Consider the following 113384-nt stretch of genomic DNA (forward strand, 5'->3'; position numbering starts at 1 on the left):
CCTTTCGGCCGGGCCGCGAATACAACGTGCCCACGGCTATGACCTACACGCTGCCCATCATGTTTGCGCCCAACTTCAAGCTGTTTGGTGGGGTGAAAGCTACCCAGTCGCCGCCTACCGAGGCGCGGGCCGGCAACCCCGACGACAGCTATTAGCTACAATTTTCAACTCACGGGGACCCGCACAGAAAAGCCCTGCTCTTCGGTTGAAGGGCAGGGCTTTTTCTTGTATTGCTTACCGCAGGGCAGCTTAGGCAGTTACCTGGGCGTCCAGTTTCTGGGCCAGTACGTGCTTAGGCACGGCACCTACCTGCTTGTCCACAATTTGGCCGTTCTTGAACACGAGCAGCGTCGGGATGCTGCGGATGCCAAACTTGGCTGAAGTCTGCGGGTTGGAGTCTACGTCAACTTTGCCAATCACGGCGCGGCCTTCATATTCACCGGCCAGCTCTTCAACTACCGGACCGACCATGCGGCACGGACCGCACCACTCGGCCCAGAAATCCACGAGCACGGGTTTATCGGAGTTGATGATTTGGTCGAAGTTAGCATCGGTAATTTCGATGGCTTTATGTCCCATGACAATAGGGGGTTTGTGGTGACAGTTAAAATGCTCCTTACGAAACTTGGGGCCGCAAGGTAGCAGATTGCGAGTTCAACAAGTCCCGCGCCGGAAAGTTTCATGCCGCCAGGTTGGCAGATGCTTTTCCGAAGCCACCCAAGCGTCCCCGCCGGACCAAGCCTGATCAGGCTGGTACCAGTAGGGCCGCCGGCTGGTTATTTATCGACCACGAAATTATAAGTACGGGCGTATTCCTGAGCCTTGTGGCGGAGCTTATAAAACACGTAAAGATTGAAGAAGTGCATGCCGCCCAGAATCAGAATGATGGTGCCAATCTTGATGCTGAGCGTCTCCACACTGGCCTGGTAGCTGCCAATAACCTCGGTGCTGCGCAGTGTGAGGGTAGCATAGCCGATGTTGATGAGGTAAAAGCCCGTGAGTAGAAGCTTATTCACGGAGTCAGCCAGCTGCTCGTTGCCGTGGAAAATGTCGACCAGAAACGTGCGGCCGTTGGTGAAAAGAGTGCGGGCTACCCACACCGTGAGCAGTACCGTGACGGGCAGATAAACGCCGTAAACCAGCAGGTGATAATTCATGGCAAAGAAAGATTTAGGTGAAAAATAAATGGTGAAAAAAAGCGCGGAGCCCGGCAAGGTCCCGCCAGAAGTCAGGGAAGCTGGGGCAGCAGGTCGGCTAGGGCTTGCTCGCAGGAGGGGAATATAAACCGGAACCCAGCCTGCAAAAGCCGCTGCGGCGCCACTTTGCGGCTTTTCAGGATCAGTTCGGTTTCGGTACGCAGCACAAAGGCCCCGATTTCGAGTAGCCACCGGGGCTGGGGCAAGTGCCACTTTGGCTGGTAATAACGGTCGAGCAATGCGTTAAACTCCTGATTTGGCAGAGGTTGGAGCGCGCAGAGGTTCACCGCGCCTTCCAGCCCGGGCGTATCTAGCAGAAACTCCACGGCCCGGCAGAAATCCTGGATGTGCAGCCAGCTTACCCACTGCTGCCCGCTGCCCTGCGGCGTGCCCAGCCCAAACTTGGCCAGCCGCGCCATTACAGGCAGTGCACCGCCATCGGCGCCCAGTACAATGGCCGTGCGCAAGGCCACGCGCCGGGTGCGGGGCGCGGCAGCCAGCCAGAACTCGGCTTCCCACCGCTGGGCCACCATTTCCGAAAAGTTGCGGCCGATGAGCCCGGCGACTTCCGTGTTGGCCGGCTGGCTGCCCTCGGTGTGCTGGTAAATTGTGCTTGTGGAAGAGTTGAGCCACACGGCCGGCGGGTTGCGGCAGGCCGCTACGGCCTCGCCCAGCACGCGGGTGCTGTCGGTCCGGCTACGGACAATGGCGGAGCGGTTGGCGGCCGTGTAGCGGCAGTCCACGGACTTGCCGGCCAGGTTAATCAGGGCGGTAGCACCTTCCAGCTCCGTGGCCCAGGCGCCCAGGGTGCGGCCATTCCAGCGCACTGCTCCCGATGCGGCCGCGCCCCGGGCCAGCACTACTACTTGGTAGCCCAACTGGGTAAAATACTGGGCCAGATGTCGACCCAAGAAGCCGTTGCCACCCGCGAGAATCAGTTTGGGCCGTTCCATAGTGCGTATTGAAAGAGGAAAGCGGTGATAATTAATTTTAAACTTTCAGTAACAAATGAAAGATTTAAGTAAAAAAATAAGCTCCGTCAGCCCGGCCGCATAAGTTTCATAAACGTGCTCAAAAACCAGTTTTCATCGGCCTTAATGAGGGTGGAAGCAGCCCGGTTGGCGAAGTCGGCAAAGTTCTGTACGCTGCCAATCATTTCGGTGAAGGCGGCCGTTTCCTCCGGGGTGGCTGTGGCGGAGGGCTCCACGTGGCTGATTTCGCCCAGCACCCGCAGAATAGGCTCCAACTCCCGCTTGCGGCGCTCTTTCAGAATGAGCGTAGCCACCTTGTGGATATCCTTCTCGGCCGAGAAAAACTCCCGCCGCTCGCCGGGCCGCAGCTCCTTGCGCACGATGCCCCAGTCCATAAGGGCGCGCACGTTCATGTTCACGTTACCCCGCGAAATCTGCAACTGCTCCATGATGTCTTCGGTACTGAGCGCACCCACCGAAACCAGCAGCAGCGCGTGTACCTGCGCCATGGTGCGGCTCACGCCCCAGGCCGAGCCCAAGGTGCCCCAGCCTTCAATAAATCTGCGTTTGGCTTCGTCGAGTTGCATGGCTCAAATGTATACGGATATTCTGTACTTTCAATAAAAAGTGAAAGTTATTTTTCTGTATTATAATAAACTCACAGAATCGTTGATTTTTCCATCTATTGTGGCTTTTCATCATCTTGATTTTGTCTAAAGCACCTGGTTGAGCTAACGTTGCCAGACTTGTGGCAATCCGTGGATAGAATCAATTTATTTTAAATATGTTATAATATATATTGAATAAATGCAGTGCAATTAGGGCGCTTTGAACAGCTCCAAACCGGGCTCAACAGTAGGAACCCTGAAAAAAGGTCCGCGTAAGATTGGGCCATGGACCCAAATTCTGCTTCTGCGCTTTCACCTGACCAAGCCCGGCCAACTGTCCTCGACGCGGGGCAGACCCGGGTAATTCCCGTCATTGAAGAACAGGCCGTCATTACCCGCGAGGTGGTGGAAAGCGGCCGGGTACGGCTGGCCAAAACCGTGCATGAGCGGGAAGAACTATTGGAAATTCCGCTGCAGCACGAAGAAGTGCTGGTAGAGCGAATTCCCGTCAATCAGTTTGTGGCCGATGGCGCCACGGCTCCCGGGCTGCGCTACGACGGCGACACAACCATTATTCCAGTGTTGCGAGAAGTGGTAGTGACGCGCCTGCTGGTAGTGGAGGAAATCAGGGTGACGAAGCGGGCAGTGAGCACCACGTTACGCCAGCCCATTACGCTGCGTCACGAAGAAATGCACGTAAGCCGGCCGGCGGCCGCAGGGGCTGCTTCCGAAGAATCAGCCCGAGCCACTCCCACGGAATAGTACTTAGTGCCCTTACTCATACTTACCCACCAACCCTAAACGACTTTTAACCATGAGCCAGACCGTAGTAGGAATTTTCGACAATGCCCAGGAAGCGCAGCAGGCCGCCCGTCAACTCGCTGCCGCTGGTTTCACCCAAGAAAACGTAGATATCTCATCAGGCGGTGCCAGCACTGCCGGTGGTAGCAATAGCAGCAATTACCAAAACACCAGCGGCACGACTACCGAAGCAGTAGGGGATGCCGCGGGCCGCACTGGCGACAGTGTTAGCAACTTCTTCAGCAACCTGTTTGGGGGCGATGATTCGGAGGATGCTCGGCGGTATTCGCACGTTGCCCACCAGGGCCACTCGGTTGTGACGGTGCATTGCCAGTCGGCGGAGCACGCCCGGCAAGCCGCCGAAATTCTCGATAGCGCCGGTGCCGTGGACGTGGACGAGCGGGCGGCCCAGACGGGCTACGCGGGAGCCAACAGCCTGCAAGCCGGAGCCGCCACGGGGCAAGCTGGCATGTCGGCCCAGGTGATTGAAGAAAATCTACAGGTAGGCAAGCGGGTTGAGCAAACGGGCGGGGCCCGCCTGCGGAGTCGCATTGTGGAACGGCCCGTGGAAGCCAGCGTACGGCTGCGCGAAGAGCACGTAAACGTGGAGCGCCACGCAGTGAACCGCCCGGCTACCGAGGCCGATTTCAACGCCTTTAAAGAAGGGGAAATCGAAATTACGGAAAGCGCTGAGCGGGCCGTAGTAGGCAAAGAAGCCCGGGTAGTAGAAGAAGTAACGCTGGGCAAGGAAGTAACCGAGCGGGAAGAAACTATCCGGGATACGGTGCGCAAAACCGAGGTTGACGTAGAGCGCCTGGACAACACGACCACCAACCAGCGCGGCATGACAGATGATGAGCGCCGGGCGTAACCAGGCCTGAGTGAGAACACAAAAAAGGGAGCCAAGTAATTGGCTCCCTTTTTTGTGATTGGTTTGAGCCAGTGCCGCCGAAAGTGCAGCCGGCTTATTTGGGGGGAGCTGCCCGCAGCTTGTCCAGCGCGTCGAGGTCGGCCTCGCCCTGCGCGGCTGGCACCCACTGCCAGGCCGGCAAACCCGCCGCGGGAGTCGTCAGCACTTTGAGGTAGTTGAGCCGGGTGGCATCCGGAACGAGCAGCTGGCAGGGGTTGGGCGTGGGCAGGCCCAGGCACAGGCGCATCATGCGGGCATGGTAGGGCCACTGGAGCTCCAGGTATTCATTGGGCCGGAGCTGCCCAACTTCCCGGCCCTCCAGAAACACGGCCACCGGCGCGGCCGAAGCGTCGGCCGGCCGGTAGAGGTACACGTAGGCCGTATCAGAATGAGCCGGGTGGGGGCGGAGCGGGTTAGGAAACGGCGCCGCCTGGCCCGTGCGCATATCAATGGCGTAGGGGGTGGGCTCCCCGCTATGGTTGGGGGCGTGCACGCGGGCCACGCCGGTTACCATAGCCCGCGCCTGGGCATCGGAGCGGGCCCGCATGTACTCCACATCCAGGGGCTTTTCGCCCACGAACGTGAAGAAATTCCCTTGGCGCATCAGGGGAAAATACTGCTTGTCGTACTGCACGTAGAGCTGCTGCCCGTCGGAAAAGCCCCAGGCGGTTTTGCTGACAGGCTGCTTTTTGCCCTCATTATCCATTGCCTCCGGCCGAAAGCGGGCCACGCCAAACCACAACAGGCGGCCGTTGCTGCCCCGCAGGCGTAGCGGCACCGTGTCGGGCCGTACGGCCAGGATGGTATCGGGGCGGTTGGCCAAAAACTGCTCGAAGCTGTAGTACACACCCCGGCGCGGGGCTTCCCGTAGAATAGCAGGCAAGGGTGTTTTTTTGCCGGCGGCAGTTACTGCCACGGGCACATCGGTGGCCAGCTGCGGCAGCGTGCGGGCCGGCGTCAGCTTGGGTTGGGCCCAGTCGGGCGCGGTTACCTGGCCCAGGCACTGTTGCAGCAGCAGGGCAATGTGCGTGGGGTGCTGCTTGGTGGTTTCCATGGCCCGCTTGGAAGTGTGGGCCGCCACGCTCTGCACAAAATGGTAGCCGTCGGGCAGGTGCTCGTACACGTCGGCGGCCAGGTCGGCGCTGGCTACTTCCGTCAGGCCGCCCAGTTGCTCACTGATGCGCAGCTGGCGCAGGCACAGCACCACGGCATGGTCGGTGGGACGGGCCGGCAGCTGCTGTTGCAGGAACGTAGTCAGCTCGGCTTCCAGGCCGTTGCGGAAAAGCACTGCCGCCGTTCGATTGTCGAGGCCGCGGTAAACCAAGCCGATGGTGGGCTTGCCGGGCCGGCCATCTACCACTGTTTCGACGTGCAGCGTGCGGTCCGGCAGTGCCAGCTGCGCGTGGCTTAGGTCGAGGTAGTAAATCTGGGCCTGGGCGCGGCCGGCCAGCAGGCTGCACAAAGCCAGGCACAACAGAGCTGGCCAGAAACGAACGAATGACAGCATCGGCTGATAAATCGGATAGGATAGAAGGAGTCGTAAAATACGTACTCAACTCACGCCAAAAGCGGCTTGCAGAATATTTTCCGCAAGCCGCTTTCAACAGTTGCCAAGCTATGCTAGGCTTAAATCAGCTGGCAGGCGTCAATTTCCATTTCGCGCATCTTGCGGATAAACTCCTTGGGCTCGATGCGGTAGCGGCGCGAATAGGTATCCACGGCCAGGTGTTCGTGGGGCTCGGCAAACTTGATTTCGAGCTTTTTGGAGCCCGCGCAGCCTTCCACGGCTTCCATAAACCGGTCCATGAAGGGCTCGGTGATGGTGCGCAGATCCAGCTGCACCCGCACGCCGTTGGCCAGCTTCTCGGCCACGTTGAAGAGCGGCTCCATGGTCATGATCTTGAACTCGAACTGGTCGGAGTCGCGGAAGCGCTGGGCGTATTTGCCTCGCACAAACATGGGCGGCACTTGCTCCTTGTCGTAGTTGCGCGGGTTAATCAGGGCCGAAAACTTGGAGTAGTCGTCGCGGAACAGCGCCAGGTTGATGCTCGACTCGTAGTCTTCGATGTTGAAGCTCACAAAAGGCTGGCCGGTTTTGGTGGTTTTGAACATAACGTTCGAAATCAGTCCGGCTACCGTGATGTCGCGGTTTTTGTAGGTCTCAATCTTGTCGAGCCCGCAGGTGCAGTACGAGTCGATTTCGAGCTTGAAGTCGTCGAGCGGGTGGCCCGAGAGGTAAAAGCCCACGATTTCCTTTTCCCGGCGCAGCTTCTCAGTAGGGCTCCAGGGCTCGATATCCTGAATCTTGGGCATGGGAATGGCCATTTCACCGCCCCCACCGCCGAAGAGGCTCTGCTGGGCCGATTCCTTGGCGGCCTGATGCTGCTGGCCCACCTTCATGGCCTTCTCGATGAGGTTCTGGTCGTTGCCGGGAGCCTCCAGGAACTGGCGGCGGTGGTAACGCTCAAACGAGTCGAAGGCGCCGGCCTGGGCCATGCTCTCGAAGGTTTTCTTGTTGACGGCTCGCAGGTTTACGCGGCGCGCAAAGTCGAAAATGTCCTGGTAGGGGCCGCCCTTTTCGCGCTCCTGCACGATTTCCTCCACCGCAGCCTCGCCCGAGCCCTTCATAGCGGCCATGCCGAAGCGAATCTGGCCCTGGGCATTCACGTTGAACTTCAGAATGGATTCGTTTACGTCGGGGCCCAATACGGCCACGCCCTGCTTGCGGGCCTCCTCGATAAAGAACGTCACCTTCTTGATGTCGCCCATGTTGTTGGTGAGCACGGCGGCCATGTACTCGGCAGGGTAGTGGGCCTTGAGGTAGCCAGTCTGGTAGGCTACCACCGAGTAGGCGGCGGAGTGGGAGCGGTTGAAGCCATAGGCCGCAAACTTCTCCATCACGTCGAACACCTCGTTGGCCTTTTTGGCCTTAATGCCGTGCAGCTTCTCGGCGCCTTCGCAGAATTTCTCCCGCTCCAGGGCCATCTTCTTCATGTCCTTCTTACCCATAGCCCGGCGCAAGAGGTCGGCGCCGCCGAGGGAGTAGCCGGCCAGGATCTGGGCCGTCTGCATGATCTGCTCCTGGTACACCATGATGCCCTGGGAGTAGTTCAGAATCGGCTCCAGCAGCTCGTGGGGGTAGTCTACCACTTCGCGGCCGTGCTTGCGGTTGATGAAGTTCGGGATGAACTGCATCGGGCCCGGCCGGTAGAGGGCGTTCATGGCAATCAGGTCCTCGATGTTGGTGGGCTTGAGGTCCTTGAGGTACATGCGCATGCCCTCGGATTCGAACTGGAAGGTGCCGATGGTGTCGCCACGCTGGTAGAGCTCGTAGGTTTTGGGGTCGTCAATCGGAATTTCGTCGATGTCGATTTTGACCCCGTGGTTTTTCTCAATCAGGTTGATGGCATCGACGATGATGGTCAGGGTTTTGAGGCCCAGAAAGTCCATCTTGAGCATCCCCGCGCTTTCGATGACCTTGCCGTCGAACTGGGTGATGAGCAGGTCCGAGTCCTTGGAGGTGGAGACGGGAATGTACTTCGTAATATCGTCGGGCGCGATGATGACGCCGGCGGCGTGGATGCCGGTATTGCGCACCGAGCCCTCGAGCTTTTCGGCCAGGCGCAGAATCTGCCCGCGAAGGTTGTCGGGGGCGTCGTCGCGGCGGATCATGTCGAGCTCCTGGTTTTCGGCAAAGGCTTTGGCCAGGGTCGTGCCTACCTGTTCGGGCACCATCTTCACCAGGTCGTTGGCAATGGGCAGGGGCAGCTCCATAGCGCGGGAAACGTCCTTAATCGACGATTTGGCGGCCATGGTACCGAAGGTGATAATCTGGGCCACCTGGGTTTTGCCGTACTTATCCACCACGTAGTCGATAACGCGCTGGCGGTTCACGTCGTCGAAGTCGATGTCGATATCGGGCATCGATACGCGCTCCGGGTTCAGGAAACGCTCGAACAGCAGCGAGTACTTAATCGGGTCGATGTTGGTGATGCCAATGCAGTAGGCCACCGCCGAGCCCGCCGCCGAGCCCCGCCCCGGCCCCACGGCTACGCCGATGTTGCGGCCGTGGTTGATGAAGTCCTGGGTGATGAGGAAGTAGCCGGCAAAGCCCATCGTTTCAATCACGCGCAGTTCGTAGTCGAGGCGCTCCTCAATTTCGGGCGTGCGCTCGGAGTAGCGGCGCTTGGGCCCTTCGAAGGCCCCTTTGAAGGTGAGGTGGCGCAAAAAGGCGTCGGCCGTGGGGTGCTCGGGCGGCAGGGGAAAGTTGGGGAGCAGAATGTCGCGCTGCAGCTTGGGCGGCGTGATTTTGTCCACGATTTCGTTGGTGTTGTCCACGCTTTCGGGCACGTCGCTGAACAGCGCGTTCATCTCGGCCTGGTTCTTAAAGTAGAACTGGTCGTTGGCAAAGCCGAAGCGGGCCCGGGGCTTGGGGCTCTGGGCTTCCTCATCGATGCGCTGGAGCTGGCGGCGGATGGTGGCATCCTGGCCGGAGAGGTGGCGCAGGTTGTCGAGGTGGTCGTAGTGAACCTTGTTGTCCTGCGAAATCAGGCGGAAATACTGGGTCTGGAAGTCGCCGACCGGGATGCTGTGCTCCTCACCGGTATTGACGCAGAGCAGGATGTCGTGGGGCGCAAAGTCCGTCTGCTCCACGTAGTGCGAGTCGTTGGTGCAGATGACTTTGACGTTATACTTCTTGGCCAGGCCCAACAGCACCTGGTTCACGTCTTCCTGGCTTTTGCCGGTGCCGTCGAAGTTCATCAGCCCGTGGCGCTGAATCTCGATGTAGTAGTCGTCCTCGAACACGTCGAGCCACCACTTGAGCAACTCCTCGGCCTTGGCTTCGCTCTGAAAAAGAATGGCCTGGGGAATTTCGGCGCCGATGCAGCAGCTGGTGGCAATCAGACCCTCGTGGTACTTGAGCAGCAGCTCCTTGTCGATACGCGGAAACTTGCTGTAGACGCCCTCAATAAAGCTCATCGAGCAGAGCTTGCTCAAGTTATGGTAGCCAGCCTGGTCTTTGGCCAGCAGCAGCTGGTGGTAGCGCTTGTCCCGCTCGCCTTTTTCCCGGCTAAAGGCCTTTTTGTGGCGGTCTTCCACCATGTAGAACTCACAGCCCACAATGGGCTTCACATTGTACTTGTTGGCCTCGGCCACGAAGTTGAAGGCCCCGAACATATTGCCATGGTCGGTGAGGGCTACGGCTGGCATGCCGTCGGCCTGAGCCTTTTTCATCAGGGCCGAAATGCTGGCCTGGCCATCGAGCAGAGAGTATTGGGTGTGGGAGTGCAGGTGCGAGAAGACGGGCATGGGCAAGGAGCAGCGCGCCATTAGGGGCACGAAGCGGGAAGTAAAGTTACCGCCGCTGAGCGGGAAAGGAAAGTTGGAAAAGCGCTGCTTTTTGCGTAATCAAAGTAGCCGCGGGGGCAATGGGTTGAGACTCTGGATGGCGACGAATAAGTAGCTGCTGGGGCCGCTGCGGCCGGCCTTGCCCCGCTACTGCGCACCATAAGCAGCACAGTACGTGTTTACTGTCTATATTTACTCTATTACCGCTATATTCTGACCTGCCATGGCACACCTGTTTACAATTAAACGCTACTATTATCTGCTGCTACTAATGCTGTTTAGTGGTTGTATCGACAGCTATGCGCCGGACGTCATCGAGCATCCGGAGAGCTTTCTGGTGGTGGACGGCTTCATCAACAGCCGCGGGGTAACGACTATTCGCCTCTCGCGCACGGTGAGCTTGCAGAACAACGGCACGATTCCGGTCGAAACCAAGGCCGTGCTCTACCTCGAGGACGAGGCCGGGCTGCGCTACCCGCTGGTCGAGGGCAAGGCCGGCACCTACCAGTCGGCGGCCCTGACGCTGAGCACGGCCAAAAAGGTGCGCCTGCGCATCAAAACAGCCGCGCAAAAGGACTACGCCTCCGACTATGCCACCGTGAAGGTGACGCCCGCCATTGATTCTGTATCGTGGCGGCTGCAGGATGGAGGCGTCCAGATTTTTGCCAACACCCACGACGAAACGGCGCAGTCGCGCTACTACCGCTACGAGTACGATGAAACCTGGGAGTTTACCTCCGCCTTCAATACGTACCTGGAGTACAATGCCAAGGAAAAGAAGGTGCAGCGCCGCTCCGATGATATTTACCACTGCTGGCGCACCGAAAACCCGACGGCTATCAAGCTGGGCAACTCGGTGAAGCTGGCCCGGGATATTATGTCGGAGTACCCCATCACGCTGTTGCCCTCGAACTCGGAGAAGCTAGGCACCCGCTACAGCATCATTGTGCGGCAGTATGCCTTGTCGGTAGAAGAATACGTGTACTGGGAGGCCCTGAGCAAGAATACCGAAAATATCGGGACGCTGTTTGATCCGCTGCCGACGCAGCTCACCGGCAACGTGCATAACCTGAACGACGCTTCCGAAACCGTAATTGGGTTTGTGGGGGCGCACTCGCTGGAGCAAAAACGCATCTTTATTCACTATACCCAGCTGCCCCTTACACGCTACATGACGGGCTACGAAGGTTGTGAGGCCGAAGTCGTGCCCGTTCCGGGTGAGCCCTGGTCAGATCCTCTGCAGTACTTCATCAACGGGGAGTTTATTCCGCTGGCCGAAGTGGGGGCGGGGAGCTATAAAATTGCCCCTAAATTCTGCGTTGATTGCCGCTTGCGCGGAACCACGGTGAAGCCCAGCTTCTGGCCCTAAGCAAGCGCGCAACCGGTGCTGTGCATCGCTGAACCCTGCCCACCGTATTTACTTCGCTACCGCTCAAACCCGTAATGAAATACCTGCTCAACTCTTTCTGTTACGCGTTTCTGGTAGTGCTGCTCAGTAGTTGTATCGACAGCTATGCGCCGGACGTCATCGAGCATCCGGAGAGCTTTCTGGTGGTGGACGGCTTCATCAACAGCCGCGGGGTGACGACCATTCGCCTCTCGCGCACGGTGAGCTTGCAGAACAACGGCACGATTCCGGTCGAAACCAAGGCCGTGCTCTACCTCGAGGACGAGGCCGGGCTGCGCTACCCGCTGGTCGAGGGCAAGGCCGGCACCTACCAGTCGGCGGCTCTGACGCTGAGCACGGCCAAAAAGGTGCGCCTGCGCATCAAAACCGCCGCGCAAAAAGACTACGCCTCCGACTATGCCACCGTGAAAGTGACGCCGCCCATCGACGCGGTGAACTGGCGCGTGCAGGACGGCGGTGTGCAGGTTTTCGTCAATGCCCACGACGATACCAAACAGTCGCGCTACTACCGCTGGGAGTACGAGGAAACCTGGGAGTTTACCTCCGCTTATCGGAGCTATCTGGAGTTCAAGGATGGCAAGATGCAGCCCCGGCGAGACGATATTTACCACTGCTGGAGCAGCGAAAACCCGACCGTTATCAAGCTGGGCAACACCGTGAAGCTGGCGCAGGATATCGTGTCGGATTTTCCGCTGCGGCTGTTGCCGTCCAACTCGGTGAAGCTGCGCTACCGCTACAGCATGCTGGTAAAGCAATATGTGCAGACCCCCGACGAGTATGCGTACTGGGAAGCTTTGCGCAAGAACACCGAAAGCATCGGGACGCTGTTTGATGCCTTGCCGACGCAGCTCACGGGCAATGTGCATAGCCTGAGCGACGCTTCGGAGGTCGTCATCGGCTTTGTGGGGGCGCACTCGATGACGCAAAAGCGGCTGTTTATCCATTACACAGAATTGCCCCGAGATTGGAAATATGAAACGGGCTACGAAAAATGCATGGTGCTGGATACCATTCCCAAGCCCGGTGAGCCGTCTTCGGTTAATGTGCTGTCCTATTTCCTCGATAACCTCTACGTTCCGGTAGATCAAGTGGTAGAAGCACCCCAGCTAACCTACGTAGCTTCCTCGGCCGACTGCATCGACTGCCGCAAGCGGGGAACCAATGTCAAGCCCGAATTCTGGCCATAAAAGCAGCGGCAACTACAAAGGAGCCAGAGCGGGGTAGCCAGATTGCACCGGCACTGCCGAAACCGCGGGAAATATTTTTTTGGGCTGGTAATCCAGTTGCCAAAACATGAAAAAGCGCCTTCAATGCTACTGAAGGTGCTTTTTGGCTTTACCGCCAAGGCGTTACCTATGGGCTCCTGAAGCTCGGCCGCTGCAATCTGGTTACCTTGCATAGCTCCACTGTAATTATTGTGAGCTGGCTGGCGTTAGGCAGCTGGCCCCTGAGCTTTATTGGGGCAGTTATTCTTTATTCCGGAAGCCAAGCGGTTTGCGGAGCTTGCATACTTATTCCGGCGCCACTTATTTAGCTGTTGTCTCAATTCACGGTCGAGCCCATCGACCCGTATGTGCCCATGAAGTATCTGGCTGCCCTTACCGACCCGGTCTACGACCAGACGGCCCCCGTTTCCCGCCTCGACGCGTTTTTTCTGGAGTATCTGCAGGATAAGCGGGATTTGCCTTTCGTGTACCTCACCCTACAGATATCGTTTACGCTGCTGCCGCTGGCCATTCTGCTGTTTGTGCCGGCTGTTACGGGCTGGGTGTGGTGGGCGGTGCTGGCCGTATACATGGGCCTGAGCAACGCCCGCTTCCGGGGCCCATACGGCCTGATGCAGCACTGCACCAGCCACCGGGTGTTCTTCAAGAAAAAGTACGGTTACCTCAACCACTATCTGCCCTGGGTAATTGGGCCGCTTTTCGGCCAAACCCCCGAAACCTACTTTACCCACCACTTGGGCATGCACCACCCGGAAAACAACCTGCCCGACGACGAGAGCAGCACCATGTTCTACCAGCGCGACTCGCTGCAAAGCTTTTTGCAATACCTCGGCGACTTTTTCGTGCAGGGCCTGCCCAAGCTGGCCCGCTACCTCACCCGGCGCAACAAGCTTACCCTGCGCCACCGCCTGGTGCGCGGCGAGTCCATTTATCTGGTTGTGACCCTGGCGCTGTGCTTCGTGAATCTGCCGGCTACAATAGCCGTTTTCATCTTTCCGGTGGTGATGGGCCGGGTAGTGATGATGCTGGGCAACTGGAGTCAACACGCCTTCATTGATGCCAACGCCCCCGACAACTGCTACAAAAACAGCGTTACCTGCATCAATACCAATTACAACCACAAGTGCTGGAACGATGGCTACCACATCAGCCACCACTTGCGGCCCGCCATGCACTGGACCGACCACCCGCACCATTTTCAGCAGAACGTGCAGCAGTATGCGCAGAATGATGCTATTGTATTCGACGGCATCCACTTCCTGCACATCTTCGCTTACCTCATGACCAAGCGCTACGACCTGCTGGCGAAAAACTTCGTGAACTTAGGAGAACGGTACGCCGATGACGCGGCTGTAATTGAGCTGCTCAAGAGCCGCACCCAGCGCATTGCCCGGCCCGTGTTGGTGGCCCAGGCCGCGTAGCGCAAACCATTTATTCTGACAAATGCGGCCTACCGCTCAAAGCCAAACGTACTCGCGTAGCGGTGTTGCCGGCCAGTAAGGGCGTCCCGGATGATTTCGGCGGCGAGCAGGCTGTAGGTAGTGCCGTTGCCACCGTAGCCCAGCGCAAACCAGACCTGGGGGAAATCGGGGTGCTGGCCGATGTAGGGCAGGCTGTCGTCGGTTTCGCCGTATACGCCGGCCCACACAAAGTCGCGGGTGAAAGCAATAGGCTGGTCGAACAACTCCTGAAACTGCTTTTCCAGCTTGTCGGCCTTGTTTTCGAGTAGGGCATTCTGAAATGTGGACTGCTTGATAACCTCGTCGCGGCCCCCAATCATGATGCGGCCGTCGGGGGTGCGCCGGGTATAGATGTAGGGGCGGGCCGTTTCCCAGAGTTGGGCGTCGCCGGTGGGCAGCGCATCGGCCTGGCCGGGGCGGCTGAGGACCACGTAGGTCGAGTGCAGATTTACGATGTCCCGAGGTACCAGGTCGGCGGCGGCAAACCCGGTGCAGACCACCACGTGCCCGGCCCGCACTTTGTGGCCGCCAGCCGTGTGCAGCGTCACACTTTTTCCACCTGAGTTCACCTCGTAGCGGAGTGCTTCGGTGCGCTCAAATACCCGCAGTCCGGCCAACTGGGCCTGTTGCAGCAGGGTGTGAGTCAGCTCATACGGATTGACTTCGGCTGTGTCGGCGGAGTAGAGCGCAGCAGGACTTTTGAGCTGAAAGCGTCGGAGCAGTTCGGCTTCCGGCAGAAACTCGTTACTAATGCCAATACCCCGGCGGGCATCGCCTTCTTCCTCCACCGCGGCTGCATCGGTCGGGCGGCTGGCCAGGTACAGGCTGTGGCAGTAGCGCAGGCCGCAGTCGGTGGGTAGCTCATGCTGGCAGAGGTGAGCCACGCCGTGCACACCGTAGAGGTTGGCCAGGTAAGCCTCATTGGCTCGTGCCACACCTACCTTTTTGCGCAAGTCTACCAGGTTTTCATCCAGCTCATACTGCAGCATGGCCGTGCTGGCCGACGTGCTGCCGGCCCCCACGTAGCGCTGCTCCAGCACCACGGCCCGCAGGCCGGCGCGCGTCAGGTAGTAGCCCAGCATAGCCCCGCTGATGCCCCCGCCTACGATTACGACATCACAAGTCACATCCTCGGTGAGTACCGGATAACGCACCAAACCCCGTTCGGTAATCCAGAACGGCTGCCCCGTCGTCAGAATCATATAATAGCTGGCAAACGATGATAAACGAACCCCGCCGCACCGGCGGCCGGGCAAAATCAGGTACGGCAAAGCTCCGCCCGCCGTTTTTGCCGTACCGCTCAAAACGAGAAAAGGCAGCCCGTTGGAGCTGCCTTTTCTGCTGAAAAACAAAAACTTACTTGCTGGTTTCGACCACCAGCACTTCTCCGATTTTTACCCCGCCATCGGCCTTTTTGTTCCAAGACTGAAGCTGGGCGGGCGTCACGCCGTATTGCCGGGAAATGCTGAACAGCGTTTCACCCTTCTGCACCGTGTGCCGCGTGGCGGCGCTGCTTGGAGCCGTAGTAGCAACCGGCGCAGCCGTAGCGGCCGGTGCTACTGGCTTGGCGGCCGTGCTCAGCGGTGCGACTTTGAAGGTAGCCGGGCTTTTGGCCGCCGGAGCCGGCTTGCTGGCCGCCAGAGCATTGCCGGCCGACGCGGGCCGGACCGCCGATTTGGCAGCAGGGGGCAGGGAAATAGTGCCCATCGGCTCGGGGGCGGGAGCGGCGGCTACGGGCGGCGCTGGTTTGGCTGTGCCCACGAAGCCTGAGGCGTGGAGTCGCTCGGCGGCGGCTTTGAGGTCGGGATTTTTGGCGGCGCGGGCATCGAAGCCTTTGAACTGCGGGCTGCGCATCAGCGTCTGCAGCTCAATCTGCCAGGGTTGCTGGCGCAGGCGCTGGGCCAGCACCTGCTGCTGCTCGCGGGGCAGGCTGGCCGTGTAGTGGCTCAGGCGCTGGTTCAGGGTGGGAATTTCCTGGAGCGCGGTTTCGATGAGCTGCACGGCGCGGGCGTCGCTGGGCTCGAAGTAGATTTGACGCAGCTGCCGGACGCTGGTTTGCACCAGGCCCGACATCACGCGCACGGAATCCTCGGAAAGGGCTGCCACGGGAGCCGGCTGCTGGGCCTGCGCGGCCACCGGCGCCGACAGCAAGCCGGTAAACAGAAATACTCGGAAGAAAGGACGCATTCGGATAATCAGAGAATTTGAAATCAAAAGCCGTTTAAAAATAGTGCCAACCGGCTATTTGGCGGGGTTAATAACCAGAACTTCGCCCAGCTTCACGTTGGAGTCGGCCTTGTTGTTCCACTCCATCACCTGCTTCACGCTCACGCCATACTTGCGCGCAATACCGTACAGCGACTCACCCGTCACCACTTTATGACTGACGGCCTCGGCACTGGCCGTGGCGGTAGCCGCGCCGGTTACCGGAGAAGCTGCAACAGTACCCACACTAGCCGCTGGGGCTGCTACACGCAGCACCTGGCCCAGGCGTAACGCCGGATTGGCTGGTAGATTGTTCCAGGTAATCAGGTCGGCGGGGCGCAGGGCGTATTTGCGGGCCACGGCATACAGGGTTTCCCCCTTTTGTACGGTGTGCTGGCCGTTGGCCGGAACGGGCTCTACGGTAGTGGCTGCTACTGGTGTGGCAGCGGGTTGAGTAGTCGGAATCGTTGGCGCTTTGGCTACCGCCGGAGCGGAAGTAGCAGTAGGTTTTGCCGGCGCGGCTGCCGTTGGTTTGGGAGCTACGGGTTCATCAGCAGGCTCGTCCTGGGGCTCATCGGCAATAGGGGAGGCGGCCGGCAATTGCTTTTTGGGCTGCTGGACGGCTACGGGCGCTTCTTTGGCGGCCGGTTTCAACGGCGCCGCTGGGGCCTTCGCCGTAGTCTGGGGCAGCTCGTTTAGGTTTTCCATGTGGTCGTCCGTCACGCTGTCGGCCTGGGTTACGGTGGCCGTGTTGGCCGGGGCCGACACGCTGTCGGCTTCCGCGGCATCTTCCAGAATCCGGCTGGCTGCGGCCGTAGTGCCGGTGTAGGGCTCGGCTTCGTCTTTCACCTTCTCCTTTTTCTTCGCCGGCTTGGCTGGGGCAGCTTGGGCTACTGCCGACTGCGGAGCCCGCTCGAAAGCGGCCAGCGCGGCGGTATTATCGGTTTTAGCGTACTCAATGGCTACTTCCTTGGGGCGGGTGTGTTGCAGCCACAGAATGCGGCCGGGCCGCAGCTCCTCGTTGCGGGGCATCCGGTTTTTGCTCCAGATAGACTTGGCCCGCACTCCGTATTTCTGCGACACGATGGCTACACTCTCGCCCGGCTGGGCTACGTGGTACTCCACAGCGGCCTTGTCCTTCTTTTTCTGCACGAAGTAGGGCTGGCCCACCACAATGTTGTCGAAGGCAAATAGGTCGTTGTACTGCATAAACCGGCGCATCTTCATGCCGGCGCGCTGGGCCAGGGTTTCCTTGTTGTCGCCGGGCAGGGCAATGATGGCGCGCAGCCCGTTTACCTGCACAAACTCGGCATTCTGCGGGTCGGGCTCGGGCTCATGCAGCAGCTGGGCCAGGGCCGTGGTTTTCTGCTGGGCCGCCATAGCCGTCAGCTGCAGCGGGTCGGTGATGGGCACCAGAATGGTGTAGGCCTTGTCCTGGGGCACGGCGGCGTTGTTGAGCAGCCACCGGTTGTGCTTAGCCAACTCGTCGGGGTTGGTTTGCAGGGAGGTAGCCATAGCCGCCAGCTGCTGACCGGCCATGGCGGGAAACTCCTGGAGCAGCATCGGCGGCTTGGGATTTTGGCCGCAGGCGGGCTCAAAAGCCACTTTGTGGGCCAGGAAGGTCAGAATATACGCGTGGGTCTGCTCGGAAATTTCCATTTCCGTGGCGTTAGCGTCGGTGGGCAGCGCGTAGGGCTTGGCCCCGGTTAGGCCCAGGTTGTAGCTCAGCAGCGTGTTTACCCAGTTGTGAAACGTGTTGTTGTTGCGCAGAAAATACTTAGCCGCCGCCCGCGACGAAGCCACGATGTGCTTCCGCTCGTCTACCACGTCGTTCACCAGCACGCCCAGCTCCGTGGCCGATTCGCGCTTGAACTGCCAGTAGCCCACCGCGTCATGGATAGACTGGGCCTCACCCTGCAGGCCGCTTTCCTGGAGCACGAGGTAGCGAAACTCCTGCGGCACGCCTTCGGTCTGAAAAACCCGGTCAATTATCGGGAAATAGGCATCGGCCAAGTTTACGCGGGCCTGAAACGAGGGCTGGTAGCGCCGGATGGCATCCACTTTCTGCTGAATAGCCATGCGGCCGCCGTCGGTGAGGCGCAGGTGCAAACCAGCAAAATACAGGTCGGCGGGAACCGGTACGCTTTGGGCCACGGCCAGCAGGGGCAGCACGCAAAGCAGGGTCAGTAGGAGTCTTTTCATAAAAGGCAATGCGGGAGCTCTGGCTTCAATCCTAATGCGCGCCAGAATTCACCGTATACAAAGTAGGCGAAAAAACCCTGGATGAGGCAGCAAAAGCCCTGAAATTGCTCAATTTTAGGGACAAAGCCCGTAGAATTAACGGCCGAAAATGCCCCGCCCTAGCAACCATTGGCCCTTAAAAGCCAAACGGGGCACCGACTCCCGAAAGAACCAGTGCCCCGCTTATAACAGAATTGCTTTCCGGAATTTCTGGCTTGGCTAACCGCCAAAACCACCCGGGCCACCCCCGCCGCCCGGTGGCCGGCCGCCGGGTGCGCCGCCGGGAGGGCCGAACTGGCGGTTTCCGTCGCGGGGCGCATCGGCCGGAGCACCGCCGCCGCCGAAGTTGCGCAGGTTGTAGGTAAACATCAGCATGAAGTAGCGCTGCAGAATGTTGGTGCGCACGTCTTCGGTGTAGGCGTCGGTGATGTTGCGCTGAATGCTGTTGTTCTGACCCAGCAAGTCGAAGGCAAATACCTTGATTTCACCCTGCTGCTTAGCAAACACCTTCTTGCCCAGGCTGGCGTTCCAGAGCACGAAGTTCTGGTTGTAGCCCGCCGTCAGGCCCCGGAAGGCCACGTGGTTCACATCCGACTGAAACGTGACGCCCTTCACCAGAATCCAGTTCAGGCGCAACGAGGTGTTCTGGCGGAAATACTGGCTGTTGCTCTGGCTCTGCACCGTGTTACGGGCGTAAGTCTGCGAAGAGTTAGAGGAGAGCGTGAAGTCCAGTTCGGGGCTGATGTTGCTGCTCAGCACCGCGCCCAGCCCGAAATTGGGGGCCCGGTTGTAGTTGAGCAAGCCGTTGACGAAGCCCGGCGTCTGACTGAAGGTAGCCGAGGCGTTCAGGTTCAGGTTCGACTTCAGTGTCTTCAGCGGCAGCGTGTAGTTGCCAAACGTGCGCAGCGAATATTGCTTGTTCAGGTTGATGGGCCGGATAATGGTACCACCCGCCGGCACGATAACGCCGCCGATTTCGGTTGGCTCGCGCACCACCGTGGTGCTATTGGCAATGGAATTATCGGTGTAGGAGCCACCCACCAGCGCGAAGAAGGAGCGCGAGGTTTCGGGCTGCGACGAGGAGTAGCGCAGAAACAGGTTGTGAGTGTATTCCTGGGCCAGGTCGGGGTTGCCGGTCCGGATCTGGAGCTGGTTGGAGTTGTTCACCACTTCCTGGAGCTGACTGATGCTTGGGTTCTGGGTGCGGGTCTGGTAGTTGAGGCGCAGATTCTGCTGACGCGAAAATTTGTACTGCACCGTGGCGTTGGGCAGCACGCTCCAGAAGGGCCGGTCGGTGGTGGCAGTGCGCGGAAATTCTTGCTCGTTGTGCAGCTGCGCGTGTTGCAGCGAGGTGCCCACGGCCCACTCCAGCTTCTCAAACTGGTAGCGGTAAGTCAGGCCGCCGGAGTTGGTGGTATAGCGGCTCGTAAACACGTTGCTCAGGTCCTCGTTCAGCTCCCGCTGCTCGCCGGGCAGCAGGTTAAAGGTCTTCTTATCCGAGTCGTTGGGCGCGTAGTTGATGGTGTAGTTCAGCTGCAGCTGGCTTTTCAAACTCAGCGGCTCGGTGTAGTTGGCCGAGCCATTCCAGGTCCACCCGATCTGGTCGAGGCGGGAATACTGGCTGGTCTGGCTGAGCGTAAACTCGGGCCGCGAAGTGTAGTCGTAGTTGTCAGAATACAGGTAGTTATCCGCGTCCCGGTCGTTGTAGGTCGTGTTCAGACCCAGGGAGAACGTGCGGCCGCGCTTCAGAAAGCGGTGGCGGTACAGAATCTGGTTGGTGAGCGTAATACCATTTTGGGCCGAGTTGTAGCGGCTCAGGTTGGCGCTCTGGGTACTGTCGCCGAAGTCGGAAAAAGCGCCCAGGTAGGTGCGCCCGTCCAAGTTGCTCTTGCTCGTGTTGCGCTGCATTGTGAAGCGCGGCTGCCAGAGAATGGAGTTCAGCGAGTCGAACTTGTGCTCCAGGCGCAGGTTGAAGCGGTTGTTGATATTGCGCGCCGAGCCGTCCGACACCTCGTCGTAGCCAAGGGTGCGGCCCCGGGTCAGCACGTTGTAGAGGCGGTTGGTGGTGCTGTTCGAGGCGTTGTCGCTCAGGTTGAAGAAGTAGCTGGCCTGCGCCTCGGTTTTCTTGCCAAAGGTGTTGGAGTAGTTCAGGCCCAGCGCGTGGGTCGTGGAAATGCCGCTGGCCTGGTTTACCAGGAAGTTGCCGGCATTGCCACCGCCGCCCTGCTGGCCGCCGCGGTTGCCGCCCCCGCCGCGGTTGCCGCCCTGGCCACCCCGGGCTCCACCGCCGCCCTGGGCCGAGGTACCGATAACGCCCAGCAAATCGTCGGTGCCGAAGTTCTGCTCGTTCACGTTGTTGGACTGCGCCACGATGGAAAAGCGCCGGGCACCTTTAAACGAGTTGATGTTACCACTGACCCGGTATTTGTCCCGGTCCTGGTCAGGACCGTAGCCGGCCACGATGCGCCCAAACTGCCCGTTGCGGAAGCTGGGCTTGGTCACGATGTTGATGGTTTTTTCGGTGTTGCCGTCGTTGAAGCCCGTGAAGGCCGACTGGTCGCTGCGCCGGTCATACACCTGAATCTTGTCGATGGCCTCGGCTGGCAGGTTTTTGAGCACCGCGTCGGGGTCCGAGCCGAAAAACTCCTTGCCATCCACCAGCACCCGCTGCACCTGCTCGCCCTGAGCCTGCACTTTGCCATCCGTTACCACCACGCCGGGCATTTTGGTAATCAGATCCTGGGCGTTGGCGTCGGGGTTGGTTTTAAAAGCCCGCGAGTCATACTGCGTCGTGTCGCCTTTCTGCACCGAGGAGGCCGCCTGGCCCACCACTTCCACACCTTTCAACTTCACCTGGTCGGTGGCCAGCGTCAACGAGCCCAGCGCCACCGGAGCGGCAGCTACTTCCACCGGCCGGCGCAGCGTCTGGTAGCCCAGAAACGACACCGTCAGCACGTAGCGGCCGGGCGCCGTTGGTATCTCGAAGCGGCCGTTGGGGTCTACGGCGGTGCCAGTCTTCACCGAGTCGGGCAGGCGAATAAGCAGCACGTTGGCCCCAATCAGCGGCGACTGGTCGGTGATATCAACTACTCGCCCCGATACGGGGTATGTTTGCGCGAATACGGGAGCTGTAAGCAGCCAAAACAACAGAAATACAATACCTTTTCTCATCATACTATTGAGCCTGAAGCTCAATAGACGGGGCTTTGAGCTAAATGTTTAATCGGGTCGGTTAAAAAATTATCGATTGTGTAAACCGAAACTGAGTTTCGATCAGACCCTTAATCAAGCAAATAGTTGCTGCCAGCGGCTAAAATTACCGTTTGCGAACCATCAGCAGCCCGTCGCGCAGGGGCAGAAATACATTCTCCACCCGCTCATCCTGTTGCACAAAATCGTTGAAGGCCCGCACGGCGTGAGCGTCTTTGTCGGCGGGTTTCAGATGGTACGAGGGTAATGCCTTGCCGCTCCACAACACGTTGTCAATCAGAATAAAACCACCAGGGCGCACCTGGGGCAGCACCAGCTCGTAGTAGCGGGCGTTGTTTATCTTATCGGCGTCGATGAACACTAAGTCCCAGGTTTCGGTGAGGGTGCCGAGCACGGCCGCCGCGTCGCCGATGTGCATATGGATGCGCCCGGTGAGGCCGGCTTCGGCCACGTAGCGCTGCACGCGGGCCTCCAGCTCGGGGTTTTGCTCCACGGTGTGCAGCTCGCCATCGGGCGTGAGGCCTTCGGCCAGGCACAGCGCCGAATAGCCCGTAAAAGTGCCCAGTTCCAGCACGCGCCGGGGCCGCACCATATGGCTGAGCATACTCAGTACCCGGCCCTGCAAATGCCCCGAGAGCATGCGTGGGGCCAGTACCTGCACGTGGGTTTCGCGGTTGAGGCGGCGCAGCAGCTCGGGTTCGGGCGTGGTGTGGTATTCGGCGTAGGCCTGGAGGTCGTCGGAATGCACGGCAGCAGATGGAAATGAATAACTAAAAGGTAGTGGTGGGCAGTGCGCACTGGCGGCGCAGCGTGCCGGCGGCTACCAGCACACCTACCAGGCCAGCACTCATGCCCGTTACCAGCACCGAGTTGGCATCGAGGGGCCAGATGAGCGCCGAATACACCATAAACGGGCCCCAAAGCAGGATCAGGACGGCGGCAGTAGCTAGCCAGAACGTGAACCGGGTGCGGGTGGGCGGCGGGGCCGGAGTAGGCCGGGCAGGCAGGGCCAGCACAAACCAACCGATGCTGCCCAAGCCCACAAACGTACTCACATATTGCAAAAACGTGTAGAGCGGCCAGCCCAGCTGAAAGCCCGGTAAAGGCTGCTGCAATAAGGGCCAACTCATGACCACCAAACCGTCGTTGTGAGTAAACCAGTCCCAAACAATATGGGACGCGCAGCCCAGCAGCGCGCCCAGCAGCACTGGCCCCGAAAACAGCCGCCGCACTGGCCAGGTAGTCCCCACTAGTGGCAGCAGCCGGGCCCGCAGCACGGCGGGCAGGCACTGGGTCAGGGGCAGCTTCACCAGCTTGTGAAACAGCCAGGCAAAGGCCATAATCAGCGGCAGATCCAGCCAGAAGATACCGGCCAGCGTGTGTCCGTAGATGCCATCGGGCCGCAGCCGCAGAAAATACTCAAAATCGGGCGCCATTGCCCCCAGCACCAGCCCCGTAGCCGAAAGCTGACGGTGTAGGGGCCGCAGCAGGGGTAAAACCAAGGCCGGATGGGCGGGCGTGAAAGGCATGCCGCTAACTGTTCGGGCGAGAGAAGGCAGAAAATGGGACCAAAGCGCAAAGAACGACAAATCGAGCGGGAGCAGTATACTCAGCTGCGCAACGGCCGGAGTGTAAACAGCCAGATAAAGAAGCCCGACCGGCCCCGCACATACTGCGCTGCCTGCACCTGGTACAGCCCTTCGTAGCGGTACACGCTTAACCCATCTTCGGCTACCACTTTATGCAGTACCCGCACTGGTAATTGGGTTTCCAGACTTTTGTGGAAAGCCCGATTACGGTCGGTCAGCTCCTGGTCGGCCGCCTGCCGGCCGGTTTTGGGGTCCCGGCCACCGTGCCCGGCATACAGAATCGTGTCCTCAGCAAATACGTCGTCTTCATACTGCCCCGCCAGCACGATGGAGTCGACACCCTCGGCCGCGGTACCGCTGACACCCGCCCGCACCGGCCGGTGCACCCGGGCCGCACTCATTTCCAGCCGTGAAGCAAAGGTGTCGCCGGGCCGGTAGGTGCCTATGTGGCCAAATACGCGCATGACTAAAATTGTGAAGTTGTGAGATGGTGAAGTTGTGAGTTGTTGTTCAAGCTGCGCAGTTCACACTGTCAGAACTTAAAATTCACTACTTCACTATCTCACCATTTTCACTTATTCCGGCAGGTACTGCAGTACGCTCAGGTTGTCTTCGCGCAGCACGTCGTTGGCCAGGTCGCGCAGCTCTTCGGCCGTAATCTGGCGGATCTGGGCAAAAACCTCGTTGATGGATTCTACCCGGCCCAGGTCCAAGGTGCTTTTGCCCAGCAACTGCATCATGCCGCTGTTGCTTTCCTCCGACATGGCCAGCTGGCCCATCAGCTGCTCTTTCACGACGTGCAACTGGGTGGTCGTCAGGGTTTTCTCACGCAGTAGCTTCAGCTCCTTATTAACCAGTGAGATGGTGCGGGCCACCTGCTTTTTCTCGGTGCCGAAGTAAATGCCGAACAACCCCGTGTCGGTGTAGGGGCTGTAGGTCGAGTCGATGGTGTACACCAGGCCGTATTTTTCACGCACGGCCAGGTTCAGACGCGAGTTCATGCCGGGGCCGCCGAGCAGGTTGTTCAGCATAAAAAACGGAATGCGCCGCGCGTCGCCGATGGCGTAGGCGGGGCCGCCGATGATGCAGTGAGCCTGATTGATGGGCTTGCGCTCCAGCTGCTCCACGCGCTGAAAGGCCGTGAAAGGGGTGCGGGGCCGTGGGCCCAGCCGGGCCGGCAGCGGGGCCAGGTACTTATCGGCCAGGCGCTTTACTTCCTTGAACGGCAGGTTGCTCACCGAGCTGAACGCCAGCCGGTCGGTGCGCACGTTGTCGGCCAGAAACTGCCGGAAGTCCTCCTGCTGAAAGCCCGATACACTCTCGCGGGTGCCCAGAATGTTGTGGCCCAGGGAATGGTTGGGGAAGATGACGCCGTCGAAATCGTCCACGATGGCGTCTTCGGGCGCATCCTGGTACATGCTCATTTCCTCCAGAATCACGCCGCGCTCCTTCTCGATTTCCTTTTCCGGGAATACCGAGTGAAACGTCAGATCAGTGAGCAGCTCAAAGGCCCGCTCGAAGTGGGTGCTGAGCAACGAGGCGTAAAAGCAGATTTTCTCCTTGGTGGTATAAGCATTCAGCTCGCCGCCCACGGTTTCGAGGCGGTTCAGAATATGAAAGCTCTTGCGCTTTTCGGTGCCTTTGAACGCCATATGCTCCCAGAAGTGGGCCAGGCCCAGCTGGTGCAGCTTTTCGTCGCGGGAGCCAATATCCAGTAGGAAACCGCAGTGGGCTATTTTGGTGTGCAGTACTTGTTTATGCAGAACCCGAATGCCGTTGGGCAGCTCGTAGAGGTCGTAATCGGACATTAGTTGGGGTCTTGGAGACGATAACGCGTAAGAACGCCGATTTCAGCGTGCCTTAAAAGATACTAACCAGCTACTCCACCCGCTGGTTTCATCCAGCGGCAAAGGTAGGCAGGGTAATGTGCTCAGGTGCTAATGTGTTGAAATGTGCTGAATGCGGGAAATGTGTCATTGCGAGGAGCGCGAAGCAATCCGTCCTCTGCGCAGTACGACACGACCTTTTACCACAAAGTCCTTGTCCGTTGTAACGATTAAGGCTTGTCACTAAAGGACGCTGAGTACATTTCAGAGGATGGATTGCTTCGCGCTGCTCGCAATGACACATTTCCCGCATTCAGCACATTAAACCATTTCCGCTTCGGCCAGGGCGCTGAGCAACTGACTGGTTTCGATGCCGTGGGCGCAGTGGAAGTGGTTCAGGGGGCATTTGCGGTAGCCGTGCAGGCCGCAGGGCCGACAGGCCAGCTCCTCGGGCAGCTCCACCACTCTCGAAAACGGACTCAGCGGCCCAAACCCGAAAAACGGTACCGTAGAGCAATACACCGCACAAGTGGGGGCGCCCTGCGACGAGCACAGGTGCATCGGGGCCGAGTCGTTGACGTAGTTCAGCACCGCGCCCCGCATCAGCGCGGCCGAGGCCAGGAGCGAGAGTTTGCCCGCCAGATTCACCACACCGGGTCGGCCGCTGGCTTGGAGCAGCGTTTCGCACTCGGCCACGTCGGGCGGGCCGCCCAGTAGGTAAATGGTGTATTTCGGGGGTAAAGCCCGCAACAGCTTTAGCCACTGTTCCCGCGGAAACTGCTTGGTAAACCACACCGACGTGGGCGCGATGCACAGGTAGGGGCCCACGGCCGCATACTGGGCCGCCGCCGCCTCATCAGCGGCAGAGGGGTAGAGGCGGGGCGGCGTAAGTGGCCCATCGTAGGCCGGGTCGAGCAGGTGCAGGTTGCGCGACACCTCGTGCACGCCCGGCCCGATAACGTGGGGAATGGCCCGGGTGAAGCGAAACGAAAACGGATTTTTATCGAAGCCCACCCGCTCTGGCGCGCCCGAAAAAGCCGTCAGGAAGCCTGTGGAGGCAAAGCGCTGCAGCGTTACCACGCGGCGGTAGTCGGCCTGGCGGATGCGCTGCAGCAGCTGCCACAGGCCCCGGTACTTGTCCTGCTTCTTGTCCCAGATCAGCACCTGCCGCACGTGCGGATGGTTTTGGATCAAACCCTCGTTGCCCTTGCGCACCAGAAAATCGACGGGCGTATCGGGCTCGGTTTGGTGCAGGTGTTCCAGCAAGGCCGTAGCCAGAATGACGTCGCCGATAAAGGCGGTTTGAATCAGCAGAACGGCGCGGCGGGCAACAGGATTGGGCATAGGCGGTTAGCAGTTTGCAAAGATACCGCGCCCCGGCTCAGGTTCAAGCCTGCAATAGAACGTCATGTCGAGCATTCTGCGCTTTAAGCAGAGAGCAGACATTTCGCGTGCAATGGTAACTGATTAGCCTAGCAACGTCAGCACGCGAGATTCCTCGACTTCGTTCGGAATGACGTTCCTTCGGCTCCCACAGATTCCGAAACTGCTTTAACTTGCAGCCTGCCCGCTGCCGGCGGGTCTTTCCTCGCCCAACAACCTTTCTCCTATGCGTTACGGTCCCATCGATCCGCAGCTGTTTATTCAGAATCGGCGCAATTTCGTCCAGCAGCTGCCCCCGGCTTCGCTGGCCATCTTCCACTCCAACGACACCATGCCCACCAACGCGGACGGCCACATGGCCTTCCGTCAGAACAACGATTTGTTCTACCTCTCGGGCGTCGACCAAGAGGAAAGCATCCTCGTCATTTGTCCCGATGCTAAGCTACCTCAGTACCGCGAAATCCTGTTCCTGAAGGAAACCAGTGACCATATTCTGGTTTGGGAAGGCTACAAGCTCACTAAAGACCAGGCCCGCGCCCAGTCGGGCGTGCCCACCATTATGTGGCTCGAGTCGTTCGAGTCGGTGCTGCCCGCGCTGATGAACGAGGCCGAAAACGTGTACCTCAACTCCAACGAGCATATCCGGGCCGTGGTGGAGGTTGAAACCCGCGACGCCCGCATGGGCAAAAAGCTGCGTGAAGACTACCCGCTGCACCAGTACCGCCGCGTGGCCCCCATTATGCACCAGCTGCGCGCCATTAAGAGCGAGGAGGAAATCCGGCTGATGCGCGAGGCGGCTAATATCACCGAAAAAGCCTTCCGTCGCCTGCTGGGCTTTATCCGGCCCGGCGTGTGGGAGTACGAGATTGAGGCTGAAATCCTGCACGAGTTCGTGCGCAACCGCAGCCGCGGCCCGGCCTACGGCAGCATCATTGCCTCGGGTGCCAATGCCTGCATTCTGCACTACGTCTCGAACGACCTAGAATGCAAAGACGGCGACGTGCTGCTGATGGACTTCGGCGCCGAATTCGCTAACTACGCCGCCGACCTGTCGCGCTCGGTGCCCGTGAACGGCACGTTCACCAAGCGCCAGCGCGACGTGTACGAGGCCGTGCTGCGCGTCATGAAGCACGCCACTTCCCGCCTCGTAGCCGGCAACAACATTGAGGACTACCACGCCGAAGTGGGCCGCACGATGGAGCAGGAACTCATCAAGCTCGATTTGCTCAATGCCAGCGACGTGAAGAACCAAGACCCCGCCGCGCCGCTCTACAAAAAATACTTCATGCACGGCACCTCGCACTACCTGGGCCTCGACGTGCACGATGTGGGCTTCAAGTATCGCACCTTCGAGCCGGGTATGGTCTATACCTGCGAGCCGGGCATCTATATTCGGGAGGAAGGCCTCGGCATCCGCCTCGAAAACGACATTCTCATCACCAAAACCGGCAACGACGACCTGATGAAGAACATTCCGCTGGAAGCCGCCGACATCGAGCGGCTGATGCGCGAAAACCGGAAGTAGAAAGCGGGGCGTTCCTGCCCTCATACAAGAAGAGCCGCTCAGCTACTGGGCGGCTCTTTTTCGTGGCTAGTCACCCCGGTAAAGTATTATTTGCTGAGTTTTTTACAAAAAAATATCCGGGCGCGACTTCCTGAAAAGCAGGCAGAAAGCCAGGCTGGATTCTATTGTAGAGCCGCAATGGTTACCTCGGCAGCAACCTTCTGCCTTATATAAGGTATAGGCTGGTAGCTATGTTTGGGCATAGCCGTCTTCGGTATGTCCATATTCGGGCTGATTTTCCATCCAAATTCGTTCGTATGAAACGTTCTCTAACCTCCTTTCTAGCCCTGGGACTGACGCTGCTGGCGGCAGCCCCGCGCGGGCACGCGCAAACGGCCGACCGCAAAACGGCCGTGAGCCTGTACGGTAGCATGTACCAGTACAAAGGCAGCCTCGGCTCCGACTTCTTCAAGGGTGGCAACAACCACTTCGGCCCCGGCATCAGCATCAACCGCTACCTTACCCCCGGCCTCGATTTGGGCCTGCAGGGAGCGTATGTGGAGCTGAAGGACAGCCAAAGCCCAGCAACGTTTTTCAACACCAACGTGGTGAACGTGAACCTGGCTCTGAAGCTGAAGCTTAACAACGGCTGGGCGTTGAAGGAAGACGCTGTGGTGCAACCCTACCTGCTGCTGGCGCCCGGTATTGCCTATACCAGCCGCGAAGGACTGGTGCGCGGTGCGCGAATTGACGAGGACAAGACGTATTTCGACGCCTTTGGCGCGGCCGGCATCAACTTCCGCATCAGCGACGCGGTGGGCCTGTTCGTGCAAACCGGGCAGCACATTCCGCTGAACGCTAATATCGACGGCGAGCCAAACCGCGACGACGACAAGATTGACGACCGTTACCTGCAGCACACCGTGGGCCTCACCATTGCTTTTGGTAAAGCCAAGGACGCCGACGGCGACGGTGTGCCCGACCGCAAAGACAAATGCCCCGACACGCCCACCGGCGTAGCCGTGGATGAGAACGGCTGCCCCCTCGACGGTGACGGCGACGGTGTGCCGGATTACCAGGACAAATGCCCCACCGAAAAAGGCCTAGCGAACCTCGAAGGCTGCCCCGACCGTGACAACGACGGGGTGCGTGACTCGGAAGATGCCTGCCCCGACGTAGCTGGTAAGCCCGCTCTGCGCGGCTGCCCCGATGCCGACAACGACGGCGTGCGCGACCAGGACGACAAGTGCCCCGACACGCCCGCTGGCACCCAGGTAGACGCCAACGGCTGCCCGCTGGTGCTCGACCAGGACAACGACGGTATCCTCGACAACGTGGACAAGTGCCCCGATACCCCGGCCCGTACCCGCGTTGATGCCAACGGTTGCCCGCTCGTGGTTGACCCCGCTATCCGCCGGCTGGAAGTGCCCGTGCGCTTCAAAACCAACAGCACCGTGCTGGAACGTAGTTCGTACCCAACTCTGAACAAGATTGCCCAGGCCCTGAAAGACCACCCCGAGTACAGCCTGCGCATCATCGGCCACGCCGATAGCCGTGGCACCGACGAGTACAACCAGGGCCTCTCGGAGCGCCGCGCCGAATCGGTGAAGCGCTACTTCACCGGCAAGCAGGTAGATGGCACCCGCGTCATCACCGAAGGCCGCGGCGAAGGTGAGCCCGCCGCGCCCAACACGTCGGCCGCCGGCATGTCGAAAAACCGCCGCGTCGAGTTCAAGTTCGAATTCGTCGTTACGCCTGCTCCCTCGATGTAAGTCGGGCCTGTAAGGCTACATGAAAAGCGCCTTCCCAAACTGGGAAGGCGCTTTTTTTATGACTGACAGAAACTGGACAAGCGACGCTACGGCTTACCGGTCTGCTGTTGCAGCTCCTGTATTTTCTGGCGGGCTTCGGGTAAATCCTGAATACGTAGGGCTGCTTGGTAGTACTGCAGAGCCTTGCGCTTGTCGTTGCGGGCTTCATAATAAGCAGCCAGACCGGTATGCGCATTAAAGCTCTGCGGATAGGTGTTTAGGTTGAATTGGAAAAACTGGAGGGCTTTGGCCCACAATTGCTGCTGCATACAGGCCCAGGCGTACATATTCAACTCTTCTTCGGGTGGCGGCACCACGTAGCCGTATTGACGTGAGCGGGAAGCATATTGCTGTTGAATGGCTGCCAGTGTGAAGGCCGGATCGGCTACGCTGGCGGGCAGGGCCAGGGGCGGGTGGCGGAAAAACGCGTGCAGGGCATCGGAATAGGCCGGTACGGCCACCGAGGCGTGGTTTTCGGCCGAATAGTATTTCCAACTCCAGCGCAGTGTAGCGGGTTGCTGGCGGCGCAGGGCATCGACCAGGGCCAGATTAGCGCGGGTGTGAATGGTGCTGCCGGTTGTGTCGTGCCGCACTTGGGTGGTATCGAGGCTGGCGGCGGTATGGGCTACGGCCAGAAATAGCTTTTGACTGTGAAACTCACGTTGCTGAATCCGGTCCAGCATTTTATTCAGTACGAGACGGTTGTCCCACCACAGGCTGGGCTCGATGGCCAGGTAGGCGTTAAACAACTCGGGCTTGGTGGCCAGTGTGTTCAGCACCGTGAGGCCACCCAGGGAGTGGCCGGCAAACAGGCGGTAGGGTACGGTGGGATATTTCGAGTCAATGTAGGGCAGGAGCTCCATTTCCAGAAAAGCCATGAAGTTGCCACCGCCTCCCGAAGAACTCAGGGTGCGGTCTTCTGCCCCGTCCCAGCGCTTAGTCGAATGCGTGGGCGTCAGGTCACGGGTGCGCGTGCGGTAGGTGTTCGGAATGCCCACCACAATCATTTCCGGACAAATACCTAGGCTGTTGACGGTGCTGAGCTGCTGCGTAAGGGCCGTCAGAAATGGGAAGTTCCAATCACCATCGAGTACATACAGTACCGGGTAGCGCTTGGGGGCATAGCCAATTTCGGGCGAAGCTGGCGGCACATAAATCCACACGCCGCGCTTTTCCTGTAGTGTTTTCGAGTTCAGGCTGTCGATGTGTCCGATTATAATCGGGTTGGTCGGCTGGGCTGCCGCCGTGTGTATAAGCAGGTGCGTGAGTAGCAGCCAGAAGGCGCTTTGTAGTATCTTACTCATGCTGATTGTGGGTAAAAATGGATAGGATTCGTTCGGAATCAGCTGGCATAGCATGCCGGCGAAAGGGAGAAATAACGTTTTAGGATGTTGCGGCTAAACAGCTCTAATATCAATAAAAAAGGCCGCTCCACAGCTGGAACGGCCTTTCTACTTATTAAAATGGTGCGTCTACCGGGCCAGCTCGCCCGATACGCTGGGCAGAAACTTCACGAGCTTATCGACCTGGCTTTTTGTGAAGTCGCCGGAAATGGCCACGAGCATAAACGACTCGGGGGCGCCCTGCACGTTGCCGGTGGCTACTACTTCCTTCACCCGGTCGCCGTTCTGGCGGGCCGAGTAGCGCATCACGGTGGTGCCGGTTTCGGCGGCTACGGGCAGCGGCGAGTACCGCTCATTGGCTAGCAGGCCGTCTACTTCCTTGGTGAGGCCTTCGGCTACCAGCTCCCGGGCGCTGCCCGAAGTAGGAGAGAAGGTAAGCACCTTCACGCTGCGCACGGCGGAAATGGCCTGGGTCAGCTCATTGTCGCCGCCGAGGTTGCCCAGCTTCATCAGCAGCAGGCGGGTGGTAAGGCCCGCCGACCAGTCGGTGGCTTTGAAGCCGGAGCGGTTTTCGTATTTGCTGAAGAATTCGGCCACCGTGCGGGCGGGCGTGCCGGGGCCGGCGGTGCGGCAACTGCTAACGGCCAGCAAGGCCAGGAGCACCCAGAAAGTCAGGATTCGGTTTTTCATAGCGTAAAAAAAAGAGCAAAAAAGAACAAACTGCTCTTCCCATACGCAGGCCCGGCGTGGCTGTTCGGTTCAGTTGAAGTCCACGGTGTTGATAAAGAACACGTCCCGGCCGCTCCAGTTGGGAGCCCGCACGTGCTGGTAGCCAAAAGCCAGAAAGCGGCTGCCGTACCAGGCCTGCATGCCGGTTTGGGTGGCACTCGTCGATTTTTCCTTGCTGTCGGGCGTCAGTGCGGTTTGAATAGGTAGGTGTAGGTCGTTGGAAGAGGGCGTGGTGCGGTCAATGACTTTGTAGCGGATGCGGTTTTCATCAAGGTAGGCCAGGGCAAACCGCCGACCGTCGGGCATAGGCCGCACGCGCACGGTTTCTTCCAGGCCGTAACTTTCCACGTCTTTCAGTACGAAAGTATTGTCCCAGAGTAGGTTGCCGCGCCGGTCGAAGCCGCAGATGATGGCGTGGGTGGTGCGGTAGCCGTCGAAGCTGCGGGGGCCGTTCATCAAGCGGGATGGGCCCATAAAGCCAAAGCTGTAGTTATTGTAGCGGTAGTGCGGAAAGTAGATTTCGGCCACCAGCACGTAGCCTTCCGGACTGGGCAGCAAATCGTGCATCAGCAGCCGGTAGTGCAGCCGGAATTCCCGGTCGGCGGCCAGGCGGCGTGCCCCACGCTGGCGCAGCCGGGCTTCCCGGTTGGGGCTCATAAAGTCGAAAAAGTGCTTCAGGTTTAGAAAATCGTAGAAGCGCAACGAGGGCCGGCTACCGGTGGGTGTGGGCCCCTGGGTGAGGTCGGTGGCGAAGAGGCCCTGGGAGTAGCGCGTGTCGCGCAGGGTGTAGGTGCCGGCCATGAGCCGGTCGGTAGAGTCGCCGGTACTGATCTGGGCTGTGAGCAGGCTCCGGTTACTTTCGGCCTGCACAAACTCGCTGTGCAGCAGCTTGCCCTGGGGCGAAATCTGCTTGACCTGCAGGCGCGACTTCACCCCGTTGGTCTGCGTCACGACCATCTTGATCTGGTTGGCGGCCGAGTCGGCCAGGAACGTGAGCTGACTGTCGAGGGGCTCATACACGGCAGGCAAAAACTGAAATTCCCCGGACCGCAAGCTCAGCAGCAGCACGGTCAGGTGCTGCTCAATCTGAACGGTGACGAACAGGTTGCCTTCCAGGGCCTTCATCCCATAGATTTCGTGGGTGAGCTTGGTATCGTAGGTGGTAGTGCGGATTTCGCCGGTCCGGCTGTTCAGGGCCGCTACCCACAGCTTATTGCTCAGAAAATCATCCTTGAACAGGGCATACACCATCGAGCCTTCGCCGCACAGCCGGCTGAAATAGTAGCGTTCCGGCACAGGCAAAGGCTTCACCCAACTGGTTTGCAGCTCCCGGTTCAGCTTCTGGAACGAATAAGTGCTGGGCCCCGAAAATTTCGGCTCGCGCTCTACCAGCAGCACCACTGTGCTGTCTTCGGGAATAGCCAGCACCTGCACGTCGCTGGAGTAGGCCTGTAGTTCCAGCTCCAGACGGTTGGTTTGCCGGGGCGCATCCGGGGGCAGCGTCTGGGCCCGGCTCATGAGCGGCAAGGTGCCCATCAGCAGTAAAAAGAGGCCGAGTAGGGTTTGTTTCATAGTAGCTGGGAAGTGCGCCGCCGCGTGACGACAGCCGAAAGGGAAGATACGACGAAGCCAACAGATAGTCACGCAGTGTAGTAGTACAGATGCAGGACCGGACTTTTTTCCATATAACACCCGGCAACTATTCTTCCGTTCGGGCACATAAAAAAAGCCTGGCCTTCCCGAAGGTGCCAGGCTTAGCTACGCACAAAGTGCGCGTAAAAGCTAGCTGCCCAGCTCCAGCAGCACGTCAAACTCCTCCACCCGCAGCGGCATCACGCTCAGGCGCGACTGGCGCAGCAGACCAATCTGGGTGAGGCGACTGTCTTGCTTGATTTGCTCGAGCCGCACGGGACGCGTCAGGGGCTGCTGGGGGCGTAGCTCCACGGCTACCCAGCCGCTGCCCGCTTCGGCCGTGGCATCGGGGGCCGCCAGCTGGCTTACCTCGGCAATGCCCACCACGGTTTTGTCGGTTACGCTGTGGTAGAACAGTACTAAGTCACCGGGCTGCATCTGCTGCAGGTAGTTGCGGGCCTGAAAGTTGCGCACGCCGGTCCAGTCGGTGCGGCCGTCACGGGTGAAGTCGTGCCAGGAGTAGGCGCTGGGTTCAGATTTTACGAGCCAGTAATTCATACAATAGGAAACAGAGGCAAAGGGAAAAGTCCGGCAAAAGAAGACGGAAAAAGCTTCTGCTCGGCTGTTTTCGTCCTTTTTTATTGGCTGCCAATATGCCCCGCACAACCCTGGGAAGGAAACACCAACCGGGTTTTGCGCACAGAAAAGGCCAGCTCCGTTGTGGGAGCTGGCCTCATAATCAAACGGTTAGTGTGATGCTTAATCAATACGGCGCACTTTCAGCACATCATTCTGCAGTGAGATAAGCTGTAGCCCGTAGCTGGTGCTTTTTCCGCTGGGCGTAATGCGGTAGAGGCGGCCATCTTCCGTAATCCAGAGGCCAGGGTAAATGGCAATGCCGTCGGTAGGCGAGGGGCCTCGCCCGGTAAATACGCCATTGGAATCGAAGCGGAAGCCATTGCGGGGCCAGGAGGCAGGAAAGGCATAGGTGTCGGGCCGAAACACCTTAATGTCACTGCCCGCTTCCTCATCCTCCCACGATTCCAGCCAGTCGCGCCCCTGAATCTGGGCGCTGAACGTGGCCTGGGTCACGGCCGGATTGTTGGCATCAGTATCGGAATCCTTGGAACAGCTGCCCAGCAGCAGCATTGCGCATAAAGCAAGAAGGGAAAGGCGCATCAGAGCAGAATAAAGTAGGCGGAATATATAGCCTAGAAGAGGTTTAGTAGGAAAAGGTTGCATGCCCCGGCCCACAAATTCTTATTCCACGCGCCGCACCTTCAGCACGCCTTTTTCCAACGACACGATTTCGAGCTTGTAATCAGGCTCTTTCTTATCGTCGAGGCTAATGCGGATCAGGCTGTTGCTTTCGGCTTTCCACTGGCCCTTGCGGCCTTCGAGGCCGTCGGTGGGGGCAATGTCGAGCTGGGTGAACAGGCCGTTGTGGTCGAACTGAAAGCCCGTGCGGCCCCGGGAAGGCGGAAACGCGTAGGTATTGGGGCGGTACACGCGCACGTCGCCCTGGTCTTCCTCGTGGGCGTGCAGCCAGGTGCCTTCCAGCTGCTTTAGCTCGGGCGAGGAGGCGTGCGAATCGGTGTTGCAGGTGCTGGCCAGCAAGAACATACTCAGGGAAGCCAGCAAAACGAATAAGCGCATACGAGCAGGGGAAAGAAGGAAAATGGGAGAAAACATGGCCTGAGCCCCGCACGGGGCCGTAGGAGCGAATGTACGACTTTGGCCCTTACCTTTGGCGGGCCGCTGCTTATTGGGTTGGTTGTTAGTTGGCAGTTGTTGGTTGTCAGTTTCGATAGCTATGCAAGACAGCTAACAACTAACAACTGCCAACCAACAACTACCAACTCCGTGGACAACCGCGCCCTTATCCGTGCCTTTCGCCTTGCTGCCTCACTCATGGAGCTGCACGACGAAAACCCGTTCAAAATCAGAGCCTACGAAGGCACCGCCGCTACCCTGGAGCGACTGGAGTTGCCCGTGGCCGACATGGACCGCACCGGCCTGCCCGACCGCACCGGCCTGAGCAAAACCGCCGCCGCCAAAGTGGCCGAAATGCTCGATACGGGCACATTTGAGGAATTACGCAAGCTGCTGGAAATTACCCCGCCCGGCGTGGTCGAAATGCTGGGCATTAAGGGTATCGGGCCCAAGAAAATCCGGGCGCTGTGGCGCGACTCAGGCATCGAAAGCATCGAGCAGTTGCGCACAGCCGCCGAAAACGACGAGGTCAGCAAGCTTAAAGGATTCGGCAAGAAAACCCAGGACATGATTCTGGCGGCGCTGGAGTTTAACCAGGAAAGCCGGGGCAAAGTGCTGTATCCGCAAGGGGAGGAGCTGGCCGAAGACCTGGCCCGCCGTCTGCGCGAAACCCTGCGCACCGAGCAGGTAGCCGTGGCCGGGGAAGTGCGCCGCCGCCTCGAAATTGTGGAAACCGTGACGCTGGTGGCCGCTACCGCCCAACCCTGGCAGGCCCACGAGCTGCTCAACACGCTCGACGGCCTCACGCCCGACCCCCAACGCTCGGGCCCGTTTGCTTGGCGCGGCACGGCCACGGCGTCGGGCGTGAAGGTGGAAGTGTACCTGACCAGCAAGGAAAGCTTCGTGAATCAGCTGTTTCTGCTCTCGGCCACCGAAACCCACCTTTCTGAGCCGCTGACCACCGGCCGGGCCGCCACGCTGCGGCAGCTGGTAAAGCAGGAAACGTTTTATCAGGAAACGGCCATCTACGAAAAAGCCGGCCTGCAGTACGTGGAGCCCGAACTGCGCGAAGGTCTCGGCGAAATTGCTCTGGCCGAAGCCAAAAAGCTGCCCGAGCTGCTCGATGAAAAAGACCTGCGCGGCTCGTTGCACAACCACAGCACCTACTCCGACGGCAACCACACGCTGCGCCAGATGGCCGAGTTTCTGCGCGACAAGGGCTACGAGTACCTCGGCATCTGCGACCATTCGCAGGCCGCGCACTACGCCAACGGCCTCAGCCCCGAGCGGGTGCGGCAGCAGCAGCGCGAAATCGACCAGCTCAACCAGGAGCTGGCCCCGTTCCGCATCTTCAAGGGCATCGAAAGCGACATTCTCGGCGACGGAAATCTGGACTACTCGAACAGCGTGCTCGAAACCTTCGACTTCATCGTGGCCTCGGTGCACAGCAACCTGCGCATGGACGAGCGCAAAGCCACCGAGCGGCTTCTGCGAGCTATTGCCAACCCCTACACCACTATGCTGGGCCACCCCACGGGCCGCCTGCTGCTGCGCCGCGAGGGCTACCCCATCGACCACAAAGCCATTATCGACGCCTGCGCCCAGCACAAGGTCATTATCGAAATCAACTCCAACCCCTGGCGGCTCGACCTCGACTGGCGCTGGGTGCGCTACGCCCTCGACCAGGGCGTACAGCTCAGCATCAACCCCGATGCCCACCACACCGACGGCTACGCCGACATGCGCTACGGCGTGATGATGGGCCGCAAGGGTGGCCTGACCAAGGATATGACCTTTAATGCCCTGAGCGCCGAGGAAATGGCCGCCTACTTTGCCGCCCGCAAAGCCGACATCAAGCCGCCGCTGGAGTACCAAGACTCGCTATTCGGGTAATGAAGATTCTGGTTCTGCGCTTTTCCTCCATCGGCGACATCGTGCTGACTACGCCCGTGGTGCGCGCCCTCAAGCAGCAGGTGCCCGGCGCCGTGGTGCATTTCTGTACCAAGCCCGCCTACCGCAGCCTCATCGAGCCCAACCCCTACGTGGACAAGGCGCACTACCTCACCGGCTCGCTCACGGAGCTGGTAGCGGAGTTGAAGCAGGAGCAGTTCGATTTCGTGGTGGATCTGCACAACAACCTGCGTACCAGTCTGCTGAAGCTGCGCCTGGGCGTGAAGTCGGCCAGCTTCGACAAGCTGAACTGGCAGAAATGGCTGCTGGTCAATCTGAAGGTCGACCGGTTGCCGCGCGTGCACATCGTGCAGCGCTACCTGGCCGCGGCTGCCGCGCTGGGCGTAACCGACGACGGCCGAGGCCTCGACTATTTTATTCCGCCCGCCGCCGAAGTCGACCTCCGTACGCTGCCCGCCGCGTTTCAGGCGGGCTATGTGGCCTTTGCCATCGGGGCCCAGCACGCCACCAAGCGCCTGCCCACCGAGCGGATTATCGAGCTGTGCCAGCAGCTGCGCCGCCCCATTCTCCTGCTCGGCGGCCCCGAAGATCAAGCTACCGGCGACGAAATCGTGGCGGCGCTGGGCAAAATTCAGGGAGAACATTCACAACCTCACAACCTCACAACTTCACCGACATACAACGCCTGCGGGCAGTATTCACTAAACCAGTCGGCCTCTTTGGTGCGGCAGGCGCAGTTCGTCGTTAGCCACGATACGGGCCTGATGCACATTGCCGCCGCCTTTGGCAAGGAGATTTTCAGCGTGTGGGGTAATACGGTGCCCGAATTTGGCATGTACCCCTACCGCACCGAGTTCCGGGTGCTGGAAGTGCAGAGCCTGCCGTGCCGGCCGTGCTCCAAAATCGGCTACGCCAAATGCCCCCAGGGCCACTTCCGCTGCATGCGCGACATCGTGTTTGACCTCGACCTGCCGCCGGCCCGCGACGGTCGGTAGAAAACTGCCAGCCCGGCACCAGCTGGGTGAAACAAGCGGAATTTGCTACCTTCCAGGGCAGTAGAAATTGCTGCCGTGCCACTCTAACTCCCGTTTCATGCTATCCGATAACCACGTACTCGTGCGGGTTGGCCCCGAGGCTCTGCAGGCCGACGTGCTGGCCGGCCGCCACACTTTCATCGTCGACGAGCCGCTCGAAGTGGGAGGGCAGGACCGGGGCCCCACGCCCTACGATATGCTGTTGAGCGCGCTGGGTGCCTGTACCGCCATTACGCTACGCCTCTACGCCACCCAGAAAAAATGGCCATTGCAAGGCATTGAGGTGCGTCTGAGCCACCAGCGCGTGCACGAGCACGATTGTGAAAAGTGCGAGCAGCCCGGCCAGATGCTGGAGGAAGTAACCAAAGAGCTGCGCCTACTGGGCCCGCTTAGCGAGGAGCAGCGCCAGCGCCTGGAGGTCATTTCGCAGAAATGCCCGGTCCAGAAAACCCTGCTCAGCGGCCTGCGCATCGTTACGCGGCTGGTGCCCGAAAGTGAATTCCTGACTTCCTAACAGTAGCTGCCATGGCACTTTGTGAACACCTGCAGGTCATCGAAACCCTGCTTTCGGCCCCCGACCATACATGCCCCGAGTGCGTAGCTATGGGCGATACCTGGGTGCACCTGCGCGTGTGCCAGAGTTGCGGCCATGTTGGCTGCTGCGACTCTTCGCAGAACAAGCATGCCACCAAGCATTTCCAGGCTACCCAGCACCCGGTAGTTACATCGGCCGAGCCCGGTGAGCAGTGGGCCTGGTGCTACCTCGACAGCCAGATAGCTGAGTATTAACTGAATTCTTATCTGCGTATCTGCCGCCTATGTATCAACAGCTCTACTCAACCGATGCCCTCGATATTACTTATCGTCCCGATACCTGCCTGCTGATTGCCCGCTGGATGCGGCCCATAACGATGGTCGAAATGCACACCACCTACGAAGCCGTGCTGGCTGCCGCGGGCCGGGCGGGCTGCCGCTACTGGCTGCTCGATATCCGCCGGCGCAACAACAGCGACGAGGAAACAGCCCGCTGGGTCACCGATGAATTTATGCCTCAGGCGGCCACTCAGTTGCACGGTACCGTGTACGTATCGGTGCTACTCTCTCCATCCTACCTCTACGAAGTCGGCACCCGCCCGGTGCTGGCCGCCTTGCCCGTCGATACCCACCGCCCCTACCGGATTCAATACTTTACCGACGAGCGGGAAGCCAACGACTGGCTGGCGGCTAAAGTGGGTCAATAATTCGCACAAAAAAGCCTCTGAATGCTCTTCAGAGGCTTTTTTGTGCGAATTATTATTTCTATCCAATCTTGCTGAACCCGCAGTATGAGTGCAGCACTTCGGGCAGTTGGATGCCATCTTCCGTCTGGTTGTTTTCCAGCAGCGCGGCCACGATGCGGGGCAGGGCCAGGGCCGAGCCGTTGAGCGTGTGCAGCAGCTGGGTTTTGCCGTTTTCGCCGCGGTAGCGCAGTTTCAGACGGTTGGCTTGGTAGGTTTCGAAGTTCGAGGCCGAGCTTACTTCCAGCCAGCGGCCCTGCGCGGCGCTCCACACTTCCAGGTCAAACGTGAGGGCCGAGGTGAAGCCCATATCGCCGCCGCAGAGGCGCAGAATGCGGTAGGGCAGCTCCAACTTCTGCAGCAGTCCTTCGATGTGCGCCACCATGCCATCCAGGGCCGCGTAGCTGTTCTCGGGCTGGGTTATCTGCACGATTTCCACCTTGTCGAACTGGTGCAGGCGGTTGAGGCCGCGCACATCGGCGCCCCACGAGCCGGCCTCGCGCCGGAAGCAGGGCGTGTAACCCGTATTGCGGATCGGCAGCTGGTCGGCGGCCACGATTTCGTCGCGGTAGAGGTTAGTAATCGGCACCTCCGACGTCGGAATCAGGTACAGGTTGTCCTGCTTGTCGTGGTACATCTGGCCTTCCTTGTCGGGCAGCTGGCCCGTGCCATAGCCACTGGCCTCGTTCACCAGAATCGGGGGCTGCACCTCATCGTAACCTGCGTCGCGGGCCTGATCCAGGAAAAAGTTGATCAGAGCGCGCTGTAGCCGGGCACCCTGCTTCTTGTACACCGGAAAGCCCGCGCCGGTAATCTTGTTGCCCAGCTCGAAGTCGATGATGTCGTACTTCTTGATCAGGTCCCAGTGGGGGAGGGCATTGGCAGGCAGCTCGGGCTTGGTGCCGCCTTCGCGCACTACTTCGTTATCAGCCGCCACGCGGCCTTCGGGCACGCTGCTGTGAGGCAGGTTGGGCAGCTTATATAGGGTTTGCTGCAAGGCCTCTTCCACCTGGGCCAGCTCATCGGCGTGGGCTTTGGTTTGCTGCTTGAGCTCCGAGGTGCGGGCTTTGAGCGTTTCGGCCCCGGCTTTATCGCCGCTTTTCATCAAGCCCCCAATTTGGCGGGCCAGCTCGTTGGCTTCGGCCTGGGCCGAGTCGTGGGCCGTTTGCAGATCCTTGCGCCGCTGGTCGAGCGTGAGAATAGCGGATACGTCGGCCTCCGCCGTTTTATAGTGTTTCTTGGCCAGGCCCGCCAGGACCAGCTCGGTATTATCTCGCAGAACGGAAACTTGCAGCATAAGGCAGAAAACGCGGTTTTGAACGAGGGCAAAAGTAGTTTTTTTTGGACAGGCTTTCGGATAAAAACATGATTGGCCCCGGCAAGCTGCCAGTTTAGCAAAGCGCCTGCCCGGCGGTAAGAGGTTTGCTGTTAGAATATTAGTCAGGTAATATGCTTTCGGAAGCCGGTTTTAGGGAGTAGGGCAAAGCATCGGCGCACCAATCCATCAAAAAAAATGTATCTCATTTGGCGGTTCGGGCGTATTACGCTAACATTGCGTAAGCAAGCCGGCCGCTGATGCCGGGCCCGCAGTTAGTTTTGTTGCGCACGGCCCGATTTATCCCCAGCGCCTCCCCCTCCTAATTACCCCCGTTTCATTCCGTAGTACTGTGCTTCGCGCCGCTTTGCGGCTGCTTTTGTCGCCCGGATTGGCCTGTGTTGCTCTGTGTCGGTTGCTCCGCCCGTTTTTTCTCCCAGTTTTAGTGTATGTACAATATTGAAGAATTGAAGGACCGTCTGCTTTCCGAGCTAAAGGAAATAGCGGAAAAGTTGAATGTCGGTAACTTCAAGAAACTCAGCAAGCAGGATCTGATTTACAAGATTCTGGATCAGCAGGCCATCACGCCAGCCGACAAGCTCCCCAAAAAAGTGAAAACGGACGACGCCAAACCCGTGGCGGCCGCGCCCCTGGCTTTTTCCGACGTAGCCGTGGCCGCAGCAGTAGCACCCGAGTTGCCCGCTCCAGTGGCCGTGGTTCCGGCCGCGCCCCGCGCCAATTCGCGGGCCCCGCGCACCACGCCGCCCCGCCGCGACAATGGCGTGGCCCGCGCCACCGCCGCTGCGGCCGCCGTGCCCGCTGCCACCGCCATTGCGCCAGCCGTTGAAGCTCCAGTAGCGGAAGCCATTGTAGCCGAGGCTGAGCAGCCAGCTGCCGAAACAGCCGCCCGGCCCATCAAACCGTATCAGCGCCCCGAGCGTCGTACCCGCTCCGAAGGTCGGGGCCGCGCCGAAGCTGCTCCGGAAGCCGTTGTCACCCCCGAAGCCGATGGTCAGGATGTTGCTCCAGAAGTACCAGCTCCAGTTGTGGCTGAAGTAGCTGAGCCAACTGTAGCGCCGGAAACGACTGCTGCGCCAACACCTGCACCAGCTCCTATTATCTTCCGGGAGCCCCGCCCCGAGCAGGCCAACGGCCAACCCCGTGAGCCGCGCGACGGTCGGGAATTCCGCGAAAATCGGGAACCCCGTGAGCAGCGCGAGAACCGGGAGCCGCGGGAGCAGCGCGCCGATGCCCCGCGGGAACCCCGGGAATTCCGCAACGACGTGCCCCGGGACGGCCGCGACCAGCGCGAGCCCCGCGCTCTGCGCGACACGCCCCGCGAGGGCCGCGAGCCGCGCCCCGAGCGGGAGGGCCGCGAACAGGGCCGCCGTGAAGACCGTTTCGCCGCCCGTGACCAGCAGCGTCAGCTGCGGCAGGGTGGGGAGCCGCGCCAGTCCGGCGAAGCCCGCACTCAAGGGGAGCCGCGCCAGGGCGACCAGGCCCAGCAGCGCCCCCGCAACGATTTTGACATTGTACTGCCCAGTGAAGGCACGCTGGAAATGATGCCCGACGGCGGCTACGGCTTCCTTCGCTCGCCATTCTACAACTACCTTGCCTCGCCCGACGATATTTACGTGGCCCCGCAGCAGGTAAAGCAGTTTGCCCTGAAAGCCGGCGACACGGTAAAGTGCACAATCCGGCCGCCGCGCGAAGGCGAGAAATACTTCGCCCTGGTTGGTGTGGAAGGCATCAACGGCCGCAGTATTGAGGAAGCCCGGGACCGTATCCCATTCAGCAACCTCACGCCCCTGTTTGCCGAGGAGCGCCTGAAGCTCTCCACCAAATCGAGCCAGCTGAGCACCCGCATTCTGGACTTGTTTGCGCCCATCGGTAAGGGCCAGCGCGGCCTGATCGTGGCCCAGCCCAAAACCGGTAAAACGGTGCTGCTGCAGGAAATTGCCAACTCGATTTCTGAAAATCACCCCGAAGTGTACCTCATCATTCTCTTGATTGATGAGCGCCCCGAGGAAGTGACGGACATGGCCCGCTCGGTGAAAGCCGAAGTACTCAGCTCCACCTTCGACGAAACGGCCGACCGCCACGTAAAAATTGCCAGCATTGCCCTCGACAAAGCCAAGCGCCTCGTGGAGTGCGGCCACGACGTGGTGATTCTGCTCGACTCGATTACGCGCCTGGCCCGGGCTTACAACACGGTGCAGCCCGCTTCCGGCAAGATTCTGTCGGGTGGTGTGGATGCTAACGCGCTGCACAAGCCCAAGCGCTTCTTCGGTGCGGCCCGCAACGTGGAAAACGGCGGCTCGCTGACTATCATTGCCACGGCCCTCATCGAAACCGGCTCCAAAATGGACGAGGTAATCTTCGAGGAATTCAAAGGCACCGGCAACATGGAACTGCAACTGGACCGCAAGCTGGCCAACAAACGTATCTTCCCCGCCATCGACGTGCCGGCTTCCGGTACCCGCCGTGAAGACCTGCTCATGAGCCGCGACGAGCTGAACCGCATCTGGGTGCTGCGCAAATTCATGGCTGACATGACCGCCTCGGAGGCCATGGAGTTCCTGAAGGACCGCATGAAAGGCACCAAGGATAACGAAGAGTTCCTGATGTCGATGAACGGCTAAGCCGATCTGGTTTGTATTGCAAAAATGCCCGTGAAACGACGTTTCACGGGCATTTTTCGTTTTTTGCAGGATTGGATGTTACCTGTGGTTTCGAGCTTTTTCCGCGTCTGTCATCCTGAGCAGAGCGAAGGACCTTGCTTACCTGAGTGATAAGATTTATTCAACGCAAAAAGCCTTTCACCGCGCTGGTGGTAAAGGGCTTTTTGCGTTGGCAGGAACTGCGGTGGGATAGGTGAGGAAGGTCCTTCGCAATGGCTCAGGATGACAGTGTGAACAATGTCAGCACGCAAGATGTCTGCCGTTGGTCGACATGATCTTCTTCCTTACGTCTTCCTTCCAAGCCAAACTTTTAGGTTCTTTGCCGGTCTTACCGCTTTGCTGAAATCCGATGGAACAAGAACCCGACCTGCCCGAGCTACTGTATATTTTCGACCCGCTGTGCGGCTGGTGCTACGGCATGAGTCCGGTGGTGGAGCGGGTGCAAAACGAGTTTGCCGGCCGTATGACGGTATCGGTACTAAGCGGCGGCATGGTGACGGGCCAGCAGGTGGGCCCGATTCGCGACGACTGGGAATACATCAGCGGGGCAATGGGCCAGATTGAGAAGGTGGCCGACGTAGAGTTTGGCGCGGCTTTCCGGGAGTTGGGCCGGGAGGGTAGCTATATCCAGGACTCGGAGCCGCCGTGCCAGGCCCTCACCGTTTTCCGGCAGATTGACCCCTACAATCAGACCGCCAGCTTTGCTCACGCCCTGCAGCAGGCCTATTTTCTGAAAGGCCAGAATCTGAACGACCCGGAAACCTACGAGGTGCTGGCGGCCGACTTCGGCCTGAACGTGGCCGAGTTCAAGCGGCGGCTGGCCCTGCCCGAAACGGCCCAGGCCACGCGCCACGAGTTTGCGGCCGTGGCCAAAATCGGCGTGCAGGGCTTCCCCACTACCATTCTGCGGGTTGGCAACCAGGGCTACCTCATTGCACGGGGTTTTATGCCGTATGATGCCTTTGCCGAAAGCCTGGAAAAAGCCCTGCAGCAGGCGTCGGAAGAAGGCAACGAAGCGGGGTAGAGACGCCTATTTGCGTCTCGTCGTTGCTAATGGTCTAACTTAGCTGAAAAGCTGAGCCAGAAATGTGGAACGTCCTGTCGACCAGCGGGAGACAGAACGTTCCACATTTCCACATCGTTCTGCCAAATCTTAGCCGCCGAAGCCGGGCAGACGCTCTACCTGTTTTTTGAGCGGCGACCAGACGATGCGCCGCCGGTCTTCCTTGCCCACCAGATAGTGGAAGCTGACCGCGTCGGGGCGCTTGCGCAGGTCGTCCCAGGTGGCGCGGTCCAGGTCGCCGGGGGCGTAGGTTTCCTTGGGGCTAATGGCGGGTTTGTGGAAGTTGGCCTCGGCAAAGAACGTATCGAGGCGGCGGCGCACGAAGGCTTCGCGCTCAGCCGGGGTGGCAGTGGCCGTTTTCATTTCGTACACCATTGAGGCTTCCAGATCGGCTGGGCTCAGCATTTCGCGGAAAATAACCTGGCCGGCGGCATCGGTAATGGTGAACGAAACCTCGCCCGTCAGCACCGACGGCCCGCGCAGCACGAGCGCAAACTGGTCGGGGGCGACGGGCGCCGAAAACGTGTGCCTTTGCCGTACCACCTTCAGCGTGTCCGACTGGGCCGTAACGGTGCGGGCTCGCGCGGTGTCCATCGGCTCGGGCACGGTGGTACTGGCCGAATCGGCGGTGGTTGCGGTAGTAGTGGTAGTATTCTGCGACGAATCGGTGGAAGAACAGGCGCTGAGTAAAGCCAGGGAAGCAAAAAGAGCAGAAGCACGCATGGCAGTCGGGAGGTAGATGAGCGTTGCTACTACGTGGTGTGCCGCCTTACCGTTAAGCCTGGGCCTACAGATGCGCTAACACCAGCATGGCTACAAAGGCCGCGCTCAGACACAGCGACGAAACCTGGTTCATGCGCATGGTGTGCTCGAAGTCGGCGGCCTGAGCATCGTGCCATACAGCCCACGCCCAGCGCGCAAACAGGTAAACCACGGGGCCGGTAGCCACCAGAAAAATTAGCAAGTTCCGGGTTTCGTGACGCAGCCAGTAGGTGCAAGCCAGCAGCGCCGCCCCAAGTAGCAACCCGATGGCCGCAAATACGAACGTGCCCCGCAGGCCCAGCCAAAGGCTTAGCGTCTGGTCGCCGCGCTGCCGGTCTTCTTGGTGCTGGTACACCTGCGTGAGCGGGTAGGACCCGCACAGAAACAGCGTGCTGACCAATGCCAACAGCAGGTTGTCGGGGGCCAGAAGGGTGGTTGAATCGGTGCCGGTGCCTACCTGCGTCATCAGAAAGGTGAAAGCGCCCTGGAAAACGACGACGACGAACGTGCTCAGAAACGGGTACTTCTTGAGCCGGATGCCCTCGTAGCTGTAAGCCTTCGATACGAGCAGATACACGGCCACCAGCAGCGCAAACAGCGGCGACAAGAGCGCCGCGCCCAGTACGGCCAGCCCGTCGAAGAGCCACACCAGATGAATTAGCTCCTCCGACACCTTCGGCGGCGCTTTCAGGCCCCCAATGCTGCCCTCGTCCCGGTCGTAGTAGGAGTTGTAGCCGTTGGAAGCCGGGTAAGCCAGCAGGTGCAGCACCACGAACACGCCCACGGCCCGTCCCACGTCGATGGGCCCACGCAAGGCGCTGAGCCCAAACCAGTACACGGGCATCAGGTACACGGAAAACGGAATGCGCAGCAACGGCAGCGCCCGGCGGTAAGCAAGCAGCATAAAGCAAATGTAGACTTTCGCCTGAAACCCCGATCAGCCTACTTCGGCACTCCCACCAGATACGTCACCTCCGGGCCCCATTTGTGTCGTACTTTGCCTGCCTGCCAGCGGAAGCGCTGCTCCGGGTCGGCGCGACGGGCCAGGGCCAGCAGCTGGGCTGGCGGGTACATCCGCAGAATCGACACGGTGCCGTCCCAGATGGTAAAGAGCGGAATGAGCGGCACTACATAGGTGAAAAACAGTCGGCTCAGCGCAAAAGGGCGAATGAAAGGCGTAATCAGCAGTTGGGCTACGGGCAGCACCGTCCAGGCCAGCCCGATTTCCAGCCAGTGCTTGCCTGCGCCCTCAAATACGCCAATGCCCGCGCCCTGCTGTACGGCATCGGCCAACAGAGCCTCGGCGGCAGCGGGTGGGAAGTGGTGAAACGCCGAAAAGACCGTGCGGAAACCGGTGAGACGGGGTGGCACGGCCAGGGCATCTACGGCCGCCGTTTCGTAGCCGATTACGCCGGCGGTGCGCTCCTGCAGCAGCTGCCAAGCGGCGGGCTGGGGGTAAAGATCGGTGAGCGTGACGCGCAGCTGCTCCAGTTCCGGGTGGCGGCGCAAAGCCAGGGCCACGCCTTCGGTGCCGCCGCCGGCGCCGGCGCACAGCTCCACTACCTGCTGCTGGCCGGTGGCGTGCAGGGCCTCGCGCAGCAGCGGTACAATGGGCTGGTAGGTACGCAGCGTGCTGATCATAAAGCGCAGGTAGTCCATCATGCCCGCCCGAATTGCTTTTGGGAACCAGGGCAGGTCTTCAAACTCGAACAGCTGGAGCCGTAGGCGCATGGGGGAATGGTTAAGCCGGTGGGAGGGAGGAGCGCAGGTACTTACGGTTGGCCCACAGAATAGCTACGTATGCAACCAGAATCCAGGCCCGGCAAGTAGCTGCCGCCGAGGAAAAGCTCAGGTCGATAATTTCTGACCAGTAGAGTACGGGTAGCCATACGCCGGCGGTTATGCCCGCAAGCAGCAGCGCCCAGCGCTGCCCGGCCGGCCAGTGGTAGCCGTAGCCGCGTAACAGTCCCAGCGTAAGCAGCAGTATGAAGAAGGTGGGCCAGGAAAAATAAAAGACTATGTAAGCCTGAAAGAGCATTTCCCCGAGGAATTCTCTGATTGGCTCGGCCACAGCTGCCTGGGGAACGACAGGATAGTCGAACCCAATTCCCAGCGCGACGCTGAGCAGCGCGCCGATAACAAGAATGCCTGCGTATTGACCTAGTGTGGCCAGTCCGAGGCGGGCCAGTAGCAACCAGCGGCTGGCAGTAGAAAGGGCTGACTGATCCATAAACGCAAGCAAGGTTGAAAAATGTTAATCGACACGGGCTTGCATTGTTGCTTCGTCTTGTTAGCTTTGCAACACAAAGTGCTCTGAAAATATGAAGCCAGCTACCGATCCACTTGCTCAGCTCACCGAGATTCGCGCCATTATGGAGCGTTCTTCCCGATTTTTGTCGCTCAGTGGCCTGTCGGGGGTAGGGGCGGGCGTGGTGGCGCTGGCCGGCGCGGGCGTAGGCCACTGGTATTTGCAGCAGCACTACGGCGAGCAGGGCTTTCTGCGCCTCGTGGAAGGCTCCACGGCCGAGCGGCAGGCTGCTTACCCGTTTCTGCTGGGCCTGGCCGTCAGCATGATTGCGCTGGCCTTGGTGGTGGCTTTCTACTTCACCCACCGCCGGGCGGCCCAGGAAGGCCGCACGCTCTGGGATGCGCCGGCACGGCGGCTGCTGCTGAGTCTGGCCTTGCCGCTGATTGCCGGCGGCTTGTTCTGCGTTGGGTTGTATCTTCGCGGCGCGGCGTCGTTCGTGGTGCCGGGCCTGCTGCTGTTTTACGGCCTGGCCCTGCTCAACGCCAGCAAATATACCCTCGATGAAATCCGGCTGCTGGGCCTCACCCAGATGGTACTCGGGCTGGTGGCCTTGCTGCTGCCCGGCTGGGGCCTGATTTTCTTCGCTCTGGGGTTTGGGCTGGGCCACATTGGCTACGGCTTACTTATGTACAACCGCTACGAACGCGCGCCCCGGCCCACGCTGTGAAACACCTCATCCATACGCTCAATAAGGCTTTCGACAACCGCGTGCGGTTGGGCGTCATGGCGGTGCTCATGGCCAACGAATCCGTGAGCTTCAACGAGCTGAAAGACGCCCTCGACCTGACCGACGGCAACCTGGCCAGCCACGTGTCGGCACTGGAAAAGGTGGGCTACGTGCTGGTCAGCAAACAGTTCGTAGGCAAGAAGCCTAATACTACCTACCAAGCGTCGAAAGAAGGCAAATCCGCCTTCCAGGACCATCTGACGGCTTTGGAAAAACTGCTGCGGGGGTGACGCGCCTATTTTTTTGCCCTGCCACTTTGAAACACAAAGTTCTTTTAAAATAAAACATGAATACTCTAACTACTTCCGCTGCTAGTTGGCCGGCCGCCAGTTCGGACGCCCTGCCTACTCCTTTTCCGCTCACTTCTTTGCAGAAACTCCTGCTGCCGGTGGGCGCCATTCTCTTCGACGTGCTGTTTTGGCAGGAGCGGGCCGCCGTGAACATGCTGCTCTACACGGCTTTCGTGGTAGGAGCAGTATTGGCTAGCCTGCCGCGCCATGCGGCCGTGTGGCGCTCGGGCTACTTCTGGCTCACGCTGCTGGGCACGGTGCTGAGCGCCGTGATGGTGGCCGTGTACGGCTCTGGAGCGGCGCTGCTGAGTTGCGTAGCTTCGTTGGCAACGTGGCTGGGCTACGTGAATCAGGCCCACTTGAAGCTGGTGGGCTACGCGCTGCTGACCGGCATTAGCAGCCTGGTACCGGCCGTGCAACGGCTGACGCAACTGCTGCGGCTGCCCCAGAACCTGGGTGGGCGTATGAGCCGCACCTGGTACTATGGCCGGCTGCTGGGCGTGCCGCTGCTGGCGCTGCTGGTATTTCACGTGCTATTCGTTATTGCCAACCCGCGCTACGAGGCCCTGACCGACCGGGCGCTGGAGGCACTAGCCAACGTGTTGGACCTGCTTTTTGCCTGGCTGTCGGTGCCGCGCCTGCTGTTTTTCGGTCTGGGGCTGCTGCTCACGGCCGGGGTCATCTTCATTATTCCGGTGCATTACTTCGCCGACCACGAGTCGCGCTTCGGGGAGTTTGTGCACCGCAGCCGCGACGGGGTGGCGTCTTTCGCCGTGCGCCGGCCCGATTTCCGCGCGAAGTCATTCAAAAGCCTCGATTTGCGCAAGGAATACCTGATGGCGCTCAGCCTCATTGGACTGGTAAACGTGCTACTGCTGGTCGTAAATGCCATTGACGTGCGCTGGATCTGGTTTGGCTTCGTGCCGGCCAAGGGCTTCGACCTCACGCAGTTTGTGCACGAGGGCACCTACGTGTTGATTCTGAGTATTCTGGTGGCTATGGGCATCGTACTGTGGTTTTTCCGCCGCAACCTGAACTTCTACCAGCCCGGCTTGCGGGTGCTGCGCTGGGGTGCTACGGTGTGGGTGCTGCAAAACGCGGTGCTGGCCATATCGGTGGGGCTGCGCAACTACTACTACATTCAGTACACGGGCTTGGCCTACAAGCGCATCGGGGTGTATGGCTTCCTGCTGCTGACCTTTTTCGGGCTGGCTACGGTGCTGCTGAAAGTGTGGCAGCGCCGCTCGGCCTACGCCCTGTTCCGCCTCAACGGCCTGGCCGCCTACGCGGTATTGCTGCTGCTGGCCTGCGGCAACTGGGAAATCTGGATTGCGCGCTACAACCTGCAGCCCCGCTTCCGGGAGGTGGATTACGGTTTCCTGCTGGCTATGCCCGACCGGGTGCTGCCCGAGTTGGCCGCCCACGAAGCCGAGCTGGCCGGCCGCAACTTGCTGCAGGACAACGGGTCCGGTACCTGGATGCCCTTGTCCGAGCAATCAGCCCGGGAGCAGCTGTACGCCCGCATCCGCAACTTCCGGGCCCTGGAGACCCAGCGCCGCTGGCCCAGCTACACCTGGGCCGATTACCAGGCTGGGCGCTATTTCGAGTCTTACCCTCTTACCACTGCCTCACATGCTACAGTTCGCTATTAGTCTCGGGATGGTGCTGCTCTGCGCGGGCGGCGTGGTGGTGCTAGCCCTGGTGCTAGCCTGGCAGGAGCGGGCCGCCGCCCCCGATGTGCGCCGCCGCCGGCTCTTGTGGCTGGTGCTGCCCGTAGCCAGCGCCGTGCTGGCCCTGCTACTCGGGGCCGTGTTCCTGCTCATGGCCATCTGGTCGCCGCAGAGCGCCGATATTCTGGCGAGTCTGTAATCTGACTTTCTTCCGCTATTCGCCCGAAGCCCCGGGCTTCTTATTGAACCGCTTACTCATGGAAACTAATCTGGAAAGCTCGGCTCCGGTCGGCTTTGTTGAATCTGAAATATCTCCCCTGGGCCGCTGGCTGGCGGGTGCCCAGCAGCTGAAGGACACGCTGACGATTCTGGGAATGAACATCGTGCTGCTCTTCGGCTTTCTGTTCTTCGGGCTACCCTTGCCGGGGCTGGTCTTGTACGGGCTGCGGTGGCGCTTGGCGCGCGGCACAGCCAGCCGCGTCAATGCCATCTGGCTGTGGGCTCTGGGGCTGTTGCACGAAGTGGTGTGCGCGGCACTGTTTGCCTCGGCTGATGTGCGCAGTGAGCTGCACGAAATGGCCGAATACCTGACTTATGGCTATGCGTTGGGCGCCTTTATCAGCCTGGTAGGCCTCATCGAAATCCTCTCCAACGACGAAACCAGCGCCGCATAATGGACTATTCAACTACCAACCCAACAACCCGCTGGCCCTCGGCCGGCCGCAGCCTGAGCATCCTTATTGCCGTAGTAGCCGTGCTCTGGCTCTGGCTGCAGCTGCCCGGCTGGTACCAGTCGGGCCACGCGGCCGCCGATGCTACCGCTCAGTGGTTGACAGCGCTGGTACACAACGACTGGACGGCTCTGGTTCTGATTGCAGCGGCCAACGTAAGCGTAGCCCGCGGTACCACCGCGCCCATGTGGCGGCTGGGGCACAGCATCGAGCTGCAAGGCATGAAAGGCGCTTTTGTCTTCGTGCTCGGCATGCTGTTTCACCTGCTGGTAGGCGGTTTCGGCGTGGTACTGCTCCTGCTGGGCAGCTCCGACCAAAAGTTGCTTGCCTTATAGTCCCGCCCCGATGACAACCTTGTTGCGCTTCCTGGAGCTGGTGTTTCGGCTGGCTCCCAGGCTGCTGTGGTGGGCGCTGGGCGGGCTGTTTTTCAGCGGGCTGAATATCGTGCTCAAACAGGAGCTCTGGCCCAACACGTCCGCAGCTCCCACTTTCTTCGCCGTATTATTCGTGGGCTGCCTGCTGCTGCTGCCCTGGCTGGCAGCCCGCACGGCCTGGTTGCTGGCCGATGCGGTGGAAAGCTACTTCTGGAAGGCCCTGTGGCGCCTGGCGGCCATCGGCGGCTACTGCGGCGCGGCTCTGTCAGCCGTCGTGGGAGTGGTAGCATTGGCTTTTAACCTCTGAGCTCCGCATCCCCCTAAGGGCCCTTGCCACCTGCCGGCCCCGATTTCAGTAGCTTACGCCATTCCTGCTACTATCATATTCCATCCAATGGCCCGTACCGCGCTGCTCGTTCTGCTTTTTCTGGCCCTGCTCATCGAGCTGGCGCTTACCATTGGCGGCTTCCTAGCACCTGATCTGCTGCTGACCAAGTTTGGGGTAGGGGCCAGCCCGGATACGCGGTTTATGGCCTTCGCGCTGGCTTGGCTACTGCTATTGGTGTCGTTAGTTGATGCGGTGGCCTTGTGGCAGGTGTGGCAGCGGCAGCCGCACTACGCCACGCTCTGCTACCTACTCGGCTTCTGGTGGATTGGCATCGGGCTGGGCCTCTACCTGGGTTACCACCGCCTGGATAACCTGCTGCTCGACTCGGGCAAGGGCCTGCTGATTGTGCTGGCTACTTGGCAAAGCCGCCACACCAGCCGGCCGCTTGTAGTGGTCTGAAAAGGCAAATAACCGAGCGGCGGCCAGCTCAACGTATACGGGGCCGCGCCTAACTGGTATATTTGCACTTCAGTTGCCGGGAGCTCAGGCTCCTTCTGCCTCTATCCGTCCCGAATGTCCGCTTCCGAACAACCGAAAACTACCGCTGCTTCCCGCCCTCCGCGCCGCTGGCCCAACATCGTGGCGCGTACCGTCTGGGGGCTTTTCGTAATTGGCGTCGGCGTTTTCCTGCTCTACCCGATTCTGGTGAAAAGCAACTTTCTGTTCCTGTTTGGCAAGTCGCCGAGCCTGGAGGAAATGGAAAGCCCCAAGGTGGAGCAGGCTTCCGAGCTCTACACCGCCGATGGGGTGCTGCTGGGCAAATACTTCCGCGAAAACCGTTCCCCGGTTCCGTTCAACAAGATTTCGCCCCTGCTCGTCAAAGCCCTTATTGCCACCGAAGACATCCGCTTCTACGAGCATTCCGGCATCGACCTGACGGCCCTGGCGCGGGCCGTGGCCGGGCGCGGGCGCAACGGCGGCGGCTCGACCATTACCCAGCAGCTGGCCAAAAACCTCTACAAAATCCGGCGCGGCGACCGGGGCCTGCTGGGCTACATTCCCATCGTCAGCACCCTTATCAGCAAAACCAAGGAGTGGCTCACCGCCGTGGAGCTGGAAAAGCGCTACACCAAGGAGGAAATTCTGCGGATGTACCTCAACACCGTTGAATACGGCTCCCAGGCTTTCGGTATCAAGGTGGCGGCCAAAACCTTCTTCAATACCTCGCCCGACAGCCTCAACGCCGAGCAGGCTGCCATGCTGGTGGGTATGCTCAACAATCCGACGGCCTTCAACCCCCGCTTCCACCCCGAAACAGCCCTCAAGCGCCGTAACCTAGTACTAGCGCGGATGGGCCAGGCCAACGTGCTGACGGCCAAAGCCGCCGACTCAATTCAACAGCGGCCCATCGTGCTCCAGTACCGCGTCGAGAAGCACATCGACGGCCCCGACACGTATTTCCGGGGTGCCGTCAGCCAGTTCGTCAACAAGTGGTGTGAAGCCAACGGCTACGACATGTACCGCGACGGGCTGAAAATCTACACCAGCATCGATTCCAGGATGCAGGCCCACGCCGAGGATGCGGTGCAGAAGCGCATGAAAACGCTCCAGCAGCAGTTCGACCGGTTCTGGAAAAACCGCGGCGGCAACCCCTGGGTTGACGACGAGGGCAAGGAAATTCCCGACTTCATTGAAACCCAGATGAAGCGCACCGACCAGTACAAAGCCCTGGCCGCTCGTTACCAAGGCCAGCCCGCCCGCCTCGACTCGGCCCTGCACGCCAAGCGCCCGATGAAGGTATTCACCTGGAAAGGCGACGGCGACACCACGCTGGTGCTTTCTCCCCTCGATTCGCTGGCGTACTACAAGCACTTCCTACATGCGGGCATGATGACGATGGACCCCTTCACGGGCCACGTCAAGGCCTGGGTGGGTGGCATCAACTTCCGCTTCTTCAAGTACGACCACGTGAAGCAGGGTCGCCGCCAGGCTGGCTCCACGTTCAAGCCCTTCGTGTACCTCACCGCCCTCGACAACGGCTACACGCCCTGTGACCGGATCCGGGACCAGCGCGTGACCATCAACTACGTCGAAAATGGCAAGGACATGGAGTGGAAGCCCGACAACGTGACCCGCGAATACACCGGCATCAACATGACGCTGCGCCACGCTATGGCCCGCTCCGTCAACTCTGTAACGGCCCAGCTGACCGAGAAAGTAGGCTGGGACAATGTGGCAAAATACGCTCACAAAGTCGGTATTACCAGCCCCTTACTGCCAGTGCCCAGCATCGGTCTGGGCTCGGGCGGTGATGTGAGTGTGTACGAAATGGTAGATGCCTACAGTACTTTCGTCAACAACGGTTTCCAGAGCGAGCCGCAGTTTATTACCCGCATCGAAGACCGCAACGGCAACGTCATCAAGCAGTTTGACCCCAAGCAGAAGCGCGCCATTCCCTCCGAAACGGCCTGGCTGATGCTCTACATGCTGCGCGGCGGTATGGACGAGCCGGGCGGAACCTCGCAGGCCCTGTGGGAGTATGAGCTCTGGAAAAAAGACAATCAGATTGGCGGCAAAACCGGCACTACATCCAACTACTCCGATGGCTGGTACATGGGTGTCACCAAAGACCTCGTAACGGGCGTGTGGGTCGGCGGCGAAGACCGTAGTATCCACTTCTACGGCTCGCAGCAGGGCGAAGGAGGCCGTATGGCGCTGCCCATCTTCGGTACCTATATGGAGAAACTCTACCAGGATGAGGACCTCGATATCACCATGGGCCCGTTCCCGAAGCCGACTTCCAAAATCACCAAAAAGTACATCTGCGTATCCGAATCGGAGCCGCGCCGCCGTCGGGCCGAGCCCGTGGATACCATTGCCACGGATAACCTGCTGGAGCAGCTTAACAGCGGAGTTGTGCCCGTGCCAGATAGCCTGTAGCAGGCTAGGCTGAAGCTACCAGCCGCGTTGGATCAGTAGCTGTTTAGCTGCTTTTTCGTAAGTGCTGCCGTGCTTTTGCCGGAACTGCTGCAATTCTTCGATGCTGTTGAATAAGGTGCCTTCCATCGAAATCTCATCCCATACCAAGCCGATTCCGGGCACGAAGTACACTTCTCCATCCTGTCCGATAATACAAGCCTGCAGCTCGCTGGCTATTTCCAGCAGCAGATCCAGCACGCCGTCCCGCTGAAAGGCCACCACTGGAAAGTAAGCCTCACTTGCCGACAAGCTTAGTACCGCTAGCCAATACTCTGTCGAAGAGCTTGACTGTGGGTGTGCGGTGCCATGCTGCTTTCTAAAAATGCGACTTAGCTTCTCAGAAATCCTGGAAATGCCCGTTACGGGTTTCGGTTCAGCCGCTGGTGGCGCTGTCGTAAGCAACTCAATTGTATCCTCGGGCCGCAACGACGAGGCAAAACGAAGAGCAGCATGGCGTTGTACTACGCGTTGCCATTCTTCTGGCTTAATCGGTATTGGGGTAGCAAAATCGGGCGAGTACCGGGTGATGGTGCAATCGTACGACATAGCACAGGCAAAGGCTCAACAGAAGCAAAAGAGCTTACTCTTCGCTGTAAAAAGACTCCAGCGCCCCTTTCAGTTGCGGATACTCGAACGTGAAACCCTGCTTCAGCACTTTTTCGGCACTTACGCGCTGGGAGCCCAGCACGATTTCGCTCATCTCGCCCATCATCAGCTTCAGGCCGAAGGCTGGTACTTTGGGTAGCACCAGCGGGCGGTGCATCACCTCGGCCAGCGTCTCCGTAAATTCCTGGTTCGTCACCGGGTTGGGTGCCACTGCGTTGTAGGTACCCTGCCAGCGGGCGTCTTCCAGCACCTGAATAAAGAGGCGGCACAAGTCGTCGAGGTGAATCCAGGACATAAACTGCCGACCCGAGCCCAAGGGCGCGCCGGCCATCATTTTTACGGTGCGGGCCAGCGGCACCAGGGCGCCGCCCTCGGTGCTCAGCACAATGCCAATCCGCATCAGTACCGTCCGGATGCCCAGTTCCTGCACCTGCTGCCCGGCTTTTTCCCACTGCTGCGACACGGCCACTAGAAAGTCGTCGGGCGAGGCCGGCGGGGTTTCCTCCGTTACGAGCTGGTCGCCACTGTCGCCGTAGATGCCAATGGCCGAGGCCGACAGAAACGTGCGTACGTGCTGGTTGCTCTTGGCCAGCTCCCGGGCTATGAGGCTGGTACCCTGCAGGCGGCTGGTCAGAATGTCGCGCTTGCGCTCATTGGTCCACTTGCCATCCGATACGCTGGAGCCCGCCAGGTTAATGATGTAGTCGGCGTAGGGCACAGCAGCCTCATCGATGGTACCCGCGCTGGGGTCCCAGCGGAAGCTGCGGTAGCGGCTCTGGCTGGGCTGCCGGCTTAGGATAGCCACTTCGTAGCCCGCATCAATGAGCATATCGGCCAGACGGGTGCCAATCAGGCCGGTACCACCGGTAATGAGAACTTTTCGGGACATGTTCAGGGAGGCTGTCGGCAGGGAGCTGCCACCAGTTGGTGTTTGAGCGAAGTAGATAAAAAACAGGCCGCAAGCTACTACCTAATAGCGTACGGCTACCCTTTTTCATTTCCCGATCAGGCGCAAAAATTCGGCCCGCAGTGCCTGGTCATCCTTGAAAGCTCCGCCGTATTCGGCCGTCAGCGTGCTGCTGCCCGTGTCATTTACGCCCCGGCTCATCACGCACAGGTGGTCGGCTTCGATGAGGACGGCCACGTTTTCGGTGCGCAGGGAGTGTTTCAGCTCCTCGGCAATCTGGCGGGTGAGGCGCTCCTGCACCTGGGGCCGGCGGGCGTAGTATTGTACCACCCGGTTGAGCTTCGAAAGGCCTACCACATGCTCGCCCGGCAGGTACGCCACGTGCGCTTTGCCCATAATGGGCACGAAGTGATGCTCGCAGCACGAAAACACGGTAATGTCCTTTTCTACCAGCAACTGATGGTAACCATAACGGTTCTCAAACAGCTTCACATCGGGCCGGTGCTTGGGGTCGAGGCCCCGGAACCACTCGTGCACGTACATTTTAGCCACGCGCCGAGGGGTGCCCTTCAGGCTGTCATCGGTGAGGTCGAGGCCCAGCAACTGCATGATTTCGTGAAAATGCTCGGCAATGCCAGCAATTTTTTCTTCGTCCGATAAGGCAAAGGCATCCGGGCGAAGTGGAGTACGCAGGTCCGGCGCGAGGTGGGCGTCGGCGGGACCGGAGTTGTGCGCGGCTGCGGCCGCCGACACGTAATTATCCATGATATTCAACAAAGTTGCGGTCCGTTTCATACAGCGTGACCGACAGGGCGAGGTGCGGCTCGACGTGAGTACGCAGCCGGTTCCAGATGACGACGGCGATATTCTCGGCCGTAGGGTTGAGGGTGCGAAAATCGTCGGTATCAAGATTCAGGTTCCGATGATCAAAGGTATCTAGAATCTCGCGCTTGATGAGGTTGCTCAGGCGTTTGAGGTCATATACGTAACCCGTATCCGGGTCGATAGCGCCCGTCAGACGCACCGTTAGCTCGTAGTTATGTCCGTGATAGTGAGGGTTATTGCACTTGCCAAATACCTGCTCGTTGTGCTCTTCGCTCCAGGCAGGGTTGTGCAGGCGGTGAGCAGCGTTGAAATGCTCGGTCCGGCATACAGTTATATTCATAGGATTTAGGAACTGGTAATAGGGGCTTTTGTTTTGATTTCCAAATATATTACACGTATTCTGAGGCAATATATAGCTTATCTTATTCTGGATTTATTTACATAGGTTTTGAATTATGGCAATAAACAATAGGGTGTATCCAATAAAATTAATATTTGTCAAAAAAAATCAAGTTCGGGTGAGTCAACATCACTCGAGTCTGGTTAAATTTGGTGAGTTGGATTCCTGTCGCCGGAGCCAACCTCACCTTTTGTAACTTCTTTTTCCCCACTACTTCATTTCACTATGAAACCAGGCGTACTCCTCTCTCTGCTCCTGATGCTTTTGCTATCGGTGACTGGCTACGCGCAGAAATCGCCCGTAGATGAAACAGATATGGCCATTAAGGGTATTCCCCGTAAAGGTCAGCGTGTTACCATCCAGCTTGACAGCAAGCGCGTCGACGACTCGTGGCAGAAATCACTGAGCGAAAAGTTCGGCAGCAAGTTCAAATCGGACAAAGGTGTTTACACCATGGACGGTGTTGTAATCGAAGACATCTCCAAAACGCCAATCCGGGTAATCAGCAAAGTAGATGCTACTCCAACCGGCACGACCGTATGGTGGTCGATTGACTTGGGCAATGCTTACCTGAGCAAAGATGCAACTCCCGTGCAGTGGAAATCGTCGGAGAAATACCTGAAGGATTTCGCCCGTATGCTCTACCGTGAAGACTTGGCCATCCAGGTTTCGGAAGCTGAAAAAGCGCTGGTTTCGTCGCAGAACAACCACATGGCCGTTATCAACAAAGCTGACGCCATCAAGAAGGACATCGAGAAGAACAAGCTGAAGAAGCAGGAAATTCAGCAGCAGCTGGCTCAGAACGCCGCTGAATTGCTCCAGTACAACAACCTGATTGACTCGAACCTGAAAGAGCAGGAAGCTGCCCGCGCCGACATTGTCAACATGCGCGTTGCGCTGGAGGCCGTGAAGGAGCGTATGAACAAGATTGAGTAGTTCGTCTTACTCCATAAAAAAGCCCCGTCGAGCAATCGACGGGGCTTTTTTTATGCATTCAATGCTGAAATTTATTTCATGGCCAGATGTACCTGCTGGTCGGCGGCCTTTTCATCTTTCCAGCCTACCAGCCGGATTTCCCCCAGCCGCCCCTGGTGCAGAAACCACTGCTCCACCATGTCGCGGGCACTGGGATATTGCTTAAGCAGCGCCTTCCAGGACGTAACGCCCGGCAGAATCTGTTGGCTGGGCCGGGCTGGCACTGCTACTACAACCTGTTCCAGCACCCCGTTGTCGTCGAGGGTAAGCAGCCCGATGGGAAGCACCTCTACCACGGTGCCCTGGGGCTGGGTTTCGGCCAGGATAAGCGCCTGTAGGGGCGCGCCAGTACTTGCCAGGCGCGTACCCGCTACGAAGCCCTGATTGCCGGGGCAGGGCAGAAATTCCACAATATGGTCGAGGCCGGCGCGCCGCACCGGTACAAAGCTTTTGTGCGCCACATCATAGCGCTGGGCATGGTTGGTACCCGCCGGCACTTCCACTACTACCTGCAGCAACTTGCGTTCCGCCGAAAAAGTGGGCAGTTGGGTATAGTCAGTCTGGCAACTGACTATACCCACGCTGACCACGCTTAGGGCTAGTATAGCAACAGTAAGCCGCATAAGCTGGTGGTTATTGCGCCAAGAGCTGGTTGATCTGCCGGAACGGATTCAGCTGTTCCAGGTGCAGCACGAAGCGGATCCGGTCGGTGAAGTCTTTGCGGTTGTCGGGCAGGCCGTTCTGGTACTGCGAACCAACAACCGGCAGGTACAGCTGAAATATATCGGGTATCACAGGCACTACCAAACCCGCGTCGTAGAACACGCGCCGCGCGCTGGAGCCGCTATGCAACTGAAACTGCTCGTCGGTAGCACCCAGGTCGGCAAATACCGCCAGACGCGTCACGGGCAGGTCGGCCTGCAGGTTGAGCGTGCTGAGCCACTTCTGGCTGGTCACTGGCAGGAAAGCTTTGAACGCGCCGTCCCGGTTATCGGTCTGGTGCTCCTGCGCCGTGAAGGTGTGCGAAATCATCTGCCGGTCGAGGAAGGCAGTTTGCCGGCGGTAGTCGGGGCTGCCGCTCAGGCCCAGGTAAAAGTCGGAGGAGCTGTCGAGGAAACGGCCCCCAAAGAGGCGCACTGAAACCCGCTTTTTGGGCGAGTAATACCGCTGGTAGGTTGCCTCGGCGCGGAGCAGCAGGGCGTTGGTCGAGTTGGTTTCCTGGGAAATGGTCGAGGTCAGCTGATTGAGCTCTACGTGGGCACCCCACTTCTGGAGGGCATTGCCGCCGGCCACAGTGTATTCCCCGGTCTGGATGCTGGTCGTTTCATTGCCCCGGTCCTGGTCTTTGACGGCCGTATTGGCCACGCGGAAGGTGTGCTGGGGCCGGTCGTAGGCCGAGCCGGGCAGGGTGAGGGTGATGCTAGGCTCCACTTTCAGATACCGCTCGAAGCGCTGCACTGTGAGGCCCGTCACAATCTGGCGTACCGTCGAATTGGGCAGTACGCTCACGTTCACGTTGGCAATACCGTTGAGCTCATTGCGGCTGAAGCTGTACATCGGCATCAGCAGGAAGTTTAGGTTCTTGTTCACCACCGGGCTGTTGTAGAAAGCCGCGCCTAGCATAAACTTGTCGGAAGTGTTGGCCCCAATAACCGGAAACCAGTTCAGCGTAGCCCGGTCCCAACGCTCTACGCTGAGCAGGGGCTTGATGCTGATGGGCTCGAAGCGGCGCAGGGAGCCGGTCAGCTTCATCCGGTCGTCGCGGCGGTTGAGCTGGGGCGTCACGTAGTCGGCATCCACTACCACGGCCGCCACACCCTCCCGGCGGAAGTTGAGCTGTGCTTCATCCTGCTCGTCTTCGGTGCCGATGAGGGTGGTCCACTGGGTTTCCAGTACTTTGCCCTGGGCATCGAGCGTGCTGACGGGCACGGCAAACGGCGCCGGTGAATCATTACGCACCAGCACTTTCACCTGCGAGTCGGTTATCTGGATATCCGACAGGGCCGCGTCGTAGTGGTGGGTGTTGGTGAGCATATCCTTGAAAAACCAGTCGAGCGGCTGGCCGGTAGATGCTTCGAAAACGGCCTGCATGTCTTCCGGGTACGGGTGCCGAAACTGCCACTGGTCGTAGTAAGCATGCATAGCCTTGTCGAACTTATCCTGGCCCAGGTAGCCCGCCAAATACTTCAGCAGCGACGCGGTGCGCATGTACACGACGATGCCGTAATTGAGCTTGCCGTAGGTATCGGCGCGGGGGCCGCTCACGGGCTGGTCGAGGGCGCGGCTGGCCTGCACCTGGTAGGGTACCTGGTTCATGGCCGAAGAAGTCAGGCCGTCGAGGCCCAGCTTGCCGGCAATCTTACCGGACTTAAGCAGCATGCTAAATTGCCCGGCCTGCGCGTCCTCGCGCTCCGTCACGCGGGTTTCAATGTAGGAGTTTACACCTTCATCCATCCAGGCGTAGTCACGCTCATTGGAGCCCAGAATGCCGTAAAACCAGTTGTGGCCCACCTCGTGCAGAATGGCCGCCGGCATCGTGACGGTGACCATCGGGTATTCCATGCCGGCCCCGGCACTGAGGGCGCCATCCACGGCGGTAGCGGCAGAGTAAGGGTATTCGCCCACCCACTGTGAATAGTAAGTCAAGGCGGTATTCACATCCTGGAGGCCCTTCATCCACTTTTCGGCGTCAGTATTGGTGAAGAGTACCCACGAGGTGACGGCGCGGCCTGAGGGCAGCGTAACACCGCTTTTCAGTACGTTGAAGCGCTTGTCGGCAAACCAGGCGAAGTCGTGTACACGGTCCTGCACGTAGCGCAGGGTTTTGGTTTCGGCCGAAGAAGCCGGAAAAGCTAGGTCGGTACCAAAGTCAGCCTGGGTTTTCTTTAGGGCCGTAGCGGCAGCCAGCTGGTCCATGCGCAGCTGTTCGTCGGGGTTTTGTAGCACGCCGGTAGCACCCACGGTGTAGTTGGCGGGCAGGGTAATGCGCACATCAAACGTACCGAACTCGGAATAGAACTCGCCCTGGTCGAGGTAGGGCATCTGGTGCCAGCCTTTGTGGTCGTACACGGCTGGCTTGGGGTACCACTGCGTAATCTGGTACGACTGCTCGACGTGGCCGAAGCGAGAAAAGGAATCCGGAATCTTGACGTGGAAAGGCGTGGAAATGGTGGCCTTGGCACCCGGGGCCAGCGGCTGGGGCAGTATCAGCTGGGCCATGTCCGGATTAGCGGGGTCATAGGCCAGCTGGGCACTCTGGCCGTTTACCTTGAAATCGAGTTGGTCGATGTAGCCGCGCTGGGCCGCTTTAGCAAACTGGAACTTGCGGCTGCCGTTGCGCAGCTGCTGTTTGGCAAAGGCGGTGCTGTTGTCCTTGTAGGCGTTGGGCCAGAGGTGAAACCAGATGAAAGTGAGTTGGTCGGACGAGTTGTTCGTGTATTGCAACTCCTCAGTGCCGCGCAGCTCGTGTTGTTTGTCATCGAGCGTGACGTCTATCGAATAGTTGACTTCCTGCTGCCAGTAGCCGGCTGGGGCCGCGGCTTGCTGGGCAAAAGTCAGATAGGGCAGGGCGGCTAGTACGAGGCCGGTAAATATTCTTTTCATGAAACGGGAATAGGGGAGAGGCGAATCTGCAACGAAAGTACGTTTTCGGCCCGGAAAAGCTGCGTTGCTGATAACCCAACTGGCCCGGGGCCGTTAGGCTATACACGCCGGGGGTATTATCCCGGCCCCAAAAATCCCGCACCCATGGAAAAGACCGAAGTTCAAAACCAAGTACACCTCGATGCCGCCACGACGATGCTCACCGGCAACCTGCAGGAAGTAGCCTCCCACGCCGGGTTCGACAACGTGCTGCAGCGCTGGATTCAGGATATTAAAGATGCCAATAACCCCGAGCTGCACCAAGTAGTAGTCGATTTGCAGGAGCTGAAAGCCCATTTCGGCTCGGGCACCTACGACAAGGATGTCATTGGCCGCCTGTTGGGCCGGCTGGGCGAAAACACGGTGAAAGCCGCCGTATTTGCCGAGGGCAACACCAAGCCCCGGGTAGAAAAGCTCGGCGAAGCGCTGCTGGCCGCCGCCAAGCAAGTGCAACACCCCGCTGCCGCCGCCGAGCAGGACTTCCAGAACAACAGCGAAGCTTAGGCCCTTCTTGCGCTGTAGTAGCGCAGGTTAGCATAAGAAAGCCGGCCCCCGTAAAGGAGCCGGCTTTCTTATATCCAAGCCGCAAATCAAATAATGTATACACGCAAAAAAGCCGGCTCCCGTAAAGGAGTCGGCTTTTTACTTCTAGGGAGAAGTCGGGGATTAACCGCGACGCTCTTTGATCTTGGCAGCTTTGCCCGACAGGCCACGCAGGTAGAACAAACGGGCGCGACGTACTTTACCGCGACGCACCAGCTCGATCTTATCGATGTTGGGCGACAGCAAAGGGAAAATACGCTCGGTACCAATTTGGTTCGAGATTTTACGCACGGTAAAGGTCTCGCCGTTGGTGCTGGCGTTTTTGCGCTGAATAACTACACCCTGGAACTGCTGAATGCGCTCCTTGTTGCCCTCGCGAATCTTCACGTGAACATTAATGGTGTCGCCGGCGGCGAAAACAGGGAAGCTGGCGCGGCGCTCCTGGGACTCCTGCTGGATAAAATCGAGTAATACGCTCATGGCTGGAAAAACTTGAAAAAGGACGGCGCCGCCGCCCAAGGGGTTTCGCTTAAAGAGGCGCAAATATAGCGCTCTGTTTTGATGATTACAACTGAGCGGAATGTGGGGGAATATGGTAAATGTGATAAATGTGGTAAATGAGGCTGTGAGGCCGATTTATTTTCACATTTTCCACCCTTTCACGTTTCTCACATTCTACTCAAGCAGGTCGGGGCGGCGCTGGCGTGTGCGCTCCACGGCTTGCTCATGTCGCCAGACTTCTACCAGCGGCGTGTTGCCGGAGAGGAGAATGTCGGGTACTTTTTCGCCCCGCCATTCCGCGGGCCGGGTGTAAACGGGCGGGGCCAGCAGGTTGTCCTGGAACGAGTCGCTCAGGGCCGATTCCTCGTTGCCGAGCACGCCCGGCAAGAGCCGCACCACAGCATCGACCAGAATGGCCGCGCCCAACTCGCCGCCGCTCAGCACATAGTCGCCCACGCTGATTTCGTGGGTAATGTAGGCTTTGCGAATCCGCTCATCGACGCCCTTGTAGTGGCCGCAGAGAATGAGCAGGTTGCCGGCCAATGAAAGCCGGTTGACCAAGGGCTGGCGGAGCGTTTCTCCGTCGGGTGTCATGTAGATGACGGCATCGTAGGTACGCTCGGCCAGCAGCTCATCGAGGCAGGCCGCAATGGGCTCCACGCGGAGCACCATACCGGCGCCACCGCCAAAAACGTAGTCGTCAATCTGCCCGTGCTTGTTGATGGCAAAGCGCCGCAAGTCGTGCACGTGAATTTCGGCCAGTCCTTTTTCCTGGGCGCGCTTCACGATGGAAACGGCGAAAGGGCTGGTCAGCAATTCGGGCTGGCAGGTAACGATGTCGAGGCGCATGACGGGCTACTTCTTGTCCTCTGGCTCGGAATCGGTTTCCGGGCCGTCGAATTCGTCGGGCTCGTCCCGCTCCCGGGAAGTGGGGCTCAAATACACGTCGAGGAGGCCTTCGGGCAGGTTGACGTAAAGCTTTTTCTCAGCTTGGTCGGCGTGCGAAATCAGCTCATCGACTACCGGCACCAGAATTTCCTTGCCCTGGTAGCGCATGCCCATCAAATCCTGCTTCGGCATCTCGTAGAACGTCTCAACCGTGCCCAGTTCACCCAGCGTTTCATCGACTACGGTGTAGCCGATAACGTCGTGGAAGTAGAACTGGTCGTCTGCCAGCTCGGGCAGCTCGGTCAGCGGGCGGTAGAGCTTGGCGTTGCGCAGGGGCTCGGCAGCTTCTATCGTGTCGATGCCGGTGAGCTTGAGCAGGGCCTTGTTGTCGGGCTGGGGCTGAAGCTTATCCACGCCGTAGGGCGCGAGCTTACCAGGCTTGCCGGGCAGCTCCAGATACACCGACTTCAGGCCGCGGTACTCATCCAGGTTTTCGACATCCATGAAAGCCACTACAAAGCCTTTCAGGCCGTGCGTTTTGCCGATGGAGCCCAACAGATAGCAGTCGTCGATGGTCATGATCGAAGAGAAAAAGAGAGGGCAAAAAAGCAGGGAGTTTGGAAGCCGCGCTCTAAACGAGCACTAAGCTTCCAAACTCCCTGCCTCTGGAACTAACGCTTAGGCGCCGGCTTCCTCGGTGGTATCGGCCGAAGCAGCAGCTTCCGTCGTTTCACCTTCGGCAGCTTCAGTAGCAGCTACTGGCTCCGCTACGGGCGTGTTTTTCTTGCGGATAGCTTCAGCACGGGCTTCCTTCACTTTGGTCTCAGCAGCCAGGGCAGCCTTCTTGGCTTCGTCCTTAGCCGAGCCCAGCGAGGTGCGCTTGCCTTCGATTTTGCTGTCTTTCTGCTCTTTCCAGGCAGTGAAACGCTCGTCGGCTACGTCCTGCGAAATGGCACCTTTGATAACACCCAGCTGCAGGTGCTTGCGGTAGAGCACACCACGGTAAGAGAGCATAGCACGAACCGTATCGGTTGGCTGGGCACCTTTCATGATCCAGTCGAAAGCCTTTTCGCCGTCGAAGTTGATGGAAGCAGGGTTGGTGTTGGGGTCGTAGGTACCGATTTTCTCGATGAAACGGCCGTCGCGGGGGGCGCGGGCGTCAGCTACTACGATGTCGAATTGAGCGGCCTTTTTACGGCCACGACGGGCGAGGCGGATTTTAACTGCCATAAACCGGGTTGGTTAAGCGACGCAACTCGTGCGTCTGGTTGAAAATGAGGTGCAAAGGTAAGGGAAAATAATGTGGGTTAATGTGCTAAATGTGAAGAATGTGCTCAAGTGCTAATGTGAGGAATGTGCTGGGCTAATGTGGTTGCATGTAGGATATGTGAAAAATGTGTCATTGCGAGCTTGCGAAGCAATCCGTCCTCTGAAATGTGCCGAGCTTCCTAAATAGAAAAGCCCTTTACTACCACGTGTAGTAAAGGGCTTTCTGATAAAAGGTCAGGTCCTGCTGCGCAGAGGACGGATTGAAGCCGCTTGATGCGCGGAATGTCGTGCCTCCTTGCAATGACACGTTTTATGCGGCAACCTTCATCTTCTGGGTGGAAACTTTGCGCTTGATCTTGATGATGCGGGCTTTGTCCAGGGTCCAGATGAACATGTAGGTGGGGTCGAATTCCCACCACTTCACGCCGAAGTTGACGCGCATGGGCAGCTTGTGGTGGTTGTTCTGGAACAGCTCGCCAAACGCCAGGAAATCCAGGGCCAGCGTGTTTTTGCTGTGGTCGTGGTTGTCGAAGTTCTGGTAGCCATACTTGTGGCCGCCCCAGTTCACGATGGCACCGTGGATAGGGCCCATCAGGAAGTGGATAGGCAGTAGCAGGTACATCCACCAAGCGGTGGCAAACTGCACGTAGAACAGGACGTAAAACGTGCCCCAGGCCACGCGAGAGTACCATTTGTCGCCCAGGTTTTCAATGAGCGACCATTCGGGATAGTCGCCCTCAAACCGCTCGGCGGCCGCGTAGTTGCGGTTCAGCACGTCGTTGTAGATGTTCTTGGTTTTCCACATCATCGAAAAGGCATTCGACGAAAACAGCGGGGAGTGGGGGTCCATTTCCGTGTCGGAGTAGGCGTGATGCATGCGGTGCAGCAGCGCGTAGGCCCGCGGCGACAGGAAGGATGAGCCCTGACACACGTAGGTAAACAGGAAGAAGAACCGCTCCCAAAATTTGTTCATCGTGAACATCTTGTGAGCTGCGTACCGGTGCAGGTAGAACGTCTGCGTGAAGAGCGACAGGTAATAGTGCGCTACAAAGAAAATGAGTATCGGCATGGGCCAGAAAAATTAAGGACGCGGTTGGCAGACGGAGCAGCTTTGCCCGCAGAAGCAGAACGGGATAGTATAAGTTCCTATTACCAGGGCAAAACTACGGCGGTGGGGGGCCGTGTTCAATAAACGGGCCCAAAAGACCAAAATCTTATTCAGGAGCCCGGTAGCAAGAGGCTGTACCAGCTGCTAACAACCAAAAAGCCTCCCCAGGGTTGGGGAGGCTTCCAGAAAAAATCTGATTACGGGTTATTTAGGCTGGGTAAAAGGCGCGAGCGGCATCCCAGTGGGCCATTTCCGGCACCGGCGCCCGGAAGCACATGGCTTCCTTCGTAACGGGGTGTTCAAACTCCAGCTGCCGGGCGTGCAGGGCAATGCTCACGTCGGGCAGCGGATTGAGGAAGCCATACTTCACGTCGCCGACGATGGGCGTGCCCAAGCCGGTAGCCAGCTGCACCCGAATCTGGTGGGGGCGGCCCGTAATGGGGTTTACCTGCACCAGAAACCGGTTGCCGGCCTGGCCCAGCACCTGGTAGTCGAGGTCGGCTTTCAGGCCCTGGCCGTGCCGCTCGGTGTACGCTTTGGTAACGTTGCGAATCGGGTCTTTTACCAGCCAGTGCGTGAGGTGGCCGCTGGTGGGCTCGGGACATTTACCTACCAGGGCCCAATAGGTTTTATGCACCTTATTGTCGCGGAACATCTCATTCAGGCGGCTCAGGGCCTTGCTAGTTTTGGCCAGGGCCACTACGCCGCTCACGGGCCGGTCGAGGCGGTGGGCTACGCCCACGAAGGCCGCGCCGGGCTTTTTGTACTTGAAGCGTAGGTACTCGGCGGCTTTCACCGACAGCGGCTCATCTCCGGTATTGTCGCCCTGCACGAGTACGCCGGCAGGCTTGTTGAGAATAAGCAGGTGGTTGTCTTCGAACAGAATTTCCTGCTGTTCCGACCAGATATTGGGACGATTCACTGGGTGTCAGTTAACAATTAACATGTATCATTCAACATTTATCATATCACAATTTTAGCATGAGCAAGGATGCGCTAAGCTTCAGGAAGCCCGAGCGGAAAATGCTCATTCAGGATTGTTAAATGATAAATTTCAAATGATAAATGACTCTAGTACGCTTCTTCGGCGCTGGGGAAGTTGTGGTCTTTTACGTCGGCTACGTAGCGGGTCACGGCGTCATGCATCAGGTCGGCCAGCTCGGCGTAGCGGCGCAAAAAGCGCGGCTTGAACTCCTTGGTAATACCCAGCATATCGTGGACCACCAGCACCTGCCCGTCTACATCGGGGCCAGCCCCGATGCCGATTACGGGAATGGTAAGCTGTTCGGCTACCTGCTTGGCCAGCGCCGACGGAATCTTTTCCAGCACCAAAGCAAAGCAGCCCAGATCCTGAAGCAGCTGCGCGTCTTCGATCAGCTTCTGGGCTTCGGCTTCTTCCTTGGCCCGCACCGTGTAGGTGCCGAATTTGTAGATGCTCTGCGGCGTGAGGCCCAGATGGCCCATGACGGGGATGCCGGCGGTGAGAATACGCGTAATGGATTCCTTGATTTCGGCGCCGCCTTCCAGCTTAATAGAGTGCGCCCCCGATTCTTTCATGATGCGGATGGCCGAGCGCAACGCTTCCGACGAGTTGCCCTGGTACGAGCCGAACGGCATATCGACTACCACCAAAGCCCGCTTCACGGCCCGCACTACACTCTGGGCGTGGTAAATCATCTGGTCCAGGGTGATGGGCAGTGTCGTTTCGTGACCGGCCATAACGTTGGAGGCCGAGTCGCCGACGAGCAGCACGTCAATACCCGCTCCGTCGAGGATGGTGGCCATGGAGAAATCGTAGGCGGTCAGCATCGAAATCTTTTCGCCCCGGCGTTTCATGGCCAGGAGCTGGTGCGTAGTAACGAGCTTAACTTCTTTGTGCTGCGACATCAGAGGAAACTGCTAAATCAGAGTGAGACGAATAAGGGCAAAGCTGCGGATTTTTTGCCATATCCGGCCCACACCGCCACCCAGGCGTAGGTAGGAAGCCTGCCGCACGGAAGAAGTTTGACCCCGCTGCCATTCACGACAAAGGCCTGCCGCCTGCTATTTCTAGCCACAAAAGTAAGCTGCCGGCAACTGCACAACCAGTTGCCGCCTACCGGTTCAGGAAAGAGCGGTTGCGGTTCAGCTTCAGGTCCTGGAGCAACGACGACTTAGCTGCAATGGTCACGAAGTAGCCGCGGGTGAGGCCGAAGGGCCGCCAGTTGCCCGTAATCTGCCAGCAATGCAGGTCGCGGTAGAAGTCCAGGGACGGCGCTACCACCTGCTTGCTCACGAAGTCGTAGCTGGCATTGTAGCCGAAGCGGAAGTTGCTGGTTAGCTTCACCGAGCCGCTGGCCGTAACCGAGGCCGACGTAATGGGGCGCCGCAGGCGGGTGCCGCGCTCCGGCAGCGGGCCGGGGTCGGTGTAGCCCGTGGTGAAGCTAGTGGACAGTTCCCAGGGAATCTCAAAATCGACGTAATCTTCGTACGGATTAATGCGGTTGGGCGTACCCAGAGTGGGGTCGTTGGTGGGCGGCAGATTACGTGGCACCGTCGACTTCTTCTTGCCCTGAGCCGGGTTAAACTGATAGCTGAGCGACAAATCGGCGGTGGCCAGGCGAGCCAGGCGGCGTCTTGACTGCTCAAACAGGTACTTGTTCAGCAGGCGGCCGGTAGAGTCGCGCTGGTAGAAGACGAAGTTGGCGTTGACGTTCAGGTTGAGCTTACGGGCAACCTGGGTGCGGAACACGGCCGACAGCGGCTGCAGGTTGAACGAATCGGCTACCAGGTTGTAGCCCGTGCTGAAGTCGAGGCCATCGATGAGGCTGACTTTCTCAAACGGGGTGGTGCCGGTGGTATCGTTGTTGTTGCGTACCTTCATTTCCACCTGGTTCTGCAGCGAGAAACTGATCTGGCTGGTCTCGGTGCCGCTGGGGGTGCCGTAGAGGAAGCCCTGGTAGCGCGAGAAAGTAACCGGGTTCAGAATGCGGCCCGTATTCTCATTGTACACGTTGTAGCGCTGGCCCTGGCTGTTGGTCAGGTCGCCCAGCGGCTGGTTGTTATTGAAAAAGTACAGGCTGCTGCGCCGGGTATAGTCGGGCGAATAGCTGTAGTTGAAGCTGGGCGTGAGCTTGTGCCGGATGGCCTGAATCTTACGGGTGCCTTTGCGCACTATTGTGCCGTAGATGTTGGTGCCCATATTGATGCCGCCCGACCAGTTGTACACCCGGTTGAAGCCCCGCACGGTATCGATGCGGATGGCGCGGGCCACATTGTTGTAGGAGTAGTTCAGGCGCTTGTTGTACCACACCTCACCGTAGTTGATGGACGGCGACACGTTGAAGTATTTGAGCACCGGCAGCGGAATGGTATAGCTGCCCAGCGCAATCTGGAACTGGTGCTGCACGCCGGTCTGGGAATTGCGGAACAGCGGCTTCAGGCTGTTGAGCGAAACGGGCAGCTGGCTGGCTTCGCTGGTACCGCCCAGCAGTGGAATACCGCCGCCCAGAGTGCGGGCGGGCAGGGAGTTGCTCAGGCGGTTCTGGCCCGTGAAGGTGTAAGCCACCGAAAACTGCTCGTAGAAGCGGCCTCGGGGCGCAATGCCCAGCAGCTCATAGGGGTATTGCCGGGCCACGCCTACCGTAACGTCGGGCAGGGTAAAATCCATGCTGCCGGTAGCCGTATTCTGGCTCTGGCTCATCTGCAGGGAGTAGTTAACGGGCGAGTTACGAATCTGCTTCTGGTAGCTAACCGTGGAGCTGAAGGCCGGCGTGAGGTAGCGGCGCTGGTCGAAGCTGTTCTGTTGGTTGTAGTCGTTGCTGCCGGCCTGCACGCTGGCCGAGAACCGGCCGCCGCCGGGCCGGGGCGTAGGCGTGTGGTTCCAGCTCAGCCAGAACGTGCGCGGCGTGCGGGGCTTGCGGTACTCCGAGTTGGTATTCACCGTGTTGGAGCGTAGAATCAGGTCCGGTGGCCGGGCGCTGTAGCTGAAATTCAGCAAGCCATTATAGGAGTAGCGCTTCAGGTACTGCATTTCGGTCGTGACGCCGAAGCCGCCGAAGGAGTTGGCCACGCCCGAATAGATGTCGCCCGTGACGCGTACCCCGATGTTGTCGTTTACTACCCAATAGTAGCCGCCGTTGCGCAAGGCGAAGCCCCGGTCGGAGGTCTGACCAAAGGAAGGAATAATCAGGCCTGAGGCCCGGCTTTTGCCCGGCGTGGGGAAATAGCCGAACAGAAAGCCCAGCGGCGTCGGAATGTCGCCGATAACGAGGTTGAAGGGTCCGGTTACCACCTTTTCCTTCGGAATCATCTTCATCTTGGTGGCATTGATGAAAAAGTGCGGGTGCTCGAGGTTGCAGGTGGTGTAGCGCCCATTACGGCCGAATATTTCGTTCAGCTCGTTTTTCTTGATGGTTTCGGCGTGTACGTAGCCTTCGCCCTGCTGGGTGACGGCCTCGGCAATTTTGCCGCGCTTGGTTTTGAAGTTATAGTTGATGCGGCCCGCTGTATAAGTGCCCCCACCATCCTTAAAGATGGGCTTGCCTTGCACTTTACCGGTGGTGTCCTGGGCGCCTTCGGCCGTCAGCAGGTTTTTGCTGTAGTCTACCGTAATGCGGTTGGCCTGCAGGTCCATGTCGCCGTAGTCGATGGACGACTTGTTGTAAAGGCGCGCTATTTTGTTCTGTACTTCGAACCGAATCGAGTCGGTGGCAGAATATTTAATAGTCGTTTCGATGTCGCCTTTGGGCCGGGCCGACACGCGCAACGAGTCGCCGGTGGCGCTGCTGTCGGTGGCCGTCAGCAGGCGCGCAGTGCGAGTCGTATCGGGCCGTGGATCGGTCAGAGGGCGTCCATTAGGGTCAAAACGGGGTACTTTGGCCGGCATGCCGGGCTTCTGCACCCGCTGGGCCCAGGCCTCGGAACTACTGTTGAGCCATAGTGCGGCCACCAGCAGCAAAGGCTGCCAGAGGCGGAGATAAGGACGGATTGCGGACAGGATAGACAGCGTAGACGGGGCCACGTGGTTTTTATCGTTTATTTTGTGGCTGTTTGCAAAGGTAACGGGTAGCTGCCCCAACTAACGAACTCCGTGCGGAATATTGTCGCTCTTTGCGTATCGGGTCTGATTTTTCTTTCAGGCTCATCGGTGGCCGTAGCGCCGGGTGCTCCCGGCCTGCCGCCCCAGAAATATCGTTTGCGTACCGTGGTGCTCGATGCCGGGCACGGCGGGAAAGACCGTGGCTGTACCGGCGTAAAAGCTAGGGAGGCCGATGTGGCCCTCAAAATCGTGCTGGAAGTAGGCCAGCTTATTGAGGAGAACATGCCCGACGTGAAGGTGGTGTACACCCGCAAAACCGACGTGTTTGTGGAGTTGGCCGACCGGGCCGGCATTGCCAACAAGCACGGCGCCGACCTCTTTATCAGCGTGCACTGCAACGCCAGCGCCCCCTCGGCCTACGGCACCGAGGTCTGGACGATGGGGCCGCACAAAACCGACATGAACCTGTCGGTGGCCAAGCGCGAAAACGCCGTAATTCTGCAGGAAGACAACTACAAGGAGCGCTACAGCGGCTTCGACCCGACCTCGCCCCAGAGCCACATCCTGTTTTCGCTCTACCAGAGTGCCCACATCGTGAACAGCCTGCGCTTTGCCCAGAAAGTTGATCGGCAGTTTAAAACCACGGTGGGCCGGCACTCGCGCGGGGTGAAGCAGGCGGGCTTTCTGGTGCTCTGGAAATCGACGATGCCCTCGGTGCTGATTGAAGCCGGCTTCCTGACCAACCGCACGGAAGAATTGTATCTCAACGATAAATCGGGGCAGTCGTATATGGCCTCGGGTATCTACCGGGCTTTCCGGGATTATAAGAATGAACTGGAAGCCATGAATGGAGAATAAACCGGCTTCAGACCATGAGTTAGCCGTTTATCTTCTGCCCTCTACACCCTCAAGATCTGACGCAGCGTGTCAAAAGAACTTAAAGTAGCCCTGCTGGGCATCGTGGCCCTGGCAGCCTTATATATTGGCTTCAACTTCCTGAAAGGCAGCAATCTGCTGTCTTCCGATCGGACCTATTACGCCAAGTACGACAACGTGGACGGCCTGACCGTGGGCAACCCCGTGATTCTGAACGGTGTGAAAGTAGGCCAGGTGAAAAACATGGAGCTGCTGCCCGAGGAGCGTAACCGCATCCGCGTTTCCCTAGAGCTGCAGAAAGGCATTACCGTCGGTGACTCTACGGTGGCCAGCCTCTCGGGCTCGTTGCTGGGCAGCAAGACCATTACCCTGTTTCTGGGCAAGAACTCGAAAGTATTCGATGGTGGGGAGGAGCTGAAGTCCTACACTGTCGCCAGCATTACGGATGCCTTCCAGGCCAAGGCCCTGCCCGTGCTCGGTACCGTCGATTCGACGCTGATCAAGGTGAACAGCTTTCTGAGCAAAGAGGCGCGGGTGAGCCTGCAGGCCACGCTGCTCAACGCCCAGGGCAGCACCGAGGCGCTAAAAAACCTGCTGATCATGAACCAGCGCAACATCAACCAGATTACCACCAACATGGCCCAGCTCACCAATGAGCTGAACAAGACCAGCAAGAAGTTCGACCGGATTGCCGTCAACTTCGCCCAGCTCAGCGACTCGCTTAAGAGTGCCCCGGTGGGTCCGGCCATGCGCAAGCTCAACGCCACCATGACCGAAGCCCAGACCGCCATGACCGGTGTGAATAAGGCCCTGACCGATCAGAAAGGCTCGTTGGGCAAGCTCATCAACGACACGCTGCTCTACCGCAACCTGAACGCCACGGCCGCCAGCTCTGACGCGCTGCTCAAAGACCTCAAGGCCAACCCCAAGCGCTACGTGCACTTCTCGGTATTCGGGGGCGGCGGCAAGGAAAAGAAAACCAAAACCGAAGTGGAGTCGACGGCCGTGAAGCCCGACGGCGCCACCACTGAAACCGAAGTGAAAACCACGGTTAAATAACGGCTGGCCGCATAGCACCGCCGCTTCGCGCTACTTGCTTACCTTTGAATCCGCCCCGCCAGGGGCGGATTTTTTTATTGCCCGCACCCGCGGTGAAGTTGGGAGAGGTGAAGTTGTGAATTAGGGCTCAAACTGCGCAAATGGCGCTGTAGAACAGCAATTCACAACTTCACCTCTCCCAACTTCACCATCTTCCCATTCCTCTCCCCACCCACTTCCCGATGAACCTCGAATTCAACAAAAACGAAGACAGCAGCAAGCAGCTTAATTTTCAACTTTCCCAGCGCCTCAAAAAGATGCAGCTCGGTGGCGGCGAAAAGCGCATCGAGGCCCACAAGGCCAAGGGCAAGCTCACGGCCCGGGAGCGGATAGACTATTTGATTGATAAGGATTCCCAAACGGTGGAAATCGGGGCCTTTGCCGGCGAGGGAATGTACAAGGAGGAAGGCGGCTGCCCCGGCGGCGGTGTGGTGGTGGTTATCGGCTGGGTGCAGGGCCGGCAGTGCGTGATTGTGGCCAACGACGCCACCGTGAAGGCCGGGGCTTGGTTTCCGATTACGGCCAAGAAAAACCTGCGGGCCCAGGAAATCAGCATCGAAAACAAGCTGCCCATCATCTACCTCGTCGACTCAGCCGGGGTGTATTTGCCGATGCAGGACGAAATCTTCCCCGATAAGGAGCACTTCGGCCGCATCTTCCGCAACAACGCCGTGATGAGCAGCATGGGCATTGTGCAGCTGGCCGCCATTATGGGGCCCTGCGTGGCTGGCGGCGCGTATTTGCCGATTATGTCTGACGAGGCCATGATTGTGGACGGTACCGGCTCGGTGTTTCTGGCGGGCTCCTACCTGGTGAAGTCGGCTATTGGCGAAACCATCGACAACGAAACGCTGGGCGGCGCTACCACGCACTCCGAAATTTCGGGCGTGACGGACTACAAGTTTGCCACCGACGAAGAGTGCCTGGAGCACATCCGCAATATCTTCGACAAGCTCGGCGGCCACGCAACGGCCGGCTTCTCGCGCAAAGCCCCACTGGCCCCGGCCAAGGACGAGAAGGAAATCCTGGGTTTGCTGCCGTCGGATCGGGTGAAGCCCTACGACATGATGGACATCATCGAGCGGCTAGTGGATAACTCCGAGTTTGAGCCCTACAAGGACCTCTACGGCCAGACGCTGATCTGCGGGCTGGCCCGCATCGACGGTTGGGCCGTGGGCATCGTGGCCAACCAGCGCAAAATCGTGAAGACCAAGAAGGGCGCCATGCAGATGGGCGGCGTTATCTACTCCGACTCGGCCGATAAAGCCGCGCGCTTTATCATGAACTGCAACCAGAAGCGGATTCCGCTGGTGTTTCTGCACGACGTGTCGGGCTTCATGGTCGGCTCGCAGTCGGAGCACGGCGGCATCATCAAGGACGGGGCGAAGATGGTGAATGCCATGGCCAACTCGGTGGTACCCAAGTTCTCGGTCATTATCGGCAACAGCTACGGGGCCGGCAACTACGCCATGTGCGGCAAAGCCTACGACCCGCGCCTGATAGTGGCCTGGCCCACGGCCCAGCTGGCCGTGATGAGCGGGGCCGCCGCCGCCAACACGCTGCTCCAGATTCAGGTGGCTTCTCTCAAAGCCAAGGGCGAAGTCATTACCCCCGAAGCCGAAAAGGAGCTGCTGGACCGCATCAAGGCCCGTTACGACGAGCAGCTCTCACCCTACTACGCCGCAGCCCGCCTCTGGGTCGACGCCATCATCAACCCACTGGAAACCCGCAAAGTCATTTCCGAAGGCATTTCCATGGCGAACCACGCGCCGATTGAGAAGGCGTACAATGTGGGCGTGATTCAGGTGTGAGGCAAAAAAACGGTATTCATTTATTGCTTGCAGTAAGATGGAAATACAGCAGTTTTGGCAACTAATTGAGGCTGCCAAGAAAAAAAGCGGGGGAGATATAGAAGAGCAAGCGGAGCTTCTGACTGAAAAGCTGGCTACTCTTTCAATGGATGAAATCCTGGAATTCGACCGGATTTTCACGCAGCTTCTTCATGCTGCTTACCAGTCTAAACTTTGGGCAGCCGCTTACCTGATTCTGGGCGGCTGCTCCGATGATGGGTTTGAATACTTCCGGGCCTGGTTAATTGCCCGAGGTCAGAAAGTATATGAAACGGCGGTAGCAGATGCTGACGGCCTGGCTAAGCTCATCAAGCAGGATGATGCCGAAGAAGCGGAGGCGGAGTCGATGCTGTATGTAGCTAGTACTGCCTATGAGCAAAAGACTGGTAAGGATGATTTCCACGAACTGGCGCCTCTGCCACCTTCACTACCAACGCTTGATTTAAGCTGGTCTGATGACGAAAAGTTACTCTCCGAGCTCCTGCCGAAGCTGTTTAAGAAATTCGGCTGAGTATAGAACCCAGTAAACTGACAACCATCCTTTGCAGTCGCTCAGCTATGCCGAGTGACACTGACGCTTGCCCGATCTTTGCCCATACGGCGCGGGACCCTCACGGCACAGCCGTTCCTGTAGTGTGCAATCGAATAGCTAACGATGTATAAAGATCTTAACAAACAGCAGCGTGCACTGCATGACTTGATGAGTGACATCTCGGAGGAAGCTTGGTGCGCAGGCTGGATGGAAGGTTTGGAGTACGCATTGTGGCACATCGTGCTCCACGGACCGGCGAAATATGGTTGGGACCTGATTGGTGAACAAACCATTCAGCAATTGCAGCACTTATCACAGCTGGCAGATGGCTGGATAGTGTTCGACGATGTCAAGCAGGAATAGCTGTTTCATTATCTGAATGGCAGCAGATGTTCGCATCCGCTAATCCTGATGAGTATCTCATGGTGTATAAGGAGTAATAAAACTCTCAGCTTCCTGGCCGCCTACGCCCCGCTGGGGCTTTAGCCGCCAAAAATGCACCGCTGGATAACAAGGCCGCTTAGTCTGTCTTACCTTCTCCTAATTCCCGGCCCGCCGCAACGCCTGTTGCGGCGGGCCGCTTTGGTTTCCAGTGGTTTCTACCTGACTTTGTCGGCAGCCCGCGCCCGATTACGGGTGTGGTAGATGACCCTCCTGATTTTTTCTATATCGTCTACCGACTCTGGTAGACGACTCTGTGTATCTTTCTAAGGTCGTCTACTAGGTTGGTAGGCGACCATCTGATTGTTTACAGGGTCGTCTACCAGGCGTCCCGTTATAGCTAGTTTCGTCCTATGCCTGCTGCCCCTACTGATTACCAACCGGCTAAATTCAGCATGACGGCCGCCGTGCGGGCCCATATGGGACTATCGACGCGGCAGATGGCCCGCTACCTGCAGGTATCTAAAGGATTTGTATCGCACATGGAAGCGGGGCGGCGGGGACCGTCGGCTACCCAAATGCCGCGGCTGCTGTGGCTGATTCAGCTGCTGCCCCCGCCACTGGGGCAGGGGCCGGCAGCAGTGCCCGGCCCAGCCTTGTTCGATCCGCTGGCCCCGCTGCCTCCGCCCGATGCCCAGCTCCCGGCGTGGCCCGAGCGGGCTCCCACAGCTAGTGCCGAGGCGGTGCGGCGCCGCCTGCGCGACTGTCAGCTGCTACTGCTGACGCAGGGCCTGGAACTGGCCCGGTTGCAGGGGCGGGCTGCCCAGCTGGCTCGCCGCCGCCGGGGGCTGGCCAAGCTCCAGGCCGCCGCAGCCCCTCCCGACCCGGCCGAGGCCGCCCACTATGCCCGGTGGCTGGCCGAATTGGCCGCCGATCTGGCCCTGGATGAGCCCAGTCCGGCTACTGCGGCGGCCTATCGGGTGCTACATGCCCGCGTGGCGGGGCTGCGGGCGGAGGTGGCCGCCCTGGCAGCCGGCAGCTCGGTAGCGTAGCGGCAGAGTTGGGATGACCTGCCAGCGGCTCCCTACCTTTGCCCGTGAAGAACAACCGTTGGCCCCAGCCAGCGCCGGAAGAGTATGCGAAGAAGATTGCGCCGCCACGCCCGTCGGGTACAGGTGATTGTATACGAAGAGACCCTGTTTGATTACAAAGAGCACATCTGGACGTTTCTGGGCTCCTTCGTTGGCATCAGCCTCATCGGGCTGCTGAATAGCTACGTGCTGGGGCGCACCGATACGCTGTGGATGATCGGCTCGTTTGGGGCCACGTCGGTGCTGCTCTACGGCCACATCAACTCACCGCTGGCCCAGCCGCGCAACCTCATTGGCGGGCATATGCTCGGGGCGCTGGTGGGCGTCACGATGCAGCGGCTGGCGGGGCAGGAGGTGTGGCTGGCCGCGGCGCTGGCTGTGTCGGTGAGCATTGTGGTGATGCAGATAACCAAAACCCTGCACCCGCCCGGCGGTGCCACCGCGCTGGTGGCTACCATCGGCTCGGCCCAGCTCAAGGCGCTGGGCTATTGGTATGTGCTCATGCCCGTGCTGACGGGCGTCATTATCCTGTTGCTGGTAGCGTTGGTGGTAAACAACATGACGGGCACGCGTAGCTACCCGCTCAACCGGCACTGGTACAAGATCTGGCGGCGGCGCTACGATAAAAAGGTGTTGGTCCGGCAGAGAAGTGCCCTACTGCGCGCCCCGGAAAAAGCGGCTTCCCCCGTAGCCTGAGCAGTGCCCAACCCACCCGCCGGGTGCCGCCGGGCTCCCGCCGCACCTACTGCTTGGATTCTGTAGTTTACGTTGAAAAACAGCCGATATCGGGCTTCTGCGTAGTGCATTACCCTGAATATAGTCTGCCAGCTTTATTTACTGGCGGGCAATGGCGAAATTTGTATTCGGGCCGGGCCCAACTATTTGGTTTGTTATAGAGCTGCCAACACTACGCATTCGGGGCATGAGGTTGCCCCATCTTCTTATCTATTCCAGGTATGTTATGGCAATTTCCCCACCCGCAGAGCCGGTCGTAATCCGGGTACGCACCTATTTTGGCTTGTCGCAGCAGGAGCTGGCGCGTTTTCTGGGCGTCTCGCGCGCCTTGGTGGCCCTGGTCGAAACCGGCCGCCGCACTCTGCCTGCCGAGGCTGCAACCCGCCTGGCAATTCTTGATTCCGGCATAAGTGAGGAAGCTGCAACACCCGTGGAAGTCAGCAGAAGCGCGCTGGCCACTTGGGAGCCGCTGCAGCTGCACCAGCGCAAGTGCCTGCGCCAGGCCAGCGGCCTGCGCCAAGAGCTGCTCCAGCTGCAAACCCAGGCCGCCCAGTATCAGCGACGGCTACAGGCACTGCCGCTGCTGAGCCAGGCCCTGGGCCAGTTTCCGGCCGATGCTGAGCTGCAGGCCTGGCTCGAGCAGCTGGCCACCGAAGCCCGCTACGGCTTGTTCGACTGCGGCACGGCGGCTCAAACTTTGCTCACGGTGCGCATTACGGCGCTGGAGTTTGAGGCGGCCGAAGCCTACCGGCAGCTCGGCCTAGCCAGCTGAGCGGCTGTTGAGTGAACGATGTAGAGACGCATAGTTGCGTCTCGTCGTTGAACGATTGTCGGTTGGGCTTGAAGCAACGTCAGCAACGATTGAGACGCAACTATGCGTTTCTACAGAGGACAATTCAGCGCCCGATTCCGACCAAACCAGTATACTTGGATCAGCGCCGGGCGGCGAAGCAGCCAACGGCTATTGGTACCTCAACAACGGAAGAAACCATGAGCGACGAGTATCTGGAAAGCGTCCGGAAGCAGTTTGCCTACTACAAGCTGCTCGGCGACAAAACCTTTGCCCAGCTTTCCGAGGAAGAGCTGTTCTGGCAGTACAATCCCGACAGCAACAGCATTGCCATTATCGTGAAGCACCTGTGGGGCAACATGCTCTCCCGCTGGACCGACTTCCTGACCACCGACGGCGAGAAGGAGTGGCGCCACCGCGAAGCCGAATTCGACAACGACCTCCCGACCAAAGCCGACCTGCTGGCCCGCTGGGAAGAGGGGTGGAGCTGCCTGTTCGCCGCCCTCGATTCGGTAACGGCCGATACCTGGCACACCACCATCTACATCCGCAATCAGGGCCACTCGGTGCTGGAAGCCATCAACCGGCAGCTGGCCCACTACCCCTACCACGTCGGCCAAATCGTGTTTATCGGCAAAATGTTGCGGGGCACGGAGTGGCAGTCCCTCTCAATTCCGCGGGGGGCTTCGCAGAGCTATAACGCCGAAAAGTTTGCCCAGCCCCCGCGCAAAACCCACTTCACCGACGAATACTTAGGAGGGAAGCCGGAGTAGCGAATAGAACGACTCTGCGTCTTCTGTGAAACGCACTGCGCCCTCTGCGGGAACCTGGTATGGGCTGCCCGCCGAAAATCCGCCCCAAGCGCCCCATTCGCCGTATAGCCCCCGGACCTCAACCCGAAGACTATGGTGAAGAAAACCGTCTCTGAAATTATCGTTGATACCCTGATAGCAGCCGGCGTAACGCGCGTGTACGGTGTGGTGGGCGACTCGCTCAACGGCATTACCGACGTTATCCGGGCCCGGGAAGGCATCGAGTGGATTCATGTGCGCAACGAGGAAGCCGGCGCGTTTGCGGCCGGGGCCGAGGCCCACGTGACGGGCTCGTTGGCGGTGTGCGCCGGCTCCTGTGGCCCCGGCAATACCCATCTGCTTAACGGCCTCTACGACTGCCACCGTAGCCGCGTGCCTGTGCTGGCCATTGCCGCCCAGATTCCGAGCGTGGAAATTGGGAGCCAGTACTTCCAGGAAACCCACCCCGAAAATACCTTCAAGGAGTGCAGCGCCTACTGTGAGCTCATCGGCCACCCCGACCAAGCCGTGCGCAGCACCGAAATTGCCATCCAGACGGCCCTGATGCAGCGCGGCGTGGCGGTGCTGGTAGTGCCCGGCGACATCAGCCATCAGTCGGCCGAGGCACCCGCGCCCCGGCTACCAGTGCTGCGCAGCAAGGCCACGCTGGTGCCCGCCATCGAGGATTTGCGCGCCGCCGCCGACCTGCTCAACACCAGCGACAAAGTAACCATCATGGCCGGCGCGGGCTGCGCCGAGGCCCACGCCGAGCTGCTGCAAGTAGCCGAAATGCTGGGTGCTCCTGTCGTGCACGCGCTGCGGGGCAAAGAATACGTGGAGCCTAATAACCCCTACGACGTGGGCATGAGCGGCCTGCTGGGCTTCACCTCGGGCTACGAGGCCCTGATGGCCGCCGATGCCCTGCTCATGCTCGGCACCGATTTTCCCTACGTCCAGTTCCTGCCCCAGGAAGCCCGCACCGTGCAGGTCGATATTCGTGGCGAGCATATCGGCCGCCGGGCCCGGGTAGAAGTGGGCTTGGTAGGTGATGTAGCGGCAACAATTCAAGCCCTACTGCCACTGCTGAACCACAAATCGGACCGCGCCCACTTGGCCACAGCTCTCGACAACTACCGCGAAGCCCGCCAGGACCTCGACGAGTTGGCCACGGGTGAGGCCGGCGACACGAGTATGCACCCGCAGTACGTAGCCCGGCTGCTGAACGAACAGGCCGCCGAAGACGCCATTTTCACCTGCGACGTGGGCACACCCACTATCTGGGCGGCGCGCTATCTGCAGTTCAATGGTAAGCGGCGGCTCATCGGCTCCTTCACTCACGGCAGCATGGCCAATGCCATGCCCCAGGCGCTGGGTGCGCAGCTGGCCTTTCCCGGTCGGCAGGTCATTGCCCTGGCCGGCGACGGAGGCTTTGCCATGCTCATGGGCGAGCTACTGACGCTGAAACAGCTGAAAGCGCCGGTAAAAGTGGTTGTCTTCAACAACAACAGCCTGGCTTTCGTGGAGCTGGAAATGAAGGCCTCGGGCATTCTGCACTACGGCACCGACCTTGAAAACCCCAACTTCGCGGCCCTGGCCGAAGCGGCCGGTATACGGGGCATCCGCGTCTCGGACCCCGCCGACCTGCCCGCCGCCATTGCCGCAATGCTGGCCCATCCCGGCCCGGTGATTCTGGATGCCGTGGTGAAGCGCACCGAGCTTTCCATGCCGCCCACCATTGAGAAGGAGCAGGTGTTGGGCTTCAGCCTGTACACGCTGAAAGCCATTATGAGCGGCCGGGGCGACGAGGTGCTGGAGCTGGCCAAAACCAACCTGCTGCGGTAATTCTGATCGGTTGGCCACAACCAGTGCCCGAAAAACAGTCGTACTGGCCCTGAGGTACTTCGCGGCGCGGGCTACGGCTACTCTTGCTACCTTCCGGCCAAATTGAACAATATACCCCGGCCCGGATGTTGATTCTGGGCAACTGGCCGCAGCAAACCGCGTCGGTTGCTTTTATTTGCCCTTCCCCCGCATTTCGGCGGCGCTTTTGCTAAGCCCGCCCGCTATCCGCTCCATGACCAACAAAGAAATAAAGGCGTTAATATCCCTGCTGGACGATCCGGAAATTGCCCCGCAGATTCAGGACCGTATCCAGACCTTGGGCGAGAGTATCATTCCGTTTTTGGAAGAGTCGTGGGAGGAAACCCTCGACCCGCAGCAGCAGCAGCGCCTTGAGGATCTGATTCACAACCTGCAGTTCGACGGCCTGCAGCAGCGCCTGCGCGTGTGGCGCGACTCGGGCGGCGAAAACCTGCTCGAAGGCATGTGGCTGCTCAATTCCTACCAATACCCGGACGCCGACTTACAGGCCCTGAACCGCGCCATCGAGCAGCTGCGCTTCGAGGTCTGGACGCTGCTGCGCCCCGATATGCACCCCGCCGACCAGATTCAGGCGCTGAACTACGTGTTTTTCCGCACGCATAAGTTTGCCGCCAACACCCAGAATTTCCACTCGCCGGCCAACTCCATGCTGCACCTGGTGCTGGAAACCCGCCGGGGCAATCCGCTTACGCTCTGCGTCATCTATCTGCTGGTGGCCCGCCGCCTCGATTTGCCCATCTACGGCGTGAATCTGCCCAACCTCTTCGTGCTGACCTACCGGCCCGAAGACCGTACGGTGCCCGCGTTTTACATCAACTGCTTCAACCGGGGCCTGATTTTGTCGCGCACCGACATTGAGCACTATATCGGGCAGCTGAACCTGACGGCCAACGACATCTTCTTCGAGCCCTGTTCCCACCTCGACATCGTGCGCCGCGCCCTGCGCAACCTGATGATGAGCTTCGAGAAACTGCAGGAGCCCGCCAAAGCCGCTGAAGTCAGCAAACTGCTCAACATCTTGCTCGATGAAAGCGGCGAAGTAACCGATTCGGCCACGGAAGAGGAGTAGATAACCCGTGTCATTGCGAGCTTGCGAAGCTACCTTAACTGAAAAGCCCTTTCCCGTACGCAACGGGAAAGGGCTTTCTACTTTAGAGCGTTTGTCACTAGTAGAGGACGGATTACTTCGTTCCTGGCCAGGCCAAAACCAGCTAGTTACGGCTTCTTGATCAGGCAGCCGGCGGCGCGCTTATCGGTGATGCCGATGGGGCGGCCGGCCAGAATATTGTCGAGAGCCTGGGCCAGGTACTTCTCTTTCGCGTAGGCTTCAACCTGGGCATTATCGTCGATAGCACCTTTGTAGCGCACCACGAAGCCCGTGCCGGCGGGTTGTAGTACTACCACTTCCGGCGTTTTGGTAGCGCCCAGCAGGCCGCTTACTTTCTGGCTGTCATCAGTGAGGTAGGGGTAATCGTCGGCACCGGTGGTTTTCATCTTCAGCTTCTCGGCGTCGGCCGCATCGGCCGTGGCTTCCAGGTTGATGGGCGTATTGATGAACAGAAACTGCACGCCCCGGCCGCTGTAGGCGGTATTCAGGGCGTTGAGGCGGTTTTGATAGAGCTTGGAAAAGGCGCAGTTGGGGTTCACAAATACTACCACCACGGCCTTGTTCTTGGCGTAGCTGCTCAGCGTCACGGTGGCGTTGGTGGGGCTCGTTAGGCTAAAGTCGCTGACGGTGCGGCTATCCTGGGCCCGGGCCACGCCGACGGCCAGCACGGAAAAAACAATGGCAACGGCGGCAATAAGCGAGATTCGGCGAAAGGTCATACGCTGGGGCAAGGGTCAGAAGGAGAGGGGAACGGCGTCCTCCACGCAGTAGGTGAGGACGTAGTCAGGGGTGAGGCGCTGGTAGTGAATCTGGTGTTGGCTGCGGGAGTTTTCTAGCAGCAGGTGCCCCGTCAATACACCTGCCTCCCGCAGCTCAAACGGGTTGAGCCGAATTTGCTCTTTGAACACCAGGCCCCGGCGACTATGCAGCTTATAGAGCGTCTCTTTGGCACTCCAATAGAGACTGTGTTTGGCTACATCGTTGCCGGTGTTGGCTAGCTCGTCTTTCGATAAAAACCTAGTAGCCAACAATTGCGCTTTGGTGCGTACCATTTCAATATCTGTGCCAACGCGCCCCTGTGTAGCCACAATTCCGGCCACCCACTGGCCCGAGTGCGACAAAGAAACCGCGTAAGCCGGCAGCTGCTCGAAGAAAGGGCGGCCGTTTTCGTCGTTGCGCAGCACGGCTTTAGCCTTCGGACTTACCTCCGCCAGCAGCGTGTGGGCCAGCACCCGGCCCGCCAGCCACTGCAGGTTGCGGTTTTCGTCGCGGGTGGCGGGCAGCAGTTGACTATACAGTTCGGCCTGCGGCACCTGGCGCAGCAGCTCGGCGGGCGGCTCCGTGAGGTGCCACAAGCCCAGCCGGGCGTGTTCGGAAAGCAACGTGACGGAGTGGAGCGGCATATACTAAAGATACGGGGTAGCCGTAACGGCAGATTTTCAGGATAAGCGCAATAACGTTATTGACCCAGAACGCCATGTCGAGCCTTTGCGCAACATCTCGCGGGCAATGGTAATTAACGTCGTTGGAACGAAGTGGTAGAGCTGCTTCGGCTTAACGGACGCAGATCAAGCCTGACAGTTACTTTGGCAACCTCAGCACGCGAGGTGCTTCGCTTTGCTCAGCATGACGTTCTGGGCTGCTGACATTCTTTTGGAAAAGCGTCTGCTCGCCAAAACTGGCGTATTTTTGCCCTAAATCCTAACCCATTACCATGCCGCTGCTTTATCGTCCGGAGGTTCAAAAGCTTGCCACGCTCAGCGGCCACCACGACTGCGTGTACGCCCTGGCCGGCCTGCCCGACGAGCCAACCGTCTATTCGGCCGGCTCCGATGGATTTGTGGTGGCCTGGAACACCGACGAGCCCGCACGGGATGGGGAGTTGGTGGCCCGAGTCGAAAACTCGGTGTATGCCCTGCGCTACCTGCCCGGCCGGAATCTGCTGCTGATTGGCCACAACTTTCAGGGGTTGCAGGTTATCGATTTGACGGCCAAGAAGCTGGTGCACGCCACCGCATTGCCGCCGGTAGCCATCTTCGATATTGCGTATTCTGAGGTGCAGCAGCGCATTTACGTGGCAATGGGCGACGGTACGCTGGCCGTGCTCCACAGCCACGATTTCCAGCTGCTGCAGCTGCTGCGCCTCTCCGAAAAAAGCCTGCGCTGCCTGAGCCTGCACGAGGAGCGCCGGGAGCTGGCCGTGGGCAGCAGTGATACGCTGATTCGGGTGCTGGATGCGGCCACGCTGGCGGTGAAATACACCCTGGAGGGCTCTACCAACTCGGTGTTTACGGCCGCCTACTCGCCCGATGGCCGCTGGCTGCTCACGGCCGGCCGCGACGCCCACCTGCGCATCTGGGACGCGGCCAACGACTACCGGGAGCACCAGAGCATTGTGGCCCACCTGTTTGCCATCAACAGCCTTGCGTACAGCGCCGACGGGCAGTTTTTTGCCACCTGCAGCATGGATAAATCCATCAAGCTTTGGGAGGCGGAAAGCTTTCGGCTGCTGCGCGTGCTGGACAAGGCGCGGCACGCCGGCCACGGCACTTCGGTAAACAAGTTATTTTGGTCAGGACCACGGAATCGGCTAGTTTCGTGTAGCGACGACCGAAGTCTTGCCGTGTGGGAGCTGCACGTCGCCCCCAATGCCTTATGAAAATTACCGCCCTCGATATCCGGCAGAAGACCTTTGAAAAAGCTTTTCGGGGCCTCAACAAAGAAGAAGTAGAAGCATTTCTGGTGACCCTCTCGCAGCAGTGGGAACGGATGGGCGACGAAAGCCGCGAGCTGCGCCTCAAGCTGGAGCACGCCACCCAGGAAGTAAGCAAGATGCGGGAAGTGGAAACGTCGCTCTACCGCACCCTGAAAACGGCCGAAGACACCGGCAACAGCATTACCGAGCAGGCCCAGCGCGACGCCGAGCTGCGCGTGCGCGAGGCTCAGCTCAAGGCCGAGCAGCTGCTGGCCGATGCCCGCCAGAAAGCCCGCCAAGTGGTAGACGACGCCTACAAGCAGGCCGAGAAAACCGTGGCCGAAATGAAAACCGAAGTAAACGGCCTCGGCCAGGAGTGCCAGCGCCTCGAAAACCAACTCGAAGGCCTCGTACGCGACTTGCAGCGCCTGGCCAACGACACCCTCGACAAGGTGGAAAAAGTAAAGGCCTTGCCCAAAACCTCAGCAGCAGCCATCCTTTCGCGGGCGGCAAGCGTAAAGGTGAGCAGACCTGATTCCTCACCTGAAACCGATACCGCCATGTACGTAGGCTCTGCTTCCACTTCTTCCGTAGCCGCCGTAGCGGGGGCCACCGCTGCCACCGTAGGCGGTAGTGCTTTTGCGGCACCTGCTGCGCGCCCCATTGGTCCGCAGCCGGGCAGCTACAACCCCAAGCCGGGCCAGCAGCCCGACCCCGGTGCCCCGGCCCAAACGCCTGGCCCCGATATCGAGCCCAACCGCCTGCCCAACGAAAACCCCGGCCACGTCGATCCGTCGCGTATCTACAACCCCGAGCCGGCCCGCGTGCCCGAGCCCGACGCGCCCCGCATCGAGCCTACCGCCCCCGATATTCAGCCCATCGGGCCCGGCCATCCCGAAATTGCGCCGCCTTCCACCAACCCACACCCTGGAATGACGGCCGCCCCGGCTGAAAAGTCGTTTTTCGACGAAATCTAGACCACAGATTCGCTACGCCGAACTCCGTTTTTAGCGGATTTTTCGGATTAGCCGGATTTTGTAGCCGATTACCAGCAAAGCCTGCCTTTCGGGGTGGCTTTGCTTTTTTATGTAACTCAGCGGAGCCTGTAGCAGGCCGGCCAGCCGTTTCAGCCCGGCTTTAAATAGGTATACTTGCCGGCAGTAAGTGAGGCTGGTAAATAGCCTCCTCAATGGTACCCGGCAGAACGGCAGATTCACAATTTCACCATCTCACAATTTCACCACATGGGCCAGGTTGCACTCGAAGGAATGGAGTTTTTTGCGTTTCACGGCTATTTCGACGAGGAGCAGAAAATCGGGAATAAGTATAGCATAGACCTGTATGTGGAAACCGACCTGCACGATGCCGCCTCCTCTGACAACCTGGACGAGACGGTGAACTACGTGGTGCTCTACCGCATAGTGGCCGACGAAATGAAGATTCAGGCGCGGCTGCTGGAACACGTCGGCCACCGCATCCTCGACGGGGTGATGCAGGCGTTTCCGCAGGTGAAATCGGTGAAGGTGGCAGTATCGAAATACAACCCGCCGTTTGGCGGTATTTGCCACCGGTCGAAGGTGACGCTCAAGCGCAAGCGGGCCAAAGTGCAGCCGTAATCAGCTGGCTTTGTGTCTTTAGAAAACCCGGTTTACCAGCTGGGTTTTTTCTTTATTAGATGGTCGTACGAAATAAATCGTAGATAAAATTTGCTTCTACGATTGACTTCGTATATGTTTGATGTACGAAGTATTTCGTATCAAATCAGAAGCACCCCGTTATGAGTAAAGCACCTATTGCCAAACCCACCGAATCGGAACTCGAAATCCTGCAAGTGCTCTGGCAGCACGGCCCGACTACCGTCCGGTTCGTGAACGATGAGCTGAGCCAGAAGCGCGAAGTGGGCTACACCACCACGCTGAAACTGCTGCAGCTCATGCTCGACAAAGGCCTCGTGCTGCGCGACGACGACAGCCGCACCCACGTGTACCGCGCCGCCGTGCGCCAGGAAGAAACTCAGGGCATGCTGCTCGACCGGTTTGTGGAAGCGGCCTTTGGCGGCTCGGCCATGAAGCTGGTAATGCAGGCTCTCGGCAACCGCCGCACATCCAAAGAAGAGCTGCGCCAGATCCGGACGCTGCTCAACGAAATCGAAAACGACAAACCCGCAACTGAGAAAGGAGGCCCCGATGAGCTGGCTTGAGAATACCTTGTCGCCGGAGTTGATCCGGGCCGTGGGCTGGACTATCGTGCATTCGCTCTGGCAGGGCGCCGTGGTAGGCTTGGCGTTGGTGGGGCTGTTGCTGGTGCTGCGCTGGCACTCGGCTCAGGTGCGCTACAACGTGGCCGGCCTGGCCCTGGCAACGCTGCTGGGGCTCACGCTGGTCACGTTTGGGCGGCACTATGCCCTGGCCCTGGCCGACTTGGCACCCGTGGGGGCTACTACATCCAACGCTGCTACTGCCACCGCACAGGCTGGCTCGCTGAATTTCCTTCAATCTTCCGCTACCACGGCTGCTGTTGGTGAACAGCCGGCTTCCCTACTGGAAATCGGCCGGCTGTATTTCGATCAGCATTTGCCCCTGATTGTGGCGCTCTGGTTTCTGGGCTTGCTGGCCATGACGCTGCGCATGCTGGGCGGTCTGGCCTACGTGCAGCGTCTGCGCCACTACCGTGTCGAGCCCCTTTCGGAGCAGTGGAATGAGCGCCTGAAGGCCCTGGCCGACCGTGCCGGCCTGCAGCGCACCGTGACCCTGCTGGAGTCGGCGCTGGTGAAAGCGCCCTTGGTGGCCGGCCATCTGAAGCCCGTGATTCTGCTGCCGCTGGGCACGGTGCTGGGTTTGAGCCAAGCGCAGCTGGAAGCCATTCTGGCCCACGAGCTGGCTCACATTGCCCGCCGCGACTACCTAATGAACATTCTGCAGTCGGTGGCCGAAATCCTGTTTTTCTATCATCCGGCCGTGTGGTTTATTACGGCCTGCCTGCGTACCGAGCGCGAAAACTGCTGCGACGACGAAGCCACCGCTATTTGTGGCGACCCAATGACGCTGGCCAAAGCCCTGGCGGCGCTGGCTGAAATGGGCCAGGACGTGTACCCGGCGCCCCAATTAGCCCTCTCGGCCGTGGGCCCCGACGGCTCGCTGCTGGGCCGCATCCGGCGCTTGGTGCAGCGCCGCGCTGCGCCTACTTTCTCGGAAGGCTTCATGGCTGCGCTGGTCGTTATCGGTGGTATGGCTTTGATCGGGCTGACCACGGTGGTTTCGATGGCGGGCCCCAAGCCGTGGCCGGAGAAGGCCCGTTACTTCGTGGGCGCCGTATTCGGACCCGAGAAAAGCATCTGGGCTAATAGTTTGCCCTCATCTTTCCAGGTAGCTACGCCGCCCGCTGATGCTGCCACTTCGACTGCCGCGCTGATGGGCGACGATGATGATGACAAGAAGAAGCGCAAGAATAAATCGAAGGATAAGGACGACAAGCACACGGTTATCGTGCGCGATGCGCAGGGCGGCGAAACCCTGCGCCCGGGCCGCGACGGGGGCACCGTAGTAGTGAAGCGCGACAAGAAAGGCCGCGTGACGGAACTGTACGTTGATGGGCAGCGCATTGATATGGAGCAGCAGGCCAAAGCCAAGCCCAAGGGCAGCAGCACGGAGGTTATCCGGCTAGCCCCAAACAGTAGTGCCAAGCGCCGCTCCAGCTCCAACTCGAATTTTAACTTCGACTTTGATGGCCGCAACTACGGCATGTCGGCCCGCGACCAGGAAGAGCTGAACCGCTCGATGCGGCAGCTGCAGCTGGATCTGGACCGGAATCAGGAAGGAATTCAGCGGGCCAAGCGTGCCTACGTGTACAGCGGCGGCAATGGGGTGGAGGTGCGCACCAAGTCCGGCACCGTGCTCATCAACAGCGACAAAATCACCCAGAAAGCTCTGCTTAGTGCCGAACGCTCGTTGCGCGAAGCTGAGCGCACGGCTACCGACGAAGCCACCCGCGCCGAGATTCGCCAGGAACTGGAGCGCATTGAAGAACGCCGCGACGAACTGCACGACCGGCAAGAAGAAGCCCGCAACCGCAGCCTGGAAGCCAGCCAGGTCGAGCGGGAGCAGGCCCAGCTAGAGCGCGAACGGGCGCAGCTAGACCGGGAACGGGCTCAGATGGAGCGCGAAAAGGCCCGGGTTGAGCGCGAAAAAGTACGTGCCGAACGGGAAGAGCGCATCCGCAAAAACGAGGATGTCATCATCTCGGAGCTGCTAAAAGACAAGCTCATCAAGGACAAAAAATACTTCCAGCTGGTGCTGAGTGCCAACGAAATGGTGGTGGACGGGCAAAAGCAGCCGGCCGCCGTGGCCGCCAAATACCGTAAGCTGTATGAGGAAGGCTCGGGCCGCACGATAGGCGCCAACAGCTCAATGGTAATCAGCAACGCGGGCGGCAATACCAACCGCATTTACAACAGCCACAGCAACGACAGCGGCAATGAGCCCCTGCCGCCGCTGCCACCGGATGCCCCTGGTCCGCCCCGTGCCCCCCGGGCGCCCCGGGTACCTCGCGTCAGCAGCCTAGCCCCGTTGGCGCCGCTGCCGCCCACACCACCCAAGGCTCCGCGTAACGTGAAGGTGAACTCGGTGGCCTTGGGCGACCAGCTCCGCAAAGACGGCCTGATCGAGCCCAATGCCCGCTCGTACCAGCTGCAGCTTAATGCCTCGGGTATGATGGTGAACGGGCAGAAGCAGCCGGAAGAAACGGCAAAGCGCTACCGGGACCTGCTAGGTAAAAACGACGGCAAAAGCTTCAACATGAATGTTGTCGTCAACGAATAGCTACTGTGCTGAAAAAGGCCTGCCGCTGGCAGGCCTTTTTTTTGTGCGCTCCGGTCGGGGCTTTGAGCAACCATTAGGCATCGGCTATCATCTATTCACCTGCTTTCCCACTTACTTCTCCCTGCGCTTATGTTGGCACGTGTACTTCTCAGTTGTTTTTTAGGGTTGCTCACGTGCACCGCCGTTGCCCAGACCGAGGCACCCGATGCCAAGGTGCCGGCCCCCAAAAAGCAGCTGCAGGCCCAGCGCATCACCGAGGCCATTAAGCTCGACGGGCAACTCGACGAGGCCGCGTGGCAGCAGGCTGCCATTGCTACCGACTTCATTCAGAACCGGCCCAACCCCGGGCCACCCGAAAAGCACAAAACCGAGGTGCGCGTGCTCTACGACGATGCCAACCTCTACATCGGGGCCGTGATGCACGACGTATCGGCCGACTCGATTATGCGGGAGTTGACGCCGCGTGACGACTTTGGTAACACCGATTTCATTGGCATCTTTCTCGATACGTACCAGGACAAGCTCAACGGCTACGGCTTTTTCGTGACCACCGGCGGCGTGCAGATGGACTGCCGCTACTCGCCGGCCGGGGGTGAGGATTTCAACTGGAATGCCGTCTGGGACTCGCGCACCAGCGTGAAAGGCACCGACTGGTACGCCGAAATGCGGATTCCGTACTCGGCCATCCGCTTTAGCCAAACATCCGAGCAGGTGTGGGGCCTCAACTTTATGCGCCAGCGCAAGCGCGACAACCAAGCCTTTTTCTGGAATGAGGTGAAGCCTGCCGTGGATGGCTTCGTGAACCAGTGGGGCCGGCTCGAAGGCCTGCGCGACATCAAGCCGCCGCTGCGCCTCTCGCTCACGCCCTACATTTCGGGCTACATCAACCACAACCCCGTAGCCGAGGACGGCACGCGCCGGACCACCACGAGCTTCAACGGCGGGGCCGACGTGAAATGGGGTATCAACGAAAGCTTCACGCTGGACGCCACGCTGGTGCCCGACTTCGGACAGGTGCAGAGCGACAACCAGGTATTGAACCTGTCGCCTTTTGAGGTGCAGTTCAACGAGAACCGGCAGTTTTTCACCGAAGGCACCGAGCTGTTCAACAAGGGCAACCTGTTTTACTCACGGCGCGTGGGAGCCACGCCCATCGGCTTCTACAACGTGGAAGCCGGCGACAACGAGAAGATCCTCAAAAACCCGCAGGAAACCCGGCTGCTGAACGCTACGAAGGTGTCGGGGCGCACGAAAAACGGCCTGGGTATTGGTGTGTTCAATGCCGTGAGCAACGACGTGTACGCCACCATTCGCAATGAGGAAACCGGCCAGGAGCGCCAGGAACTGACCCAGCCCTTCAGCAACTACAACATTGCGGTGCTCGACCAGAGCCTGAAAAACAACTCTTACGTCTCGCTCATCAACACCAACGTGACGCGCTTCGGCCGCACCTACGACGCCAACGTAACGGGTGGCCTGTTCCGGTTTGCCAACAAGAAAAACTCCTACGCTGTGGATGGCCGGGTGGTGTACTCGCACCGCCGCGGCAACGTGTTTCATAAGCAGGAGCAGATTGATGACCAGGACGGCTTCAAGTACCAGGTGGGCGTGAGCAAAATCAGTGGCAACTTCACCTGGGGCATTAATCAGGGCATCGAGTCGGACTCCTACAACCCCAACGACCTGGGCATTCTGTTCGGCAACAACAATATTTCCCAAGGTATTTATGGCAACTACAACCGCTACAAGCCCTTCTGGAAGGTCAACAATCTGTACACCTACTTCGGCATCGACCAGTCGCTGCTCTATAAGCCCACGCTCTACCAGAAAACCAACCTCTACGGCGGGGCTAATACCACCTTTACCAAGAACTTCCTGACCATCGGGTTCAACTTCGACGTGAACCCGATAAACCGCGACTATTTTGAGCCCCGCACCAGTCCGCTGGGCAAGTACTACGTGCGGGTGCCCGCCAACGGCAACTTCGGCGCTTTCCTCTCCACCGACTACCGCAAAAAGCTGGCCCTCGACCTGAACGCCGGCATCCGGGAATACGCGAAGGAAGACCGGTTTGAGCGGCCTCGCCGGCTGGGCATCGGGTTTGGCGTGTCGCCGCGCTACCGCGTCAACAACAAGCTCAACTTCCGTTACACCCTCGACTGGAGCACCAACCGCAACCAGATTGGCTACGTGAATCCATCGAGCGGCGACAATGGCAGCCTGGCCGATAAATACCCCGAGGACGCGGCTATTCTGGACGAGTTTCCGAAGGCCGTGCTGCTGGGCCGCCGCCGCGTGGTTACGGTGTCCAACGTGCTGCAGGCCGCTTACACCTTCACCAACCGCATGTCGCTCACGGTGCGTACCCGCCACTACACCAGCACCGTGCGCTACCTCGACTTTGCCCGCCTGAGCCCCGCCGGCAATGAAACCCCGGTGGACTACACCCGCAACCGCGACAATACCTTCAACGCCTTTAACGTGGACGCGGTGTACTCGTGGTGGTTTGCGCCCGGCTCCCAGATCAGCGTGGTCTGGAAAAATGCTGGGGCCACGTTCCTGCAGGCCAATGAAGCCACGCCGCTGTATTTCGACAACCTGAACAACACCATCAATACGCCCCACAACAACTCGGTGTCGGTGAAAATCCTCTATTACCTCGATTACCTGGCCATCCGGCCCCGCCGGGCGTAGCCCGTGCAACACCCGGCGTAAGCAACGCACTGCTCACTTAATTTCAACCATGCATCTGGGTTCCATTGCCTTGCTGGTGCGCGACTACGACGAAGCTCTGGCGTATTACGTGGGTGTGCTGGGCTTCCATCTGCTGGAAGATACCGACCTGGGTCAGGATAAGCGCTGGGTGCGCGTGGCACCCGCTGCCGCTGCCGAAACCGGCCTGCTGCTGGCCCGGGCCGTAACGCTGGCTCAGCAAGCCGCCGTAGGCAACCAGAGTGGCGGCCGGGTATTCCTGTTTCTGCACACCGAGAGTTTCCAGGCTGATTATACCCGTCTCAAGGCCCGCGGCGTGCGGTTTCTGGAGGAGCCCCGGCGGGAAAGCTACGGCCACGTCGTCGTGTTTGCCGACCTCTACGGCAACCGGTGGGATTTGCTGGAACAGCCGCAGCCCTTATAAACTCAGCTGCCCGGCCCATGGGAAACCGAAATTCTGAGCCTGTAAGGGCTGCTGGACAAGGCACAAAGGCGGCCGGCGGGCGGATGGGCGGCTACGACGCGGAGAGCTGCGGGTTTGCCGTGTTCTTGCCCTTCTGACTTTTCTTGTGTTCATGCAGCAGCTGAATGACTTCGTGGGTAGGGTTGGAGCCCAGCCCGATAAGCAGCCCGGTAACGGCGATGCGCAACCCCGCACTGGCGGGCAGCGTCCCACCGGAACCGCCGTCATCCATGGCGTTGACGGCCGCAAACACGTCGAGATGAAAGATGGCGGCTAGTGCCAGTCCCAGCAGGGCCCCGATATACAGACTCAGCAGGCGCCGGCCCGGGTTGTCCTTGAACGTGGACAGGAAGTCCTGCAGGCCACTGATGGCCGTGTCGGCCAGGGCTACTCCCTCACGGAGTTGGGGAAGCTTGTCCTGGTACTTAGTAACCAGAAAATTTACGCTTTGCGCCGCCGAAGCGGCCAGCAGTTGCATGCGCTGGTTGGAAGGGCCGTGGGCGCGAATATCGTTGAAGCGCCGCTGCATGCTGTCGAGGTCTTTCTGGGCACTGGACAGATACACGGGAATAGCCTGCTCGGTACTCTGAGCCGTGGTCAGCGCCTGGCTCAGGTGCCCGTGGAAAGGCTTCAGCGCGTCGTTCAGCTCCAGCTCCAGGTCGTGTACCTGCCGGCTGATGGACGTCATGGGCCAGTAGGCCCCGATGCGCGAGCCCAAGGCATTCCACATGCCCTCAATAACCCGCTCGATGCCCACTGCTGCTGCCGTGATAAAGCCAACGGTGGTGGCTGCCTGGGTGACCTTGGTGGAGTATTCATATCCAATGACCAACGCCAGCGCCACGCAGATACTAAGGGGCCCCAGCCACTGCACCAGCGCGCCCGACAGCTCGTGGTGTTCGAAGTTAGGGCGCGTCGGGGCGGTCAGCCCGGATGGCGGCGGAAGCTGCAGCTCGGTTATGGACGTAACTGGCGGGACAGTAGCACAATTCGGAGGCAGGTTGGACGTTTCGGGCGTACCAGAGTTGCCGGGCGTATCGGGCGTAGCGGAAGTATCGGGTAGGCCGGGGGTGTCGAGCGAAGTTGTCATGTAGCGGGAAGGCAAAGAGTGAACCGGCAGATGATGTGGGGCAATTGAAGCTGCCCTGCCACCAGCATGTGGCGTCACCGGTGGCAGGACCTCTATCGTCGAGCGCTAGGCCACGAATGGCTCATGCGTGCGGTTCAGCCAGCCGGCCAGATACCTGTCGTACTTGTCGTGGTCGGGGGCAGCGCCCAGCTCCTGGCGAAAGAACTGGTGCCAGGATGCCAGGGGCTGCGCCTGCGCCTGAGCAGGCGTAAAGCTGGCCGCCAGGTAGTCGTAGTACGCGCGGCGCATGGCAATAAACTGCTCGTAAAAGGCCTTGGCATCAACGGCATTAAGCGCCGCCGCACCGGCCGGGCTGCTTAGCTCATCTACTGGCACCGGAGTGCCAAATGTATGTTGCAGCAGGTACTGCACCGTTTTAGCGGAGCGGGCCACGCCGCTGTTCACTCCAAAGTCGGCTACCTGGTTGGCAACAGACTGCGACTTTACCTGGTTAAGATTCAGGGAGTTCCAGTATTCGTCCTGGTAAAAATGCTCTACTGCCACACCGAGGTTGGTATCTGCTTTCAGCGCGGCACTCAGGCCGTCCCAGTGGGGGTCCGGCAAGGGGTGTTTGGCGTAATACTGGAGGCGCATGCTGTCTATGTTGGGCCAGCTGCTCCAAGTCGGGTTTTTCACGCGCGAAATGCCGCAGTAAGTTTCTTTCCCATTGTCATTGGGGTCGTTGCAATAGCCCCCTTCGTTTTGAAGCAGTACGGGGTAGTAGTGGGAGAAATCAGCCATAGGAAGGGGCGCGCAAGCGCAGAAAGTGAAGTGGTAACTGGCCCGGATAGAAAGGCCGGCCGCCAGCACCCTGCTGGTAGCGCAGTGGTTCTCGGGGCCGCTACAAAGGCACGCAATTCGGCCCACTTGATTCCGCGTAGAAATGCTGGTTTTGCAACTCAGGTAATTATACCTGCTCAGGGCGCGCAGGCTCGATCAGGCCGCCAGCTGGGGCTTCCAACGTGCTGGTATTGCCCTGCCGACAGCGGTGCCTGCTATACCGGGAGCGGCACTGCGCCTGCCCGTAACAAGCCGGCTCCGGCCCAGCCGGCTTGTTACGGGCGTTACAGGCCCAGCAGCTCGGCTGCCGCCCCAAACGCCGATTTACTGCCCTCAATAACCTGCTGCCGCAGGGCGGGCAACTGCTGCTGCACGCTGGCTTTGGCGTAGAACTGCTCTTCCAGGCCCTGGCGAATAGCCTCGTAGAGCCAGTGCAGATTTTGCTCCTGGCGGCGGCGCTGGAAGTAGCCGCTTTCCTGGGTTTGCCGCACGTACTGCTCCATCACCTGCCACACCTCGGCTACGCCCGCGCCCGTTACGGCCGAGCTAGTTGTTACTACCGGATTCCAGCCCGAGGGAGCCAGCGGAAACAGGTGCAGCGCGTTCTGGTACTCGCGGCGGGCCATTTTGGCGGCGGTTTCATTCGGACCATCAGCTTTGGTGATGGTCACCGCGTCGGCCATTTCCATAATGCCCTTCTTGATGCCCTGCAGCTCGTCGCCGGCCCCGGCCAGCATTAGCAACAGAAAGAAGTCAACCATACCGTGCACGGCAGTTTCGCTCTGGCCCACGCCCACGGTTTCGATGAAGATGACGTCGAAACCGGCTGCTTCACACAGAATCAGGGCCTCGCGGGTGCTGCGCGTAACGCCGCCCAGGCTGCGGCCCGCCGGGGAGGGTCGGATGTAGGCCTGCTCGTGGGCGGCCAGCAGGTTCATACGGGTTTTGTCGCCCAGAATACTGCCGCCGCTGCGCTGGCTGCTGGGGTCCACGGCCAGCACGGCCAAGCGCTTGCCCAGGTCGTTGGTCAGATGCAAGCCCAGAGCCTCGATAAACGTGCTTTTGCCCACGCCCGGCACGCCCGTAATGCCCACCCGCACCGAGCGGCCGGCGTGGGGCAACACCTGGTCGAGGACCTGCTGGGCTAGTTGCTGGTCGGAGGGCAGGGTGCTTTCCACGAGCGTAATGGCCTGGCTCAGGCGCACCCGGTTGCCACTGAGGATACCGTCGGAATAGTCGGAAGCGGAAAAGCGGCGGGCCATCGGTGTAGAATCAGAACATAACGGGAAAAAATGCCCGCTCGTAGAGTGTTGAAAGCGCAAACTACCGCTTAATAGTACATTTGACCAACTGCCCGCGCTTCGTTCTATCGTCTGCTACTACTTCTGCCCGCTTATGTCTGTTGTTTTGAAACGCGCCTTATTTGCCGCGCTACTGGCCGTACCCACACTGGGCCAGGCGCAAAATGAGCTGAGCAATTTCACCGCCACCGGCCGGGGCGGCGTGGCCACTACCTTCGCGGCCGACTATCAGGCCATCGGCATCAACCCCGCCAACCTGGGGCGGGTGGGCGGCGCCACCGTGGCCTTCACCATCGGTGAGTTTGGGGCCGGCATCAGCTCCCAGGCCCTCACGCGTACCCAGCTCCGCCGGTTTGTGTACCAGGCCGACGACCAGCTGACGACAGCCGATAAGCTGGAACTGGCCCGCGCTTTCACCTCGTCCAACGCTCTGAATCTGAACGTAGATGCTACCACCTTCGGGCTGTCGGTGGCCGTGCCAGGGCTGGGCACGGTGGCCGTCAGCAACCGGCAGCGTGTTGCCAGCCACGTGGGCCTCAGTCGGAATGCGGCCGAAATAGCCTTTTTGGGCAAGGATGCTCCCATTTTTCAGAATTACAACCCCCAGACTTCGCCCTTGGTTTCGGAAGCCCTCGACGGCACCGAGCTGCAAATGACTTGGCTCAACGAGTTCAATGTTGCCGCCGGCACCCGCCTGCTCGACCTGCCGCTGGTGCAGCTGTCGGCCGGCGTGGGCTACCGCTACATTCAGGGCGTGGGCATCGTCGATTTTCGGGTGAGTGGAGGCAAGGTAGAAGGCTACGGCGCGGTGTCGCCGTTGTTCGATATCGACTACGGCAGCTTGGCTACCAATCCCTCGTTCAACCTGCGCGAGCGGGCCAGCGGCCTACAGCCCGTGGGCACCGGCCACGGCTTCGACCTGGGACTGGCTCTGGCCGCCGGCAAAAAGCTGCGCCTGGGTTTGGCCCTCACCGACCTGGGCCATATGAGCTGGGAAGGTAACCTAGTGACGGCCAACGACCAGCGGCTCAAGCAGCTGCGCTCCAGCGGTATCGGCAGCTACGATTTCTATAAGGAAGCCGCCCAGCTGTTTGCGGCCGGCTCCGACAGCCTGTTTCAGTACCAGCCCAGCGCCGGGCGTCGGGCCACCCTGCCCACCAAGCTGCGGGCCGGGGCCGGGCTGCGCATCAGCGAGTATTTCGAAACCGGCCTCGACGTAACCTTGCCGCTTAACGAGGTAGCCGGCAACATCTCCGCGCCTTTCGTGGGCCTGGGCATCGATTTCAAGCCCGTGCGGTGGCTGCGGCTCAGCAGCGGCGTATCGGCCGGTGCCGGCTACAACGTGAGTGTGCCGCTGGGCGTTACGCTCACCACCGGTTTTTACGAAGCCGGCATCAGCACGCGGGATGCGGCGGGCTTGTTCTCCGAAAAGAACCCGTATCTATCGGTAGCGGCGGGGTTTCTGCGGTTTAAATTTGGCAAGGAGCAGTAGACGGTAGAATAATCAGAACGTCCTGTCGACCATTCTGCGCTTCAAGCAGAGAGGAAACATCTCGCGTGCATTGGTAACTCTTCTTATCTGTCATCCTTGATCTGGCGTACGCCCTTGCGCAGGGCTTTGCTCACCTGAGTGACAAGCTAGATTAAACGCACCAAAGCCCTTTACCACTGATGCGGTAAAGGGCTTTGGTACATTGGCAAGGGCTACAATGGGTGGAGAGGTAGGTCCTTCGCAAAAGCTCAGGATGACAGAATAAACAACATCCGTCGTTCTGATTTACCGCACGAAATTCGGCAGCCCCAGCTTACTGCGGCGGCCACCGAGCTTCAGGCCGTCGTCCACATAGCCACAGGCTTTACCGGCTGCGTTGGGGCCTTTGATGACGCCCAGAAACGGGTTATCCTCACGAGCCACGTATATTTTACCGTCGGGGCCCAGCTGCAGGGCGCCGATTTTGCGGTTGGCCGAGAGGCCCACTTTCACCGCGTTTTCCTTGCTTTTGGTTTTCAGATCGAATTGCCACACCTCGGCCTGCCCGCCGCCCTTGCCATTGCAGGTGCCGTAGAGCTTCGAGCCGTCGGGCGAAAACTCGACCCCGTAAGCTTCCTCATAGGTACCGAACTGGCGCGGGTTGCTCACTTTGCCAGTGGTATTGTCGAAGTCGAACACCTCAAACTTGTTGCTTTCCCGCCATAGGGCCGAGGCTATTTTAGTGCCATCGGGCGAAAACTTGAGGCAGCCAATGGCGTTGCGGCCGGGGCCCGTGTTCATGCTACCCACGTTGCTCAGAATCGGCTTGGTTTCCACGCCGTCGGGCGTCACGAGGTAGGTTACGAAGGCGTTGGAGTTCCAGCGGTGGCCCACCACCCAGATGTCGCGGCCGTTTTTGTGCTTCACGGCGGCCAGCTTTTCGGCTACGGGCGTGATGAGCAGCATATTGGCCCGGGGCACGTCGCCGAAGCCGCCTTCCCGGGTCATGTCCACCACCGAGTAGCGCATGCCGTTGCTGGTGCCCTGGGGCGCGGTGGTGAAGATGTAGAACACGTTGGCGCTACCGGGGTCGGCTACAATCAGGGCGCTCTGGGCACTCGACTTGCTGCCCATTAGGCCTTTGCCATTTAGCATGGGCTGGTGCTTGCGGTTGTACACGGTTTCGCCGTCAGTATAGAACAGCAGCTGGCCCTGGGCGTTGGTAGCCACCGACGAGCCTTCGTAGGTGCTCATCTTGCCGTCGAGGAGCGGGGTAGGGGCGGCAGTACCGTTGAAGCGCAGGCCGGCCTGGCCGCCAAAATACCAGATAGATTGTTCGCCCTGAGCCTGCACGGCCGCCGGGGCGGCCACTGCGGCGAGGAACAGCAGAAAAAAGGAAATGCGTTTCATATACTTGGGGCTCTACGCAAACCGGTAGTGTGTAGCTGCGCGGCGGCAAAGTAAGAATTGAAATCCGTGCCAAACTGTGGTGGCGTGGCAACTGATGCATAGAGACGCAACCTTGCGGCTTGCCGTTGAACAACCTGGAATCAGCAGACACCCTAACGTTAGCACCGATTGTGACGCAATTATGCGTCTCTACACTGGTATAGCCTTACACCGCCCACTCGCCGGCCAGCAGCCGGGCCACCAGGGGCTGAATAATGCGGTAGCTGGCGCCCCAGAGTTGGTATTGGCCTACCCGGTAGAAGTCGATGAGCACGGGCTGGGGCCAGCCGGGCAGCTGCCACCACTCCTGGGCGTGAGTGGCCGGGTCGGCCAGGGTGCGCAGGCTGATTTCGAGCACTTCGGCAATTTCGGGCTGCTGGCACCACCACACGGCCGGCCGCCGGATGCGGCCCAGAAACGGCGCAATGTGGTAGCCGCTCGTGAAGGTCGTCAGCTCGGGCAGCGTAGCCAGTATCTGCACGTCGGCGGCTAGTAGGCCCACTTCCTCCTCGGCTTCGCGCAGTGCCGTAGCCAGCAGGGAGGCGTCTTCCGGGTCGCGCTTGCCACCCGGAAACGCCAGTTGTCCACCGTGTATGCCCCGCTCCCCGCGCCGCACCAGCACCAGCTGCAGCTCGCCGGCCGCGTCGCGGTACACGGGCACCAGCACCGCCGACTGGCGCAGAATAGGTAGGGGAGCTTTTTCCATAAGGGCGGAAAGGTAAGGGCACCTCATTTGATACCCAACAATAACAGAACCCCGCTATATTTACCCGTAGCTCCCATTTTTTTCATTATTCCTATCCATTTACTGCATGATTCATTTTAGCCGCACCCGCAACTGGCGGGGGCTGATAGTATTGGCTCTGGCCCTGTTGTCGGTAAGCATTGCCCGGGCGCAGCAGCCGGTCATCCAGCGCATCTACCTAACGGATACGCCTGGTCAGGACTCGGTTTTCAGGCTCGGCAACACTATTGCCTTGGAAGTAACCGGCCTGAACCGCTGGCTGAAGCTGCAGGAGTCACAGCTGATTTCGCAGGGCTTCGACCCGCAAAAAGCCCACAGCAAGGCCCGGGAGCTGGTACTGTACATCGATGATGCGCCCATTGTGGGCATGCCGCCACTGGCGCTCTACGTCGACGAATCGGGGGCCGATGAGGCTCTGACGGCGGCGGCCCGGCGCACTGCTCAGGCCCAGGCCGCCCACCCCGATTCGGCCGCTTCCCCCGCCGACCCCACCGCCAACCTGTCGTTTCTGCTCGATGAGTACCCGGTTGGCATTCCCGATAAGGTGATTTTCAAGCTGGAGCGCAATGTGAACAACTACCGCTACTGGGATGTGGTCTACGACTCGCCCTGGGACTATTACTACACCGGCAAAATCGGGCTGGGCTACGAAGACCGGGTCTTCACTAAGCTGCACCCAACCCGGACTAGCGACGAAATCCGCCTGGTGCTGATTCAGCCCCTCACCCTCTGGATTGCCGTGCTGGGCACCATTGCGCTGGGCCTGGGGCTGCTAGTGCTGGGAGCCCGCTCGTGGCTGCTACGCATTACGCTGCCGCGCGCTACTACTACCACCGCCATTCCTCCGGTGGCCGTGGCCCAGCCGCCCTTCAGCCTAGCCAAGGTGCAGATGGCGTGGTGGACGTTTATTATCCTGGGCAGCTTCCTGGTTATCTACTGCGTGTCGGGTGAGATGCCCGATATTTCCACTACGTCGCTGGCCCTGCTCGGCATCAGCGGCGGCACCACGGCCCTGAACGGGCTGATTCCGCGCAATCCGCCGCCGGCCACGGCCACCACTGGCCCCTGGCTCAGCAGCCGGGGCTGGCTTCCCGATATTCTCTCCGACTCCCACGGCGTGAGCATGAACCGGCTGCAGCAGGTTGTTATTTCGCTACTGATGGGGTATTTCTTCGTGCGCACCGTCTACAACAGCGTAGCCATGCCTGTGTGGACCGACAACCAGATTCTGCTGCTGGCCGTGAGCAGTGCTACTTATCTGGGCCTGGAGTGGCAGGGCAACCGCGTCAGCGACGACCCAAATGCCGCCCCGGCCGGTTCCGTGGCCTACACCGCGCCGGCCTCGACGACTACGTTTGTGGCCCCGGTAGCGCCCGGGCCGGCGCCGGTAGTAGTGCCAGTCGTTGCACCCACCATTCCCACCGCCACCACCGATGCTGCGGCCTCTGATACCGCCGCCACTGACGATACCGCGCCCGACGACCCCACACGGGCACCCAATGGCTGACCCATAGTGGCCCGCCGCAAGACAGAGTAGTGCGGGCTCAGGCAGATCGAAACCGACAAGACGGAAAATACTAACGCCTCTTTACCGCAGCCGTGTGAATTTCACGGCTGCGGTAAAGAGGCGTTAGTATTTTCGGAAATACGCTTTTAGCTACTGGCTACTGCCGGAGAGCGGCCCGCGTCGCGCACTATCAGGGTGAGGGTAGTGGCCACTGAACCGTTTTCCTGCGCGTGGTCGGTGTGGCCCAGCGCATCGAAGTCGCCGTTTAGGTCGGTGAAGCTGGTGACCTGGGTGAGTAGCGTTTTGTCTTCTGCCTCCGTCAGCAGCTTGGCTACCTCTGAGCCCAGTCGGAGCAGCAGGTTGGGGGCTTGCCCGGCTACGGTCAGGGCCCCGCCGGCCAGCCGGGCAGCCAGGCTTTGGTAGGGGGCACTGGCCTGAGCCTGGGTCAGCAGCGTGCCCGTATCGCGCAGGCGCTGTTTGCTTTTGAGCACCGATACCAGCACGTGTACCTGGCTGGGGGCCGTTTCAGCAGTTGGGCCCGGCTCCCAGAAATACACCGTGCGGTCTATTAGCAGCTCTTCCTGGTCGTTGATGCCGGGAAAGCCGGTCAGCGTCACTTGGTCGTCGGTGAGCGGGCGGCCATCGGTAACGGCTACCAGCAGATACAGGTTGGCCCGGCCCGGAAAAGGCCCTACACGGGCCGTGTGGTTGTCTTTGATAAACACCCGCGACAGGCGTACCTCCAGCCCCGTCAGCGTCTGCGACCCGGCCAGGGAGCGGAGGCTAGGTGCCGAAGTGTCGGCTGCCGTATTTGTCGTCGGCGACACCGTACTGAGGAGAGCATCTGCCGTTAAATCAAGCGCCATAAGTCAGGTGTTGAAAAATGAAAACTAAAGCATTAGCCCGTGCGCTGCTAGGCCACGTAGGGAATAGCCGAAATACGGCTCAGCCACGAATGCAGGTAGCGCTGCTCGTCCTTATTGGGTTTTACATTCACGGATTCCAGAAAGCTCACCACGCCGGGCGGCGCTATGGGAAGGCCGGCCCGGTACAGGTAGAAATCCCGCCGCAACGCCACCAGGGCATCGTAGTAGGCCTTGGCCGGCGCGGCATTGATGGCCGCCAGCGTGGCCGGGCCAATAGCTCCGTCGATGACTCCGTGCCAGCCGAAGAAAGTGGCCAGCACGTATTGCGCCATGTGGCCCACCCGTCCCGTGCCGCTGTTCACGCCAATATCGCAGAGCTGACTGGCAATGCTCTGGTTGTTGACACCACTCAGATCCAGGCAATTCCAGTACTCGGGCAGGTAAAACGACTGCACCTCAGCGGCCAACTGCGGGTCTTTCTTCAGAATATTCGTGGCCAGCTCGTTGCGCGGATATAGCCCGCAGTCGGTGGGCCAGTCGGATTTGGCCTTGTATTTATCTACTATAGTCCAGCCGGTCCAATGCGGATGATAGTTCCGGGCCACGCCGCGCCAGGTTTCACCGCCTTGGTCGTGCGGGTCGAAGACGTAGCCGCCTTCATTTTCTACTAACAATGGAAAGTATTTAGCGAAATCTGCCATAGGAAGCGGGTATAATAGGAAAATGAATGTATAGGGAAAAGTAATTATTTTTCCGGCATAGCTACTACTCCGGCTACCGGATAGAAGTAATAGAGTATCCCGTTCGTAGCTCCCGGCTGTCTGTCTGCGTCGGAATGCTATCTGCTTTTTACTTCCCGACGGCTACCGCATATTGCCCGGTGGGCAGCACGGCCACGGTAGGCAGGTCGAGGTGCTCGTCGAAATAGGTGAAGCCGGGCTGCAGGCTTTGCCAGAACCGATAGTGCGGGTTTTTCCCGTAGCGCTCCATATTTTGGGCGTTCATCTCGAAGGGAAAGATGTGAATCTGCATATCCTGCTGGCCGGCGCAGCGGGCTTCCAGGGCCAGCAGGTACACTTCCTGAATACAGTCGTCGGTGATGGGCAGGCAGCCTACCGTCACGTCGGAGCCGTGGACGAAGATGTGGCTGCCCGGGTTGGCCGCGCCCAGGGCCCGGTCGGAGGCATTGGGGTAGTCGAGGCCCAGCGACATGTAGTAGGTGCTGATGGGGTTGAACCGGTCGATGCGGTAGAAGCCTTCGGGCACCTGGTTGTCGCCCTCGGCGCGCTTGGGGCCCAAGCTGCCCGAGGTACCGGCCAGTGGGTAGGTACGCAGCAGCCGAAACGACGTTTCACCCTGGTTGCGGCCCCAGGCTTCGAGCCGCCGCCCCACTTTGAATACCCGGAAAAATACTTCCAGCCGTGCCGGCTCAATGTTGCGGCTGCGTAACAGCGTTTGCAACTGGGGCCACTTACGGGAGTACGCCAGCTTCACCCGCGGGTAGGTAAGCTGATAGTTGCGCATAGCCGGATTGGGCGGGCACGCCGCGGCCAGCAGCAATAAGCTGGCGGCCAAAAGAAACATTCGCATGAAATAGGAGCCCGAAAAAGCCGGCTGAAATAAGGCAGCGGCCGTACTGGAATACAAATAACGGCACTAAGCTGATTGGCAGTATACTATATAGCAGAGAAATAAAAGCATGGACGCATACCGGATTGAGGGCTATTTGTTGTGGTTTAAGTGCTAATTAATAGCAAAAAAGTGCGATATTAAATTTCTGCCGCTTTTCGGTCACCCGATTACATTATTTAGCAAAACCGCTGCCCAATGGCTGACATACAGTACCAACCCGACCTGCTGGGGCCCGAATTCGAGCAGCATACCATTGCCCAGCCCGTCGACTACGAAGGCCCGGTAGTATGCACGCTAGTGCGGCTGCGCAAGCAGGCACCGGGGCCCAAGGCAGTGCTGTACGTGCACGGCTTCACCGACTACTTCTTTCAGCGCGACATGGCCGCCGAGTACCGCCGCCACGGCTTCCGCTTCTACGCCCTCGATTTGCGCAAATACGGCCGCTCGTGGCTGCCTCACCAAACGGCCAACAACGTGCGCAACCTGCGCGAATACTACACCGATCTGGACGCGGCCCTGGCCATTATGCAGCAGGAAGGCTGCACGAATATCGTACTCAGCGGCCACTCCACGGGCGGCCTCATCGTGGCCCTGTATGCCCACGATGGCAACCGGCGGGCGGCCATAGCGGCCCTGTTTCTGAACAGTCCGTTTTTCGACATGCACCAAAACTGGCTTAACCGCCGGCTGGGCGTGCCGCTGGCGGCGCGGCTGGGCCGGTACGCTCCCGACTTCCGGATTCCGGCCAACCTGCCCACCGAATACGGGCAGAGCCTGCACCAGCGCTATCAGGGCGAGTGGGACTATCATCTGCCCTGGAAGCCCATCGAAGTGTTTCCGGTGAACATGGGTTGGCTGCGCGCCATTCACGCGGGACACCGGCGCATTGCCCGGGGCCTGAGCATTTCGAAGCCGGTGCTGGTGATGCACTCCGACAAAACCGTGCGCCATGCAGGCCGCCGCGAGGAGTATGCCGAGGCCGACGGCGTGCTGAACGTGCGCCATATTCGGGAGCTGAGCCCGAGGCTGGGACCTAATGTGACGGTGGTAGCCATTCCGGGCGGCATCCACGATTTGGTATTGTCGCGGCCAGCCGTGCGGGCGGTAGTGTACCGGGAGCTGTTTCAGTGGCTGGCCGCTGTGTTGCCGCCCGGCGCAGCGTAGCCAGCCACCACTTGTTGAGCCCGGCAGCTGTTGGCAAACCAATCGGCTGGGGTCGAACACTTTGGGTAGCAGCTGGTTTTGCTAACGCATGAAAAAGCACTACTGGTTTCTGCTGGCATTGGGCCTGCTGGCCACTACTGCCCGGGCGCAGGTGCCTGGTGGAGAGTCGTTGCGGCGCGCACCGGGGCAAATGGTGGTGGTAGGCCACGCCGGCTCGGGTTTTATTACGCCCCTGAACCCCTTTAACCCCTTGCCACCGAGTAGCCTGCGCAGCGAGCTGAAGGCGCTGGAAAACGGTGCCGAGGGGTTGGAAATTGACCTGCAGCTCAGCCAGGACAGCGTGCCGGTGCTCTACCACGATACCACATTCGACACGATGACCAAGACCGGCCAGGGCTGCACCAACGAGTACCCCGCCGCCGTGCTCACCCGGCTGCGCTACCGCGGCGGCTGGCCCTACGACTGGTTTCAGCACGAGCGGCTGGTCACGCTCGATACGCTGCTGGCGCGCTTGGCCCGGCGGCCGCAGTTTCCCTACCTCCACCTCGACCTGCACGAAAACCTGCCCTGTCTGACTGAGGCGCAGGCTCGCCGCAACTCGGCCGCCCTGGCCCGGCAGCTGGTGCTTCTGCTGCAGCGCTACCAAGTGCCTGCTGCCCGCTTGCTCATCGTGTCGGAAAACCTGGCTACGCTGCAGCACTTCCGCCACCTGTGGCCGGCGCTGCCCCTAGGCTACGAGGTAACCGCTCATTTCGGGGACAACCTGCGGGTGGCACAGGCGGAGAATCTGGAGGCCGTAGTACTGGGCAAACATCTGAACACGCCTGAAAATGTGGCGCAGGCCCATACCGCCGGGTTGGCGGTGGTTGCTTTCGGCGTTCGGTCCCGGCGGGGTATCACCCGAATGGCCGCCACCCACCCCGATGCCTACGAAGTCGACAATGTGGCTAAACTGCTCAAGGTGTTGGGCCGGTCCAGTGCCGCTGTAAAGCCCTGAGAAGCAATAGTCGCCAGTGGGTGGCGGCAGTTCAGATAGCAAATATTAGCGTTGGCAGATGAAAAGGAAGGGTTGAGCAAAATAGCCGGCAGGGTGCCGTAGCATTGCGTCTCTTTGAGAGAAAATAACGCCGGGCACCCCGGGCTTTACCCACCTTCTCTCATTCTCTTTCTGCTTCTGCCATGCGTACTGCCACTTTCCGCCAGAGTTTTGCTTTCGTATTCGTTGTCCTGATGGTCTGCTCATCATTGGGCGCAATGGCCGGTACGCCTTACCAGCGGGCTTTGCGGCAGGGTCGCCGCTACGTGCATCGGCCCATCTACAAGCAGTACCAGCGCCCGGCCCACCGCAGCAGCCGTACGTTTAGCCTGTTTGGCCGCTAAGAAATAAAAAGCTGGGCTATAGGGGCATCAGGGCAGGTTCGCTATTTTGAGCCTTTCCCCGACCAACTCCAGCCATGCAGGATTATTACCGTCTTCTGGGTGTGCCCCTCACGGCCAGTCAGCTCGATATTGAGCAGGCTTACCAGCGGCAGAAAGCGCGCCTGAGCCGGCGCACCGCCGACCCGGCCATGAAGGCGCGCCTGCAGGAAGTGAATACCGGCTACGAAATCCTGGGCCACCCCGGCCGCCGCCTGGCCTACAACGTGCTGCTGGCCCAGGAACCCGCCCACGAGTTGCCCGCCGACCCAACGGAGGTGATGATGAGCCGCTACGCCCCGGCCGCCCGCTGGCTCAATGGCGCGCTGGTGGCCTTCTGCCTGCTATTGGCCCTCGACTGGGTTCTGCCGTTGCGCGAATACGCCGGGGAAGTAGTGCTGGTGCGGCAAATCGTGTCGGTGTCGTCTTCCGCCTCCGACCCGCAGATGGCCTACGACGTCACCACGCCGCGCACCGCGTTTCGGGTGCCCAGCCGCTTGGGGCACCGGGTGCGCAAAGGCCAGCGGCTTACGGTGGCCCAAACGCCACTGCTGGGCGTGGCGCGGCGCATCGTGGCCCCGCCTACTACGCCCGGCGAGTTGCCGTTCTTTAAGCCCTCTGGGGGGAACATCTACGGGGCCTTCAGTTTCCTGCCATTGGTGCTGCTCGTGGTAGCCGGGTTGGGACTATTGCCACGCCGCACGCCCGAAATGCGTGTGAATACGGCTGTGGTCGGGCTGTTGTTGGCCATCGTGACACTGGTGGTGCTGGTATGGTTTTGAGCGGAAAACGGGTTTTACAAAGGCACAAAAAAGCGGCTCCGTAGTACTGCGGAGCCGCTTTTTTGATGCCAAAATGCCAAGCAAAACCTAGCCGATGCTGCGGATAATGCCGCCGTCGACCCGCACCGAGGCCCCGTTGGTGGCCGCTGCCAGGGGGCTGGCCAGGTAAGTTACCATCGTGGCAATTTCGTCGGTGGTGGCAAAGCGCTGGAGCAGTGACGAGGACCGGGCCGTCTGGAAAAAGTCGTGCTCGGCTTCCTGCTTGGTTTTTCCCTCGGCCGAGAGCTTGGCCATAAATTCCTGCACACCCTCGGAAGCCGTGGGGCCGGGCAGCACTGAGTTTACCGTCACGTTGGTGCCTTTCGTCAGCTCGGCCAGGCCACGTGCTACGCCCAGCTGGGCGGTTTTGGTGGTACCGTAGTGAATCATTTCCTCGGGAATCTGCAGGCCCGATTCGCTGGAGATGAACAGAATGCGGCCCCAGTTCTGGGCCAACATCAGGGGAAAGTATTGGCGGGAAAGCCGCACGCCACTCAGCACGTTCACCTCGAAAAAACGCAGCCATTCCTCGTCGGTAATTTCAGCAAACGGTTTGGGCTCGAAAATGCCCACGTTGTTTACCAGAATATCCACCGTAGGCACTTCGCGCAACAGATTCTGCACCTCGTCGGCCTTGCCAAAATCAACGGCCACGCCGCGTACCTTGGCCTGGGGCGTGGCGGTCAGAATAGCGGCCCGGGCCTCGTCGATGCGGGCCGTGCTGCGGCCAGTCAGGATAACCTCGGCCCCTTCAGCTGCCAGCCGCTGGGCAATGGCCAGCCCGATACCGGCCGTGGAGCCCGTTACCAATGCCGTTTTATCAGTGAGTTGTAAATCCATGGGAGAAGCGGGTTGAAAAAAGTAAATTCCCTTCTAAACCGCTCCGCGTGGATTTTGTCTTTGACCGTAGCTCAACATGGCTCAGTGAAATAGGTGGAGTTGCTTAACTGAGTCATTGTTAGAGCTGTCATCCTGCGCTTGCGAACAACCTTGCTCGTCTTGTCGATAAGCTTGATTCAACGCGAAAAGCCCTTTGCCATCAGCGCGGTAAAGGGCTTTTCTACACTTAAAATACTGCAGTGGGGTAGGGGAAGACGGTCCTTCGCTCTGCTCAGGATAACAGCCTAAACAACGTCAGCCCGCAACGCTTCTGTACGACCTTCAGCCCCTTACCGCACCGTTACCAGCTGCGTGGTTACCTGCTGGTTGTGCTCCAGGTTCAGCACGTAGAGGCCACTGGGCAGACTGGAGGTATCGAATACGGTTTCGGTTTTGCCGGTAGCATTGCGCAGCGTCTGCTGGGCCACGATGCGGCCGAAGGGGCTGTAGAGCGTAGCTTTTACGGCTTGATCGGCTTGCGGGGCCTCGATGCGGAGCGTGAAGCGGCCTTGGGCCGGGTTGGGAAATATGCTTGTTTCCAGCGCCGCTGGCTGACTTTCGCGCCGGGCCAGGCCGGCCGCACCCAGCCGGGCCAGGTAGCAGCCCGTAGCTGTACCAGTGGTGGCGTAGGGGCCAAACTGGCAGCTGCCGGTGGCCGTGCCGGCTGTGTACACGTTGTTGCGCCCATCCAGAATCAGGCTACTGCCGGTGCTGTTGCCCGGGCCGCCCACCAGCGTAGTATGCGCTACCGCGCCATTGGCCTGCAACTGCGTAATGAAGGCCTGTCCGTTGCCCCGGGAGCCGGTGAGGTAAGCGCAGCCCGCTAGCTTATCCACGGCAATATCGGTGGGGAAATCGTAGTTGGCCCCGCCCATAGCCGTAGCCCATTCGGCTTGGCCCTGGGCGTTGTAGCGCGTAATAAAGATGTCGGCGCTGCCGGTGCTGGTGAGGGTTGTGGCCCCGAAAGTAGTAGTGCCGCTGAAGCTGTCGGCCAGATAAATCTTGCCGGCTGCGTCGGTGCCCAGGCTGCGGCCGTCGCCGGAGCCGGCCGGGGCCTTAGCCCACTGCAGCTGGCCCTGGGCGGTGCTAAAGCGCAAGAGGAACAGATTGCTGTCGGAGTTGGCGGGCACCAGCGTGGTGCCGTCGATGGTGAGGGAGGTGAAGAAGTTGCCGCTCACGTAGCAGTTGCCGGCTCCATCTACTACGGTAGCGCGGCCGGTGCTGGGCGCGAAGGTTGTACCCGCGGGAGCATCCCACACCTTGGCCCAGCGCACGGCGCCCTGGGTAGAGTAGCTGGCCAGGAAGCTCTTATTCTGCCGGTTGCTGAAGCTCAGCGCGCCAAACTGCACGGTGCTGCCACTCACGCTGCCCGTCACGTAGCTGTTGCCGCTCTGGTCCACGGCCACCGCCCAACCCTTGTTCTGGGTGGCATACCGCTCGGGACCGGTGCTGCTGGCCTGCCGAACCCAGCTCACGCCGCCGCCCGAACCCAGCTTGACCAGCAGTACGTCGTCGGCATCGGGGCTTTGGGAGGTGATTTGGCCGTTGTTGCCGTAGCTGAGCGTACCCCGGAAAGAGCCCGTCACGTAGCAGTTGCCGCTCGGGTCTACGGCCAGGCTGGTAGGCAATACGTCTACGCTGACTTTAAGCTGGGTAACCTGCTGCACCCGGCCACTGGCATCGAGGCGGGCCACAAACAGGCAGCGGCCGGGGCTGGTAAGGCGGCGGTTGCCGAGTTGCAGGCTGTTGTCGAAGCGTCCGGTTAGGTAGAAGTCGCCGGTGGGGGCGCAGGCAATGTCGCTTAAGGAATTGACGCCTTCAATGGACTGCAGCCAGTTCCAGGTGGGGTTTTGAGCGGTGGTGGCCACAGAGGCCAGCAGAAACAGGGCGAAAGCAAGGAAAAGTTGTTTCATAGGAACGCGGAGCGGATGGGAATGATGGGAGATGGTTGAGAAAAAAAGAGGAATTGATGGAGGTCCGGACGCTATGCGGAGCCGCTGCAGCCAGCCCGCGCGCAGCATATAGACCAGGGAAAGACGAAAAAAGGGACTCCCGGCGGCCGGGGTGGGCTCAAGGAGAGAGAAAGAGGCGGGAAAACCACGGCGGGCCTTGGCAGACCAGGCCGCAGGCTATGAATCGATACGGTGGCTTGGTAGCGCCAGCCAGTATATACAACGAAGCGGCCGAAGGAGACGACCCGCTAACTGCTTACTAAAGAGTTATTAAACGTATTTCTGCCCAACTGCTGCCGGTAGAAACCCTACCAACTGCTAACCAACCTCTTCCCACAAACCTAAAAAGAGGCCGGTACCACGATCCAACTGCTTATCCTAAAAATGAAATTATTAAATCTTATTTATAAAGTACATAGTCCTATAAAAAAAGAATTTTGGCCTGCCAGCTGTTTAGCCGTGCTACGGCTGTGCTTACTATATAGGAAAAGCCTGGTTAAAGCCCTGTTAGCCGTAAATACTTGAAGGTGAGAGTAGGGGGAATAAATCTTTGTTGGTTCCTGAATATTCTTTGCCGCCTGCCAGCGCCCCAAACGGCGCGGCAGTTATTCCATCGGTCATTGCCAGTGAATCGTGGCAATTCTTCCGCTGCGCAGTACGACCTGACCTTTTACCAAAAAGCCCTTTCCTGCTCACGCGGGAAAGGGGTTTTTACGCTGGTATGAGCTTCAATGGGTAGACAAGTAAGATCCTTCGCAAGGGCATACACCAGATCAAGCATGGCAGACCAGCAGTTGGTATTGCACCCGAGATGCTTCGGCTGCTCCTCTGCATGCCCCGGACTCCCTACTACTTTACGTATAAACCACCCAAATCCAGCGTTTCGCCGGCCTGCAGGACGTGTACTGTCACAGCATCAGCGGCTGTGAGGTGGGCTTGGAGCTGCTCGGGCGTGCCCACCAGGGAAGCAAATATGCCGTAGTGAAACGGCACCACATGCGGCACCCGTAGCAGGCGGGCGGCGTGAGCCGCTTCGCGCGGCCCCATCGTGTACCGGTCGCCGATGGGGAGCAGGGCTACGGTGGGGTGGTAAAGGTCGGCGAGCAGGCGCATGTCGCCGAAGAGGCCGGTGTCGCCGGCGGCGTAGAGCACCGTGTTATCCGAGAAAGCCAGGATGTAGCCCACTGCCTCGTGTCGGAAGCCGGTTTTGTGGCCCGGCAAATCGACGTGGGCCGCGTGCTGGGCCACGGTCATCGTCAGGCGCAAGTCCAGCACGTCGATGCCGCCGCCCACGTTCATGGGCTCAAACTGCTCGGGTGGTATGCCCTGCTCGTAGAGGTAGAAGCGCACCGGCGCGGGTGCTACCACTTTGGCCCCGGTACGGGCAAGCAGCGCCGGCAGCTCGGGGTCGAAATGGTCGTCGTGGCCATGAGTGATGAGCACCAGGTCGGCGCGCTCGGGCTGGCGCAGGTCTTCGGGAATGAAGGAGTTGCCAGTTAGCCAGGGGTCGAGCAGGATAATGCGGCCCTCGGGCGTGGTAATGCGGAAGCTGGCGTGGCCGAGCAACTGGAGTTGGGTAGTAGGCATACTGGGGCAGGGAATGAAACGGGCTATACCCTATAAAGTAAACGATGGGGCGGTAGCAGCGCTACTTCTCAGTTATGGCTCGGGTACTGCGACAACCTAAGCAGCGCAGGGCACTTGAACTGTCACCGCAGGTCAGCAGTCAGCCTACAGAATGCGGGTGACATCCAGGGCCGGGAGCCCGACTACCGCGCCCGGCAGCTGAGTGCGGCCCAGTAGCTGGGCTAGTTTCCGGGGCAGCTGGCTTACCAGCAGCGGCACCACCGGCCGGGCCACGAGGTGGTAGCGGGTGTCGGCGCGCTCGTGCAGGCGGGTTTTCTCGAAGGAGAACAGGCCGCGCCGGGCGTAGCGGGCAAAGCTCTGGTAGCTGCCGGCCTCGTCGGCTCCTTCTTCCACTTCCGCCGCTTCGGCGGCCGTGGTGTCGGGCAGGGTCAGGAAGTACTGGTGCAGCTCGAGTAGCACCTCCTGGGAAGCCGCTACCGATTCGGGCAGAATACCGCCGCCCGAGGCTACGTGCAGAATGTAGCCCGCCGCGTCTACGGCAAACCAATCGATGTCGGCGTCTTCCTGGTCTTGTTCGTCGATGCGCATAAGAGGGCGAGAGAAGGGAGTGAAGCCGCAAAAGTAGCCCGAAAGTTTGGCCGCGCGGCTTGTGTGGCGCGGGCTGCGGCCTCAGGAGGCCTCAGGAAATCTGCACCACGCCTTCGATGTGGGTCACGGCCCATTGGTCGAGGCGGCGCAGGATGGGGGCCAGCGCGGCACCCTTGGCCGACAGCTCATAGGTGACTTCGGGCGGAAAGCCGTTGTGTACGGTGCGCGCCACCAGGCCACCCGCTTCCAGCTGCCGCAGCTGCTCCAGCAGCACTTTCTTGGATACCCGCGGAATGTCGCGCCACAGCTCACTGAAGCGACGGGGACCGGGAAATAGGTGGAAAAAGATGATGGGCTTCCATTTGCCCGCGAGCAGGCTCAGCGCCACGCGGGTGGCGCAGAATTCGACATCGTGGTAGGTATGGCGCATGGCAGGAACGCGGGAGAAAACAAATAGGTGAACAGGTTACCAGCCGGTAACCTTCTTGGCCCAGGTCTGGGCCCGGCGTACTTTTGACTCGTTCGGAATAGACCAGGGTAGGCATCGTTCGGCCCACTCCCGGCCAGTCCTCCGGCTGCAACTTAACCCGCTTTTGCCATGCAAGTTCAACTTATTCGCAACGCCACGCTGCTGCTCAAGGTAGCCGGTAAAACCCTGCTCGTCGACCCGCTGCTGGCCCCACGCTTTCAGTACGACCCAATACCGCAAACGGCCAACCCGGTGCGCAACCCCACCGCCGACCTGCCCTTCCCGGTCTCCGAGCTGCCGGCGCTGGTAGCCTCCCTCGACGCGGTGCTGCTCACCCACACCCACCTCGACCACTGGGACGACGTAGCCCGCGAGCTGCTGCCTAAAGATCTGCCCATCCTCTGCCAGCCCGCCGATGTGGCTGCCCTGCAAGCCGCCGGCTTCACCCAGGTGCGGCCCATCGATACTGAGCTGGAGTGGGAAGGAATCCGCTTCTACCGCACCGGCGGGCAGCACGGCCGGGGCGAAATCGGGCGGCGGATGGGCACCGTATCGGGCT

Annotated in this window: 106 protein-coding genes (2 of these 106 running past the window's edge); 51 read left to right on the plus strand and 55 right to left on the minus strand. The window is 59.7% G+C overall.

From position 1 onward, the window contains the following. Positions 1–155 carry the 3' portion of an energy transducer TonB gene (locus tag LGH74_RS05135; protein ID WP_226172977.1) on the plus strand. Its footprint begins 805 nt before the window's first position, so the window shows 155 of its 960 coding nt (coding positions 806–960); the start codon falls outside the window, past its left edge; the stop codon is at positions 153–155. Positions 156–249: 94 nt separating this feature from the next. Here LGH74_RS05135 and trxA read toward each other — a convergent pair whose 3' ends face one another. The 4 genes from trxA to LGH74_RS05155 all read right to left on the minus strand — a co-directional run bounded on the left by trxA (position 250) and on the right by LGH74_RS05155 (position 2754). After that, entirely contained in the window at positions 250–579 is a 330-nt protein-coding gene (gene trxA / locus LGH74_RS05140) for a thioredoxin (RefSeq protein WP_135464677.1), read from the minus strand. A 197-nt stretch (positions 580–776) separates the two neighbouring features. Continuing rightward, positions 777–1157, minus strand: coding sequence for a hypothetical protein (locus LGH74_RS05145; RefSeq protein WP_226172980.1), 381 nt, complete (start codon positions 1155–1157; stop codon positions 777–779). A 71-nt stretch (positions 1158–1228) separates the two neighbouring features. After that, positions 1229–2149: a TIGR01777 family oxidoreductase gene (locus LGH74_RS05150; RefSeq protein WP_226172983.1), complete on the minus strand. Its 921-nt coding sequence runs from the start codon at positions 2147–2149 to the stop codon at positions 1229–1231. 86 nt (positions 2150–2235) lie between these two features. Continuing rightward, positions 2236–2754, minus strand: coding sequence for a GbsR/MarR family transcriptional regulator (locus tag LGH74_RS05155; protein ID WP_226172986.1), 519 nt, complete (start codon positions 2752–2754; stop codon positions 2236–2238). 306 nt (positions 2755–3060) lie between these two features. Here LGH74_RS05155 and LGH74_RS05160 point away from each other — a divergent pair, with 306 nt between their 5' ends. Both LGH74_RS05160 and LGH74_RS05165 read left to right on the plus strand, forming a co-directional pair. After that, positions 3061–3537, plus strand: coding sequence for a YsnF/AvaK domain-containing protein (locus tag LGH74_RS05160; protein ID WP_226172988.1), 477 nt, complete (start codon positions 3061–3063; stop codon positions 3535–3537). 52 nt (positions 3538–3589) lie between these two features. After that, a complete protein-coding gene (locus LGH74_RS05165; protein WP_226172989.1) occupies positions 3590–4447 on the plus strand; it encodes a YsnF/AvaK domain-containing protein in 858 nt (285 codons plus the stop codon). A 94-nt stretch (positions 4448–4541) separates the two neighbouring features. Here the strand turns inward: LGH74_RS05165 and LGH74_RS05170 are convergent, their stop codons facing one another. Together LGH74_RS05170 and dnaE are read right to left on the minus strand one after the other, a co-directional pair. Continuing rightward, entirely contained in the window at positions 4542–5993 is a 1452-nt protein-coding gene (locus LGH74_RS05170; RefSeq protein ID WP_226172991.1) for a DUF6563 family protein, read from the minus strand. Between the two features lie 119 nt (positions 5994–6112). Next, positions 6113–9796 (minus strand): DNA polymerase III subunit alpha, encoded by a 3684-nt coding sequence (dnaE, locus tag LGH74_RS05175; RefSeq protein WP_226172993.1) that lies wholly within the window; start codon positions 9794–9796, stop codon positions 6113–6115. A 262-nt stretch (positions 9797–10058) separates the two neighbouring features. On the opposite strand from dnaE, the gene LGH74_RS05180 reads away from it, so the two are divergent. From LGH74_RS05180 to LGH74_RS05190, 3 genes are all read left to right on the plus strand, one after another. Next, on the plus strand, positions 10059–11204 hold the full coding sequence (locus tag LGH74_RS05180) for a DUF4249 domain-containing protein (protein ID WP_226172995.1): 1146 nt from the start codon (positions 10059–10061) through the stop codon (positions 11202–11204). A 74-nt stretch (positions 11205–11278) separates the two neighbouring features. Further along, complete coding sequence (locus LGH74_RS05185) at positions 11279–12430, plus strand: DUF4249 domain-containing protein (protein ID WP_226172997.1); 1152 nt, start codon at positions 11279–11281, stop codon at positions 12428–12430. Between the two features lie 350 nt (positions 12431–12780). Then, the gene (locus LGH74_RS05190) at positions 12781–13890 is read left to right on the plus strand and encodes a fatty acid desaturase family protein (RefSeq protein ID WP_348532985.1); all 1110 of its coding nucleotides are present in this window, start codon (positions 12781–12783) and stop codon (positions 13888–13890) included. A 29-nt stretch (positions 13891–13919) separates the two neighbouring features. Here the strand turns inward: LGH74_RS05190 and LGH74_RS05195 are convergent, their stop codons facing one another. The 9 genes from LGH74_RS05195 to LGH74_RS05235 form a co-directional block, all read right to left on the minus strand. Beyond that, positions 13920–15131: an NAD(P)/FAD-dependent oxidoreductase gene (locus LGH74_RS05195; RefSeq protein ID WP_226172999.1), complete on the minus strand. Its 1212-nt coding sequence runs from the start codon at positions 15129–15131 to the stop codon at positions 13920–13922. A 154-nt stretch (positions 15132–15285) separates the two neighbouring features. Further along, positions 15286–16116: a LysM peptidoglycan-binding domain-containing protein gene (locus LGH74_RS05200; RefSeq protein WP_226173002.1), complete on the minus strand. Its 831-nt coding sequence runs from the start codon at positions 16114–16116 to the stop codon at positions 15286–15288. Between the two features lie 54 nt (positions 16117–16170). After that, the gene (locus tag LGH74_RS05205; protein WP_226173005.1) at positions 16171–18336 is read right to left on the minus strand and encodes a lytic transglycosylase domain-containing protein; all 2166 of its coding nucleotides are present in this window, start codon (positions 18334–18336) and stop codon (positions 16171–16173) included. A gap of 258 nt (positions 18337–18594) precedes the next feature. Continuing rightward, positions 18595–21549 (minus strand): TonB-dependent receptor, encoded by a 2955-nt coding sequence (locus LGH74_RS05210; RefSeq protein WP_226173008.1) that lies wholly within the window; start codon positions 21547–21549, stop codon positions 18595–18597. 142 nt (positions 21550–21691) lie between these two features. Next, positions 21692–22333 carry an O-methyltransferase gene (locus LGH74_RS05215; RefSeq protein WP_226173011.1) on the minus strand — a complete coding sequence of 214 codons (642 nt, stop codon included), beginning with the start codon at positions 22331–22333 and terminating at the stop codon, positions 21692–21694. 22 nt (positions 22334–22355) lie between these two features. Beyond that, positions 22356–23114, minus strand: coding sequence for a DUF4184 family protein (locus tag LGH74_RS05220; RefSeq protein WP_226173014.1), 759 nt, complete (start codon positions 23112–23114; stop codon positions 22356–22358). A gap of 80 nt (positions 23115–23194) precedes the next feature. Next, positions 23195–23638 carry a YDG/SRA domain-containing protein gene (locus LGH74_RS05225; RefSeq protein WP_226173017.1) on the minus strand — a complete coding sequence of 148 codons (444 nt, stop codon included), beginning with the start codon at positions 23636–23638 and terminating at the stop codon, positions 23195–23197. A 111-nt stretch (positions 23639–23749) separates the two neighbouring features. Then, on the minus strand, positions 23750–24982 hold the full coding sequence (locus LGH74_RS05230) for a M16 family metallopeptidase (protein WP_226173020.1): 1233 nt from the start codon (positions 24980–24982) through the stop codon (positions 23750–23752). Between the two features lie 339 nt (positions 24983–25321). Beyond that, positions 25322–26344, minus strand: a complete 1023-nt coding sequence (locus LGH74_RS05235) for a glycosyltransferase family 9 protein (RefSeq protein WP_226173023.1) — start codon at positions 26342–26344, stop codon at positions 25322–25324. A gap of 265 nt (positions 26345–26609) precedes the next feature. On the opposite strand from LGH74_RS05235, the gene LGH74_RS05240 reads away from it, so the two are divergent. Continuing rightward, the gene (locus tag LGH74_RS05240) at positions 26610–27908 is read left to right on the plus strand and encodes an aminopeptidase P N-terminal domain-containing protein (protein ID WP_226173025.1); all 1299 of its coding nucleotides are present in this window, start codon (positions 26610–26612) and stop codon (positions 27906–27908) included. A 296-nt stretch (positions 27909–28204) separates the two neighbouring features. Next, entirely contained in the window at positions 28205–29659 is a 1455-nt protein-coding gene (locus LGH74_RS25010; protein ID WP_284439287.1) for an OmpA family protein, read from the plus strand. A gap of 86 nt (positions 29660–29745) precedes the next feature. Here LGH74_RS25010 and LGH74_RS05260 read toward each other — a convergent pair whose 3' ends face one another. The 6 genes from LGH74_RS05260 to LGH74_RS05285 form a co-directional block, all read right to left on the minus strand. After that, positions 29746–31002: an alpha/beta hydrolase-fold protein gene (locus LGH74_RS05260; protein ID WP_226173027.1), complete on the minus strand. Its 1257-nt coding sequence runs from the start codon at positions 31000–31002 to the stop codon at positions 29746–29748. A gap of 168 nt (positions 31003–31170) precedes the next feature. Next, positions 31171–31731, minus strand: a complete 561-nt coding sequence (locus LGH74_RS05265) for a DUF4252 domain-containing protein (RefSeq protein ID WP_226173029.1) — start codon at positions 31729–31731, stop codon at positions 31171–31173. Between the two features lie 69 nt (positions 31732–31800). Continuing rightward, positions 31801–33342 carry a hypothetical protein gene (locus tag LGH74_RS05270; RefSeq protein ID WP_226173031.1) on the minus strand — a complete coding sequence of 514 codons (1542 nt, stop codon included), beginning with the start codon at positions 33340–33342 and terminating at the stop codon, positions 31801–31803. 210 nt (positions 33343–33552) lie between these two features. Then, positions 33553–33960, minus strand: coding sequence for an EVE domain-containing protein (locus LGH74_RS05275; RefSeq protein WP_226173033.1), 408 nt, complete (start codon positions 33958–33960; stop codon positions 33553–33555). A gap of 201 nt (positions 33961–34161) precedes the next feature. Then, complete coding sequence (locus LGH74_RS05280; protein WP_226173036.1) at positions 34162–34581, minus strand: hypothetical protein; 420 nt, start codon at positions 34579–34581, stop codon at positions 34162–34164. Between the two features lie 81 nt (positions 34582–34662). Beyond that, positions 34663–35058, minus strand: a complete 396-nt coding sequence (locus tag LGH74_RS05285; protein WP_226173076.1) for a hypothetical protein — start codon at positions 35056–35058, stop codon at positions 34663–34665. Positions 35059–35265: 207 nt separating this feature from the next. On the opposite strand from LGH74_RS05285, the gene LGH74_RS05290 reads away from it, so the two are divergent. The 5 genes from LGH74_RS05290 to LGH74_RS05310 all read left to right on the plus strand — a co-directional run bounded on the left by LGH74_RS05290 (position 35266) and on the right by LGH74_RS05310 (position 39301). Further along, positions 35266–37008, plus strand: a complete 1743-nt coding sequence (locus tag LGH74_RS05290) for a DNA polymerase/3'-5' exonuclease PolX (protein ID WP_226173078.1) — start codon at positions 35266–35268, stop codon at positions 37006–37008. Further along, positions 37008–38021, plus strand: coding sequence for a glycosyltransferase family 9 protein (locus LGH74_RS05295; protein WP_226173080.1), 1014 nt, complete (start codon positions 37008–37010; stop codon positions 38019–38021). Before LGH74_RS05290 ends, LGH74_RS05295 begins: the two co-directional genes overlap by 1 nt. Positions 38022–38118: 97 nt before the next feature. Further along, the gene (locus LGH74_RS05300) at positions 38119–38574 is read left to right on the plus strand and encodes an OsmC family protein (RefSeq protein ID WP_226173083.1); all 456 of its coding nucleotides are present in this window, start codon (positions 38119–38121) and stop codon (positions 38572–38574) included. 11 nt (positions 38575–38585) lie between these two features. Then, positions 38586–38849: a UBP-type zinc finger domain-containing protein gene (locus tag LGH74_RS05305; RefSeq protein ID WP_226173086.1), complete on the plus strand. Its 264-nt coding sequence runs from the start codon at positions 38586–38588 to the stop codon at positions 38847–38849. A gap of 29 nt (positions 38850–38878) precedes the next feature. Further along, complete coding sequence (locus LGH74_RS05310) at positions 38879–39301, plus strand: hypothetical protein (RefSeq protein ID WP_226173088.1); 423 nt, start codon at positions 38879–38881, stop codon at positions 39299–39301. Between the two features lie 58 nt (positions 39302–39359). Here the strand turns inward: LGH74_RS05310 and serS are convergent, their stop codons facing one another. After that, positions 39360–40634 (minus strand): serine--tRNA ligase, encoded by a 1275-nt coding sequence (serS, locus tag LGH74_RS05315; RefSeq protein WP_226173091.1) that lies wholly within the window; start codon positions 40632–40634, stop codon positions 39360–39362. A 467-nt stretch (positions 40635–41101) separates the two neighbouring features. On the opposite strand from serS, the gene rho reads away from it, so the two are divergent. Both rho and LGH74_RS05325 read left to right on the plus strand, forming a co-directional pair. Further along, positions 41102–43294, plus strand: coding sequence for a transcription termination factor Rho (gene rho / locus LGH74_RS05320; RefSeq protein ID WP_226173093.1), 2193 nt, complete (start codon positions 41102–41104; stop codon positions 43292–43294). A gap of 388 nt (positions 43295–43682) precedes the next feature. Continuing rightward, on the plus strand, positions 43683–44357 hold the full coding sequence (locus tag LGH74_RS05325; RefSeq protein WP_226173095.1) for a DsbA family protein: 675 nt from the start codon (positions 43683–43685) through the stop codon (positions 44355–44357). Between the two features lie 129 nt (positions 44358–44486). Here LGH74_RS05325 and LGH74_RS05330 read toward each other — a convergent pair whose 3' ends face one another. The 4 genes from LGH74_RS05330 to LGH74_RS05345 all read right to left on the minus strand — a co-directional run bounded on the left by LGH74_RS05330 (position 44487) and on the right by LGH74_RS05345 (position 47388). Further along, entirely contained in the window at positions 44487–45119 is a 633-nt protein-coding gene (locus LGH74_RS05330) for a hypothetical protein (protein WP_226173097.1), read from the minus strand. Between the two features lie 64 nt (positions 45120–45183). After that, on the minus strand, positions 45184–46062 hold the full coding sequence (locus tag LGH74_RS05335; RefSeq protein WP_226173099.1) for a UbiA family prenyltransferase: 879 nt from the start codon (positions 46060–46062) through the stop codon (positions 45184–45186). A gap of 38 nt (positions 46063–46100) precedes the next feature. Further along, on the minus strand, positions 46101–46889 hold the full coding sequence (locus LGH74_RS05340) for a class I SAM-dependent methyltransferase (protein WP_226173102.1): 789 nt from the start codon (positions 46887–46889) through the stop codon (positions 46101–46103). Positions 46890–46899: 10 nt separating this feature from the next. Further along, the gene (locus LGH74_RS05345) at positions 46900–47388 is read right to left on the minus strand and encodes a hypothetical protein (RefSeq protein WP_226173104.1); all 489 of its coding nucleotides are present in this window, start codon (positions 47386–47388) and stop codon (positions 46900–46902) included. 91 nt (positions 47389–47479) lie between these two features. On the opposite strand from LGH74_RS05345, the gene LGH74_RS05350 reads away from it, so the two are divergent. The 9 genes from LGH74_RS05350 (at position 47480) to LGH74_RS05390 (ending at position 54526) form a co-directional block, all read left to right on the plus strand. Then, positions 47480–48133, plus strand: coding sequence for a hypothetical protein (locus LGH74_RS05350; RefSeq protein ID WP_226173107.1), 654 nt, complete (start codon positions 47480–47482; stop codon positions 48131–48133). Then, positions 48130–48423, plus strand: a complete 294-nt coding sequence (locus LGH74_RS05355; RefSeq protein ID WP_226173110.1) for a winged helix-turn-helix domain-containing protein — start codon at positions 48130–48132, stop codon at positions 48421–48423. The genes LGH74_RS05350 and LGH74_RS05355 overlap by 4 nt, the downstream gene beginning before the upstream one ends. A 56-nt stretch (positions 48424–48479) precedes the next feature. After that, positions 48480–50135 (plus strand): DUF4153 domain-containing protein, encoded by a 1656-nt coding sequence (locus LGH74_RS05360; protein WP_226173112.1) that lies wholly within the window; start codon positions 48480–48482, stop codon positions 50133–50135. Then, entirely contained in the window at positions 50116–50352 is a 237-nt protein-coding gene (locus LGH74_RS05365) for a hypothetical protein (RefSeq protein WP_226173114.1), read from the plus strand. The genes LGH74_RS05360 and LGH74_RS05365 overlap by 20 nt, the downstream gene beginning before the upstream one ends. A gap of 58 nt (positions 50353–50410) precedes the next feature. Continuing rightward, positions 50411–50827, plus strand: coding sequence for a hypothetical protein (locus LGH74_RS05370; RefSeq protein WP_226173116.1), 417 nt, complete (start codon positions 50411–50413; stop codon positions 50825–50827). Continuing rightward, the gene (locus LGH74_RS05375) at positions 50827–51219 is read left to right on the plus strand and encodes a hypothetical protein (protein ID WP_226173118.1); all 393 of its coding nucleotides are present in this window, start codon (positions 50827–50829) and stop codon (positions 51217–51219) included. The genes LGH74_RS05370 and LGH74_RS05375 overlap by 1 nt, the downstream gene beginning before the upstream one ends. Before the next feature lie 10 nt (positions 51220–51229). Further along, positions 51230–51565, plus strand: coding sequence for a hypothetical protein (locus tag LGH74_RS05380; protein ID WP_226173129.1), 336 nt, complete (start codon positions 51230–51232; stop codon positions 51563–51565). A gap of 87 nt (positions 51566–51652) precedes the next feature. After that, positions 51653–52045 (plus strand): hypothetical protein, encoded by a 393-nt coding sequence (locus LGH74_RS05385; RefSeq protein ID WP_226173132.1) that lies wholly within the window; start codon positions 51653–51655, stop codon positions 52043–52045. Positions 52046–52159: 114 nt separating this feature from the next. Then, positions 52160–54526 carry a transglycosylase domain-containing protein gene (locus LGH74_RS05390; protein WP_226173134.1) on the plus strand — a complete coding sequence of 789 codons (2367 nt, stop codon included), beginning with the start codon at positions 52160–52162 and terminating at the stop codon, positions 54524–54526. A gap of 15 nt (positions 54527–54541) precedes the next feature. Here LGH74_RS05390 and LGH74_RS05395 read toward each other — a convergent pair whose 3' ends face one another. The 4 genes from LGH74_RS05395 to LGH74_RS05410 all read right to left on the minus strand — a co-directional run bounded on the left by LGH74_RS05395 (position 54542) and on the right by LGH74_RS05410 (position 57243). Beyond that, on the minus strand, positions 54542–55111 hold the full coding sequence (locus tag LGH74_RS05395) for a hypothetical protein (RefSeq protein WP_226173137.1): 570 nt from the start codon (positions 55109–55111) through the stop codon (positions 54542–54544). Positions 55112–55145: 34 nt separating this feature from the next. Beyond that, the gene (locus LGH74_RS05400; protein ID WP_226173140.1) at positions 55146–56060 is read right to left on the minus strand and encodes a TIGR01777 family oxidoreductase; all 915 of its coding nucleotides are present in this window, start codon (positions 56058–56060) and stop codon (positions 55146–55148) included. Positions 56061–56165: 105 nt separating this feature from the next. Next, positions 56166–56843 carry a GTP cyclohydrolase I FolE gene (gene folE / locus LGH74_RS05405; protein ID WP_226173143.1) on the minus strand — a complete coding sequence of 226 codons (678 nt, stop codon included), beginning with the start codon at positions 56841–56843 and terminating at the stop codon, positions 56166–56168. Further along, positions 56836–57243, minus strand: coding sequence for a 6-pyruvoyl trahydropterin synthase family protein (locus LGH74_RS05410; protein ID WP_226173146.1), 408 nt, complete (start codon positions 57241–57243; stop codon positions 56836–56838). The genes folE and LGH74_RS05410 overlap by 8 nt, the downstream gene beginning before the upstream one ends. Positions 57244–57561: 318 nt before the next feature. Between LGH74_RS05410 and LGH74_RS05415 the strand changes: the two genes are divergently transcribed. Further along, positions 57562–58239: a DNA repair ATPase gene (locus LGH74_RS05415; RefSeq protein WP_226173149.1), complete on the plus strand. Its 678-nt coding sequence runs from the start codon at positions 57562–57564 to the stop codon at positions 58237–58239. Positions 58240–58310: 71 nt separating this feature from the next. On the opposite strand, the gene LGH74_RS05420 is transcribed toward LGH74_RS05415, so the two are convergent. After that, a complete protein-coding gene (locus LGH74_RS05420) occupies positions 58311–58901 on the minus strand; it encodes an inorganic diphosphatase (RefSeq protein ID WP_226173152.1) in 591 nt (196 codons plus the stop codon). Between the two features lie 10 nt (positions 58902–58911). Beyond that, positions 58912–61881 (minus strand): M1 family metallopeptidase, encoded by a 2970-nt coding sequence (locus tag LGH74_RS05425; protein ID WP_226173155.1) that lies wholly within the window; start codon positions 61879–61881, stop codon positions 58912–58914. Between the two features lie 144 nt (positions 61882–62025). On the opposite strand from LGH74_RS05425, the gene LGH74_RS05430 reads away from it, so the two are divergent. Then, a complete protein-coding gene (locus LGH74_RS05430) occupies positions 62026–62424 on the plus strand; it encodes a hypothetical protein (protein ID WP_226173157.1) in 399 nt (132 codons plus the stop codon). A gap of 162 nt (positions 62425–62586) precedes the next feature. On the opposite strand, the gene rplS is transcribed toward LGH74_RS05430, so the two are convergent. The 8 genes from rplS to LGH74_RS05470 all read right to left on the minus strand — a co-directional run bounded on the left by rplS (position 62587) and on the right by LGH74_RS05470 (position 71159). Then, the gene (gene rplS, locus LGH74_RS05435; protein ID WP_226173159.1) at positions 62587–62943 is read right to left on the minus strand and encodes a 50S ribosomal protein L19; all 357 of its coding nucleotides are present in this window, start codon (positions 62941–62943) and stop codon (positions 62587–62589) included. Between the two features lie 195 nt (positions 62944–63138). Beyond that, positions 63139–63813 carry a tRNA (guanosine(37)-N1)-methyltransferase TrmD gene (gene trmD, locus LGH74_RS05440; RefSeq protein WP_226173161.1) on the minus strand — a complete coding sequence of 225 codons (675 nt, stop codon included), beginning with the start codon at positions 63811–63813 and terminating at the stop codon, positions 63139–63141. Positions 63814–63819: 6 nt separating this feature from the next. Further along, entirely contained in the window at positions 63820–64431 is a 612-nt protein-coding gene (gene rimM, locus LGH74_RS05445) for a ribosome maturation factor RimM (protein WP_226173163.1), read from the minus strand. Positions 64432–64530: 99 nt separating this feature from the next. Beyond that, positions 64531–65082: a 30S ribosomal protein S16 gene (locus tag LGH74_RS05450; protein WP_226173165.1), complete on the minus strand. Its 552-nt coding sequence runs from the start codon at positions 65080–65082 to the stop codon at positions 64531–64533. Between the two features lie 349 nt (positions 65083–65431). Further along, positions 65432–66190 (minus strand): acyl-CoA desaturase, encoded by a 759-nt coding sequence (locus LGH74_RS05455; RefSeq protein WP_226173167.1) that lies wholly within the window; start codon positions 66188–66190, stop codon positions 65432–65434. Positions 66191–66437: 247 nt separating this feature from the next. Beyond that, positions 66438–67151 (minus strand): RluA family pseudouridine synthase, encoded by a 714-nt coding sequence (locus tag LGH74_RS05460; protein WP_226173169.1) that lies wholly within the window; start codon positions 67149–67151, stop codon positions 66438–66440. Positions 67152–67300: 149 nt separating this feature from the next. Then, on the minus strand, positions 67301–68116 hold the full coding sequence (gene panB / locus LGH74_RS05465; protein ID WP_226173171.1) for a 3-methyl-2-oxobutanoate hydroxymethyltransferase: 816 nt from the start codon (positions 68114–68116) through the stop codon (positions 67301–67303). Between the two features lie 208 nt (positions 68117–68324). Further along, positions 68325–71159, minus strand: coding sequence for a putative LPS assembly protein LptD (locus LGH74_RS05470; protein WP_226173174.1), 2835 nt, complete (start codon positions 71157–71159; stop codon positions 68325–68327). 141 nt (positions 71160–71300) lie between these two features. Between LGH74_RS05470 and LGH74_RS05475 the strand changes: the two genes are divergently transcribed. The 11 genes from LGH74_RS05475 to LGH74_RS05525 all read left to right on the plus strand — a co-directional run bounded on the left by LGH74_RS05475 (position 71301) and on the right by LGH74_RS05525 (position 82343). Continuing rightward, positions 71301–72107 (plus strand): N-acetylmuramoyl-L-alanine amidase family protein, encoded by an 807-nt coding sequence (locus LGH74_RS05475; RefSeq protein WP_226173176.1) that lies wholly within the window; start codon positions 71301–71303, stop codon positions 72105–72107. Positions 72108–72173: 66 nt separating this feature from the next. Then, on the plus strand, positions 72174–73184 hold the full coding sequence (locus LGH74_RS05480; protein ID WP_226173188.1) for an MlaD family protein: 1011 nt from the start codon (positions 72174–72176) through the stop codon (positions 73182–73184). 221 nt (positions 73185–73405) lie between these two features. Further along, positions 73406–75034, plus strand: a complete 1629-nt coding sequence (locus tag LGH74_RS05485; RefSeq protein WP_226173190.1) for an acyl-CoA carboxylase subunit beta — start codon at positions 73406–73408, stop codon at positions 75032–75034. 37 nt (positions 75035–75071) lie between these two features. Beyond that, positions 75072–75584 (plus strand): DUF4240 domain-containing protein, encoded by a 513-nt coding sequence (locus tag LGH74_RS05490; RefSeq protein WP_226173192.1) that lies wholly within the window; start codon positions 75072–75074, stop codon positions 75582–75584. A gap of 144 nt (positions 75585–75728) precedes the next feature. Then, positions 75729–75968 carry a hypothetical protein gene (locus LGH74_RS05495; RefSeq protein ID WP_226173194.1) on the plus strand — a complete coding sequence of 80 codons (240 nt, stop codon included), beginning with the start codon at positions 75729–75731 and terminating at the stop codon, positions 75966–75968. Positions 75969–76399: 431 nt separating this feature from the next. Then, positions 76400–77038, plus strand: coding sequence for a helix-turn-helix domain-containing protein (locus LGH74_RS05500; protein WP_226173197.1), 639 nt, complete (start codon positions 76400–76402; stop codon positions 77036–77038). Positions 77039–77122: 84 nt separating this feature from the next. Continuing rightward, the gene (locus LGH74_RS05505; protein ID WP_226173200.1) at positions 77123–77773 is read left to right on the plus strand and encodes an HPP family protein; all 651 of its coding nucleotides are present in this window, start codon (positions 77123–77125) and stop codon (positions 77771–77773) included. A 265-nt stretch (positions 77774–78038) separates the two neighbouring features. Continuing rightward, positions 78039–78584, plus strand: coding sequence for a helix-turn-helix transcriptional regulator (locus tag LGH74_RS05510; RefSeq protein WP_226173202.1), 546 nt, complete (start codon positions 78039–78041; stop codon positions 78582–78584). A 218-nt stretch (positions 78585–78802) separates the two neighbouring features. After that, positions 78803–79375, plus strand: a complete 573-nt coding sequence (locus LGH74_RS05515) for a DUF1572 domain-containing protein (protein WP_226173764.1) — start codon at positions 78803–78805, stop codon at positions 79373–79375. A gap of 132 nt (positions 79376–79507) precedes the next feature. Then, a complete protein-coding gene (gene poxB / locus LGH74_RS05520) occupies positions 79508–81235 on the plus strand; it encodes a ubiquinone-dependent pyruvate dehydrogenase (protein ID WP_226173210.1) in 1728 nt (575 codons plus the stop codon). Between the two features lie 232 nt (positions 81236–81467). Further along, positions 81468–82343 carry a transglutaminase-like domain-containing protein gene (locus LGH74_RS05525; protein ID WP_226173211.1) on the plus strand — a complete coding sequence of 292 codons (876 nt, stop codon included), beginning with the start codon at positions 81468–81470 and terminating at the stop codon, positions 82341–82343. 146 nt (positions 82344–82489) lie between these two features. Here the strand turns inward: LGH74_RS05525 and LGH74_RS05530 are convergent, their stop codons facing one another. Both LGH74_RS05530 and LGH74_RS05535 read right to left on the minus strand, forming a co-directional pair. Then, the gene (locus LGH74_RS05530; RefSeq protein WP_226173212.1) at positions 82490–83101 is read right to left on the minus strand and encodes a redoxin domain-containing protein; all 612 of its coding nucleotides are present in this window, start codon (positions 83099–83101) and stop codon (positions 82490–82492) included. 15 nt (positions 83102–83116) lie between these two features. Then, the gene (locus LGH74_RS05535; protein WP_226173213.1) at positions 83117–83785 is read right to left on the minus strand and encodes a 4'-phosphopantetheinyl transferase superfamily protein; all 669 of its coding nucleotides are present in this window, start codon (positions 83783–83785) and stop codon (positions 83117–83119) included. Positions 83786–84096: 311 nt separating this feature from the next. On the opposite strand from LGH74_RS05535, the gene LGH74_RS05540 reads away from it, so the two are divergent. From LGH74_RS05540 to LGH74_RS05570, 7 genes are all read left to right on the plus strand, one after another. Continuing rightward, the gene (locus LGH74_RS05540) at positions 84097–85041 is read left to right on the plus strand and encodes a WD40 repeat domain-containing protein (RefSeq protein ID WP_226173214.1); all 945 of its coding nucleotides are present in this window, start codon (positions 84097–84099) and stop codon (positions 85039–85041) included. Further along, positions 85038–86054 carry a DivIVA domain-containing protein gene (locus tag LGH74_RS05545; protein WP_226173216.1) on the plus strand — a complete coding sequence of 339 codons (1017 nt, stop codon included), beginning with the start codon at positions 85038–85040 and terminating at the stop codon, positions 86052–86054. Before LGH74_RS05540 ends, LGH74_RS05545 begins: the two co-directional genes overlap by 4 nt. A gap of 267 nt (positions 86055–86321) precedes the next feature. Continuing rightward, positions 86322–86693, plus strand: a complete 372-nt coding sequence (gene folB, locus LGH74_RS05550) for a dihydroneopterin aldolase (RefSeq protein ID WP_226173217.1) — start codon at positions 86322–86324, stop codon at positions 86691–86693. A 161-nt stretch (positions 86694–86854) separates the two neighbouring features. Beyond that, positions 86855–87277, plus strand: coding sequence for a BlaI/MecI/CopY family transcriptional regulator (locus LGH74_RS05555; RefSeq protein ID WP_226173218.1), 423 nt, complete (start codon positions 86855–86857; stop codon positions 87275–87277). After that, positions 87264–89894 carry a M56 family metallopeptidase gene (locus LGH74_RS05560; protein ID WP_226173219.1) on the plus strand — a complete coding sequence of 877 codons (2631 nt, stop codon included), beginning with the start codon at positions 87264–87266 and terminating at the stop codon, positions 89892–89894. The genes LGH74_RS05555 and LGH74_RS05560 overlap by 14 nt, the downstream gene beginning before the upstream one ends. Before the next feature lie 165 nt (positions 89895–90059). Continuing rightward, positions 90060–92588 carry a DUF5916 domain-containing protein gene (locus LGH74_RS05565; protein WP_226173220.1) on the plus strand — a complete coding sequence of 843 codons (2529 nt, stop codon included), beginning with the start codon at positions 90060–90062 and terminating at the stop codon, positions 92586–92588. 49 nt (positions 92589–92637) lie between these two features. Then, positions 92638–93030: a VOC family protein gene (locus tag LGH74_RS05570; protein ID WP_226173221.1), complete on the plus strand. Its 393-nt coding sequence runs from the start codon at positions 92638–92640 to the stop codon at positions 93028–93030. A 91-nt stretch (positions 93031–93121) separates the two neighbouring features. On the opposite strand, the gene LGH74_RS05575 is transcribed toward LGH74_RS05570, so the two are convergent. From LGH74_RS05575 to meaB, 3 genes are all read right to left on the minus strand, one after another. After that, positions 93122–94159, minus strand: a complete 1038-nt coding sequence (locus LGH74_RS05575; protein WP_226173222.1) for a hypothetical protein — start codon at positions 94157–94159, stop codon at positions 93122–93124. Positions 94160–94264: 105 nt separating this feature from the next. Beyond that, a complete protein-coding gene (locus LGH74_RS05580) occupies positions 94265–94939 on the minus strand; it encodes a glycosyl hydrolase 108 family protein (protein WP_226173223.1) in 675 nt (224 codons plus the stop codon). Positions 94940–95262: 323 nt separating this feature from the next. After that, on the minus strand, positions 95263–96240 hold the full coding sequence (gene meaB, locus LGH74_RS05585) for a methylmalonyl Co-A mutase-associated GTPase MeaB (RefSeq protein ID WP_226173225.1): 978 nt from the start codon (positions 96238–96240) through the stop codon (positions 95263–95265). A gap of 145 nt (positions 96241–96385) precedes the next feature. Here meaB and LGH74_RS05590 point away from each other — a divergent pair, with 145 nt between their 5' ends. Next, positions 96386–97771: a DUF5723 family protein gene (locus LGH74_RS05590; RefSeq protein WP_226173227.1), complete on the plus strand. Its 1386-nt coding sequence runs from the start codon at positions 96386–96388 to the stop codon at positions 97769–97771. 285 nt (positions 97772–98056) lie between these two features. On the opposite strand, the gene LGH74_RS05595 is transcribed toward LGH74_RS05590, so the two are convergent. Together LGH74_RS05595 and LGH74_RS05600 are read right to left on the minus strand one after the other, a co-directional pair. Beyond that, complete coding sequence (locus tag LGH74_RS05595) at positions 98057–99160, minus strand: YncE family protein (RefSeq protein WP_226173229.1); 1104 nt, start codon at positions 99158–99160, stop codon at positions 98057–98059. Between the two features lie 205 nt (positions 99161–99365). After that, entirely contained in the window at positions 99366–99905 is a 540-nt protein-coding gene (locus LGH74_RS05600; RefSeq protein WP_226173230.1) for an NUDIX hydrolase, read from the minus strand. Positions 99906–100011: 106 nt separating this feature from the next. Between LGH74_RS05600 and LGH74_RS05605 the strand changes: the two genes are divergently transcribed. Beyond that, on the plus strand, positions 100012–101451 hold the full coding sequence (locus LGH74_RS05605) for a hypothetical protein (RefSeq protein ID WP_226173232.1): 1440 nt from the start codon (positions 100012–100014) through the stop codon (positions 101449–101451). Between the two features lie 146 nt (positions 101452–101597). On the opposite strand, the gene LGH74_RS05610 is transcribed toward LGH74_RS05605, so the two are convergent. From LGH74_RS05610 to LGH74_RS05620, 3 genes are all read right to left on the minus strand, one after another. Further along, the gene (locus LGH74_RS05610) at positions 101598–102317 is read right to left on the minus strand and encodes a hypothetical protein (RefSeq protein ID WP_226173233.1); all 720 of its coding nucleotides are present in this window, start codon (positions 102315–102317) and stop codon (positions 101598–101600) included. Positions 102318–102364: 47 nt separating this feature from the next. Further along, the gene (locus LGH74_RS05615; protein WP_226173235.1) at positions 102365–103018 is read right to left on the minus strand and encodes a glycosyl hydrolase 108 family protein; all 654 of its coding nucleotides are present in this window, start codon (positions 103016–103018) and stop codon (positions 102365–102367) included. 148 nt (positions 103019–103166) lie between these two features. After that, on the minus strand, positions 103167–103901 hold the full coding sequence (locus tag LGH74_RS05620; protein WP_226173236.1) for a L,D-transpeptidase family protein: 735 nt from the start codon (positions 103899–103901) through the stop codon (positions 103167–103169). 243 nt (positions 103902–104144) lie between these two features. Here LGH74_RS05620 and LGH74_RS05625 point away from each other — a divergent pair, with 243 nt between their 5' ends. The 4 genes from LGH74_RS05625 to LGH74_RS05640 all read left to right on the plus strand — a co-directional run bounded on the left by LGH74_RS05625 (position 104145) and on the right by LGH74_RS05640 (position 107311). Continuing rightward, the gene (locus LGH74_RS05625; RefSeq protein ID WP_226173237.1) at positions 104145–105113 is read left to right on the plus strand and encodes an alpha/beta hydrolase; all 969 of its coding nucleotides are present in this window, start codon (positions 104145–104147) and stop codon (positions 105111–105113) included. Between the two features lie 88 nt (positions 105114–105201). Beyond that, positions 105202–106110, plus strand: coding sequence for a glycerophosphodiester phosphodiesterase (locus tag LGH74_RS05630; protein WP_226173238.1), 909 nt, complete (start codon positions 105202–105204; stop codon positions 106108–106110). Positions 106111–106292: 182 nt separating this feature from the next. Then, on the plus strand, positions 106293–106493 hold the full coding sequence (locus tag LGH74_RS05635; RefSeq protein ID WP_226173239.1) for a hypothetical protein: 201 nt from the start codon (positions 106293–106295) through the stop codon (positions 106491–106493). Between the two features lie 74 nt (positions 106494–106567). Further along, the gene (locus LGH74_RS05640; protein WP_226173240.1) at positions 106568–107311 is read left to right on the plus strand and encodes a J domain-containing protein; all 744 of its coding nucleotides are present in this window, start codon (positions 106568–106570) and stop codon (positions 107309–107311) included. Positions 107312–107398: 87 nt separating this feature from the next. On the opposite strand, the gene LGH74_RS05645 is transcribed toward LGH74_RS05640, so the two are convergent. The 5 genes from LGH74_RS05645 to LGH74_RS05665 all read right to left on the minus strand — a co-directional run bounded on the left by LGH74_RS05645 (position 107399) and on the right by LGH74_RS05665 (position 112786). Then, positions 107399–108190 (minus strand): SDR family NAD(P)-dependent oxidoreductase, encoded by a 792-nt coding sequence (locus tag LGH74_RS05645; RefSeq protein WP_226173241.1) that lies wholly within the window; start codon positions 108188–108190, stop codon positions 107399–107401. Positions 108191–108519: 329 nt separating this feature from the next. Continuing rightward, complete coding sequence (locus tag LGH74_RS05650; RefSeq protein ID WP_226173242.1) at positions 108520–110142, minus strand: T9SS type A sorting domain-containing protein; 1623 nt, start codon at positions 110140–110142, stop codon at positions 108520–108522. 888 nt (positions 110143–111030) lie between these two features. Beyond that, positions 111031–111768 (minus strand): metal-dependent hydrolase, encoded by a 738-nt coding sequence (locus tag LGH74_RS05655; protein ID WP_226173244.1) that lies wholly within the window; start codon positions 111766–111768, stop codon positions 111031–111033. A gap of 144 nt (positions 111769–111912) precedes the next feature. Continuing rightward, a complete protein-coding gene (locus tag LGH74_RS05660) occupies positions 111913–112356 on the minus strand; it encodes a hypothetical protein (protein ID WP_226173245.1) in 444 nt (147 codons plus the stop codon). Between the two features lie 91 nt (positions 112357–112447). Next, positions 112448–112786 carry a winged helix-turn-helix transcriptional regulator gene (locus tag LGH74_RS05665; protein ID WP_226173246.1) on the minus strand — a complete coding sequence of 113 codons (339 nt, stop codon included), beginning with the start codon at positions 112784–112786 and terminating at the stop codon, positions 112448–112450. Positions 112787–112954: 168 nt separating this feature from the next. Here LGH74_RS05665 and LGH74_RS05670 point away from each other — a divergent pair, with 168 nt between their 5' ends. Then, positions 112955–113384: the 5' portion of an MBL fold metallo-hydrolase gene (locus LGH74_RS05670; protein WP_226173247.1), read on the plus strand. Its footprint extends 332 nt past the window's final position; the window shows 430 of its 762 coding nt (coding positions 1–430); the start codon lies at positions 112955–112957; the stop codon falls past the right edge of the window.

Origin of the sequence: Hymenobacter lucidus, from assembly GCF_020447265.1 — a bacterium.
GTDB lineage: Bacteria > Bacteroidota > Bacteroidia > Cytophagales > Hymenobacteraceae > Hymenobacter > Hymenobacter lucidus.

Coding starts and splice junctions, on each gene's coding strand:
- LGH74_RS05420 (WP_226173152.1), bottom strand. CDS start 58,901: ATGCGGCTTACTGTTGCTATACTAGCCCTAAGCGTGGTCAGCGTGGGT.
- folE (WP_226173143.1), bottom strand. CDS start 56,843: ATGGATAATTACGTGTCGGCGGCCGCAGCCGCGCACAACTCCGGTCCC.
- LGH74_RS05510 (WP_226173202.1), top strand. CDS start 78,039: ATGGCAATTTCCCCACCCGCAGAGCCGGTCGTAATCCGGGTACGCACC.
- LGH74_RS05400 (WP_226173140.1), bottom strand. CDS start 56,060: ATGTCCCGAAAAGTTCTCATTACCGGTGGTACCGGCCTGATTGGCACC.
- LGH74_RS05155 (WP_226172986.1), bottom strand. CDS start 2,754: ATGCAACTCGACGAAGCCAAACGCAGATTTATTGAAGGCTGGGGCACC.
- LGH74_RS05425 (WP_226173155.1), bottom strand. CDS start 61,881: ATGAAAAGAATATTTACCGGCCTCGTACTAGCCGCCCTGCCCTATCTG.
- rplS (WP_226173159.1), bottom strand. CDS start 62,943: ATGAGCGTATTACTCGATTTTATCCAGCAGGAGTCCCAGGAGCGCCGC.
- LGH74_RS05635 (WP_226173239.1), top strand. CDS start 106,293: ATGCGTACTGCCACTTTCCGCCAGAGTTTTGCTTTCGTATTCGTTGTC.
- LGH74_RS05360 (WP_226173112.1), top strand. CDS start 48,480: ATGAATACTCTAACTACTTCCGCTGCTAGTTGGCCGGCCGCCAGTTCG.
- LGH74_RS05660 (WP_226173245.1), bottom strand. CDS start 112,356: ATGCGCATCGACGAACAAGACCAGGAAGACGCCGACATCGATTGGTTT.
- LGH74_RS05160 (WP_226172988.1), top strand. CDS start 3,061: ATGGACCCAAATTCTGCTTCTGCGCTTTCACCTGACCAAGCCCGGCCA.
- LGH74_RS05150 (WP_226172983.1), bottom strand. CDS start 2,149: ATGGAACGGCCCAAACTGATTCTCGCGGGTGGCAACGGCTTCTTGGGT.
- trmD (WP_226173161.1), bottom strand. CDS start 63,813: ATGCGCCTCGACATCGTTACCTGCCAGCCCGAATTGCTGACCAGCCCT.
- LGH74_RS05145 (WP_226172980.1), bottom strand. CDS start 1,157: ATGAATTATCACCTGCTGGTTTACGGCGTTTATCTGCCCGTCACGGTA.
- LGH74_RS05170 (WP_226172991.1), bottom strand. CDS start 5,993: ATGCTGTCATTCGTTCGTTTCTGGCCAGCTCTGTTGTGCCTGGCTTTG.
- LGH74_RS05625 (WP_226173237.1), top strand. CDS start 104,145: ATGGCTGACATACAGTACCAACCCGACCTGCTGGGGCCCGAATTCGAG.
- LGH74_RS05210 (WP_226173008.1), bottom strand. CDS start 21,549: ATGATGAGAAAAGGTATTGTATTTCTGTTGTTTTGGCTGCTTACAGCT.
- LGH74_RS05630 (WP_226173238.1), top strand. CDS start 105,202: ATGAAAAAGCACTACTGGTTTCTGCTGGCATTGGGCCTGCTGGCCACT.
- LGH74_RS05305 (WP_226173086.1), top strand. CDS start 38,586: ATGGCACTTTGTGAACACCTGCAGGTCATCGAAACCCTGCTTTCGGCC.
- LGH74_RS05390 (WP_226173134.1), top strand. CDS start 52,160: ATGTCCGCTTCCGAACAACCGAAAACTACCGCTGCTTCCCGCCCTCCG.
- LGH74_RS05270 (WP_226173031.1), bottom strand. CDS start 33,342: ATGAAACAAACCCTACTCGGCCTCTTTTTACTGCTGATGGGCACCTTG.
- trxA (WP_135464677.1), bottom strand. CDS start 579: ATGGGACATAAAGCCATCGAAATTACCGATGCTAACTTCGACCAAATC.
- LGH74_RS05200 (WP_226173002.1), bottom strand. CDS start 16,116: ATGCGTCCTTTCTTCCGAGTATTTCTGTTTACCGGCTTGCTGTCGGCG.
- folB (WP_226173217.1), top strand. CDS start 86,322: ATGGGCCAGGTTGCACTCGAAGGAATGGAGTTTTTTGCGTTTCACGGC.
- LGH74_RS05365 (WP_226173114.1), top strand. CDS start 50,116: ATGCTACAGTTCGCTATTAGTCTCGGGATGGTGCTGCTCTGCGCGGGC.
- poxB (WP_226173210.1), top strand. CDS start 79,508: ATGGTGAAGAAAACCGTCTCTGAAATTATCGTTGATACCCTGATAGCA.
- LGH74_RS05650 (WP_226173242.1), bottom strand. CDS start 110,142: ATGAAACAACTTTTCCTTGCTTTCGCCCTGTTTCTGCTGGCCTCTGTG.
- panB (WP_226173171.1), bottom strand. CDS start 68,116: ATGTCGCAGCACAAAGAAGTTAAGCTCGTTACTACGCACCAGCTCCTG.
- LGH74_RS05260 (WP_226173027.1), bottom strand. CDS start 31,002: ATGAGTAAGATACTACAAAGCGCCTTCTGGCTGCTACTCACGCACCTG.
- LGH74_RS05485 (WP_226173190.1), top strand. CDS start 73,406: ATGAACCTCGAATTCAACAAAAACGAAGACAGCAGCAAGCAGCTTAAT.
- LGH74_RS05185 (WP_226172997.1), top strand. CDS start 11,279: ATGAAATACCTGCTCAACTCTTTCTGTTACGCGTTTCTGGTAGTGCTG.
- LGH74_RS05340 (WP_226173102.1), bottom strand. CDS start 46,889: ATGCGCCTACGGCTCCAGCTGTTCGAGTTTGAAGACCTGCCCTGGTTC.
- LGH74_RS05280 (WP_226173036.1), bottom strand. CDS start 34,581: ATGCGCCTTTCCCTTCTTGCTTTATGCGCAATGCTGCTGCTGGGCAGC.
- LGH74_RS05645 (WP_226173241.1), bottom strand. CDS start 108,190: ATGGATTTACAACTCACTGATAAAACGGCATTGGTAACGGGCTCCACG.
- rimM (WP_226173163.1), bottom strand. CDS start 64,431: ATGACCATCGACGACTGCTATCTGTTGGGCTCCATCGGCAAAACGCAC.
- LGH74_RS05310 (WP_226173088.1), top strand. CDS start 38,879: ATGTATCAACAGCTCTACTCAACCGATGCCCTCGATATTACTTATCGT.
- LGH74_RS05240 (WP_226173025.1), top strand. CDS start 26,610: ATGCGTTACGGTCCCATCGATCCGCAGCTGTTTATTCAGAATCGGCGC.
- LGH74_RS05180 (WP_226172995.1), top strand. CDS start 10,059: ATGGCACACCTGTTTACAATTAAACGCTACTATTATCTGCTGCTACTA.
- LGH74_RS05570 (WP_226173221.1), top strand. CDS start 92,638: ATGCATCTGGGTTCCATTGCCTTGCTGGTGCGCGACTACGACGAAGCT.
- LGH74_RS05375 (WP_226173118.1), top strand. CDS start 50,827: ATGGACTATTCAACTACCAACCCAACAACCCGCTGGCCCTCGGCCGGC.
- LGH74_RS05575 (WP_226173222.1), bottom strand. CDS start 94,159: ATGACAACTTCGCTCGACACCCCCGGCCTACCCGATACTTCCGCTACG.
- dnaE (WP_226172993.1), bottom strand. CDS start 9,796: ATGCCCGTCTTCTCGCACCTGCACTCCCACACCCAATACTCTCTGCTC.
- LGH74_RS05395 (WP_226173137.1), bottom strand. CDS start 55,111: ATGTCGTACGATTGCACCATCACCCGGTACTCGCCCGATTTTGCTACC.
- LGH74_RS05350 (WP_226173107.1), top strand. CDS start 47,480: ATGAAGCCAGCTACCGATCCACTTGCTCAGCTCACCGAGATTCGCGCC.
- LGH74_RS05535 (WP_226173213.1), bottom strand. CDS start 83,785: ATGCCGCTCCACTCCGTCACGTTGCTTTCCGAACACGCCCGGCTGGGC.
- LGH74_RS05380 (WP_226173129.1), top strand. CDS start 51,230: ATGACAACCTTGTTGCGCTTCCTGGAGCTGGTGTTTCGGCTGGCTCCC.
- LGH74_RS05580 (WP_226173223.1), bottom strand. CDS start 94,939: ATGGCTGATTTCTCCCACTACTACCCCGTACTGCTTCAAAACGAAGGG.
- LGH74_RS05345 (WP_226173104.1), bottom strand. CDS start 47,388: ATGGATCAGTCAGCCCTTTCTACTGCCAGCCGCTGGTTGCTACTGGCC.
- meaB (WP_226173225.1), bottom strand. CDS start 96,240: ATGGCCCGCCGCTTTTCCGCTTCCGACTATTCCGACGGTATCCTCAGT.
- LGH74_RS05415 (WP_226173149.1), top strand. CDS start 57,562: ATGCTTTTGCTATCGGTGACTGGCTACGCGCAGAAATCGCCCGTAGAT.
- LGH74_RS05595 (WP_226173229.1), bottom strand. CDS start 99,160: ATGAAACGCATTTCCTTTTTTCTGCTGTTCCTCGCCGCAGTGGCCGCC.
- LGH74_RS05430 (WP_226173157.1), top strand. CDS start 62,026: ATGGAAAAGACCGAAGTTCAAAACCAAGTACACCTCGATGCCGCCACG.
- LGH74_RS05455 (WP_226173167.1), bottom strand. CDS start 66,190: ATGCCGATACTCATTTTCTTTGTAGCGCACTATTACCTGTCGCTCTTC.
- LGH74_RS05665 (WP_226173246.1), bottom strand. CDS start 112,786: ATGCGCCATACCTACCACGATGTCGAATTCTGCGCCACCCGCGTGGCG.
- LGH74_RS05620 (WP_226173236.1), bottom strand. CDS start 103,901: ATGTTTCTTTTGGCCGCCAGCTTATTGCTGCTGGCCGCGGCGTGCCCG.
- LGH74_RS05490 (WP_226173192.1), top strand. CDS start 75,072: ATGGAAATACAGCAGTTTTGGCAACTAATTGAGGCTGCCAAGAAAAAA.
- LGH74_RS05600 (WP_226173230.1), bottom strand. CDS start 99,905: ATGGAAAAAGCTCCCCTACCTATTCTGCGCCAGTCGGCGGTGCTGGTG.
- LGH74_RS05450 (WP_226173165.1), bottom strand. CDS start 65,082: ATGGCAGTTAAAATCCGCCTCGCCCGTCGTGGCCGTAAAAAGGCCGCT.
- LGH74_RS05330 (WP_226173097.1), bottom strand. CDS start 45,119: ATGCGTGCTTCTGCTCTTTTTGCTTCCCTGGCTTTACTCAGCGCCTGT.
- LGH74_RS05225 (WP_226173017.1), bottom strand. CDS start 23,638: ATGCGCGTATTTGGCCACATAGGCACCTACCGGCCCGGCGACACCTTT.
- LGH74_RS25010 (WP_284439287.1), top strand. CDS start 28,205: ATGAAACGTTCTCTAACCTCCTTTCTAGCCCTGGGACTGACGCTGCTG.
- LGH74_RS05540 (WP_226173214.1), top strand. CDS start 84,097: ATGCCGCTGCTTTATCGTCCGGAGGTTCAAAAGCTTGCCACGCTCAGC.
- LGH74_RS05555 (WP_226173218.1), top strand. CDS start 86,855: ATGAGTAAAGCACCTATTGCCAAACCCACCGAATCGGAACTCGAAATC.
- LGH74_RS05295 (WP_226173080.1), top strand. CDS start 37,008: ATGAAGATTCTGGTTCTGCGCTTTTCCTCCATCGGCGACATCGTGCTG.
- LGH74_RS05335 (WP_226173099.1), bottom strand. CDS start 46,062: ATGCTGCTTGCTTACCGCCGGGCGCTGCCGTTGCTGCGCATTCCGTTT.
- rho (WP_226173093.1), top strand. CDS start 41,102: ATGTACAATATTGAAGAATTGAAGGACCGTCTGCTTTCCGAGCTAAAG.
- LGH74_RS05385 (WP_226173132.1), top strand. CDS start 51,653: ATGGCCCGTACCGCGCTGCTCGTTCTGCTTTTTCTGGCCCTGCTCATC.
- LGH74_RS05560 (WP_226173219.1), top strand. CDS start 87,264: ATGAGCTGGCTTGAGAATACCTTGTCGCCGGAGTTGATCCGGGCCGTG.
- LGH74_RS05285 (WP_226173076.1), bottom strand. CDS start 35,058: ATGCGCTTATTCGTTTTGCTGGCTTCCCTGAGTATGTTCTTGCTGGCC.
- LGH74_RS05515 (WP_226173764.1), top strand. CDS start 78,803: ATGAGCGACGAGTATCTGGAAAGCGTCCGGAAGCAGTTTGCCTACTAC.
- LGH74_RS05230 (WP_226173020.1), bottom strand. CDS start 24,982: ATGTCCGATTACGACCTCTACGAGCTGCCCAACGGCATTCGGGTTCTG.
- LGH74_RS05495 (WP_226173194.1), top strand. CDS start 75,729: ATGTATAAAGATCTTAACAAACAGCAGCGTGCACTGCATGACTTGATG.
- LGH74_RS05325 (WP_226173095.1), top strand. CDS start 43,683: ATGGAACAAGAACCCGACCTGCCCGAGCTACTGTATATTTTCGACCCG.
- LGH74_RS05655 (WP_226173244.1), bottom strand. CDS start 111,768: ATGCCTACTACCCAACTCCAGTTGCTCGGCCACGCCAGCTTCCGCATT.
- LGH74_RS05605 (WP_226173232.1), top strand. CDS start 100,012: ATGATTCATTTTAGCCGCACCCGCAACTGGCGGGGGCTGATAGTATTG.
- LGH74_RS05165 (WP_226172989.1), top strand. CDS start 3,590: ATGAGCCAGACCGTAGTAGGAATTTTCGACAATGCCCAGGAAGCGCAG.
- LGH74_RS05525 (WP_226173211.1), top strand. CDS start 81,468: ATGACCAACAAAGAAATAAAGGCGTTAATATCCCTGCTGGACGATCCG.
- LGH74_RS05220 (WP_226173014.1), bottom strand. CDS start 23,114: ATGCCTTTCACGCCCGCCCATCCGGCCTTGGTTTTACCCCTGCTGCGG.
- LGH74_RS05265 (WP_226173029.1), bottom strand. CDS start 31,731: ATGAAAAACCGAATCCTGACTTTCTGGGTGCTCCTGGCCTTGCTGGCC.
- LGH74_RS05530 (WP_226173212.1), bottom strand. CDS start 83,101: ATGACCTTTCGCCGAATCTCGCTTATTGCCGCCGTTGCCATTGTTTTT.
- LGH74_RS05370 (WP_226173116.1), top strand. CDS start 50,411: ATGGAAACTAATCTGGAAAGCTCGGCTCCGGTCGGCTTTGTTGAATCT.
- LGH74_RS05505 (WP_226173200.1), top strand. CDS start 77,123: ATGCGAAGAAGATTGCGCCGCCACGCCCGTCGGGTACAGGTGATTGTA.
- serS (WP_226173091.1), bottom strand. CDS start 40,634: ATGCTGCAAGTTTCCGTTCTGCGAGATAATACCGAGCTGGTCCTGGCG.
- LGH74_RS05545 (WP_226173216.1), top strand. CDS start 85,038: ATGAAAATTACCGCCCTCGATATCCGGCAGAAGACCTTTGAAAAAGCT.
- LGH74_RS05615 (WP_226173235.1), bottom strand. CDS start 103,018: ATGGCAGATTTCGCTAAATACTTTCCATTGTTAGTAGAAAATGAAGGC.
- LGH74_RS05235 (WP_226173023.1), bottom strand. CDS start 26,344: ATGCCCAATCCTGTTGCCCGCCGCGCCGTTCTGCTGATTCAAACCGCC.
- LGH74_RS05300 (WP_226173083.1), top strand. CDS start 38,119: ATGCTATCCGATAACCACGTACTCGTGCGGGTTGGCCCCGAGGCTCTG.
- LGH74_RS05610 (WP_226173233.1), bottom strand. CDS start 102,317: ATGGCGCTTGATTTAACGGCAGATGCTCTCCTCAGTACGGTGTCGCCG.
- LGH74_RS05205 (WP_226173005.1), bottom strand. CDS start 18,336: ATGAAAAGACTCCTACTGACCCTGCTTTGCGTGCTGCCCCTGCTGGCC.
- LGH74_RS05195 (WP_226172999.1), bottom strand. CDS start 15,131: ATGATTCTGACGACGGGGCAGCCGTTCTGGATTACCGAACGGGGTTTG.
- LGH74_RS05500 (WP_226173197.1), top strand. CDS start 76,400: ATGCCTGCTGCCCCTACTGATTACCAACCGGCTAAATTCAGCATGACG.
- LGH74_RS05410 (WP_226173146.1), bottom strand. CDS start 57,243: ATGAATATAACTGTATGCCGGACCGAGCATTTCAACGCTGCTCACCGC.
- LGH74_RS05275 (WP_226173033.1), bottom strand. CDS start 33,960: ATGAATTACTGGCTCGTAAAATCTGAACCCAGCGCCTACTCCTGGCAC.
- LGH74_RS05640 (WP_226173240.1), top strand. CDS start 106,568: ATGCAGGATTATTACCGTCTTCTGGGTGTGCCCCTCACGGCCAGTCAG.